Origin of the sequence: Turicibacter sp. GALT-G1 (genome assembly GCF_025594995.1) — a bacterium.
GTDB lineage: Bacteria > Bacillota_I > Bacilli_A > MOL361 > Turicibacteraceae > Turicibacter > Turicibacter bilis.
This window is the reverse complement of record NZ_JAMQUS010000001.1, coordinates 1-115,343: the sequence shown is the minus strand read 5'-3', so window position 1 is coordinate 115,343 and position 115,343 is coordinate 1. Positions and strand designations below refer to the sequence as shown.

The window sequence follows — 115,343 nt, the reverse complement described above, 5'->3', positions numbered from 1 at the left end:
GAATTATCTTTTTAGATGAAGGGAAAATCATTGAAGAAGCAGATCCAGAAACATTTTTTACAAATCCAAAAACAAAAAGGGCAAAACAGTTTTTAAATCTATTTAAATTTGAATAGAAAGGATAGATGAAAATGAAAAAGTGTTTATTATGTTTGGTTACTTTATTGTTAACGTTAGGTGTTTTTACAGCGTGTCAAACTTCTTCATCGGATGATAGCCAATCAAAAGCAAGAACGGTTGAGGAAATTAAACAAAGTGGCAAAATTGTCATTGGCGTATTTAGTGATAAAAAACCATTTGGGTACGTTGATTCTAACGGAGATTATCAAGGGTATGATGTTTATTTTGGTAATCGTATCGCCAAAGACCTTGGGGTAGAAGTTGAATATGTACCAGTTGAAGCAGCGAGTCGTGTAGAGTATTTAGTTTCTAATAAAGTCGATATTATTTTAGCGAACTTTACAGTGACTGAAGAGCGAAAAGAAAAAGTAGATTTTACGCTTCCTTATATGAAAGTGGCTCTTGGTGTCGTTTCACCTGATAAGGCTTTAATTACAGATGTAGAAGATTTAAAAGGTAAAACGTTAATAGTATGTAAGGGAACAACAGCAGAGACATTTTTTACAGAAAATTATCCAGAAGTTAACTTGTTAAAATTTGATCAATACACCGAAGCTTATAATGCGTTATTAGATGGTCGTGGAGATGCGCTTTCTACGGATAATACAGAAGTATTAGCATGGGCCATTGAAAATGAGGGATTTAGTGTCGGAATTGAATCATTAGGAAATATTGATACGATTGCAGGAGCAGTTCAAAAAGGGAATCAAGATTTATTAGATTGGTTAAATAATGAAATTGTTGAACTCGGAAAAGAAAACTTCTTCCATGCCGATTATGAAGAAACATTAGCTCCAGTTTATGGGGAAGCAGCAGATGCGGATAATATTGTTGTAGAAAGCGGAGTTGTACAATAAAATTTTTGGTGAATAAGAAATGAGAATATTTATTTGATAACTTAGATAGTTAAGGAAGAACTAGATTGGTATTTTGAATGTGGTTGTCAATAAAATAAAAAACTGCTCAATTAAGAGCAGTTTTTTATTTTTCAGAAAAAGTAGCTGCGAATTCTTGTATAACATTGTGAACCTCATCGACATGGTTAGGTTTAATCAACATCGTAATTTTAGGAATGAATTCTCCAATATCAGCACGAGTAAATGTACCAGCCTCTTGTTTTTTGAAGTTTTCATTAATAAGTGCTTGTGCTTCATCTACTTTTCCATCTTGAACTCTTTTAAGGATATAATTTAAGAATTGCTCTTGTTTATTATTCATTGTTTGACCTCCTATCAAATATAGTATGTACGTTTGTTGCGAGAGTATTAAGCGATAGATGTAATTCAGGGGAACGATTTTAAATGATGACAAGCTTTCTTTATTTTTAGTGAGATGAACTATCAGGTTTATTTTTTCTTGATTGACAATGCAAACAAAAGGTGTTAATCTAAATTATATAGTATTAAAAACTAAGTTTATTAGAAATGTTAACTTTTATATATGGAGGGCTTAGTATGATTAAGATTGTGGCGGATTCATCAACGCTTTATTCAAGAGAAGAGGCAAAACAAAATGATTTAGATATTAGACCGTTATCGGTAACGATTAATAATAAAAGCTATAAAGAATTAGAGGAATTAACAACTGAAGGTTTAGTAGAAATGATTAATGAGGGGTATTTTCCAAGTTCATCTCAACCTTCAATTGGAGATGTCGTAGAGATGTATGAAAAATATCCTAATGAGGAGATTATTAATATTTCATTAGCGGATGGATTATCGGGAACGTATCAATCAGCATGTATGGCAAAATCAATGGTCGATCATGAAGAAAATATTACAGTTATCAATTCGAAGACGCTTTGTGGGCCACATCGTTATCTTGTAGATGTTGCTGTGAAATTAGTTGAAGCGGGTAAGACGAAGTCTGAAGTAGTAAGCGAAATTGAATCGCTAATAGAAACTTCTACTTCTTTCCTGATTCCGAAAGATTTTGATTATTTAGTTCGTGGTGGACGTTTATCCCCATTGGTTGGTCGCATTGGTGGTTTAGTAAAGTTAGTACCAGTCATGACATTATCTGAGGATAGTACACGTTTAGAGAAGTTTGCGACGAAACGTACATTCAAAAAAGCCATTCAAGCGATTTGTGATGATTTAATAGCGAAAGGCGTAAATGATGAATATAAGATTTATATTTCACATGCATGTGATGAAGAGTTGGCAATGGAGACAAAAGATATTATAATTAAAAATATAGGAAGTATTGAGACTGAGGTAATGCTGCTGACACCCGTTTTTACAGCACAAGGTGGTCCAGGATGTATTGCAGTTCAGGCTATTAAAAAACATGATATTTTAAAATAGAAAGTTAGGAAGAACTATGGATCATAAAGAAATGTTAGAGTTTCATTGCCCAAGATTTGATGAATTGCCAACGATTCCTTTGTACAAGGATCAGGTTATTTCGTATGTCGAAGATGTACTGAAACCATTAAATTTAAATCCAGAGGAAAAGTTATTAACACCAACAATGTTAAATAATTACGTCAAACAAAAGGTTGTATCTCCACCAGTCGGTCGTCGTTACACTGAAAAGCATTTAGCGTATTTGATTGTCGTTTGTTTATTTAAACAAGTTTATAGTTTAACAGAAGTTTGTGAAATGATTAAAATTCAGATGAATTTATATCCAACAAAGGAGGCTTATGACTTCTTCTGCGTTGAATTAGAGAAAGCCTTACAGTTTGTTTTTATTAATCGTGAATCCATTGAACCAAACTCAGCAAAGAATATTACATTTGAAACAGAAGTTTTACGCTCTGCTGTCATGTCTATTGCACATAAGTTATTTATTCAAAAATATTTACTCGATAAGAAAGAAGCAATACCTTCAAAAAAAAGCAAATAAAAGAAAATCTTCTTCTTATGAAGAATTAGTACTCGATCGATTTTTAGAACCAGATGTTAAAAAAATAAGAAAACTCCTACTAATTAGTCTCAGTAGGAGTTTTTTTGTAGAGTTATTTGACGCTCTTAACTTCATATTCTTGGAATCGGTATTTTTGTCCGGTTGGATTTACTTTTCCTTCAGGAACCTCTTCAACAAACATGCCATAAGGTCGTACGAAAAGGCCGCATTCACCGTATAGGGCTCGATAAAGAACCATGGTTTCTTGCGTTTCTGAATGTTTGACGAAATCCTCAACTAAATATAAATCACCTTTAAAGTGTCTAAAGATTTTTCCTTTTGAATTTGTAATATCTCTCACATTAAAACCTCCTTGCTTCAATTATCTTCTTTATTATATAGCTTTTTTTCTTGTTCATGTTTAAATTTGTATTAGTGTCCCTATAATTGATATAATAGGAGATGTTTTAGGAGGATATTTTTTTTATGAAATTAAAATTAAGTGATTCATTGATTGAACGTATAGCAAGGTTTGACTCAATTTTTTATAACGGGAACATCTTGCATGATTCTGGAGCTGTTAAGACAATTAATTTTTTAAAAACTCAAAATTCCGATGCTCCTTATGAAATTTGTTCCATTGTTCATGACTTTACTGGAAGAGAGTATCATGCCGAAGCTGATTTCGATACTAAAGGAAACATTCAAAGTATCGGTTGTGACTGTCCAGCATCACATCACTATCAATCATGTTGTATACATGTTGTAGCAATGCTATTTCAAGCACAATATGAACAAAAAAGTCGTCGTATTTCTTGGGAGGATGCTATAGTATTTTATCAAAGAAATACGATTAATCAATTGTTAGATCAATATGAAGATTCATTAGTTCAAGAGGTGAGAATGAATTTAGAAGATACATCCACCGTATCTTTAATTCCTAAGTTAAGATTTGAAGGTGAGGTAACAAAATTAGAGTTATCGATCGGAACAAAACGATTTTATGTTATTAAAGATTTGTTTGATTTTATTAATCGAATAGATACACAATCAGAATTTATTTATGGAAAAGAATTAACTTTTAATCATGATATTCGTCGTTTTGATGAGCAATCATTAAAAATTCTAAATTTTGTGAAATCGATAGTAAAGGACCGACAGTTTATTACACAGCAGTATCGATTACCAAACTCGGAACGTCGTAGTTTATTGCTAAGTTCTATGAAATTGCGTGAATTACATGATTTATTACTTAATACGAAGTTAAATTGTTATGTTGAAAAAGACGAATGGAAATCTATCTTAATGACTAATCAAAGACCAAATATTCAATTGAAGATTGAACAAGCTAAGAATAAAGGACTACTTCTTACACAAACAAAAGGAAAAATGTTAATACGTGGTAGAGGAAAGGATTATTTCCTTTTGACACAGGATAGCTTATGGTTTATGGATGAAGAGTTTATTAATTATATCTTCCCAATTTTAAAAGAAATTATTGTAATGAGTGGCTACTTATATATTTCAAGTGAACAAATTCCTCACTTCTTATCTGTTATTTATCCACGTATTGCCGCATTTGTTACTGATGATAGCATTAATTATTTACAAGGTAAATATGAGATGCCACAACTTGATAGTAAAGTATATTTAGATTTAAATGATGATTTAGCGGTTGAGGCAAAAGTAGAATATGGTTATAATGGCCATTTGTATAATCCACTTACTGACGAGTTACCATCAACTATTGTTCGTGATAAAGTGAAAGAAGTGCAACTTATGAATGTGTTTGAAACTTATGATTTCAAGATTGATAAAGATAAGATGGTGCTTAATGATGATCATCAAATTTATCAGTTTATGAATCAAGGCGTTCCGGCCTTAATTGCACAGCATGAAGTAAATGCGACGGAACGTTTTAAAGGGATGAGCCCAAAACAAGTGAATAAGAAAGTATCAGTCGGGGTACGTTTACAAAGTGATTTAATGACTTTTAAATTAGAAGATTTAGCATTTGATGTGTCCGAGTATCAAGAGGTGTTGGCACAGTATCAATTAAAAAAGAAATATTATCGTTTAAAAGATGGAAGCTTTTTAGAGTTAGATTCTGAGTATATGCAATCGTTTTTTAATTTAGTAGAGGATTTAGAATTAACCGAAGAAGACTTACAACAAGATGAAATTCAACTCTCGAAATATCGTGCACTTTATTTAGAACGAATGCTTGAAAAAAATGAAGTTAAATCTAAGAAAAATAAGGCCTTTCGTCAATTAGTTAATGATTTTGAACAAATTGATGAAATGGAATATGAACTGCCACAAAATTTACAAGCGACGTTACGTCCATATCAGGAAACAGGTTATCGTTGGTTAAGAACGTTATCTGATTATGGAATGGGTGGAATTTTAGCTGATGATATGGGGCTTGGGAAGACGCTACAAGTGATTGCTTTATTGTGTGCAGAGTACGAGCGAGAAGTTGATAAACCAAGCCTTATTGTTACTCCGAGTTCACTGGTCTTCAACTGGCAAGCAGAGTTTGAACGTTTTGCCCCACATTTACGTGTGTTGACGATGACAGGAACAGTGAGTGAGCGCAGCAAGAAATTGAGTACTTTAAACAATTATGATGTGATTTTGACGTCATACGATTTGCTGCGTCGTGATATTAAGGAATATGAGGCAGCATTTAAATATGTGATTTTAGATGAGGCGCATTATATTAAAAATCAGGCGACACAAAATGCGAAGGCGGTAAAAAAACTGAACGGTGAGATCCGTTTTGCCTTAACAGGAACACCGCTTGAGAATTCAATTGCAGATGTATGGTCAATTTTTGATTTTATTTTGCCAGGATATTTATTGAGTTATGCGAAGTTTAAAAAGCAGTACGAGAATCCGATTATTAAAGATAAAGATGAAAAGTTACTTGCGCGTGTTCATCAGTTAGTAGCACCATTTATTTTACGCCGCTTGAAAAAAGATGTCTTAACGGAATTACCAGATAAGGTAGAATCAGTTGTTTACTGTGAGTTAGACAAGGCACAACGTAAGTTATATGAAGCAACACTTATCAGTATGAATAAAGAACTTCAAGCTGAACTTGGAGAAGGGAATGAAGGGCAAAGTCGTATGAAGATGTTAGCAATGTTAACACGTCTTCGCCAGCTCTGTTGTCATCCTGCACTTTATTTGGAAAACTATAAAGATGAAAGTGCAAAGTTAAATTTATGTTTAGAATTAATTCAGGAATGTAAAGACAGTGGACACCGTATGTTGTTATTCTCACAATTTACATCAATGTTTGATTTAATCGCACCAAAGCTTGATGAGTTAGGTATTTCTTATTTTACGTTAACAGGTGAAACAAAATCGGAACAACGTGTTGCCTTAGCAAACCGCTTTAATGAAGGTGAAGCTGATGTGTTCTTGATTTCATTAAAAGCAGGTGGAACGGGATTGAATTTAACAGGAGCGGATGTCGTGATTCATTATGATCCATGGTGGAATATGAGTGCACAAAATCAGGCGACGGATCGTGCATACCGAATGGGACAACAAAATAAAGTTCAGGTTTATAAGTTAATCGCAAAAGATACAATCGAAGAAAAAATTGAAAAACTTCAACAAAGAAAATTAGAATTATCAGATTCTCTTGTTAAAGAAGGCGAAACATTCATTACCCATCTTTCAATGGATGATATTCAAGAACTATTTGAATCTTAATATGAAAGCTTAAAGGAAATATACGTTTATTTGTGTATATCCTTTAAGCCTTTTTTATGTAAAAAAAGCCCATCATATAATGGGCTTAAATTAATTCGTCTAATTTTTCAATCAGTTTTCCAATTACTTCAACATAATCAGTAACAATACGATGAGCAATTTCATTAGCAATCTGTTCGCTGTATAAATGGGACGTTGCATTTCGATCTTCTAATAAGTTAATCCATATTTTATCATTATCAATCAAATGGTTCGCGTAAGCTTTTTTGTAAATCATTCTTGGAAATGAATTTTCCATTGTAATACCAGAATATTTAAAAAATTCTTGAAGGGTTTTGTGTGTTAATTCATATGTGAATTCAAAGCGCTGAATCAAACTATCTCGAATGATTTCATTTTTTCCATCATATAGATTTGCAACCTCAACTAGTCTTTGATAGGCTTTTTTTAAATTAGTAAATTTATATTGAATTTTTCTCATAAATTACGATTCCTTCTCTATTAATTTGTTCTAAAAAATAATCTTCTGTTAATTCAGTAATATGTGTTATATCGTATTCAAGCAATGTCGTCGTCATAAGTTCTATTTCTTCAATAAACGTGGAGATAGATCCTTTGGCATAGACAGCTAAATCAATATCACTTCTCTCACTATTATCTCCTCTAGCTCGTGAACCAAATAATAATATTTTTTGGATTTCTGGGTGATGAGTCGCAATCTGTCCGATTTCTTTTAGTATTTGCTTATCTAGATTCATTAATATCACCTCTAATATGGGAAAAGTCAAAAGTTAATTATGTCATATTCATATTGTAACATAAGTGTAAAAAATAACGACAGATAATCATTGAGTATTTCATGTTTTATGGAAAGATATTGGAGTAATGAGATTTATTACATCAACTTGAAGTATACAATAAGAGTGAAATTCAAGTGTAAAGTTAGAAGTGATTCCTTTTAAAATAGTATTTTACTATATGAAATATAAAGCTAAAATGGAGGGGGTAATGAAAAAGTATGATTCTGATTGCAAGGTGATTACTAATGGTTGAAGTGGAATGAATTCTACTCAATTAAGAAGTTACTTATCGGAATTAGTTGAGGTAGATGATGATGTGGTGTTACTGATGATTGGTACAAATAATCGAAAGCTTTTTAATGAAATGGAGATTTTGTTTCATGATTTAGTAGCTATTATTAATCAGTTAAAAAATATAATAAAGAAGTTATTTTATTGCTGACAAATTCAGTTACCACATTAGACGATAGTTATGAGAATCGTTTGTTTAAACAGGCTGATGTAAACGAGGTTTTGAAGTGTTAATGGCAGAAGGAGATGGTTTGCATCCAACTGATAAGGTGTATGAATTGATGTTTAAGTATCGAGTCAAACGTTTGGAATTATAAAAGGAGAGAGTGATTATGGGATACATAATGGATTTAAGACAATTAGTTGGTTCACAACCCATTGTGATGGGGGGAGCTAATGTAATTTTATTAGATGAGAATGAGCGTCTTTTGCTTAAGCTAAGACACGACAATAATTGTTGGAGATTGCCTGGTGGAACTTTAGAACTTCTGGAAGTTTAGAAGAAGTCGCGAAGCGAGAATTATATGAAGAGAGTGGGTTCATTGCTAAAAGATTAACTTTGTTTAATATATTTTCAGGTGAGGAGTTTTATTACGGATATCCAAATGGGGATGAAGTATATAAATTTCATCGCGACTTATAGTTGCACTGATTATCGAGGAAACTTGAAAAAAGATGCGGCAGAAGCAAAGGATTTAAAATTCTTCTCTTTAGATGACTTACAAGAGAATATTAATCCTCCGGAAGTAGTAATTATTAAAGCTTTTTTAGAGTCAGATTTAATATAATCTATTGATTAAAAATCAATTAATATCCGTTATAATAGAGGCAAAGGTTATATTTGATTTTTAAGGAGGTTTAAGATGAGTAGAGGTTTATTGGATCCTAAAGTTGATTTTGTATTTAAAAATATCTTTGGTTCACATAAGCACCCTAAAGTATTAATTTCATTTTTAAATGCAGTCTTAAAACCAGTGAATAAAATTACTCGAGTAGAAGTTCAAGGGACAGATTTAGAAAAATAATTTTTAGAGGATAAATATTCTCGATTAGATGTTGAAGCAACAACAAGTAATCAGGAGATTATCAATATTGAAATTCAGTTGAAGAATGAATATAACATGATTAAGAGGAGCCTCTACTATTTAAGTAAGATGTATGAAGAGCAGTTAAGTAATGGAGAAGATTATTCTCAATTAAATAGAACGATTTGTATTAATATTTTGAATTTTAAATATTTAAGATCAGAGAAGTTTCATACTGCTTATCGTTTTAAAGAGTTAGAAACGCATGAGGAGTTAACAGATGTTATGGAAGTTCATTTTATAGAGATTCCTAAACTTCCGAAAAATAGTGATGCTAAGGATATGTTAGTCGCTTGGACTGAGTTTTTAATCGATCCTGAAAGTGAGGCTGTACGTCGATTAGAGATGAGTATTGAGGAAATCCGGGAAGCAAAGGATGAACTTATCCGTATGAATAGTAATAGGGAGGAACGTTTATTATATGAAATGCGTTCTAAAATTTTACAAGATAACATAAGTGTTTTGAATGAGGCAGAGTGTAAAGGTGAGCAAAATAAAGCTTTTGAAATAGCAAGAAATTTATTAAAGTCTCTAGATAATGAAACGATTTGTAAAATGACGGGACTCTCGTCTGAGGTCATTGATAATTTAAGAAAAGAATAGATGAAAAAAATCCCCTGACCTAAATAGTTGGTAGGGGATTTTTTTGTTTTAAATTAAGCACGAGAAGCGTAAATTTCTTTTTCTGCATCGATGAAGACTTGTGCAATGACTTCATATGTTTTTGCCCATGCATCGATAATTTCATCTGTAGCAGCCTCACCTAAAACTTGTTTGATAGCCTCTAATAAATGCTTTCCTACGATTGGGTAGTGTTCTTCTTTTACTCCACAGTCGCAGTGACGAATGGCAATACGTTGTACAACGGGCATAATAGCGCCTAAGTTATCAACGTTTTGTGCAGCTGCTAAAACTGTCATAGCTAATGCTTTTGGTTGTTCCCCTGATTTTTGTTTACTCATATCAAATAAAGGTGCTACTTCTGGATTTTGTTCAAACATATTTTTGTAGAATGTTGTGGTAATATCTAAACCGTGCGCTTTTAATGCAGGGACAGTACTTTTAATGATATCAATTGTATGTTGATCTAACATATAAATCTCTCCTTATTCATTGTTTTTCTTACTGACAGTGATAGAATAACATACAGAAATTAAATGTGCAAATAAAATGCACATTTAAGATGATGAAGGATTTTTAAGTCTTGTTTTCATTCAAGTGAAGACAGTTTCTGTTGTATAATTGAAACAAAGGTGGTGTTTAATATGCAATTATCAAAGTTTAGTGATTATAGTTTTCGAGCGCTCATTTATTTAGCTCATCATAGTGATGAATTATGTACCGTTGATGAGTTAGCAAAGGCATTAAATACATCAGAGCATCATATGAAAAAAGTTATCCATCATCTTGGAAAAACGGATTATATTATTTCAATTAAAGGTCGTGTTGGTGGATTAAAGCTCGGGTTAAAACCAAGTGAAATTAATCTAGGTGATCTTTTAAAGGTGACGGAAGATAATATGAACATTGTCGAATGTTTCAGTAAACCAGAGAGTTGTCCTTTAATGTCATCAGGATGTAAATTAAAGCACATTTCTTCTCAAGCCCTCAATCAATTTATAAAAGAATTTTCAAAGTATACATTAGCCGATTTACTATAAAAAAGTGCTCCATTAACCAGACAGGTCTAATGGAGTTTTTTTGCATATATGGGCCATGAATTTTGTATAATTTAGAGAATATACAGACTGGGGTGAAGAGGATGTATAAGAAGTATGTTCGCTTAAAGTTAAACGAAAGTAAAAAAACGATTTGTCGGATACGATATGATGAGTACGGAAGTCAGGTTGAAGTTAAATTGTTTAGTGAAGAAGAAGTACTAGATTTATCAGGATACCGAGTTAAGGTTTGTGCGAATCAGACGAATGGGAAAAGTGTTTTTAATAGATGTGAAGTTGTTTCAAATAAAGTAGGAAGTGTGTCTTTAAATTTAACTAATTATTTAAGTGATTTTGATGTACGTATACCATGTGAAATAATGGTGTATGGGCCTGACGAGGAGTGTTTAGGCACAGCTTCTTTTTACTTGGTTGTTCCCCATCCATTGGCGCTAGGTGATCAAGAGATGAGGGCGACTGATGTGAAGAAATCGACGTTATCACCAAAGATAAGAATGATTGCACATCGAGGTCTAAGTTCATTAGCACCAGAAAATACGTTGCTAGCTTATGAGTTAGCAGGGAAATATGGTTACTATGGGGCGGAATGTGATATTCATGAAACAAAAGATGGGGAGTTTGTGTTACTGCATGATGACACATTAGAACGAATGACAAATGGAAGTGGAAAACCGGAACATTATTCATTGGATGAGTTAAAAGAACTTATTATAAATGGTGGGAATCAGGTGAAAAAGTATCCTCATCTAAGGATTCCAACGCTTGAGGAGTATTTAGCAGTCTGTAAAAAATGGGGATTAGTACCGGTGATTGAGATAAAAGAAATTGAACCGAAGAGTGTGGCTCGATTGTTAGAGGTTGTTGCTCAGTGGGGAAGCCTTCAATATGTGGTGATTATTTCTTTTTCAAAAGAGATTGTGACAGAGGTTCGAAAATTAAATCATCAAGTAAATATTCAGTGGTTAGCAGAGATGACCATAGAAAATATTGATTATTGTGCGAGATATGACATGGATATTGACTGTTATAAAAAGCAAGTTTCAAAAGAAATGGTCGATTATGCACATAGTAAGGGAGTACTCGTGAATACTTGGACGGTTGATCATGGGGAAGAGATGCAAAACTTAGTGGATATGGGGGTTGATTGCATTAGTACGAATGTTTTGCTTTATAATCAAGCGTTACAAAGTAGCGGAAAAGTAAAAAGTTATTTATTTGATCATCGTGTAAATTATGTGACGTGTATTCATTCATCCATTGATAATCAAGGTGAAAATGAATGGATGTGGAGAGAGACGGGGAGAATTTTAGAGATTCGGGGAAATCATGAAGCTAAGAAGATGTTACAAATTAAGTTGCCAGGGTTAAATGTTGGTGATGTTGTGAGTATCTCGTTTTTCTATCGAAATATTTCAGGCGATGAAGTTCGAGCAGGACTTGAATATATTGAGATGGATGAGGCTTCGACGATTGAGCGAAGTATTAAAACAAAGGCTATTAATGATTGGGGATATGTTGATTGCCAGTTTATCGTGATGAATCAAGTGAGTGGGAATAAAGACTATTATAATGTCTTGATAGGATCCTGGAGTATGAGTAACTCCCATTTCATGCTCCGAGACGTTCGTATTAAAATAGAATATATGTAGTCAAGCTATAAAGGAGCCTTCAGAATTGAAAGCTCCTTTTTTGGTGTATTTAATGTTTTTATACATTAATTTACAACTTGTTTCTTGACATTGATGAAAATGCTATTATAATAGACTCGGCACAATAAATGATTTTTCGACAAAACGTGAGAATTTGACTCGAGAGGATAAATGAAGTACCTCATTTTTGTACTACCATGTGTAGATTTAAAAAGCAACAGAAATGGTCAATCAACGAGGAAAAATCGCATGATGAGTATTAAGAGGAAAGCAATTTAAATAGTGATTGCTTTCAATATTTTAAAATGAGGTGAAAGAGATGTCATGGTTAGTTGAAATCCTTCAATCATATCCAGAACTAGCATTATTTTTAACACTAGCCATCGGATATGCGATTGGAAAGATTCAAATAGGTTCATTTAAGATTGGAACAGTACCGGGTGTATTAGTAACAGGTGTATTAGTCGGTCAGTTAGGAATTACAGTCGATAATACGGTTAAAGCTGTTTTCTTCTTATTATTTTTATTTGCATTAGGATATAATGCAGGTCCTCAATTCTTTAAGGGATTGAAAAAAGAAGGAATTCCACAGATGATTTTTGCTGTTATCGTTTGTGTGATAGGTTTAATTTCAGCCATCCTTGTTGGGAAACTGATGGGGTTCAATGCAGGACAAGCTGGAGGACTTGCAGCTGGTGCTTTAACGCAATCTTCTGTTATTGGCGTGGCCCAAGATGCTATTTCTAAGATGGATATTTCAAATCAAAAACAGATGATGGACTTTGTGCCAGTTGGATATGCTGTTACTTATATTTTTGGGACGCTTGGATGTACCTTTATTTTAACGACATTCGGACCAAAGATTTTAGGTGTTGATTTAGAAAAAGAATGTTTAGAACTAGATCAACAAGCGAAAGAATCATTTGAAGATGAGTTCGTTAGTTCACATGCAAGTGATGTTTTATATCGTATGTATAAAGTCAATGATGAATATGCAGGGAAAACTGTTTCTGAGATTGAAGCACAGTTATCACAAAAAAATATTCGATGCTTTATTGTTAAGATTAAACGTGATAATCAGGTGTTTAAAGCTAATACAAGCACTCTTATTCATACAAATGATTGTCTTGCGATCGCGTTTAAAGAGAAGGATGTACAACACATTAAATTTCTTGATTTAGGAGAAGAAATTTATGATCATCAATTAGTTAATTTTAGAACAGAATCGTTAGATGTATGTGTGAAAAATCAAGCGATTATCGGAAGATCTATTCAAGAAATCCAAGACAATGATTTAACACGAGGAGTTATTATTTCTAAACTTAAGCGTGCAGGTGAAGAGGTTGCTTATACGCTAGAGACGAAGCTTGATAAACATGATGTCTTAACGTTAGCAGGACCTGTTGATGATGTTGAAGGATTAGTTTCTCGTATCGGGAAGCCTGTTCGTCAATCAGATGAAACAGATATGACGTTTGTTGGTCTTGGAATTTTATTCGGTGGATTAATCGGTGTTCCATCTTTAATGATTGGTAAGATTGGTATTACGTTATCAACAAGTGGTGGAGCGTTGATTATGGGACTAATCTTTGGATACCTTCATTCCCGTCGTCCAACGATTGGCCGTATCCCATCGGGTGCCACTTGGTTCTTAAGTAACGTTGGTTTAGCTGCCTTTGTTGCAGTGGTTGGAATTAATGCAGGACCAGGATTTGTGGATGGATTACAAAGTTCGGGATTGAGTTTCTTCTTAGCTGGAATGATGGTAACAGCTATTTCCACTTTCTCAGGAATTTTCCTTGGCAAGTATGTATTTAAATTTTCAGCTCCCGTTATATTAGGGGCAACAGCTGGGGCTTTAACAACAACAGCTGCTGTCGGTGGACTTTGTGAAAAAGCAAAAAGTAATGCGCCTGTTCTAGGATACACAATCCCATATACAGTAGGAAATATTTTATTAACCGTTTGGGGATCATTAATCGTGATGTTTTTCTCTTAACATAATAACAAAGCCTTAGATTGGAAGTCATTTGACTTCTCATCTAAGGCTTTTTCTATTATAATTTATCTAAATTTAAATACTGATTTAGTGTAGCTCTAAAGTTAAGTAGCAAAGCTTTTAGCTATCTTACCTGTGGTGGGAGAATATCAAGGTTGTTGATTGATAGTTGTAGATCAAATTATATTAAATACTTTTTTCATTTCAACGGTATAAATATGTCTCATTAGATTTCTCATTTTAAAATAGATGACTAGTTAATAACATTGAATGGTATTTTTAAGTAGGGGAGAGAGAAAATAAAGAAATCAAATTTATTATATTTTAGGGATATATGAACGAGGACCACCCTGCGTAGCTGGTTTCCTCAATTAATGGGGTGAATACAAAGTACAAATAAATTACCCTAGCAATTATAGATAAGATTGTCATAGACAATCGCTATGTGACCCAGTTGAGGAAAGCTAAGGTATCGTCTTTGACGATTTGCTTAGCGCAGGGAACACGATATTTAAGAAGTTTAAAAGTTATTAATCAAGGTATTGAATCTTAGGGTTTAATGCCTTTTTCTTTTTGAAAATACCGAATTTAATTTTCACAAAGGGGTGTTTTTCATTTTTCAAACTGGATTTTTCATACATATATATACAATTTTTTACATAAATGGTGTAAAAATGTATAAAATTTTGATATAATGACGGTAGTTATCAAGGTTATTTTCATATATAACGCAAATATGGTGCGTAAGTTTCTACCCGATTTCCGTAAAAAATCGGACTATGAGAAGAGATAGAACAGAGATTATTCGCTCTATCGCAAGGAGGTAACTACATGAAGAAAAATTCAGCTTATATATTAATGGTTCCAGGATTTGTACTATTACTATTATTTTTAATGTTGCCATTATGTTCAACATTGTGGCCAACAGTTTTTAATAATGGATTTTCTCTAAATCAATATATCGCATTTTTTAAGGATGAATATTATTTAGAGATTTTCTATCGTACGCTGAAAATCTCCTTGATTGCTACCTTGGTGTGTACAGTATTTGGAGTACCGACCGCCTATTTTATTTCACGTTGTTCAACAAAATGGAAAGGTTTATTAATTGCTATTTCGATTTTCCCATTATTAACGAATTCAGTTGTTCGTAGTTTTGCTTGGATTAATATCTTAGGTAAAAACGGGATTATCAACAATGCATTAATGAGCATGGGGTTAATTGAACAACCATTAAGTATGTTGTATACCGAATTTGCTGTCTTAGTCGGAACCATCTATTTATTCCTACCAATTATGATTATTACATTAGTTGGAGTTATGGATAATATCGATAACGATATGATGGAAGCCGCGGAGAGTTTAGGAGCTAATCGAATAACCGCCTTTATGAAAGTTGTGTTACCGATGAGTATTCCAGGAATGATTACGGGGGCAGTTCTTGTGTTTACAGGATCTTTAACAGCATACACAACTCCACAGCTTTTAGGTGGAAACAAAGCATTAGTTTTACCAACTTTAATCTATCAACGTTCAATGACATTGAATGATTGGACGGGAGCAAGTGTTATCGCAGCCATCATGATTGTGACAACATTAATTGTTATGAAGGGATTAAACTTCGTAGCAGCCAAAGTAGATAAGCGAGGTGAACTTGATGCGTAAACATAAAATGTTAACATTTATTTCAATGTTCGTTTTTGCTTTTTTATTCTTCCCATTAGTTATTATTACTGTAACTGCGTTTGGGACAGAAAATACTATCTCATTCCCAATTAAAGGGTTCACCTTTGACTGGTTTGTTAAAGCATTAACGTCAAAAACATTTATAGATTCTTTCTATTTAAGTTTTAAATTAGCATTTATATCAACTTTAATTGCGTTAGTCATTGGGATTCCAGCAGCTTATGGAATGTCACGTTACTCAGTTACAGGGAAGAAATTATTAAAAAGTTTCTTCTTATCCCCAACAATTGTTCCTGGGATTGTAATCGGATATGCTTTATTTCAATTCCTTGTAATTAAATTACAAATTCCAGTCTTCCAAGGATTATTATTAGGACACTTCTTAGTTGTATTGCCTTATATTATTCGTATTGTTGGTGCTTCACTTGAGCAATTTGATTTCTCGATTGAAGAAGTAGCGTGGAGTTTAGGATGTAATAAAATTCAGACATTCTTTAAGATTGTTTTACCAAACATCTCTAGCGGAATTATTTCAAGTTTCTTGTTAGCATTCATTAATTCATTTAATAATATTCCGGTTTCAATGTTCTTAACAGGTCCAGGGGTGACAACGTTACCAACGGCGTTAATGAATTATATTGAGTATTATTATGATCCAACGGTGTCAGCTGTTTCGGTCTTATTAATGGTGGCAACAATTGTAATCATGTTTATCGTGGAAAAAACACTTGGAATTAATTCATTAGCAAAATAGGAGGATACACCATGGCATTCGTAGAATTAAATGATATTCGTGTAACTTATGATGGAAAAAATGATATTTTAAAAGGTTTAAATTTACAGATGCGTGAAGGTGAGTTAGTGTCATTACTTGGTCCAAGTGGATGTGGTAAGACAACTACTTTACGCGTGATTGCAGGTTTTATTGATATAGCAGATGGAGACTTCTTAGTTGATGGTGATAACTTTACTAAGATTCCAGTTCATAAACGTAACTTTGGGTTAGTTTTCCAAAGCTATGCTTTATTCCCACATTTAACTGTAAAAGACAACGTCGCTTTTGGATTAAAGCTGCGTAAAGTGGACAAAAAACAAATCGAGGAAAAAGTCAATCATATGTTAGAAGTCTGTGGATTATTAGAGTATAAAGATCGTTTACCAAAACAATTATCAGGTGGTCAACGTCAACGTGTTGCATTAGCACGTGCTTTAGTCATCGAACCTAAATTATTATTACTTGATGAACCATTAAGTAACTTAGATGCAAAACTTCGTATTCAAATGCGTGTTGAAATTAAACGAATTCAAAAAGCATTGGGAATTACAACTGTCTTTGTTACTCATGATCAAGAAGAATGTTTCGCTATTTCAGACCGTGTAGCTGTTATGAATAAAGGGGTTATTGAGCAATACGATACACCTGAGAATATTTATGCTAGACCAAAAACTGAGTTCGTCGCTCGTTTTATCGGATTTGAAAACTTTATTCCAATGAAGCATAAAGAAGGCAACACATTCTTAAGTGAGGAATTAACATTTACGGTAACAGAATTACCAGAACCGGAAGCGACACTTGGAACAATTCGCCCAGACGATATTGAGATTGTTAAAGAAGCAAAGGAAAACTGTGTGAGTGGAAAGGTTCAAGTTCGCACATTCCTAGGTAAGAGTTATCAGTATGAAGTTGAAACAAAGTTAGGGAAAATTGTTGTAAATCATGATGGAGCAGATGTATATGAGATTAATGATGAATTAACAGTACATCTTCCAGCAAACAAAATCGTTTTAGTTTAAGCAAGTATAAAGGAGAATGAGAAGTATGAAGAAGACATGGAAATTAGCATTAGGTGCCGCAATGGCATTAACACTTGTAACAGGATGTTCAGCAACGGAAGATTCAGGGAAACAACAATTAGTCGTTTCAACTTGGGGATTAAGTCAAGATGTATGGGAACAAGAAGTTAAAATCCCATTTGAAGAAAAATACGATGTTGAATTAGTTTTAGATACAGGTGGAACAAACGATCGTTATACAAAATTAGCTAACAATCCAAACTCTACAGTTGACATAATTGAATTATCACAAGCAACTGCAGCAAATGGATATGAAGCGGGATTATTTGAAGAATTAGATTATTCAAAAATTCCAAATGCTAGTGAGTTAATTGAACCAGCAGCTGAATTAGCTGAGAACGGTTTTGGTGCTGCTTATACAGTAAACAGTATTGGAATTATCTACAATCCGGAAGCTGTTGGATTTGAAATCAACGATTGGTCAGATTTATGGAATGAAGAATTACAAGGAAAAATCTCAATCCCAGATATCTCAACAACGTTTGGACCAGCAATGGTTTATGTAGCAAATGATGTTGTAGGTGGAGATATTGAAGCCGATCAAGGTGAAGCTGCATTCAAAGCATTAGAAGAGTTAAAGCCAAACATTGTTAAAACTTATTCTAAATCAAGTGATTTAGCAAATATGTTTGCATCAGGTGAAATTGCAGTAGCGGTTGTTGGAGATTTCGGAATCCCTACAATTGAGCAAGCACAACCAAATGTTAAATTCGTCGTACCAGCATCAGGAACTTACGTAAACTTCAATACGATTGATATTAATAAAAATTCTCAAAATAAAGAGTTAGCTTACGAATATGTAAACTGGCGTTTAAGCCAAGAATTACAAAGTGCAACAGCAGTTAGCTTAAATGAAGCACCAACTAACAAAGATGTTGTTTTAGATGAAGAAACAGCACAAAATAAAACTTATGGTGAAGTAGCTGACAATGCTAAAGTGATCAACTATTCATTTGTTAATCCATTATTAAATAACTGGGTTGATCAATGGAACCGTATTGTTAATCGTTAATTAGGGCGGAGAATTCAATATGGATATGATCATAAAAAATATTTCAGTTTATCAAACATTTACACAACAATTTGAAATGAAAGATGTATTAATTGAGAATGGCCGTTTTTCTAGGATTGCTGATGAGCTATCAATCACTCATGAAGAGGTGATGGATGGAACAGGGAAATGGATGATACCAGGTCTAATTGATATACATATGCATATTGAAAGTTCTATGACGTTACCTTCACGTTTCTCTCAAGCCGTTTTACCTCATGGGGTTACAACCGTTGTGGCTGACCCTCATGAGATTGCAAACGTGTTTGGATTAGAAGGCATTCAATCATTTTTATCCAATGCAACTGCATTGGATATTTTTTATGGAATTCCTTCTTCAGTTCCGTCAACTTCACCTCAGTTAGAAACAACAGGTGGCTTCATTGGAGTGGAAGAAGTAAAGGAACTGCTTCAACACTCAGCTATTTTATGTCTTGGTGAAGTCATGAACTTTCAAGATTTATGTAAAAAAGAAACATCAACGATTAAAGAGATTATTAAAGTCTGTCAAGCGCTTAGACCATCTTTACCCATTGAAGGGCATTGTCCCAAAATTAGTGGAAAAGACTTAGCCGATTTCATTGGGGCAGGGGTAACAGCTGATCATACACAACAAACACCTGAAAGTATCATTGAAAAAATTAAGAGTGGAATGTTCTTAGAAATTCAGAAAAAATCAATGAATAAAGAAACGATTCAAACCTTGATGGATTATAATTTCTATGATTACTTTGCATTTGTCACTGATGATGTCATGGCGGATAAATTACCAAAAGGCCATTTAAATGAAATCATCAAATTAGCCGTTTCTTTAGGAATGCCTGTGGAAAAAGCAATCTATTGTTCAACATATACGCCAGCTAGACGAATGCATTTAGATGATCGTGGGATGATTGCTCCTGGTCGCTTAGCCGATTTTATTCTTCTGAGTGATGTCAATGATTTTATGATTCATTCAGTTTATAAAAATGGAAAGTGTATTGCAAGTGAGACTGTTTCACTAGAGGAAAATCATGATCAGAAGTTTCCTAATCACTTCTATCAATCCATTCAATGTAAAAAAGCTTCACCAGAAGATTTTGAAATTCATGTGAATGGCGTAAAAGCATTATGCAATGTCATTCAAACACAACCTCATTCAACGTTTACGAAACAGCTTCAAAAAGAAGTCCCAATTAGAGGTGGGATGCTAGATTATTTATCAGCAAACCTCTGTTTATTAACGATTTATGAACGTTACGGGAAGAATGGAAATATGGCGCATGCTTTATTAGATGCCCCTATCAACAAGCGCGGAGCAATTGCAACTTCTTGGGCACATGATCATCATAATGTCATGGTGATGGGGAATCATACTGAAGATATGATGTTAGCTCAACAGACGCTTTGCGAGATGCAAGGAGGGTATGTCGTTGTACAAGATGGTCATGTGGTAGCTAAAGCTTACTTAGAAATTGGAGGTATCATTAGTGCTCAGCCAATTGACGTTTTAGCTAAGCAACTTGAAGATGTTCGATTGGCGATGCAACAATTAGGTTATCAACATGATAATGAAATCATGTCTTTCTCAACATTATCACTTCCAGTCTCACCTGAACTGAAGGTGACTGATATTGGAATGATTAACACAAAAACACAAGGAATTGTTCCATTGATTGAGGAGGCTTATTATGAAGACATTAATTAAACATGCTTGGATTTTAACAATGGATGAAGTATTAACAACCTATCCTAAAGGAATGTTAATCATCGAAGATGATCAGATTTCTTATGTTGGAGAATATAAGGCGGAAATGGAGCAACATGTGGATGAAATCATTGATGCGGCAGGTGGTCTACTGATTCCCGGTATGATTAATACGCATGCTCATGTTTCAATGATTCCATTTCGTTCATTAGGTGATGATTGTCCAGACCGACTTCGTCGTTATCTTTTTCCATTGGAAATTGAATGTATGACAGAGCCACTTGTTTATGAGGCGGCACGTTATGGTATTTTAGAGATGCAGCGTAGTGGTGTGACGACGTTTTTAGATATGTATTATTTTGAAGAAGAAGTGGCTCGTGCCTGTGAGGAATTAAATATGCGTGGTGTGCTTGGTGAAACGGTGATTAACTTCCCAACCTGTGATTGTAAGGAAGCTTATGGTGGGTTAGCTTATAGTGAGGCATTCATTAGTAAATGGAAAAATCATGAGTTAGTCACACCTATGATTGCTCCCCATGCGACGAATACGAATGATGCCGCTGCTTTAAAGACAGCACATGAAATCGCTGAGAAATACGAGACGTTAATTTCGATGCATGTGGCCGAGATGGATTATGAAATGAAAGAATTCCGTGAAACGTACGATATGACTCCCGTTGAATATCTGGATTCCATTGGTGTTTTAAGTCATCGATTAGTCGCTGCTCATTGTATTCATATCAATGAACATGATATGAAGTTAATGGCAGAACGTGGGACAAGTGTTGCACACTGTGTGGGATCAAATATGAAAGCAGGAAAAGGAATTGCTCCTGTTAAAGAGATAATCCAGCATGGAATTGCTGTTGGCCTTGGAACAGATGGACCAAGTAGTGGGAATACACTCGATTTATTTACACAAATGAAAACAGCGGTTTATGCGCAAAAGACTCATTATAAAGATCGTTCATTATTTAAAGCTGAAGAAATCGTTAAATTAGCGACGATTGGTGGGGCGAAGGCATTAAAAATGGATGATCGCATTGGTTCACTTGAAGTTGGGAAACAGGCTGATATTGTCTTAATTGAAACAGATTCGGTAAATATGTTCCCAATTTATGATCCATATTCAGCGATTGTTTATAGTGCAAATGCCTCAAATGTAGATAGTGTTTGGATTAATGGTACTCGTGTCTTAAGTAATAAACAGTCAGTCTTTAATCTACAAGAAATTAAAGCAGCACTTCAACATGAAATGAAACTATTTCAAAAACGAGCAGTTGAACGTTCAAAAGAATTATAATCGATATAAGAAAACCTCAGATGGAAAATCTGAGGTTTTTATTTTCTATTTAAATTATTGCTTTTAGGCTATAGTCTAAATAAATAGATGGGTGTAATTAAGCGCCATGCACAGGGGATTAAATTAATTGAGTTCATTTATAAGTAAGTATAGTGTATATATCAATAATCCAATCCATCTTATAAAAAACATTCTGTCTTAGAGAGAACAGAGTGTTTGAAAATGTGGAAACAAAGATCTTACTCATGACTAAGAGGGATTTTAATGTAAAATCTGAACATATTTTTTTCCTCATTGACATCAAATAAGGCGATCCCATTAGCGGATTCGACGATGTTTTTAATACTTTCAATCCCAACACCATGTTGTTTTTTATTTCGTTTTGTTGTTCTGATTTTATTTTGTTCAATAATAATTTCACCATTAAAGCTATTTTGAGTATAGAGAATAAAGAAATCATCTTTAATATAACTTTTAAAGATAATTTTTCTCATCTCCTGCTCATCTTGTCTGATACAGGCCTCATAGGCATTATTTACAAGGTTTCCAAAGATTCGGCTTAGTGATAAGTCACTAAGTGATAAATGATCAGGAATCGAGCATTCGGCATTAAACTCAATGTTTGCTTGTTTACATCTTTCAGATAAGGATTTTAGGATGACATCTACAATCAGTCGATTTGAGTAACACTGATTTTCTGTAACAATAACTTTAATATCCGAATCAATCGTTTTTAAAATTTCTTGTGCTTTTGGAATATCTCCTTGATCGAGAAAATAACTGATATTAGTTAAGACACTTTTAAAGTCGTGATTATACATTCTTAGAATTTCCGCGTAGTGATCTCGTTTTTTATAAAGTTCCTCTTGATGTTCAAGTTGTAGTGAAATTAATTTATTATTGAGCTCAACTTCTTTAAATTTGATTTGTTGAATTTGTGTAAACAAAAGGAAATAGTAACAAAGACCGATAATTACTCGATTCATTAACAATGGAATAGTTGTTGTTTTGATATTAGCGGAGTAAAAGTCAATATAGTTAGAATTTAGCATGAGAATCACGAGTGTTCCTTTTACTAAAATCGTAAACTTTAAAATAGGGATATTCATTAATATTTTCTTAGCAACATCTAATGGAAGTAGTTTATTAAAATTAAACAGGATAAAAAGTACAATAATGCGGGAGACACAGAATGAAAGCATATAGTTTCCTTTATCCTGGACAAGAGTATACATACTTTGGTTTGTGATGAGTGATGAGACACCAATGACGATATCACGTGTCAGAACGAGTTGAAAGACGATGTTAATGCAGATAATAAAAATAACTGACTTGAGATCAGTAAAACAAAGTCTTAGAGAAAAATATAAAACGATACTTAAAATAAAGTAGGTTAGAGGAATGAAAATCTTATAGGTGATTAAAAACATTGAAACAAGTGTTAAAAATAGTGATAAGAAGGTAATCATCATGCGAGAAGAAAATCGCGTCGTTAATAGCTTGTTAAAATAGTTTAGCTGACAAACATTATAAATATAGATTAAAATAAAAAGAATTAATTGAATTAGCTGCTCACTCATAAGGGTACCTCTATAAAAGGATATGGTCTAGCTCATTTTTTAGATAGTTCTCTTTGAAGGTAGACGAGTACTTTCGTCCAATTGGAATCGTAATCCCTTGCTTAAGAGAGCATTCTGATTTATTAAAGGAGCTGATGTAGGTTGTGTTAACGATGTATGATTTGTGACAACGGATGAATCCATACTCGTTAATTTTTTCAGCTAAACTATTAAGTGTTGTATTCAGTTCTTCTTTTTCACCGGATAGATTATATAAGATGACCTTTTTTCCGATACTTTCAATATACAAAATATTATCAAGTTTAATTAGTTTATTTGTCTGTTTACTTGAAATCATAATACTTTTCTTTCTCTTTTTTTCAACTTCCATCATCGCTCTTAAAAAGGTTCCTTTTAATTGTTCTTCATCACGTAAATCTTTAATTAGATAATTGAATGGCTCAACTGAGAAAGAGTCGAGTGCATATTCTTTACTAGAAGTTAAAAAGATAATAATGCCAGTATAACCGAATTTTCTTAAAAGTTGCCCCGCTTCAATTCCATTCAACTTCTTCATAATAATATCAATAATAACAATATCGATTCGATTAGGATTGTCTTCTAATTCAAAAGTAAGGCTTTCACCGCTGGTATAGGTTTCCATCATAATCGGAATATGATAGATATCTGCTAATTCATTAATTTTTGTAGAATAGTAATTTAAATAATTAAGATCATCATCACATAAACAAATATTAATCATTGTTAAATTTCCCCCCTATAAAAATTCAATATAATACAAAAAATGTTCAATACGTATCATGAAAAAATAATGACTTATGCAGAGCTTGGAATCATTCTCATAATGACGACAAAATGTTTGTTTTTTCTACTATTCATATCTTACCATAAAAGAATTAGGAGACATAGGAAAAAACTATATAAAATAGAGGGAAGAATTATACTAAAATCTGAACAGTTTAAATTAATCCATTAGTTGATTTAAATGTCGTTTATGCCTTAGAAGATGTTGTTTGTACCCAAGTCGTAACTTTCTACTAGTTTCTTGTTATAATAAACATGTTCTTAGAGGTTTAATCTTTAAGAGAATATTCTCTATAAATTCCCAAAATCATATATTACCCTATTTACTCTAAGCAGATTCTCTTTCCCATATTTACAGAGATTTTTACTGAAGAGTATCGTTTTTAAAAGAAGCTACCTCCCAATAGCTTCTTTTTATATTGTAAATGAAACTATTAAATAATCTTTTTAGGAAAGACCTAAATTTTTCTATACAACTGGGTGGAATTTAGATAATCATGAATTGTAACATTTTATTATTGTTTAAGAATTAAGCGTGTTTAATGGAAAAAACCTCCCTTATCAAAGGATTTAAGATCTTTGGTAAGGGAGGTTTTAATTTATTAGAGATAAAAGAAGTAGTTATTTTGTTCTTTAGTTTGAAGATGACTCTAGCTTCGACTTTAGTAATATAGGCTTCATACCATCAGTTTAATGAATCATTAACTTTTTATTAAAGACTTCTGTGTAAAGTTTAGATAGGGTTTCAAGTTTTCCGATATAAATGCTTGGAATTGGATGTGAAAATTGGATTTGTATGTTATTTTCCTTTACATGAAGTGAGGTGAATTCTTGTTTTAATGCAGTTAGATAGCTTGCAAGTTGAAGGATAAGTGAAAGTTTTTTACAGTGAGCAAGATCTGGCTCATTTAAGACATTGGCATGTTCTAATTTAATATTGAAGCGATCTAACAATTTCACAGTATAAGCACACATTAATTGTTCCTTTGGAGTTAAGCCGTTTACTTGGACATTCATGAGTAAATGGAAGGTATGTTTATTCACATTTTGGTATGAGATGACTTGTCCAATCTGATGAAGTTTACTAATCGTTTTTAGAATATTGACTGAAGAAGGATCATTAATGCCTAATTGATTAGCAAGTGTTAACGTTGATTGTTTTAGTCGGTCGTTATGATGCTCATCAAGTTTAAAATGAGTGAGCAAGTTACAAAGTGAATAATCGAGAACTGAATGAGTTGGAAGATCAAGTTGTTTAAAGATTAAACCTTGACGGATTCCATAGCGGTTAATGACAAGTTCTTTAGAATCAATGTAGCTCATTAAAGCTCGAATTGTCATTAAACAACCTAACACAATATCCGCACGTTCCTTCGTAATTCCTTTTACACCTAAGCGATCTTTTAAAGAGAGAGGCGCTAACATGTCGTAAACAGTTTGAAAGTTCTCACATGTGAGGATGTATTGATGTTGAAGTTTAAAGTTATCGCCAATAAGATTACGATAGATTTTACTAATCATACGAATTGTACCACCAATTCCGACGATTGGTAGATGAATGGCATCTTTTAACCAAGGAATGTCGTTAAACGATGAATTAATAAAATTCTTGAAAGTTTCCGATTTTTCTTGGGTAATTTCGTCTCCTAAATTGAAATTTTTACTTGTGACGATTGCTCCAAGTGGAAGACTGATCGAGTTAATCAATTTTTTATTTTTTACGAGGACGACTTCCATACTTGATCCTCCGATGTCGATTTGTAAATAATCTGATAAATCAATCGTATGAAGTGTTGCTAAGTAACCGTAATAAGCTTCCATTTCCCCAGGAAGAAGCTCGACCTGAATATTTAACTGCTGATTAATTTGATTTAAAATATGTTCTGAGTTTTTTAGACGGCGCGTCGCTTCGGTTGCAATTGCTAAGATGGTTTTCGATTGATGATAATCACTAAGATGTTTAAAGTAGCTTAGAATATCTATTAATTTCTTTGATCCCTCTTCACTTAAGGTTTGATCTGGCGTCATGTATTGACTCATACGGAATGGGACTTTTTCTTCACAAAGAATATCATAATATATCTTGGAATTAAGATTAGTAATTAAGACCTTAATTGAATTTGACCCAATATCGATAATACTTAATTTTTTCAATGAAATCACACCTTTGTTTTCGAGTTATTACTTATTATAACAAAATCTTATTGAAGAAAAACGTGATTTTAGACAAAGATAAAAAGGATGAATTTTTTAACCAAAAATTAATAAAAATATAACAGAAGATTAACAATTACCCCCAAAAAATATGGTAGTTTGAAATAAAATGGGTAAAAAGAATAGGGAGATGTGTGATGGAATCATTAGATCAGCCAAGTTATTTTTTTAATCGTGAATTAAGCTTATTAGAATTTAATCAACGCGTATTAGAGCAAGGGAAGAATAAAGAAAACCCGCTGCTAGAGCGTGCGAAATTTCTATCGATTGTTAGTTCAAATTTAGATGAATTTTTTATGGTGCGTGTTGCTGGTTTATATGATATTTGCCAGGCAAAAGTTCAGACAGAGGATATGTCTGGTCGAAGTCCAATTGAGCGAATGAAGGAAAGTTTGTTTAAGACTAGAACGATTGTTTCCGAGCTTTATCAGACGTATGATGCATTGTTAGATGAACTCAAAGAGTATGGGATTGAGCTAGTAAAATATGAGGAGTTAGATCAAAAAACAAAAGGATACATGGATTATTATTATCAAAATCAAATTTATCCTGTTTTGACACCGATGGTCATTGATCAAGCCCGTCCCTTTCCACTTATTTTAGATAAGACATTAAATATTGGGTTGTTACTGATGGGAAAACAAGATCATGAGCAAGTTTTTGCTACGATTCAAGTTCCCTCTGTTTTACCGCGAATCGTTCCTGTTCCGACGGAAAAAGGATCGGTCCATATGCTACTTGAAGATTTAATTAAACCAAAACTATCCGAGCTTTTTAGTAGCCATGAGGTCTTACATAGTTGCTGTTATCGAATCACGAAGAATGCAGCGATGCACGTTGATGAAGAAGACGCTGAAGATTTATTAGAAACGATTGAACAATCATTAAAACAACGTAAGTGGGGAGAAGTGATTCGTCTAGAAATTGAATCTTCAGCTCCGCGTGAAATTGTACAAATTCTTGAAGAGGAACTCGAAGTAGAAGACGCTTATGTTTTCCGTGTTCATGGACCAGTAGACTTAACCTTTTTATCTAAATTAGGTAATATTGAAGGTTATAATGAGTTGAAGTTTACACGCATTATACCTAATTCAATTTCTGAATTAAAAGAACGTTCCATCTTTGATGTCTTGCGTGAGAAAGATATATTATTACATCATCCGTTCCAATCCTTTGATCCCATTGTTAAAATGGTCCAACAAGCTGCGGATGATCCAAAGGTTTTAGCGATTAAACAAACGCTTTATCGAGTCAGTGGACATTCGCCAATTGTTGAAGCATTAGCACGTGCGGCTGAGAATGGGAAACAGGTAACAGTGCTAGTCGAGTTAAAAGCCCGTTTTGATGAGGAGAATAATATTCACTGGGCTCGTAAGCTTGAAAAATCGGGCTGCCATGTGATTTATGGTGTTATTGGATTAAAAACACATTGTAAAATTCTTTTAATTGTTCGTAAAGAAAAGGATGGCTTAACTCGTTATGTTCATTTTGGAACAGGTAATTACAATGATGTCACTGCTAATTTTTATACCGATATGGGGATTTTAACATCGAATCACCAAATGGGTGAGGATGCATCGATTCTATTTAATATGTTATCAGGTTATGCTTCAGCAGATAAAATGAAGAAAATTACGATTGCTCCCCATAAGCTTCGTTTAAAATTTGAAGCATTGATTGATCGAGAAATTAAGCATGCTAAAGCAGGGAAAAAGGCACATATCATTGCTAAAATGAATGGCTTATATGATAAACAGATGATTATGAAATTGTATGAAGCTTCCTTGGCTGGCGTTAAGATTGAATTGATCGTTCGAGGCGTTTGTTGTTTGCGTCCACAAATGAAAGACATTAGTGAAAACATCACCGTACGTAGTATTGTTGGACGGTTCTTAGAGCATAGCCGTATTTATTATTTCTATAATGATGGTGAAGAAGAAATTTATATTTCAAGTGCTGACTGGATGTATCGTAATTTAAGTAAACGCGTGGAGACAATGGGAATTGTTGAGGATGAAGGTATTAAAGAAAAAATAAAACAAATCTTAGACATTTATTTAAGTGATAATACAAATGCCTATGAGTTACAGGCAGATGGAGGTTATGTTCCAGTTGAGATTAAGAAAAGAATTGTTAATTCTCAAATGGAGATGCTCCATGTAATGAAAGATGAAGCACCAAAGATTAAAATCTGCGACGTATTAATGCCAATTTTAAAATAACTGAGCAGTCTAAAAGCTAGTTTTAGCTTTGATAATTTAAGTGAAAAGCACCGATTAGATATTAATTTAATCGGTGCTTTTTTTCGTTCTGATTACCTATCTGTAGGAATAAAGTGATAGTAGAGTTAGACGAAATGAGGTGTTTAAGATTGGATTGGTTACATGTTAAAGATTTAGACGAATTAAAAAAATTAGGAAATTTTAAGGAAGTTAGAGCAGAAATCAAAAAGTTTGGTGGCAAAACAATTCATGTTTCTGGTCGGAGTTGGAAGGAGCTATTGGTATCGATTGAAGACTTTCAAAAAGCGATTCAACAATTAAATTTAAGCGAATGTAAAAACCTCGTAGATGAGGCAATGGTTAGTCCATCGAGTGAAAATACCAACCAAACGGTTAGCGAAAGCGGTTATTTTACAACAAAAGCAAGCGAATACATTTTTTACTTAACCGAATTGGATGGCGAAGCGCGAATGAATAAATTAGGAATTACGGCCACACATTTTAGTAGTAAACGAAAGGCTAAAACTTGGCGTGATCATATTTCTAAGGTCATTCATCCTGATGTTTGCAAACATGTTCATGCGAGTGATGCAATGGCTCAACTTAATGATTTGTACAATCAAATGGTTGGGAGGGAATAGCCATTGGGAAGAATGATTTAATTCTTTATCATCCAGGCAAAGATTTGAATTATCCCATTCCAGACATGGATGAAAGAATCTATAAAGGAGTTAAAACACAGTTGAAAAATGCATGGCGTGATGGTGTTTTAGTTGATGAAAAAGGATGGATATGGGTTAAAAAAGAGAAACTTCATACGATTTTACGAACTAGTGTGGATAATGCGAGATATATCGCAATGAAACTACCGAGTGAAGATAAGCAGTACTTTAATGGGGAGCCATATATTAGAGGTTTTCAAGTCGTTGCGCAGTTAGCTAAAGAGATTGAAGAAAATGGAGTAGGAAAAAGAGGATTAGCTCTTATTGCATCAAAAGAATTTTATGAGAGTATTTATATGTGTGATACGGTTGTTCGTCTGAGGTTAGAATACGATAAAGATAAAGCGGTAGCGCGTCGGACATTAAAGAAAAAACGTAAGAAAACTTATAATGTTAAATATGATGAATTAACAGGTGATCCATTAAAGCTGAATTGTGAATTCTCACATATACGTAGTTATGCAATTTATAAACAATATGCTGATGATATAGACAATGGTTTAATGGTTAATAAAATGACACATCGTTTAATTACCGAACGAGGAGTTAATGATGAAAACCAATTACTCGCCCTTTGTCAGGAACAAGGATGGAAAACGGATTGGTATGAAGTGTATATAAATAAGTTTCGTTTTTAAGGGGGCTATCTCAAGTTTGAGACAGCCCTTTTATGCGGGGATTTTTTGTTACCACCTGATAGGAAGTGAATATAGTATTAGTATCAAGGTAGATATTCAAAGAGAGTTGTAAAGATAATTTCCTGACTCATACTGAAGAGTCTTTCATATATTAGAATAGCCGTAAAATTCATAATATAGAGGAGAGATAAATTTTATGGACCCGGAACCGATGAGCTTAGTGTCACAATTTATTTTGATTTTAGTATTAACGTTATTGAATGCATTTTTTGCGTCAGCGGAGATGGCGATTGTATCGGTCAATCGAAATCGAATAAAAATGTTAGCAGATGACGGAAATAAGAAAGCATCCTTACTCGTTGATTTATTAGAAGAACCAAATAAGTTTTTATCAACCATTCAAGTGGGGATTACATTAGCAGGATTTTTTTCAAGTGCTTCAGCAGCTACAGGAATCTCAGAAGTTATTGGTGCTTCCTTATCACAGCTCGGTATACCTTATGCACAATCTATCTCGCTAGTAGTCATTACCATAATCTTATCTTATTTTACACTCGTCTTTGGTGAGCTTGTACCTAAGCGTATTGCTTTACAAAAATCAGAACAGATGGCGATGTTGTCGGTGAGACCGATTGTCTTTGTTTCTAAATTTGCGAAACCTTTCGTTAAACTCTTATCTTTATCGACTAACTTATTACTTCGAGTCATTGGAATGAGCGACACGGATTTAGAAGAAAAAGTATCTCGCGAGGAAATAAAATCACTGGTTGATGCAGGAGAAGAATATGGTGTCATTAATCAAATTGAAAAAGAAATGATTAATAGTATCTTTGATTTTGATGATAAACTTGCTAAAGAGGTTATGACTCCTCGGACTGAAGTTTATATGATTAATAGTAAGCTACCATTATCAATTGAAGAATTATTAGAAGAAAATTATTCACGTATTCCAGTTTATGAAGGCGATATGGACAACATTATTGGAATTTTATATCTTAAAGATTTTTTGCATGAAGCTTATCAAGTTGGATTTGAAAATGTGGATATAAAAAAATTACTTCATCGGCCTTATTTCGTACCTGAGTGTAAAAACATTGATCAACTATTTAAGGAGTTACAAAAATCTAAAAACCATCTTGCTGTATTGATTGATGAGTATGGAGGGTTCTCAGGAATTGTAACGATTGAAGATTTAATTGAAGAAGTGATGGGTGACATTAATGATGAATACGATGACGATGATCCTGTTATTCGAAAAATTGATAATGATACATATATTGTTAACGGATTGATTAGCATAAAAGAACTTAATGATAAATTGCAATTAAATCTTGATGAAGAGACAGAAGACTATGATACATTAGGTGGATTTTTAATTAACCAAATTGACTATATTCCAAGTGAAACAGAAGAGTGCATGGTCGAATATGAAAACCTTGTATTTAAAATCGAATGTGTGAAAGATAAACGAATCGAAATGGTTAAGATTCATATTCAATAAATGATTTTATGAGCGACCACCTCGAAATGAAAAAGAGATGATTTCTGTATTGTGCAGGAGTCATCTCTTTTTAACTAATATTTCTAATTATTGTAAGATAAAATTAAATACAGAGGTAGTGAAAGGACCATTCAATAAACTATTTTGTTGAATATGATAAAACAGGAACTAAGATATATAAGATTATAAGATATGTAACCGTCCCAGTGCATTATCCAAGTAATTGATTTAGTTCAAGAACTTCTAAATAACAATACAATATAAGACTCTTTAGAGGGAGGTTAATAAAAATGAGTTATATTTTTAAAGAAAACTTAGTTTCAAGTAGTAAATATTCAATCAAGTGTCCCTATCCCATGAAACCTAGATATGTTGTCTGTCATAATACTGCAAATGATGCATCAGCAACTAATGAAATCAGCTATATGATTGGTAATAATAATTCAGTTTCTTATCATCTTGCCGTAGATGATACGTATGTTATTCAAGGAATACCATTTAACCGTAATGCTTGGCATGCCGGTGATGGTAGTAGTGGACTTGGTAATCGTTATGGAATTGCCGTTGAAATTTGTTATTCAAAATCAGGGGGGTCTAAATATACCGCTGCAGAAGAAAATGCAGTTTATGTGATGGCACGACTACTATATCAATATGATTTAGGAATTGATGCTTTAAAACAACATGCTGATTTTTCAGCTAAAAATTGTCCACACCGAATTCGAGATGAGGGTCGTTGGAACAGTGTTAAAACAAGAGTAGAAACTGTTTTGCAAGCGATTAAAGAGGGAAGATGTGACCCTAAATTATCTAGTGGAACAACGGTTATCTCACCTCCGTATTCACCTGATGATGAGTCTCCAAGTTTACCAGGATTAAAATTTACAGTAAAAGTGATTTGTAATGAATTAAATATTCGTAAAGAAGCCTCATTCACAAGTCAAGTTGTAGGAACTGTTAAAAAAGGTGATGTTTATACCATTGTAGAAGTATCCAACGGATTAGGACGCTTGAAATCTGGAGCGGGTTGGATTTCAATGGGAACAGACTATGTTGAAAAAGTTAAAATTGACTCCCCAACAGACTCAACCGATAGTTCTTCAAGTTTTACTGTAAAAGTGATTTGTAATGAATTAAATATTCGTAAAGAAGCCTCATTCACAAGTCAAGTTGTAGGAACTGTTAAAAAAGGTGAAGTTTATACCATTGTAGAAGTATCCAATGGATTAGGACGCTTGAAATCTGGAGCGGGTTGGATTTCAATGGGGACAGATTATGTTGAAAAAGTTACAACCACTTCATCTTCCAGTTCATCTGGCTATCAAGTTAAAATTGTGAATTGTTCCGTATTAAATGTTCGATCGGGTGCAGGTACTAGTTACCCTGTCGTTACTACTGTTAAAGCTAACGAAGTTTATACAATTGTTGATGAAAGTAATGGCTTCGGAAAGCTAAAAAGTGGGGCTGGTTGGATCAGTTTATCCTATACAAAAAAAATATAAGTTCAGGAAAGGATTTAACAATCAATCTTTATGAATAACTAATATTTTCGGGGGGAGGTTAACTAATGATGGAACTGCTAGCAGTTGTCGTAGTCGCAATTCTGATAGAATCAGCCGTTGAAACATTCAATACATTATTCAAAAATAATGGGAAATTAAGCTATAAAAAAATCGGAGCAATTATATTAAGTATCGCAGTTTGTGTTTGTGCTAAGTTAGATTTATTTAGTATATTAGGAATAACTATGGTTGTTCCATATGTTGGGGAGATAGTTACTGGGCTAGTTGTGAGTCGTGGTAGTGGCGTCGTCAATTCCCTAATTGAAAAACTTATGCAATTAAGATCTTCAAAATCTACACAAGTATAGCGAAGAAAATAATTAATTTGAAATAAGATGAACAATATAAAGGACCATAGAAAAAGCTAAATTCGCCTTCTTTTATGATCCTTTTATTCTTCTTTAGTTAATTCATGAACTGGAACGGGATTTCCTATTACACTAGTATCATTGATTGCGATATCTAATTTTTCATAACATTCGATTGTTTGCTCGCCCATTTGTTTTGCATTTTCTTCAATGGAGGTATCTAAGTTTAGAAAGAGTGCCTCTCCAACTTTATCCTGAATATAAACTAGTGTTTTTGCGCCATTTACTTAATCATTATCAACAACGACGATTTTAGCGCCTTTTAATGGTCCTCTCATAGCAGTCACTCGTCCAATTTCCCATAATAATCATTAATTTATCTTTAAATCAATTTTTATAATAAGTTCCCATATAGATCCCTTTTCGATTTATCGTTCTTGATTAAAGGTATGATATTGTATGAACGTAATAGAATTTATTATCGCTGTAAATGATAAAAAATAGAATTTTATAAATCGACAAAGTAAAACGCATACAAAGCTGAATGGTAAGAATAAATTTAATGTTGTTTTATTCTTGATTTTTTTTAATTAGTTTGCTATTATAGTCCGAACACCATTTGTTAACACTAAATCTTAGTGTCAGTATGTTGTTCAAAATTTAATTTCAGCAGGAGGGGTAACATGTCTAAGATTGCAGCCTTTTTTGATATTGATGGTACGATTTATCGTGAAGGACTTATTACGGAAGTATTCAAGAAAATTATTAAATATGAATTAATCGAAGAGGATGTTTGGCATAACGAAGTGAAACCTGTTTATTTAAAATGGGATCGTCGTGAAGGTGACTATGATGAGTATCTATTGAAGATGGTGGATGCTTATAAACAAGCTATTCTTGGTGTAAGTAAAGAACACATTGATCATGTGGCACAAAAAGTTATCAATCAAAAAGGTGATCGTATTTATACTTTTACACGTGAAAGAATGAAATGGCATAAAGAACAAGGACATATTGTTATTGCAATATCAGGATCTCCAATTGAACTTGTAAGTAAAATGGCTATGAAGTATAAAATGGATGATTTTAGAGGAACAATTTATGAAACAGATGATTCAGGGCGTTATAACGGAAATGTTATTCCGATGTGGGATGCTGTTAGTAAACAAAAAGCACTTCGTGAGTTAGTTGAAAAGTATGATATTGATTTAAGTCAAAGCTACGCCTATGGAGATACGACAGGGGATTTAACAATGTTCCATCATGTTGGAACACCATATGCGATTAATCCAACAAAAGAATTAATGATGAAGCTAATGGAAGATCCTGAATTAAAGGAAAAAATTAATGTGATTGTTGAGCGTAAGGATGTTAAATATAAATTAGATTTAGATCATATCGAATTAATTTAATGAGCGATGAATAGGGGAATGACGATGATTAAACATGTGATTTGGGATTTTGATGGTACATTATTTGATTCTTATCCGGGAATGGTCAACGCCTTTTTAAGAGCATTAAAAAAGTATGGAATTGAAGCTAAGTATGATGAGGTTTTAAAGCTATTTTTGAATTCTGAAAAAACAGCCGTTCAATATTATCAAAAACGGTTTTTATTAGGTGAAGAATTAATTGAGGTATATCAAGATGAAAAAAGTCACATTGATTTATCAAGCATGTTACCATTTCCATATGCTAAAGAGGTTTGTCAAAGAATTAAAGAGGCGAGAAGATATAATTACATTTTAACGCATCGGGGGAGTACTACTTATGATATTTTAAGGAAGAATGGAATGGTCGAGTTATTCACAGAAATCGTGACAAAAGACAATCAATTTGCGCGAAAACCAGATCCTGAAGCGATATATTACTTACTAGACAAGTATCAGATTGATCTAAAGGAAGCGATGATTGTTGGAGATAGAGAAATTGAAATTCTTCTAGGACAAAAGGCCAAGGTTAAAACTTGTTTTTATGAAAGTGGAAATAGGGAACCTGAATTACAAGCAGATTATCGTGTGAAATCTCTTGAAGAAGTACTAGACATTATGAATATTAAAAACTAAACAAAAGCTAGTTACTTATCAGGGGAACTAGCTTTTGTTCTTAATGACTAAAGAATGGATGTTATGATAAAATAGAAAGAATGATAAATTGAAATGGATGGAGATTTATGGCGAGTATTAAAGATGTTGCGAGACGGGCTGGAGTGGCTCCAAGTACGGTCTCACTCGTATTGAATAATACAGGATATGTATCTGAAAAAACACGAGAAAAAGTAGAAAAAGCAATGAAAGAGTTAGATTATATGCCCAATGAATTGGCACGTAATTTATATAGAAATAAAACGAATATTATAGGAATCATTATTCCACATATTGATCATCCTTTTTTTAGTACATTTGTAAAATATACCGAAAAGTTTTTATATGAGTTAGGATATAAAACAATGATCTGTGGAACGGTAAATCGTGATCATGTAGAGAAAGAATTTTTAGAGTTATTACGCAGACAGGTAATGGATGGGATTATTATGGGGGCTCACACTTTAGATGTTGAAGAGTATCAAAAAATTAATCGACCTTTAGTAGCGATTGACCGTTATATTGATGCTAATATTCCGATTATTTCTTCTGATCACCATAAAGGTGGGGTGTTAGCTGCGAATAAACTCATCAGTAATGGTTGTAAAAAAGTGGTTCAAATTAAAGGGGCAACCATTGTTAATACACCAGCCCACGAATATCATCAATCATTTAGAGATATTTTAGAGAAAGCTTCCATTGAAGTTCATGATATTGAAATGGGAATTAATTGTTTTGAACCTGATGATTTTAAGAAGGTAGCAGATGAATTATTTAGTCAATATCCTGATGTTGATGCTATTTTAGGTGCTGATTTAGCTATTTTAGCTTGTTTGCAAAAAGCAAGGCAATTAGGTTATGAGGTGCCAGGAAATCTAAAATTGATTGCTTATGATGGAACTTATATGACGACAATGAATGAGACGATTATGACGTCTGTTGTTCAGCCAATTGAACAATTAGCACAAGAGGCAGCTAATGCGATTGTTAGTTTAATAGATGGAAAAGTGATTGAAAAACAACATCTTATATTAGATGTGGAGCTGCGAGAAGGACAGACAACCATTTAAAAGAATCGAAGGGGAACTGATATCAAAAATATGAGTTCCCTTTTCAGAGCAAAAAAAAATGTTTACAAATTTTGGTGGGTAACGCTTGCAAAAAATGTAAGCGTATAGTATGATAGTAGTATCGAACGGGTTTGATAATTTTTTCAACAGTATCGAACGGGTTTGATAATTTTTTCAACAGTATCGAACGGGTTCGATAGAAGGGGGAGCTATGAAATTTAATTCAGGGCAATATAATTGCTTAGAGATATTTGTAAAAAGTATTCAGGAAGAACAGGGCGAAGTAAGTTTAACTAATCTTAGTACTTCTGAATCATCAACAATTAAATCAGGAATCTTTAATTATAAGTTGGTAAAGTTTAATCTTGAAAAAGAGACAGAATATCAACTGAGCCTTTTAAATGCAAAAAGTTCAATTGCTTATCTAAGTGGACACGAAAATATTTTGGATACGGGTGTTAAATTTATTGAAGTAAAAAATAACGAGATGTTAGAAATTAAAGATGAACTAGCGAGTTGGTACGATACACCTTATCGTGAGCAATATCATTTTGGACCGTATAAAAACTGGATTAATGATCCGAATGGACTTTGTTTTTATAAAGGATACTATCATTTGTTTTATCAAGCTAATCCTCATTCTCAAGAATGGAGCCATATGCATTGGGGACATGCAGTTAGTAAAGATTTAATTCACTGGACTCATTTACCTTATGTTTTATTTCCACAAGATGAAATCTTAGAATCGAATGAATTAAAAGGGGGAGCATTCTCGGGAAGTGCTGTGGCGTTAGATAATCGAATTCAATTTTATTTAACACGACATATAGGTCCTTTAGAAGACTGTGACGAAACCAATCAATATCAAACTATGGTATCATCAGTAGATGGGGTCACATTTGAAGAAGAAAAAATTATTATTGAAAAACCAGGGAGTCCTTTTTCATTTAATTTCCGAGATCCAAAAGTCTTTTATCATGATGAGAAATGGAAAATGGTCCTTGGAACTCAGATTAATGATATCCCAGCGATTGTCATGTATGAATCAGATGATATGGAGAATTTCATTTATACCGGTGAGGTGCTGACAGAATCTAAAGAGGGTGTTTATACCATTGAATGTCCTGATTTATTTGAATTAAATCATCAATTTGTCGCCGTTGCCGCCTACATGTTCTATACAGACGAGTATCAACGTATTCAACCGACGATGTATTACATAGGAGATTTAAAGGGACATCGATTAGACGTCCATAATAAAGGACTGTTTGATTTTGGAAGTAACTTCTACGCAGTTCAAACATTTGAGCATGAAAATCGACGAATTGCAATTGGTTGGGTATCAGACTTTTATCATGAGCATGTTATCGAAGAGAATGGTGCTTATGGAAGTATGGCTTTGCCAAGAGAACTTCAGGTTATTAATCAACATCTGTATATGAAACCAGTTAAAGAAGTTTATGACTTAAAAGACAAGCTTCTTTATAAGGGATCAAAAGAAAATGTGTTATTAAATTCGATTGAAGGCAATACTTATTATGCAAAAATTAAAATTAACGGAGATAGTGATTTTTATTTTATACTTGGTAGAAGTCAGCAAGGATCAATCCGATTACAACGCAAGAATCAAATTACGTCTATTGAAACAGAAGGGGTGAAATCCAGTCATGCAAGCTTTGTTACTGATGTTTTAGACGTGAAAAGCTTAGAGGTTTTTGTGGATCGTCGTGTGGTTGAGGTCTTTATTAATGAGGGAGAGGCTGCAGGAACGAAGTTATTTTATACAGAAAGAAAAGATGGAATTTTTGAAGCAGTATTTGCTGATGTGGATGCAGTTGAAGAAATCAGCGTTTATACAATGAAATCAATTTGGTAGAGGGGGATTAAAAGATGAGTGTTAGTGTAAAAATGGTTGGAGGTAATGTAAAACAAGCAGGTTTAAGTTTAACCTCAAAACTAGCATATGGGTGTGGAGATGCCGGATGTAATGTGGTTTGGGGGGCAATGAGTGCATGGTTAATGTATTATTATACAAATGTTGCGCATGTCAGTGCTTTATCAATTGGGACTATTATGTTAATTTCACGATTTATTGATGGAATTACAGATATTATTATGGGATTAATTGTGGATAATACGAAATCAAAACATGGGAAAGCACGGCCTTGGTTATTAAGAATGGCCATTCCATTTGCCATTGCAACAGTTGCGATGTTCTCAGTTCCAGATTTCGATACGAAGACAAAGCTTGTGTATATCTTTGTAACCTATAATTTAGTCAATACGTTCTATACAGGGATTAACGTTCCTTACGGAGCTTTAAGTTCATTGATGACACAAGATCAATATGAACGTTCATTATTAAATATCTTCCGTGTTGTATTTGCCCAAATTGCTAACTTTATCGTGGCTGCAACAACAATGCCATTAATTCAGGCATTAGGTGGAACAAGTAGAGCTTGGTCAATGACGTATGCTATTTTTACAGGGGTTGCCGTTATTTTATTTATCATCAATTTCTTAGGAACTAAGGAAGTTGTTGGAGAAGAGGCCTCTAAACGTGAAACAGTTCCAGTTAAAATCGGATTAAAAGCATTAATTCGAAATAAATACTGGATTATTGTAACAACGCTTGGAGCTTTTACAAGTATCTTTTCTGCTTTAATGATCAGTGTAAACACTTATTACAGCCAATATATTTTAAATAATGTAAACTTAGCTTCTATTTTAAATTCAGCCTATATGATTCCAATGGTCATTACACTATTATGTATTGCCCCAATTGTTAAACGCATTGGAAAACGATACACAAATGTACTTGGTTGGAGTATTATTTTAGTTAGTTATTTAGTCTTACTAATTAATCCAACTCATACAATGATGGTTATTGGAACATCTTTATTACGTGGAGCAGGATTTGCTTGTGTGATGGGAGTACAATTTGCCTTTATTGCAGATACTGTTGAATATGGACAATGGAAGTCAAATGTGAGAACAGAAGGGTTAATTTTTAGTGCGCAAAGTTTCGGAGGGAAATTTGGTGCTGGAATCGGAAGTGCATTAGTTGGGGGAGTTTTAGCAATGGGTGCATATGATGGTTCGTTATCAGTTCAACCAGATACAGCCATCACAGCGATTAAAGTTTTATATTTGGGGCTTCCAATTGTCGTTATATTTATTCAATTACTACTTATGATTCCTTATCGATTAGATAAAGAATATCCACAAATTATTGCTGATTTAAAACAACGAGCAGAGGTAAATTAACTAGTTACAAGAATAGAGATTAATAATTATACTGTAAGCGGGTAATATAAACCTGTCTATTTTGACTTCCAACTTTAAGCTAAAATGAAGCTATCAAAGAAAAGGAGGTGAATTTTTTTTATGAAAGAAAATCCAATCATTGTTCCTGTTCAGTTAAATCAACCTTCATCTAATCAGCGCTATACCGATACCCCTTCATGTTACTTCAAAATAAACGGTGCTGAAGCGACGTTTTATAACGGAGTTGATAAACATATCTTACATGCCGTTTTAGCGGAGATGTCTAAACATGCTCGTTAATTTCTCGAATGTTCAAAACATATTCATTCCCTACCAGTGGAGGACACATTTACTTCGTAAATGGTAGGTGACCCATCGTTTGTGGTCAAACAGATATGCGCTGTGGCATTGATGGCTTGGTAGGTATCATTACAGACAAGTATAATCTTGATTTATTTAACGATGCCCTTTTCCTATTTTGCGGTCGAAAAAAAGACCGATTCAAAGCCCTAAAATGTACCCTAGAGAGTAGACAAATAAAAAAAGTCTACCCTCTAGGGTCTTTTTGGTATAATATAAACTATTAGATTTTGGGAGGATTTCAGATGAGCAAGAAGTTATTTACACCGCAAGAGATTGAACAACTCAAACAAAACGAATATGTTAAGTCAGTGTCTGAAAAAGGGATTACTTATACGAAAGAATTTAAGGAAAACTTTATTACGATGAGTGAGAAAGGAAAGTTTCCACGAGAGATATTCGAATACTATGGATTTAATGTTGAGATGCTTGGTATGCAGGGTGTAAATTCTGCAGCTAAACGTTGGAAACAAGCCTTTAAAACTCAGGGGCCATTAGGATTGGATGATAGTCGTACCACGAATTCTGGAAGACCTCTAAAGCGAGAGTTAACGATAGAAGAACAGTTGTTACGTACGCAAGCTGAATTAGAAGTTTTAAAGATTGAGAACGAATTATTAAAAAAGTTGAGACTCATGAGAAAAATGCTGGAATAGTCTCTAAAGAAGTAAGGTTTCAAATGATTCATCAAGTGGTGAGTCAGAAATCAACTAAATTTAACTCTTTAATTTCTCATTTATGCGATAGTCTTGGTGTTTCAAGATCAGGTTATTATCGTTATTTTTCGTCATGCGCTGAAGAAGCACGTTTAAAGCGACTAAAAGAGGAACAACAACGTTTAGAATTTATTCAACAGGCTATTCATTTCAAGGGACGAAAGAACAAGGGAATTCGCCAAGTAGCGATGACTCTTAAAGGAGAATTCAACATCTCCTTTAACCTAAAATCTATTCATCGAATCATGAAAAAATATGGATTATTGAGTAAAGTTCGTCGCAGGAATCCCTATCGTAAACTCGCTAAAGCTACGCAAGCACATCGCATCTGTCCAAATCTTGTTAACCGTAACTTTAGGCAATCACAACCCTACAAAGTTCTATTAACCGATATCACTTATTTAAAATATGGGAAGGGTCAGACTGCTTATCTCTCTACCATTTTAGATAGTGCAACGAATGAAGTTTTAGCCTTTCAATTAAGTGATAATTTAAAGATAGATTTTGTTCTCCAAACACTGAACCAACTTCAAGAAAATCCGACTGTCCAATTAACGAAAGAAACGATCATTCACTCTGATCAGGGAGTGCACTATACTAGTCCGCAATTTTCGAATCAATTAAAGGAATTAGGAATTCAACAATCGATGTCTAGAAAGGATAATTGTTGGGATAACGCTCCACAAGAATCATTTTTTGGGCATTTAAAAGATGAAGCAGCTATTACGAATCAAATGACATTTGATGATTTATTCATCGAAATTGAAGATTATATGGATTACCATAACAACTTTAGATATCAATGGAATTTAAATAAGCTGACTCCTGCAGGGTACAGAAATCAGCTTCAAGTTGCTTAGGTTTTTTTTTCTTTGTCCTTGATAAAGGGTACAGATTAAACAATCATTGGGTTTTCTTTCATAAAAAAATTGACCTCCTTTTCTTTGATAGCTTCATTTTAGCCCAAAGTTGGAGGTCAAAATAGACAGGTTTATATTACCCGCTTACCCTAAAAATACGTTAGTAACAATAGTATTAGATTCATTTAATTTATTAGCTAAATTTTCACAAGTTGTACGTAGAAAAATAGGATCTTGAAGAAGCATCGTTCGATATTTTTCAAGAGAAATACCGATGCACTTTCCATCAGAGATTGCTTCAACATTAGCAATAGCTTCTTTTCCCCATAGCGAAACAGAATCTCCCAGTGTTTCATATCCATCACAAAAAGAGAGGAGCGTAATATTACCAGAAGGTGTGTAGGAGTATACTCTTGCTTTACCTTCAATAATAAAGTATAAGTAATCAGAATAAAATCCTTGTCGAATTATAAAATCTCCTTTTTCAAATGAAAAGAGTTCAAAGTATGGCAATAGCTCACTTGAAAATCGTTGACTAATGTTGCTGTCATTGATTGAGGTTATTAGCAAATCCAAATTATTTATCTTCTTCATATTAGAAATCCCCACATTATCACTGTCATTATATTTTTAAATAGAACTGAACATGTTTTATTTCAATCTATATATAAACAGAAAAGTATTTTACAATTTTATAACAGGCCTGGGTGTAAAGCCGCTTTAATACTAAGACAGACTATAGTCCAGGGGTCACCTACCATTTTCGAAGAAAATGTATCTACCACTAGTAGGGCTTAAAAGTTTTCCGCTATGAAAAACTTATCTGGACTTATATATATAAATAGCGAAATCTATTTCACATTTTAAGAAACAGGCTGATTTGATTAGTCTTTTTGGTAGAAAGGCTAATTATAGTAGCGCTAAAAGTTTTTCCGCTATGAAAAACTTATCGCTACTTATATATATGCTTTTAGGCCTTTAATATTAAGACATCTTAACCTATTTATAAGATAAGTTTATAATTCATAGCACTATTTGACAACACTTAAATGATATTTTGTAGGAATAAGAAGAATTATCTCTACATAGAGAAGGAGATAATAATTAATTGTGAATAATAATGACTTCAAATGGTTCAAGTGAAAATTCCTGGTGAATGTCTTTTTCACCATCAATAACGTGGTAAGTGGTTGGAAAAGGTGAAACAGTTACTGTATGACGGGTAAAGTTTTGGATAAATAAATAGCCGTTACGATCAGTAACGATGACTCCTTCTGGAAGAGTGAGATCAAGTGGACGATGAATATTTGTTTCTTTTAAAAGCTGTGCATAAAATTCATCATAGAAGTTATCTTCAAATTTAGTAGCAATATAGTAAGCTTGGCCTTGTCCAAATGAATTAACGGTTAAGGCAGGTTGATTCGCGTAGAAATCTTCGTTATAAGTCATGAGTGTTTTTGCTGTACTTGGAATGATTAAATCACATAATTCTGAGCATGTATAAGCTTCTTCTTTTGTTAACCATGATGAGGTTGTAGCTGAAGCGCTATTTGTTTCACCATCAAATAATCCATCAATTTCTTCACTGCGAATTCCTAGAACGTCCATTAAACCGTGAGGCGTTCCTTCTAAGTAACAAAGATCGGTTTCATTTACGATTCCTGACCAATAGGTCGTGATTAATGTTCCACCTGCTTCAACGAATGCCTTTATTTTTTGTTCAAATCCGTTGCGAAGTAAATACATCATTGGAGCAACTAATACTTTGTATTTTGAAATATCGCAGCTCATATCAACAAAATCAGTTGGAATCCCCATTTTCCAAAAGGCTTTGTAATGCTGTTGAACGGTTTCCTTATAATGCATCCCAATGTTACGAGGTCCTTGCATGTCATCAATGGCCCAACGATTTTCCCAATCAAATAGGATAGCGACTTGTGCTTGATTACATGTTTTTGTTAATGGTGTTAATCCTTCTAAGCGTTGACCCAGTTCAGACACTTCACGGAAAACGCGTGTATCGGATTTTCCATAATGATCAATAACAGCACCATGGAATTTTTCAGAAGCTCCACGACTTTTACGCCATTGGAAGTATTGAACTGAATTTGATCCATGAGCGACAGCCTGCATTGAAGAAAGCATATGCATCCCTGGTTTTTTGAGTTTAGCAACGTTTTGCCAGTTTGTCATACTTGGTGTGCTTTCCATTAATAAGAAGGGTTCATTTTTAATAGAACGCATGATATCATGCATCATCGCTGTATCACAACTAATTTCTAAATCAGTAGTTCCAGCTTTATGCCAAACTGGGTAAGAGTCCCAAGAAACAATATCGATTAAATCTTTGGTGTCAAAGTAGTTGATCCCATAGAAGTAGTACATCATGTTAATGGTGACTGGTAGTTCTGGGTTATATGATTTAACACTATCTTTTTCCCATTTCACGAAATCAAGTGTTTGGTGGCTAACAAATCGGTACCAATCTAAGTTTAATCCATGTAACATCATTTCTCCGTGCGGAGCGGGACTTTCGATTTGATCCCAAGAAGTATAACGGTGACTCCAAAAAGTTGTCCACCATGCATCATTGAGAGCATCAAGTGTTTGATATTTTTCTTTTAACCAATTGCGGAAAGCTTCCTGACAAAGTGGACAGTGGCACTCGCCTCCATATTCATTGGAAAGATGCCAAAGAAGTACCCCTGGATGATTCGCAAAACGTTTAGCTAATTCACCATTAATCTGAGCCACTTTTTCACGATAAGCAGGTGACGTGTAGCAGTGATTATGACGAAGTCCGAATAAGTTACGGACACGATTTTTTTCCACACGTAACACTTCAGGATACTTTTTGGCTAACCAGTGTGGACGAGCCCCACTTGGTGTTGAAAGAAATGTATAAATTCCATTATTGTATAAATTATTAATCACTGATTCTAGCCATTCAAATTGATAATTGCCTTCTTCTGGTTCTAGCATCGACCAAGAGAACATCCCCATACTCACCACATTACAGTGAGCCTCTTTCATTAATTCAATATCTCGGGCTAAAATATCTGGACGATCTAGCCATTGTTCAGGATTGTAATCGGCTCCATGTAATAAATCAGCAATGCGTAATTTGTTTGCCTCCATTTTTTAAATCCCCCTCGTATATAAAAAATACACTTTCATCTTAACAGATGAAAGCGATTAAATAAAGTAATTATTAGTAAAAATTTCTAATTATTTTACTGATTCAATCATATCTTGTATAAAGTGTTTTTGTATTAAGAAGGAAATTAAGATAGTGGATATAGTTATTTCTATCATGGAAACTTTTAAATCTTTAAAAACTGTAAGTGATATATCTCCTTCGAAAACTCCAGGTCAGTTGTCCCTAGTCATGAAGAGCAGTCAGAGATGGCCTATTGAAGGTGAGAATCTAAAGAGACATTTAGGAGAATTAATGACTTACATTATGTAATAACTAAGCTTTACGATGATAAAGTTATGAAAAGCGGGAGAATGCTGATGACCTTAGTCAGGTGAAGTTCAACTTTAAAACATAGTTTATAGGAATTTATCCATTAATATTTTGTATTTCTTTTTCAATTATTTGGTATACTTGAAACAGTAGAAAATATAAGAAGGGGAGTAATAGTATGCAGGATTTAAAGCAAGTCTTATATTCCGAGATTGAAGACTTTCGCCAAGTGGGTCATCAGTTTTTAAATGGTGAAATTAATATGATGAAATTTAAACATGTTTCTGGTGGATTAGGAGTGTATGCGCATCGTGATAAAAAAGAATTAATGATTCGTTTACGTATTCCATCAGGTGTTTTAACATTAGAAAATATGAAACTTGTAGGTGATTTAGCGAAAAAATATGGTCTTGAACGGATTCATTTAACAACACGTCAGGCTATTCAATTACATGGATTATCAATCGATGAGGTCTGTGATTTAATGAAAGAGGCTTTAGATCATGATTTGTATACACGTGGAGCAGGTGGAAATTTTCCACGAAATGTTGCAATTTCACCTTTATCAGGAGTTGATCCTAATGAAGCATTTGATGTGACACCTTATGCTTTAGCAACAGGGGATTATTTCTTAAAAGATATTTATAAGTACAAGTTACCACGAAAATTAAAAGTTTCTTTTTCATGTAGTAATGCTGATGAAGCACATTGTACCGTACAGGATCTAGGATTCTTAGCAGTAACAAAAAACGGTGAAGAATATTTCCAAGTTTATTTAGGGGGAGGGCTTGGTCAAAATCCGCGTCTTGCCATTAAATATGAACCATTAATTAAACCAAATGAAGTATTATACTATGTGGAAGCAATGGTTCAACTGTTTATGGCAGAAGGAGATTATGAAAATCGTAATAAAGCACGTGTTCGTTATATTGTTGAACGATTAGGAGAAGAAGCCACGTTAGAAGCTTATCAAAAACATGTCGATGAGGTTAAATCTAAAGGTGGTTTAGATTTAATCGATCTCCCAAAAACGATAATTAATAAGACAGCACAACCTCAACCGCTAGAAGATAAACGTATATTTGTTCAAAAGCAATCGGGGTTATACAGTGTTTATTTACATCCAGTTGGAGGTCAGCTGGAACTTAATGATTTTATAAAATTAATTGAATTCGTTGAATCAGTAGAAGGGGTAGACGTCCGCTTAGCGATGGAAGAAGGAATATATTTTAGAAACTTAAGTGCTGAAGAAGCTAAACAGTTATTACAGATAACCGATTCAATGAGTGGAAAAACAAAGCTTGAACAAAGTGTTTCTTGTATTGGGGCCCCAACTTGTCAAATTGGTTTATGTAATAGTCAAGGAACATTACGTCAAATTTTACAACACTTTAAATTTAAGAATTATAATCAGGATGTATTACCGCGAGTTTATCTTTCTGGATGTCAAAATTCATGTGGAGTGCATCAAATTGGCGCCCTTGGATTTACAGGTAAAAAGAAAAAAGTTGATGGAGCTGTAGCGGAGTGTTTCACATTTAGTGTGGGTGGAAAATTTGGTGCTGACAAGACTCAACTAGGTCATAGTTATGGTGAGATGGTTTCAACGAAAATTCCTGAATTCTTATATGAGTTAGCTCAAGCAGTAGAGAAATCTAATCTTGATTTTGAACGTTATATTGTTGAAGAAGAAGCAGTATTTAATGCGCTCGTTGAGAAGTATATAGTTTAAATGAGAAAACGCTAAGTATTAAGCATAACGTTTTGATTTTTTGCTAATGGTATGGTTGAAGAATTATTAGATTTATAAAAATATTGACTTATCAATGAAGACTGAAAAAGCTCAGGAATGGATTTTCCTGAGCTTTTTCAGTCTTCATATTGTGCACGTAGCCGGAGGAAGACATAAATTAAATAAATACTTTGTGCGATTCCAATAAGGATGGCTATAAAAGCAAAGATTGGGATGAGATACGTTAGGCAATTAGCTGCAAAACTAGTAATGGCTAAAACCAAATAAGTGTCAACATATTGTCTTGTTTGTTTTGATGGATGCCAGATATATTCAGCTTTTAATAATGAATAGTACATATAAATACTAGCTAAAGAAGCAATGAGTGTTAAGCATACTAATGCACTAGAATTGTTTAGAGATTGATTACTAAATAGAAAAGGTTGGATCAGTGCATAAATTCCTAGCGCAATCCCTAAATACTTGGCTTGGATAAATTCTTGAATGGGACGCTGTCTCTCTCCTTCTATAACCCCAAGTACAATGAGTAAGTAACCGATTGAATCATGAAGTAAGTCAATTTCATTGATTGTAATACTTAAAAAGATAAAGAAAAAACCAACAATAATATACGTATAGGCTCTTCTCATTTAATCCCCTCCATTGGTTTCTATTATTATAACACAGATAATGGAAATTACAGTAATGCATTTTTTTGAACATAATGAATCAATGGTAGGATAAATTGACGATTTGTTTCATCAACTAGGTGATTGAAACTATTTAAAATTCGTTGTTCTTCATCCGTGAGTGATTGATGTTTTTTAATTTGAGCCTTCAATCCTCGCATTAAAAACTTATCTAACAACGTTAGATGTTGATAATCGAGTTTCCCTGGAAAGTAAAAAACTTCATCATCTTCAATGTTATTTTGTTTTTTTATGACTTGGATATATTCCTCACTTGGATCTTTTAATCCAACAGCAAAAATAAGAAATAATTTTGGTGGGTATAGCATCATAGTGTTTAGCATTTGATTATATTGATGAAGTTTGCCTATATAAAGTGGTGCTCCGAAAATGACTGTATCATAGTAGATTAGTTCATAAGATTTAACTTCAGAAATTTTTTTCAAATCAGCTTTTAATTCCTTTGCAATCCAGTTAGCATAGAGTTCTGTTGTTCCATATTTTGAACTATAAATCACGATTGTTGATGACATACTGCTCCCCCTTAAATCTGTCCTATTATAATGTATTCATTCCCTGTGAAAAATAGAAAAAATTGATGATTTTTAAATTCTTAAAGTAAATTAATTGCAATATTATGAACGCTTTTTGGGTAAAAAATTAGGTAATCATCATAGGTTAAATAGGAGGGGGGATTTTTTTGTTACAAATTGTGACTAAGGTAAAGATTCATGAGACGAGAAGAGTAGGAATATTACTGGCGTTTGTAGGTGGATTTCTAGATGTGCATACATATTTACTTCGTGGAGGAGTTTTTGCGAATGCTCAAACAGGAAATATGGTTTTATTGATGCTACAGATTTCAGAAGGTCAATGGATGAAGGCTTTGTATTATATCGTTCCGATTATAGCTTTCTTTAGTGGCGTAGTGGTGACAGAGTTTGTTAAATTACATGAACGGTGGCATGAATACGTGCTAATCATTGAGATTGGTTTATTATTTTTAATTGGCTTTTATCCTGTTACTTTTCCAGCCATGATTGTTAATATTACGATTTCATTTATTTGCGCCATGCAAATTAGTAGTTTTAGAAAACTAAGGGGAGCTGCTTATGCAACAACTGTTTGTACAGGGAATTTACGCTCAGCAGCTGAACAGTTAACTTTGTTTTATATTCGGCGCGATGAAGAAGCAAAGAAAAAGTGTTTAAATTATTTCATTATTATCTTTTCATTTTCTCTAGGGGCCTTAATTGGAGCTCTTCTAATTAAATGTCTAGAAATTTATGCGATTTGGATTTGTTGCTTTATCTTGATTGTCGTCGTTGTTCTTTTATTAAGGGAAAATTAAAAAGCTCGTCAGAACAGTGATTTCTGACGAGCTTTTTAATTTATGTTTCATGTATTTTTATTAATAACTATATGCGTTGATAAGCTTATAAAAAACATACACAATAAAAAAATAGAAACACAAATTAAGAATTGCAAATAAGGAAAAGGCAAGCGTGCTGAAATAAGAAATAAAATATAGGCCGAGAAGTCCAATACTCAATAAAAGCTCAGCTTGTTGATAAGTTTGGACTTCAAGCGATTCAGAAGCATCTCCTTCTGATTTAATGATAAGGTAAAAAATTGATAATTGCGTCACGAGAATTAATGTCATGAATCCAATAGATAATAGTGTATTTGACATAATGGCACGTGCGACTCCTACTTTTAATAGTTCGAAAATTAAAAGTCCAATGGTTAACTGGCTGGCAATCAATAATGATGGAGATTCACGTTGTTGAAGAATTAAAAGCATCCCTAAAATCATTAGCCCATATCCTGCTATATGAATAATAAGATCGAGAGCTATAATTCCCAGTGAAAAAAACATTAAGATTGTGCCAATTAGTAAGTAAAGATACGCTTTTTTCATTATTAACACCCCCTAAAATCGTGTTACTTCATAATGGACATTTTTGTGAAATTTTACTCACTCGTGATGATCATATTTGGATAAATTTTTAGTAAACGTTCATCAGGGTAATGATAATCAAGGAAGGTGTCGAGTTGAGTCGTTGCTGGAGCATCATGACGACGTTCGGCCTGCCGTTCAAGGGCAAGGGCTGATATAGCACTGTCAAAAATAATAAATATAAGAAGAAATATAGCGAGTAGATGACCAATTTTCTTTGGAATTTTTCTAATTTCTATGAGGAGATAAGGATACATCCATTTCATCCAAGCGAGAGATAATAGTCCCCAAAAGCAAGAATAGAGTAAATTGACTCGTCCATTAAGATTAAATAGAAAATGACTATAATCCCAGGATACAGTTCCAAACCATAGCTCTTGAAAATAGCTACAAATATATTCAAATACGGTACCAATCATAAACCCAAAGAAAAAAATAGTCTTATCTTTTTTATGCTGTAAAGGATTTAAGCCAATCGTCATAAGTAAAGCCCCAAACCCATAGATGAGATTAAAGGGTCCATAAATGAGTCCGCTACGACTTTCATAATAACCACGAGTTAAGACACACCATATACTTTCGATTACAACACCTAAAAAACATCCGATGAAAAAAATCCAAAAAAGCTCATAAAATAACTGGCCGAGATGTTTTTTACTCATCATGTTGCTCCTCCTCCAAACTCATAATAGTCTATCTCTTATTAATCTATACAAAAGCTGGGAAACAGTACCTATTAAGAAGGGAAATAATAATAGATAATTTAGAAACACTAAAGAAGAGATATCGGTCGATATCTACTAAAGATAAGGAAGGTGAGTAAAACGGTGCAGACAGTTTATCAATATTACAGTCAAGGTCAGTGGAAAAGCAGTGAGTCCGGTGAAACCATTGCTATTGTATCCCCTTACTTAAAAAGATCCATTGGTTCAGTACAAGCTTTAACGCAGGATGAAGTAAATCAATGTATTCAGAGTGCTAAAGCAGCTCAACCTGATTGGAGCTTAATGAGTATTTATGATCGAGCTCATTATTTACATGCGTGGGCAGATGAGTTATTGAAAATGAAAGAAGAATTGGCAACCATCATGATGAAAGAAGTTGGGAAAGCTTATCAAGATGCGATTAAAGAGGTAGAAAGAACAGCCGATTTAATTCATTATACAGTGGAAGAGGCGATTCACTTAAGTGGAGAAAGTTTAAATGGTGAACATTTCCCTGGTGGCAGTCGTTCCAAACTTGCTGTCATTGAGCGTGTTCCACTCGGAGTTGTTCTTGCGATTTCGCCTTTTAACTATCCTGTGAATCTTGCTGCCGCCAAATTAGCACCGGCGCTTATTACAGGGAATACAGTCATTTTTAAACCGGCAACACAAGGTTCTATTAGTGGAACAAAAATGATTGAGGCTTTAGCGAAAACAAATCTTCCTGCGGGTGTTTTAAATTTAGTAACAGGAAAAGGCTCTGTGATTGGAGATTATCTCATTGAACATGATGATATTGCTTTAGTAACCTTTACAGGAGGAACGAGTACAGGAGAACGTATCGCACAAAAAGCGAAGATGATTCCGCTTGTCATGGAGCTCGGTGGAAAAGATCCGGCCATCATTTGTGAAGATGCTAATTTAGAACTTGCTGCCAAACAAATTGTTTCAGGAGCCTACTCGTATTCAGGTCAGCGCTGTACAGCGATTAAACGTGTGTTAGTTCACCGTTCGGTAGCAGATGAATTAGTATCGCTTATTCAATCAGAAGTCGAAAAGTTATCCGTTGGCTCACCTGAAGATAACGCCACGATTGTGCCATTAATTGATGAACAATCTGCCGACTTTGTACAAGGGCTCATTGATGATGCACTAGAAAAAGGAGCAACCTTAGTACTAGGAAATAAACGAGAAGAAAATTTAATCTATCCAACATTACTCGATCATGTGACGAAAGAGATGCGAATTGCATGGGAAGAACCTTTCGGTCCCGTCTTACCCATTATTCGAGTAAACTCTCAAGAAGAAGCAATTGAAATTGCGAATGCTTCTGAATATGGATTACAAGCGAGTGTATTTACACAAAATCTTGATAAAGCTTTAACGATTGCACGAAAACTTGAGACGGGTTCAATTCAAATTAATGGTCGTACGGAGCGTGGGCCTGATCATTTACCATTCATCGGGATTAAAAAATCAGGGCTTGGAATTCAAGGGGTTCGCCGCAGTATTGAATCCATGACACGAGAAAAGGTCATTATTTTAAATATTAATGAAAAATAAAGGAGATTTATTATGCAAGTAACTTTTAAAGGCAATCCTGTGACATTAGAAGGAACTGTGATTAAAGCTGGAAATCCAGCCCCAACTTTCACGGCTATCGATAATCATTTAAAACCTATTTCATCGGATTTATTCACAGGGAAAAAAGTTTATGTTAGTGTTCCTTCCATTGATACAGATGTTTGTGATACAGAAGTTCGTCGTTTTAATCAAGAAGCAGCAAATTTAGAAGGGGTAAAGGTTTATACCATTTCAATGGACTTACCATTTGCTCAGGCACGTTGGTGTGGAGCAGCAGGGATAGAAAATGTTCAAACCTTATCGGACTATAAAGATCATGATTTTGGAGCGAAATTCGGAACGTATATTAAAGAGTTAGGTTTATTAGCACGTGCTGTGTTTGTTGTTGATGAACATAATACAGTAACATATGTGGAATATTGTAAAGAAGTTTCACAAGAACCAGATTACGAAGCTGTTTTAAATGCTCTAAAATAAAAACAAAAAAGCATGATTGGGACATAGCGTACAATCATGTTTTTTTTGTTTTTTAATTATTTTGAGATCGCCTCATTCATAAGTTTTTATATAGAGTAAAAAGGTAATTTTAATTAACTCTTTATATTGATTAAATCATGAATTTTTGAAGAAAAAAAGAAAGCCAAGTCTTATTATACTAAGGGTCTTTCATATAATACTTCTATAATGGGAATCGTCAGAAATATAATGAAGGGTAAGAAGAAAAATTAAGATCGATGGGAAATGATAAAATGCAGTTTAGTTTCTATATACAAACAGAAATGTTTTCTACATTTAATACAGCAACCGAAATATGAGATGGTTATGCCGTGCAAGGCAGACTATAGTCCAGCTAAAAGTTTTTACGATGTAAAAAACTTATCTGGACTTATATATAAAGAAGGGGGAGAAGCAGAGAGACTGCGAACAGGATGAGTAAAACTCTACTTCATGTTGGAATTGATATTGGCTCAACAACAGTTAAGGTGATTGTTTTAGATAAAAACCAAAATGTATTATTTAGTGATTATCAACGGCATTTTGCAGATATCTTAAAAACACTCACACAAATATTAGAACAGGCAGAAGAAATCATGAAATCCCATGACATAACAGTGATGATCACAGGTTCAGGTGGGATGGCATTAGCTAAATATATCGATGTTTCTTTTATTCAAGAAGTGGTAGCTGCAACGAAAGTAACAAAGCTTTATTATCCAGAAGTTGATGTCGCGATTGAACTTGGGGGAGAAGATGCAAAAATCACTTATTTTAAAGATGGAATTGAGCAACGAATGAATGGAACCTGTGCGGGAGGAACAGGAGCTTTTATTGATCAAATGGCATCTTTATTACAAGTTGATGCACTTGGATTGAATGAATTAGCTAAACATTATCAAGTGATCTATCCGATTGCAGCACGATGTGGTGTCTTTGCAAAAACGGACGTGCAACCTCTTTTAAATGAAGGGGTGGCTAAGGAGGATATTGCAGTTTCGGTGCTACAAGCGGTAGTCATTCAAACGATTAGTGGCTTAGCTTGTGGACGTCCAATCAAAGGAAATGTTGCCTTTTTAGGAGGTCCATTATATTTCTTATCAGAATTACGACAGCGATTTATTGAGACGCTTGAATTAGATGAATCTCAAGTGATCTTTCCAAAAAATTCACAGCTTTATGTTGCATTAGGAGCCGCACTATCAAGTATAGATGAACAATCAATCACTTTTTCCGAGTTAATTCATCGTTTGAAACATGTTAAATCAGCTGAAACAGAAGAGTCTGCTCGTTTGCAGCCTTTATTTGAAACAGAAGAAGCGTACGAGTCTTTTAAGAGTCGTCATCAAGATTCGCGGGTTGGGCGTTGTGAGTTAGACACTTATGAAGGAAATTGCTTTTTAGGAATCGATGCAGGATCAACCACTACGAAAGTAGCGCTAATTAATGAAGCGGGAGAATTATTATTTACGCATTATGGAAGCAATCAAGGAAGTCCACTTCAATCTAGCATTGCTGTTTTAAAAGAACTTTATCAACGACTTCCTAAAGGGGTTAAAATTGTAAATTCAAGTGTGACAGGTTATGGAGAAGCCCTACTTAAGGTAGCTTTAAAAGTGGATATTGGTGAAATTGAAACGGTCGCTCATTATAAAGCAGCTGATTATTTTTGTCCAGGTGTGGATACGATTTTAGATATTGGTGGACAAGACATGAAATGTCTTAAAATTAAAGAGGGGAATATTGAAAGTATCCTTTTAAACGAAGCTTGCTCTTCTGGATGTGGATCGTTTCTAGATACATTTGCGACGTCGATGAACCTTAACATTTCCGAATTTTCTAAGACAGCCATTAACTCAAAACGTCCAGTTGATTTAGGATCTCGTTGTACCGTCTTTATGAATTCTCGTGTGAAACAAGCACAAAAAGAAGGAGCTGAAGTGGGAGATATCTCGGCAGGGCTTTCCTATTCAGTCATTAAAAATGCCTTATTTAAAGTGATCAAACTTCGTAATCCGGAGGAGTTAGGGGATAAAATCGTCGTTCAAGGGGGAACATTCTATAATGATGCAGTTTTACGGGCATTTGAATTATTATCAGAACGCGAAGCCATCCGCCCTGATATTTCAGGAATTATGGGAGCTTTTGGAGCAGCTTTAATAGCAAAAGAACGGTATGTCAAAGGAGAGGCTTCGACCCTTCTTGATGCCGATGCACTAGATAGCTTTGATATGCAAACGCGAAGTACTCGCTGTGGGCTTTGTAGTAATCATTGCTTGCTGACCATCAATAAATTCCCAAGTGGGGAACGATTTATTTCAGGAAATCGTTGTGAACGTGGAGCGGGAAAATCAAAGGATGACAATGCCTTACCTAACTTAGTTCGCTATAAATATAACCGGTTATTTAACTATAAAACAAAAGAATTAGAAGAAGCCCCACGCGGAACGGTCGGTATTCCACGCGTGTTAAATATGTATGAAAACTATCCATTTTGGGCAACGTTCTTTACCCGTCTTGGTTTTAGTGTTGTCCTTTCAGATTCATCATCCAAGGCGATTTATGAAAAAGGGATTGAAACAATTCCATCAGAATCGGTGTGTTATCCTGGAAAACTTGTTCATGGTCATATTATGAATCTTATTGAAAAGAACGTCGATTTTATTTTTTATCCTTCATTGACTTATTCGAAAAAAGAAGATTCAAAGGCAAATAATCATTATAACTGTCCGATTGTCATTTCCTACCCAGAAGTCATTAAAAATAATGTGGATGAGTTGAGAGAAAAAGAGATTCCTTATTATCATCCATTCTTACCGTTTGATCAAAAAGATAAATTAGCGAAACGTCTTTATGAGATTTTTGAAGACTTAGATATTTCATGGACGGAGCTTTATGATAGTGTTGATCAAGCTTGGAAAGAATTAGAGCGCTTTAAAGAAGATATTCGTGAAAATGGTGAACAGACACTTTTATATATGCGTGAGCATCACTTAAAAGGAATTGTTTTAGCAGGACGCCCTTATCATATCGATCCTCACATTAATCACGGGATTCCTGAAATGATTAATTCCTTAGGGATGGTGGTATTTACCGAAGATTCGATTGCTCATTTAGGAGAGGTCGAACGACCACTTCGTGTCGTTGACCAATGGGTCTACCATACAAGGTTATATCAAGCAGCAAGCTTTGTTGCTCTTCAAGACGACTTAGAACTCGTTCAACTCAATTCATTTGGTTGTGGACTAGATGCGGTGACCACTGATCAAGTTCACGATATTTTAGCACGTCAGTCCAAAATTTATACGACGTTAAAGATTGATGAAGGAAGTAATTTAGGAGCGGCGCGTATTCGATTACGCTCATTAAAAGCAACGATGTTAGAACGTGAGAAAAATCATTTCGAACGTTATCTCGTTGATAATATTTATCGTCCAGTTGAATTCACCAAAGAAATGAAACAGCACTATACCATTTTAGCCCCTCAAATGTCACCGATTCATTTTGGAATGTTACAAGAAGCGTTCCGCTATTCGGGATATCAGATTGATGTGCTACCTTCACTCGATCATGGGGCTGTTGATGAAGGGTTGAAGTATGTAAATAACGATGCCTGCTATCCAGCCATTTTAGTGGTAGGACAAATGATGAGTGCTCTAAAATCGGGCCGTTATGACGTGAATAAAACAGCACTTCTCATTACCCAAACAGGTGGAGGGTGTCGTGCTACAAATTACATTGGTTTTTTAAGGAAAGCCTTACAAGATTCAGGTTTAGAACAAGTTCCTGTGATCTCATTAAGTGCGCAAGGCTTTGAAAAAAATGAAGGATTTACGATTTCATATTCTCTTTTAAATCGTGCGATGCAAGCTCTCATGTATGGCGATTTATTGATGACCGTCCTCTATCGAACACGACCTTATGAAGTAGAGGAAGGGTCAGCTAATGCTCTTTATGAGAAATGGGAGCAAACGTGTAAACATGCCCTTAAAAAGGCAAGTCATCGAACATTTAGAAGTAATATGAAAAAAATTGTGAAAGATTTTGAAGACTTACCGATCTTTAATACGAGAAAACCACGGGTTGGACTGGTCGGTGAAATTCTTGTTAAATTCCATCCAACAGCGAATAATAATGTAGTGAATGTTGTTGAATCTGAAGGGGCAGAAGCTGTTGTACCAGGACTCGTTGATTTCTTATTATACTGTGCTTATCATAGTGATCAGCAATTGATGCTGGGGAGTAAAGTGTCAAAAATTATTGGAGAATCATTAATCCAAGTGATTGAGTGGTATCGTAAACCAATGAAAGAGGCATTAGAAAAAAGCTCCCGCTTCACAGGACCTAAAACGATTCATCATGTAGCCAAAGGAGCTGAGCAATTTGTCTCATTAGGACATCGGACAGGGGAAGGTTGGTTATTGACCGGGGAAATGGTTGAACTCATCGAAATGAATGTTAAAAATATTATTTGCATGCAACCCTTTGCTTGTTTACCAAATCACGTCACTGGAAAAGGAATCATTAAAGAGCTTAAGAGAGCTTATCCAGGCACTAATATCATTGCCGTTGATTACGATCCAGGAGCTAGTGAAGTCAACCAACTCAATCGAATTAAGCTGATGATTTCAACGGCCTTTGAAAACATGCCTGTTGAAACAGAAATCAAGGTTAAAGCTAAATCTAAACAAGAACCCAATGAAATAAAAGGGTTAGTCACAACATAGAAGGCTAGCCTCAATACGGAATGACATAAATGATAACGAAAAAGAGGAAGCGTTATGACTGAACGCTTCCTCTTTTTTTGATATATGAAAGGCCTGCTCCAAGATAGGCAATCATTGTATATCGAATAGGATATACCCATGCAGATTCATTATAGAAAAGATAGATGGCAGGAATAAATAATAGCCCAATACATAAGGGAAAAACTAATCTCCATTTAGGTACTATAAATCCGGCAACTAAGCTATAAAGTGGATAAAGAACTAATAAGGCAATCACCATTAATCCTAACGTCTCTATTCCAATCATTTTGAAAAAAACAGGACTAATGTAAAATAATAAAATTCCAATTCCAAGTAAAACTAATAGCTTTTTCATTTCATCTTCTCCTTTTTTTACATACCGAACTCTTTTTCTTTTAAGGAATCTTCAAGCGTTAGTTGACGGGTAATTTCTTCTAAACTTAATGATAAATTGGATGTTGTTAACGTATAGGTGCGATTTCCATCTTCTAAAAACGAATAAATAGTAATAGTTTCAAAATGTAATCCACTGAATTGTAACACTTGTAATAGTTCGTAGCATTGTTTGGCAAACTCCTCTTTTGAATCATAAGTTACATTGTCTAAAATGTTTAAACGAATAGGTAAAGAAGGATCGTATGAGTCGGTTGATTTATACGTATTTATTGGAACATCGATTTGTGGATAAAGTGAGAACTGCTCCATATTGAGATCGGAATGTAAGGCGATGAATAATTCTAAGATTTGTTGAACTTCATCCTCCATCTTTAGTTGAGTTCTAAATCGATAATCATCATAGATTTCATTAGCATTAATATAGTAATAAATCGTCCCACTATTTCGGGGATCTTCCTGATCAACAACGTCACCTAAATAACTAGCTCCTTTTGGGTTGTATCTAACATTAGTTAGCGTAAACTGCTGATGGTAAACGTCATCAATATAAGTTTGTATCGCCGTTTTAGCCTGCCAATAAGTAAGTAAATTCCCCTTCGCTGAAGAATAGACCATTAATGCATAATAAAATAATCCGCCACAAATGATTAGAGATAGAATCTGCATGGTCGTTGATTTGTGTTTACGTACAATCCAACTTGCAAGTGCGATACCACCGCCACTTAAAATAAAGATTTGTAAAAACATAATGATCCAATAAGCAACTTCCTTAGTTGCAATCATTAAACAAATCATCATAATTAGTAGCATGTAAAAAATATTTTTTGGCTGTCGATAAAGTAGGGTTAGACAAAATGGAATAAGAACAATCCAAGGAATCGTATCAATTCCAGCAAGAGGCTGTAAAAATAAATAAACAGCAACAATTAAACTAATAAAGATGGCAAAATATTGTTGACCAGTTAGCATTCTTTTTAGTTGCTTCAGCCCTTTTTTCTCTTGTTCATTGATTGGAACCTCAATCTTTGGAAGTGGGGGTTCATATATTGACGAACAATTAGCGCAACTTTTTAAATGTTCTTCAATTTCTTGTTTTGTCTGTTCGCTTACTAAGTCCTCTTCATAAAGAGGTAACAAATCTTTAATCATTTCACATTTACACATACTATCCCTCCCTAATTGATACTGTCATCTTTTAATAAATGAGCTAACTTTTGTCGATTTCTAAAAAAGTTGACCCGGCAATAATTTTCACTTCGCTTTAGAATACGCCCGATTTCAACAAAGGACAACTGATTAATAAGACGTAAAATCAAAATTTCTTTAGTAGGCGTATCAAAGGTCTGAATTAACTTTAAGACCTCCTCGGTTGTATTATCTACTTGAGAGGTTTCAGACATCTCTGGTACATGATCGAGCGTATATACGCTTGGATTTTTCTTAATATAGGAAAAGTATTCATGCCGAGCAATTCCAATTAGCCAAGATTTGATACTAGAATCTCCACGAAATGTTTCAATAGAACGAATGGCTGCTAAAAAAGTTTGGGAAACAATATCTTCTGTCTGATAATGATTGAGTGTTAATGAAAAAACATACCGATATAAATCATCAGCATACGTTTGATAAAGCCGTTCAATTTCCTGTACATCCCTCCTTACTTGCGAACGAAATATTCGTTTTGAAAATGTCATAAGATTCACCCCTCCTTTATGAACCCAATAATAAGTGGAAAAAAATCAGTGAATCGTTACACGATATCCATAATTTTCTTATTTATTATTTTATCGTTAAGGATATCCTATTGTAAATCGAAGACTGACGTTCAATTATATGATTATAAAAGGGAGCGATCATTTCATCGCTCCCTTTGTATAACTTCTGATGATCGAGTCAAACTATTAAAAAAGGAGTGAGACTCGATGACTTCATACCTATGGTATTTTATGTTTAATTTTTTCCTTTATGGTATGATTGGCTGGATCATTGAAGAAATTTATTGTTTTGCTGTGACGGGGCATTTTCAAGAAGATGGATTCTTATATGGACCATTTAAGCCGATGTATGCCATTGCGATGTCTATTTTAATTCTTTTACAGGATACTTTTTGGTTACCAGCATTACTTTTATTAATTCCATGCGCTATCGTACCAACGACAGTCGAATATTTATCAGGAGTTTTAACGCGCCACGTTTTTCATAAAGATTATTGGGATTATCATCACCTGAAATTCAATTTTCAAGGACTCATCTGCCTTCAATTCTCAATCTATTGGACTTTCTTGACTTATATCGGGATCCAATATGTTCAACCCTTTATTCGTCACTTCTATGAATTAAATTTCTCGACTTGGTTTGTCATTTCACCATTTCTCATCATGGCCTTTTTACTAGATGAGATTTTGACGATTCGAAAACATGTTATAATGAATGGCATAACGATTGATCAGAAGAAATGAGGTCAGATGTATGCAAGTTGTTGAGCACACGCTTAGTCCGATTTATGATAAAAATTCAAAGGTTTTAATCTTAGGAACCATGCCTTCACCAAAATCACGAGAAGTAGGTTTCTATTACGGTCATCCTCAAAATCGATTTTGGAAAGTATTAGCCGATATTTTTAATGAAAAATCATTAACAACCATTGAAGAGAAAATCACCTTCTTACATCGACACCAGCTAGCGCTTTGGGATGTTTTACAAAGCTGTGAGATTCAAGGAGCAGATGATGCGAGTATCAAAAATCCAATTCCAAACGATTTTACCTCACTATTACAAGAAGCAAATATTAAAGCTATCTTTACAACGGGGAAAAAAGCGACCGATCTTTACATGAAACACTGTTACCCTAAAACAAATATCCCTGCGATTGGGCTACCTTCCTCAAGTCCAGCTAATCGCCGCATTTCATATGAAAAACTAAAAGAAGAATATTCTAAAATATTAGAGTATTTAATAGAGAAATAACAGGTGATATCTAAAAGAAAGGGACTGTTTCAAAGTGAGATAGTCCCGTTGATGAATAACTCTCCTTACCAAAATCTTAATCACATAATTATAAAAATAAACGAATGATGGAGATAGATAAACTTATTTACTTGAATTTAATATAGGTTTATTGGATGGATGAGGTCACGAGAGAATAGTTTAGCTTATGGATTGAATATTACGTCATCTTGATTTAACAGTGGCTTCTATTTTTTATAAATTACCGTGCTTGATCATTTAAAAAGATATATGAATGACCAATGGAGATGAAGTTGTAGAACTAACCTCTATTCATCATTCCCTAGAATGAGGATTTAAAAAGGGCTCAAATGTTTAGAAAACTAATTATATGGGATGATGGGGGTGTAAGCACCGCCATTATGGATAATTCCGCTCATTTTTAAAAAGTTTTCGTTAACTCAAGAGCCCTTTTGTTATTCTAATTATAACTGTAACTATTTTAAATGATTCTAATTATTTTAAGATAACCTCTTTTCTTACATTAATGGTGCAAAGATACGTAAAAAGGCAAACATGATTTTTCTATACCAAGGAATCATATTAAAATCAGCAGACGTTATTTTCTGAGAAACTTTTAATGTTTCAAGATAGTCGTCACGCACGTCTAACACACTCTTCGTTTTATACAGCCATGCCGCACATTCGTAATGTAGATATAAACTACGGTAATCTAAGTTAATTGTCCCAACAACTGCATATTCATCATCGACCACAAATGTTTTCGCATGAACGAATCCAGGCGTATATTCATAAATCTTAACTCCATCATCAACTAAGGCCCAGTAGTTCGCACGAGTAACACCGTGAACATACCACTTGTCGCCATGATGAGGTGTTAAAATACGAACATCTACGCCACGTTTAGCGGCCTGAGAAAGTGCTGTAATCATTTCATGATCTAAAATTAAATAAGGTGTATTAATATAAACATACTCTTTTGCGTTGTTAATTAAGTTTAAATAAACATTTTCACCCACCGATTCATTATCCAGAGGACAATCCGTATAAGGCTGCACGAATCCGTCACCCTCAAACGGTTCCGGATGATGGACATGTGGACGGTAAGCCTCGTAATCTTCGTTAGTTTTACGTAAATAATCCCACATTGTTAAGAACATAACGGTAAAGCTCCAAACAGCTTCCCCTTTAATAATTAAAGCTGTATCTTTCCAATGCCCATGTTTATCAATCGCATTAATGTATTCATCTGCTAAATTGATTCCACCTGTAAACGCAGTATGTCCATCAATGACACAAATTTTACGATGATCACGATTATTCATACGTAACGTTAAAAGTGGAATAAATGGATTAAACACACAACATTTAATTCCCATCGCTTCTAATTTTTTATCATATCCAGTAGGTAATAAGAATAAGCAGCCGAAGTCATCGTAGATAACACGAACATCCACGCCTTCAGCAGCTTTCTCTTTTAAAATCTCTAAAATGGTATCCCACATTTGACCTTCTTCAATAATGAAATATTCCAAGAAGATATAATGCTTGGCTTTCTTTAATTCTTCAATTAAACGTTCAAACTTGCGCTCTCCTAAATTCAAATACTCACTACTTGTCTGTTGATAAATCGGACACAGTGCATAATTCGTAATATAATGTGATTGATTGGCTGCTCGTTTATCGATCGATTCAATCTCAGTCATAATTTGAGGATCTTGAGTTAAATGACGTTTCATTTTTTTATGAATGGGTAGCATTTCATTTAAAAACTTTTGTCTCGTTTGATCACTACCAAATAATAAATAAAATAATCCCCCGAAGATTGGAAAGGCCATGATTGCAATAATCCAACCAATCTTATAAGCTGGATTCAATCGACTATTCACAATCACCATGACAACAAGCACACTCAATAAAATACATAAAGCATAAAAATAAACAAAGTATTGTTGGAATCTTAAAATCACCACAATTAAAATAATGGCTTGAAGCGCGATTAAAAGTCCACAGAAACCAATACGTCCTAAAAGAATCCTTAGTGTCTTCTTCACTCGTATTTCTCTCCTTTTTAATAAAAAATATACCAGATAATGAAACATATTATAGCAAAATCCCCATAACCCGTAAACAGATATCGCTCCGATAGCGTTGTCAGAACGAACTTTCTTACGATAAAATAAGACATAAGAAAAGTGGGTGAAATCATGAAAATCATTAATGAATTAAACGAATTAAAACGGATGAATAAATTAACCTCAACGGAGCAAGGCATTGTTAATTACATCTTAACGAACCCAGAAGAACTCGAAAAAATCTCCTCTCGGCAACTAGCAGAATTAACCTATACCTCTCCCGCAACTGTCGTGCGTATTTGCCAAAAACTTGGGTTTAGTGGATATTCTGAATTTAAAATTAAGTATTTACAAGAAGTGAATCAAACACCGAGGATGGATCAAATTAATCGAACGAATCCCATTACAAGTGAAGATTCACTTCATCGTATTGTTAATAAAGTGGCAGCCTTAGAAATCACAGCGATTGAACAAACCAAAAAGGGAATTGATTTAGACCAATTAAATCGTGTATCAGAACTCTTAAATCAAGCAACGTGTATTGATTTTTATGCCTTTGATAATAATTTGCATTTAGCTAAAAATGCTTGCTCTCATTTTTTATATGCAGGAAAACAGGCAGTTATTCATGATAGTTCTAATGCACAGTTCATGCAAGCTTTTGCTTCAGTAGAAGGACATGTTGCCATTATTATTTCTCGTACAGGAGAAAATCCGATGTTGTATCGAATTGCAAACGTATTGCATGAGCGAAAGATTCCCTTACTTGTCTTAACCGAATCTCGTCATTCTTCATTAGCCAAAATCAGTACGGAACATTTATACCTCTATAATGTTCATCGTTTTACTGATATGGGAACAATCCTCTTTCAAACATCGGTTCAATATTTATTTGATTTATTATTTGCTATTTTATTTTCACGCAACTTTGAAAATAGTGTGAAGCAAAATGAAATGTATGAGGAAATTAATGAATATCATCAGTTTTATAAAGAGCCTCAAAAACTGTAACACTGTTTCAAGAAAAGCAACGATTTTTTAATATTTTCTGAGACATTCAACCGGAAATCATCTCAAAGATTGAGTTGTTATTTTTGGTATGATATAAGTAAGTCATCACAGAATTAAAGGAGTGTTAAACATGACCAAACGTTTTCCAGATGGCTTCTTATGGGGAGGGGCAACGGCTGCTAATCAATTTGAGGGAGCCTATAATGAGGATGGAAAAGGACTTTCAACACAAGACGTTGCACCAAAAGGAATTAAGGGACCAATCACAGAGGTTCCAACAGAAGATAATATGAAATTAGTGGGGATTGACTTTTATCATCGTTATAAAGAAGATATTAAATTATTTGCTGAAATGGGATTTAAAGTTTTCCGTTTATCTATTGCATGGTCAAGAATCTTTCCTAATGGAGATGATCAGGCACCAAATGAAGCGGGACTAAAATTTTATGACAATGTATTTGATGAATTAGCGAAATACGGGATTGAACCATTAGTCACGATTTCTCACTACGAAACACCATTAAACTTATCTAAAAAATATGATGGATGGGTGAGTCGTGACTTAATTAAGTTTTATGAGAATTATGTGCGCACGATTTTTACACGTTATAAAAATAAAGTTAAATATTGGTTAACGTTTAATGAAATCAATTCTGTTTTACATGCACCCTTTTTAAGTGGTGGAATTTATACGGATAAAGAAAAACTATCAAAGCAAGATTTATATCAAGCAGTTCACCATGAATTAGTGGCGAGTGCCTTAGCTGTTAAAATTGGACATGAAATCAATCCTGATTTCCAAATTGGATGCATGGTTTTAAGTATGCCAACGTATCCATTAACACCAAATCCAGATGATGTCATTGCTGTCATGAAAGCTGAACATATGAATTACTTCTTCTCAGATGTGCATGTACGTGGAGTCTACCCAGGATACATGAAACGTTATTTCCGTGATAACCATATTGAAATTCAATTCGCTGAGGGGGATGAGGAAATCTTAAAACATACAGTAGATTTCATCTCATTCAGTTATTACATGAGTAGTTGTGAAACGGCTAATCCAGCTCAGAAAGTAGCCGGTAAAGGAAATATTATGGGTGGGGTACCAAATCCAACATTAAAAGCTTCTGAATGGGGATGGCAAATCGATCCACAAGGATTACGTTATGTTTTAAATCAATTCTGGGATCGTTATCAAAAACCATTATTCATCGTTGAAAATGGATTAGGTGCTGTTGATGAATTAGTTGAAGATGAAGATGGAAACAAAACAGTTATCGATGACTATCGTATTAATTACTTAAATGACCACTTAGTACAAGTTTGGGAAGCAATTGAAGATGGGGTTGAAGTCATGGGATACACCTCTTGGGGATGTATTGACTTAGTTAGTGCTTCAACAGCTGAACTTAAAAAACGTTACGGATACATTTATGTCGATCGTCATGATGATGGAACAGGAACGTTAGAACGTTATAAAAAGAAATCATTCTACTGGTATAAAGAAGTCATTGCTACAAATGGTGAAAGTTTAAAATAATGAAAAAAATTCCTCTATCTTCTAGAGGGATTTTTTTCATTCTATCTCATTAGTAATTAGTGTATAATAATAGTAAAGAAAAGAGGTGTTCGTATTGGAATGGTTTAAAAAATTTATGGAAGATCGAACAGGCGTTGATCATTTATCATTGGCTTTACTGATCGTTTCAATTCTTCTCTTTTTGGTTGGAAAGTTATTTGGATGGGCATTCTTTGCTTGGCTCGCTTTAGTTCCACTTGTTCTTTGTTACTATCGAGCACTATCTAAAAATAAACTAAAGCGTCATCAAGAAAATATTTTATTCTTAAAATACTGGTATCCTATTCAATCTAAATGGATCAACCAATATCGTGCATTCAAAGCAAAGCGTCAATATAAATATTTCAAATGTAAAGAATGTGGACAACAATTACGCGTTCCTCGTAAAAAAGGAAAAATTGAAATTACATGTCCAAAATGCCGTCATACGTTTATTAAGAAAACTTAAAGTACTTGTTTTTTACAAGTACTTTTTTATTTCTTTTCTTTTTCTTTTCAAATACTAAGTATCAGATAGGAGGGGGACTCCTACGCTAAGTACGAAATTCATTAGATTTGAGTCTTAGCCATCCTCAGATGGCAGAGGGAGTCCTCATCCTTCACCAATAAGTGAAGGGGAGCCCTCACTAAAGTCGGAGACTTTAAATCCACAATTAGTGAGGTAGATCTTCAACTAATGAGGGGACCCCTACGCTAAGTACGAAAATCCATTAGATTTGAGTCTTAGCTATCCTCCACTGATAGGGAATGGGTACCCTAAGCTAAGTAGCAAAGCTCTTAGCCATCCTCAGCTGGCAGGGGGATAACCTACCTTATAACCGTCTTATATGAGTACTTGCACATATATTCAACTCAACTGATAACTATTATCATTTGTATGAAACTGTGCTACAATAGACATAACATAAGTAAGAGTACTTTTTTAGGAGGAGTTTTTTTATGAAAAAGTTTAAAGGATTAGTCTTTGCTTTAATGAGTTTTGTTGTCTTGTTGGTTGGATGTGATACTGATTCAAAAACGGGTTCAGTATCAGATAAATTACAAATTGTCACAACATTATTTCCACAATATGATTTTGCACGTGTAATCGGTGGCGATAAGGTCGATGTCACATTATTATTACCAGCTGGAATGGAATCACACTCATATGAGCCGACACCAGCTGATATTATTAAGATTAATAAAGCAGATTTATTTATTTATACGGGAGAATCAATGGAGCAATGGGCTCATAGTATTATTGAGAGTGTTGATAGTAACGAAGTTTATGTTTTAGATGTTTCAAAAAATGTTCCATTATTAGCTCCAAATAGTACAGTTGAAGATAATCACGACCATGAAGATGAAAATCATGACCATGATGCAGATACTGATCACGACCATGAAGATGAAAATCATAACCATGATGCAGAAGTAGAAGCGGGACATGATCATTCTGAAGGGGATGGGCATAATCATACTTATGATCCACACATTTGGACAAGTCCAAAAAACGCGATGATTATGGTGAATAATATTTTGGAGGCCTTATGTGAAGTTGATCCAGAGAATGCAGACTACTATAAAGACAATGCTAATGCTTATTTAGCTGAATTAGAAGAGTTAGATCACGAACTTAAAGATGTGGTGGCGAATGCGAAGCGTGATACGATTTATCATGGTGGACGCTTTGCGATGCAGTATTTAACGAATCAATATGGAATTCATTATGTATCGGCGCCATTTGAAGCTGAACCGAGTGCTGCTTTAGTTGCACAAATGATTAAAGAGATTAAAGAACAAAAGATTCCCGTTATTTATTATGAAGAATTAGTAGACCCAAAAATTTCGCAAATGATTAGTGACGAAACGGGAGCAAAAATGTTATTATTACATTCATGCCACAATGTTTCTAAAGAAGATTTTAATAATGGTGTCACTTATTTATCATTAATGAAACAGAATGTGGAAAATTTAAAAGTAGGATTGGATTAATATGGCGATTTTATCTTGTAAAGATTTAAATGTTCAATACGATAATCAAGTAGCATTAAAAGATGTTAATTTTGAATTAGAAGATGGCGATTATTTATGTATCATTGGGGATAATGGTTCTGGGAAAAGTACATTAATGAAGTCAATTCTTGGATTAGTAACGCCAAAGTCAGGTAATATTCAATACGGATCTCACTTAAAAAGTCATGATATTGGTTATCTGCCACAACAAACAGTGGTTCAGCGAGATTTCCCAGCTTCTGTGTATGAAGTGGTATTATCAGGATGCTTAAATAAACGAGGGTGGCGCCCGTTTTATTCTGCCGAAGAAAAAAAACGTGCCCTTGAAAATCTTAAAAAATTGAAAATTGAACATTTGAAAAAGAAATGTTATCGTGATTTATCGGGTGGACAGCAGCAACGTGTTTTAATTGCACGCGCACTATGTGCGTCAGAGAAAATTTTATTGTTAGATGAACCGGTCACAGGTTTAGATCCAGTGACGACTGCTAACCTTTATCAAATCATTGAAGAGTTAAATAAAGAATATGGTATGAGTATTATTATGGTAACGCATGATATGAATAGTGGTTTAGAACATGCAACGAAGATCTTGAGATTGAATAAAGAAGTTGTATTTTATGGAACGCCAGAGGAGTATTTATGCTTTACGAATTCGTGCCATCATATGGGAGAGGTAAAGCATGTTTAGTATTTGGCAAGAGATGTTTTCGTATAGTTTTATGGTGCGTGCGATTGTGGTTGGAAGTGCGGTATCACTATGTGCAGCTTTACTAGGCGTAAGCTTAGTATTGAAGCGTTATTCGATGATTGGAGATGGATTATCTCACGTCGGATTCGGGGCACTATCAATTGCAATGGCCATGAACTTAGCACCGTTAAAAATTGCAGTACCAGTTGTTGTCATTGCAGCATTTTTCTTATTGCGAATTTCACAAAATAGTAAGATTAAAGGTGATGCTGCGATTGGATTAATTTCAAGTACTTCGATTGCGATTGGGGTAACGGTGACGTCACTAACGAGTGGATTAAATGCAGATATTAATAGCTACATGTTTGGTAGTGTTTTAGCAATGACACAAAGTGATGTGAAAATTAGTATTGTGTTATCAGTTCTTGTATTTATTTTGTTCGTTATTTTTTATGATCGTATTTTTGCGACCACATTTGATGAGAATTTTGCAAAGGCCACAGGTGTAAAGGTGGAGCTTTATAATATGTTAATCGCATTCTTAACAGCAATCACGATTGTTCTTGGGATGCGTATTATGGGAACGATGTTAATTTCAAGCTTAATTATTTTCCCAGCCTTAACCTCTATGCGAGTGTTTAATAGTTTTAAGAGTGTTATTATTTCATCAGGAATTATTTCGGTCGCTTGTTTCTTTATAGGGATGACCGTTTCATTCTTATATTCAACGCCTGCTGGGGCTAGTGTCGTATTAGTGAATGCAGTTGCTTTTCTTATTTTTAGTGTGATTGGTATGGTAACAAAGCGCATATAATTAATGGGGTGTTTCATTTGAAACTCCCTTTTTTATAAGGAGGAGGATGCATGTTAGACGGATTAATGAGTGATTATCCATTTTTAAAGATGTTAGATGAAGAGGCATTAGCAATTATTGAACGGAATTTAGTACAAAAAAGGTTCAAGCAGGGGAATTATTAATTAATGGTGAGGAAGCATGCTGGGGATTTTCATTTATTAAAAGTGGCGTATTACGTGTGTATCGCTTAAATGATGAAGGACGTGAAGTCACATTATATCGTTTAAGAAAAGGTGATAGTTGTTTTATGACCGTGATTTGTGCATTAGCACAAAGTAATACACACGCTTATGTCCGTGTAGAAGAAGATAGTGAGCTTGTTATTTTACCGATTTTGTTATTTGAAAAGTATTTAATGAATCATCCAGTGTATTTACAGTTTGTCTTTAAGAATTTATATGAGAAGTTTTTAAGTGTGATACAAGTGGTTGAAAATGTGACGTTTAATAGTATTGAGCAGCGTGTGATTGATTATTTAAAAGAGCATAGTCGTGGTGGATTGTTATATCGCACCCATGAACAAATTGCCTTTGATATTGGTTCAACCCGTGAAGTGGTTAGTCGTACACTTAAATCGCTTGAGCGAAAAGGAAAGGTTAAGTTAGAGCGTGGAAAAATTTTAATCAAAAAATAGATTGCATTAACCATTGTGTGACTTTGTCACGGAATGGTTTTTTTATTTTATATATACTAGTACTATAAGTTACAAAAAAAGAGTGAATGAATCATGAAGTTACCAAATTGGATGAAGAGTGCAATTCTTTTATCGTTATCATTTTTTATAGCAGTTTGGTTAGTGAAGCCAGTTGGCGTTTCAACGCAATTTAGTGTATTAAGTGGGATTATTCATACCGCAATTGATAAAGATGCTTTAGAAGAGAATGCATATTATCAAAAAGATGATGGGAAGATTGCTGAAGAAATTGAACATCCTTGGAATTACAATTTTGTATTTGTGTTAGCCATTCCGGTTGGTGGGATGATTGGCTATGCTTTAGATTCTAAGCGCCGTGAATCACGTCGTGAGAATACAACTTGTTCTATTAAATCATCAGTATGGCGTACGTATGTGTTACCGTTTATTGGAGGAATTCTGTTGTTATTTGGAGCACGTATGGCAGGTGGATGTACAAGTGGTCATATGATGAGTGGAATGATGCAAAGTAGTGTGAGCGGCTATGTGTTTGCGGCGTCGGTTTTCATAGTTGCGATTCCAACCGCTTTAATTATAACTAAGATTCGTTCAAGAAAGGTGGGAATGTAAATGATGATTGTATTAGCTATTTTATTAGGTGGATTTTTTGGATTTGCCCTTTATAAAGTAGGAGCTGCTAATATGGATAATTTATTATCGATGTTAAGTTTACGTAATTTAACGTTAATGAAAATTATTTTATTTGCGATTGGATTAGCGAGTGTCTTAGTTGCGTTATTTTATGCGATTGGATTGTTTGATCCCGCGCATTTAAGTGTAAAAGCAACACACTTAGGTGTTGTTATCGGTGGATTAATTTTTGGTTTAGGATTTGGAGGGGTTGGTACTTGTCCTGGAACATGTGTTGCTGGTGCGATGACAGGCGGATTTAAAAAAGCTATTAGTGCGGTTTTAGGTGGATTAGTTGGTGCCTTTTTATTTTCAATGAGCTATGGATGGTTAGCTGATAAAGGATTTTTTGATGTGCTTAATTTAGGTAAATTAACACTATTTCATGTGTCAGACAAATATCCATCAGTGTTTAAAATGGGATATGGAGGACTAGCTATTGTTGGCGTAATTTTCATTACAGTTGCAATTATTTTACCGATCAAGGGATTAAAAAAATAATTGAATAAACATTAAAAGATAAACATAAAATAATATTGTTTTTCTTTGTCTTAAATGCTTTAAATAACATAAAAACCAAAAAAGTAAAGTAGTAAATGTTTTCGAAAATAATGAAAATAATGCTCAAAATTTACATGAATACTTTGCTTGAATCTTACGTTTTTTTTTAGTAAGATGGTTATATTAAATCTTCATCTTTTGTCGTTTTTCGCTAAAATGAGACGTTCAAAAGATGGAGATTTTTATGTGTAAAGGGGTGTTTACTGTGCGAGAAGTGATTAAACGTGATGGAACTCATGTAGCCTTTGATGAGTCTAAGATTTATCAGGCCATATTGAAAGCAATGAAATATGGAAGTGGAGTAATTGATAAGGAAATCGCAAAGAAGATTGCCCATGAGATCAATTTAACATTTGAACATTTACAAACAACGCCAACCATTTTTCAAATTGAAACGTATGTGTATTTAAAGTTAATTGAGAATGGTCATGAGTTGACAGCGAAAGCCTATGAAGGATATCGTGCGATTCAACTGTTTAAGCGTGAAACGAATACAACAGATGATAGTATTTTAAGTTTAATTGATTTAAGTAATGAAGAGGTCATGAATGAGAACTCGAATAAGAACCCAATGATGGCTTCTACTCAGCGTGATTTAATCGCGGGAGAAGTGTCAAAGGATATTACACGACGTAAGAAGTTGCCGGCACGTATCGTGCAGGCTCATGATGAGGGAGTCTTACACTTTCATGATATGGATTGTGTGAAACGTTTTCAAGAAACTCAAGTAGCCTAACTACTTGATGGGATTTGAAGGAGTAAATAAATTACTCTAACTACATTACTGATAACTCAAATGAGAGCGCCAATAAAGCTCGAAGGGGTACACTGAGACCTCCCGCATGCACTCTTAGCTAACAAATGAGAGTGTGTGAAGCCGGGTAAAGACGAGTGAAACCTACCCTAACACGTAATGGTGAGGAAAAATAAGTCAGAGGTGACTATGTAGGCATAGCACGGGTGGCGATTGACATGGTGAGAATGACATAAAATATGAACATAATATTTAGTCTGACGAACTTCCGAATGTACTGTCCTTAATGTCGGGTATATCGAAAGGTATACATACTCTTTGTGAAAGCAATGGGTAGTAAGTGTGGATTAGTAGTTCTTAGTCTTGGCGAAACTCCATATACCCTTATGGCGGGTATCAAGCTTGCAGGGCAATAGGAAGCACCTAAATCAATCATTAAGCTAAGTAATGTGGAACGTTTGAAGCTTCTTACATCTATATAGCCTTTGTTAGAGGTGATGGTGAGATATAAGACTCCGGTTGAAATTCTCTTTGAAGAAGTGGCAGTAGGGGTGTAGTAGCGACGAAACTATGATAATAAGTAGTGGAGCGAAGGCCCCAAGTCAATAAGATAAGCAAAAAATAGCAGAATTGAGTCATAAATCAGTTACGAAAAAGAGGGGTGGAACCAAAATGAAGCCCGAATATGCTCAAACAACGAGGATACAGTTCTTTAAATCGGCTGATTACTATGGCATGTCAGAGGTATACGAAGATTTATACCATAAAAGCACGAATAACATTAATGTTAAGAACTTAATTCCAATAATCAAAGATAAACGCAATATGCTTATAGCTATAAGATGTATCAAAGCCAATAAAGGTGCTGATACTGCTGGTATCGATGGAATTACTTTCTCCCAAATGCTTAAATCTAATTCAATAGATGAACTACATCATAAAGTATGTGAACTTATTGATGACTACAAGAGTTCGGGGGTAAGAAGGGTATACATTACCAAGAGTAATGGTAAACTTCGTCTCTTAGGAATTCCTAATGCAATTGACAAGTTAGTCCAACAAATGATTAAACAAGTCTTAGAGCCTTACTGTGAAGGAAAGTTCTATAAACATAGTTATGGGTTTAGACCTACCAGAGGCGTAGGGGAAGCCATTGCAAGGTGTCACCACTTAGTTGTGAATGCTCGATGCACGTACTGTGTCGACATAGACATCAAAGGTTTCTTTGATAATGTGCATCATAATAGACTAATCAAACAAATGTGGAACTTAGGTATCAGAGATAAACAAGTACTTATGTTAGTCAAGAAGATAATAAAATCCCCTGTAGATGGAGTTATCCCAACAAAAGGGACACCTCAAGGTGGCGTTCTATCGCCTTTACTAAGCAACATTTTTCTGAATGAATTAGACCATTGGGTAGCTAAACAGTGGGAAGATTTTCAATCTCACTGCCACAGTAATAAGACGAAAGATGAGTTCTACAAAGAACTACAGTATAAGAACAAAAGTCCTAATCCGAATTACATCCCAGGTAAGAAGACCAAAGGAAACTCAAAGTACATTCGAAAATGGAAAACCTTGAAAACAGGATTTATTGTTCGATATGCAGATGATTTTAAAATTTTCACATCAAATTATAAAGAAGCAATCAAATGGTTTCATGGTGTTAAACAGTTTATTGAGAAGAGGCTTCACTTAGAAATAAGTGAAACCAAATCAAAAATCATAAATCTTAGGAAAATGAAAAGTAAATTCCTTGGATTTGAACTTAAGGCAATAGATACCAAACAGAAGTACAAGAAAAGACGTACTAATGTTAAAAATAAAGGAAATAAAAGTCGATGTATCCTGCAAGTAAGAGTAAGCAGAGATAAATTGAATGAAATGGTAGGGAAGTACAGAACACTACTGAACAGTCTGCTCAAACAAGGGGCGAATAAGCCTCAGATAATGAAGCGGATTAACACGACAATCATGGGATGGCAAAATTATTGCCAACTCAGCACTTATCCATCAAAAGACATGGGTGAAGTCCATTATAGAATTTTTGGTAAACTCAAGAGATTAGCAACCTACCATGGGAAACTTAAAAAGATTTCACTTAAGGAAGCTAAGAAACGTAGTGAACTAATCAATAGGAAATATTCTGAATATAATGGAAAGACATTCATATCTGTCGAGGGTATTGTTTTATGTCCAATCTGGGCAATTAAACAGAAGAGACTGGCTCAAAGAAATCCTAATATTAGTCCATACATAAGGGATGATTTAGTCAACTACTGGTATAAGGAACTAAAATGGGATAACTCTGCCGGCAGAAGATTAATTGAAAACTATTGTAACTCCCAATGGGTGAACTCTTTAGTTTCAGTTCATGCCTTGAGTCTCTACACAAGTCAGTATGGTAATTGCCCTGTAACAAATCTACCACTTTCAGAAGGTTTTGAGATACATCACAAAGTAGCAAAGAAAGATGGTGGTGAAGACCATTATCAAAATTTAGTTCTTATAAATCCTTTAGCACATAAACTATTGCATGCAAAAACTGATGAAACAATCATGAAATATATTGGTTTAATTAAAAACTTTGGTGGAAAGATTAATAAATCGTATACTAATGAACTTCGTAAAAAGTTACATTTAAATCAAATTAGGGTTACTGCTATGACCCAATAAATCTTATTGATGGAACGCCGTATGAGTACGAAAGTCTCACGTACGGTGTGGAGGAGGGGAAAAGGTAGAGATAACTTCAAAGCCTTACCTATTCCTATATTTCATGCAATCAATCTTCAACTGCTGCTTGATTGACATTAAAGATATGCTAGATAACGGAACGGTTATTAATAAGCGAATGATTGAAAGTCCAAAAAGTTTTCAAGTGGCTTGTACGGTTATGACGCAAATTATCGCGCAGGTAGCTAGTAGTCAGTACGGAGGCCAGTCAATCGATATTAGACACCTTGGAAAATATTTAAGACGAAGCCGTGATAAGTATGTGGCGATGTTAGAAGGTGTTATTTCTTCAAAAGCTGAACTTTCACAAACAGTCGAAGCATTAATGGCTAAAGAATTAGCATCGGGTGTTCAAACGATTCAATACCAAATTAATACATTAATGACAACAAACGGTTAATGTTGGCCGCCTTAATTAGGAATAATTAAGTGAACAGGTGGTGAACCTACAAATGTAGGGTGTGTTTCCAATCAGAAGCTAAGATTCAGGTTAGTTCGGCGTAAAAATTGAACTTTTGATTCTTTCACATTAAGTGAGAAATGTGGAGAAAGGAGATTTTATAGACGAGTTGCGACTTGAAGTTAGATTGAGTAATTGGAAATGCTAACGATGAACGCTAAGTTACCCTATAATTTTTGATTAGAGGTAAATACCTGTGTATATCTATAAAATTAAGAATATAGTAAATGAAAAAGTTTATATAGGTCAAATATAGTCATCATTCAGAGATGCTGAAGTAGCTACTTCAAAAAATGGTAAATATAATGGAAACCTATGTAGATGCCTAAAAAATAAAACAGAGTGTAGATATAATGGTGTTAATTTTAAAATTATAGAGTAATATGTCAATATCGTGCCAAGCCTTAAAAGGCTGAAAGCGACGCTTAGACTCTCATACAAGTTGTAACTACTGATCAAAACTCGATTTTTGAGTTTAGTGATATTAGAAGACTTGATAGAAAGGTAAGAGCTTGAAGCTAGATTGTAATTTAAGGAAGGTGTATCGACTATCCCGTTAGGGAGTAGGTTAGAGGTGAAACTCCTTTTTCCGAAGCGCCACCCATCCAGAACGGATGAAGAGATAGTCAGTCTCCTTAGAAATAAGGGAGTAGGGAATGCAAAGCCCATTTGTTACATTATTTTTAAATTTAGATGAAACTGATGAATATGCCCAGGAGGTTGCTTTAATTATTGAGGAAATCTTGAAGCAGCGTATTCAAGGGATTAAGAATGAAAAAGGAATTTATACAACCCCAACATTCCCTAAGTTAGTTTATGTCCTTCATGAACATAACTGCCTAGAAGGTGGGAAGTATGATTACATTACGGAGTTAGCGGTTGAGTGTAGTTCGAAACGTTTATATCCAGATTATATTTCTGCTAAAGAGATGAGAAAAATTTACGAAGGAAATGTGTTTAGCCCAATGGGTCAAGGAACGGCTCATGTAAAACCTTGTGAACTGTTATGTGCGTAACGGGTGTGCATTCTACATTTTTAATGGAACAGTAGGAAATGACTGTTTAAGGATGTGCTAACTGGGAAGCCTAAGTGTTTTTACATATGGTAATCCAGTGCTAAGCTATTCATTTTTGAATGGAAAGTCAATCGACTATCGAAAGCGTAGCCCTCTTTGAGGGTGAGTAAGTGAGTAGAGTACAGTGGGAGATGCACCCATTGGAAGTGCAAGGCGCGATGATGGATGTGGGAGTCCTGAGCGAAGATATAGTCAGAGTGGGTAACCAGTATAGAAATGTACATCTCACTTGTGTCGTAGTTTCTTATCTCCATGGAAAGATGAGAATGGAGAGTATAAGTTTGAAGGACGCTTTAATCAAGGGGTTGTGAGCTTAAATTTACCTCAGATTGGAATTGTTGCAGCTGGGGATGAGGACAAGTTCTGGAACTTGCTTGATAACCGTTTAGATTTATGTTATGAGGCGTTAATGTGCCGTCACAATGCGTTAAAAGGAACGTTATCAGATGAGTCTCCAATTCATTGGCAGTACGGTGCCATTGCCCGTTTACCACAAGGTGCGGTCATTGATCCCCTGCTTATGGATGGATATTCGACTATTTCATTAGGATATATTGGATTATACGAAGTAACAAAACTGATGACAGGAGTGTCACATGTGCATCCTGATGGAGAAGCATTCGCTTTAAAAGTGATGAAACGTCTAGAGGAAGCGACAAAATTGTGGAAACAACAAACGGGAATTGGCTTTGGTTTATATGGAAGTCCAGCTGAATCTTTATGTTATCGTTTTGCGAAGATTGATTTACAGAAATTCGGTGAAATTAAGGACGTGACGGATAAAGGATATTATACGAATTCTTATCACGTTGATGTACGTGAGGAGATTGATGCATTCTCGAAATTACACTTTGAATCTCAGTTCCAACCAATTTCAACAGGAGGATGTATTTCATATATTGAAATCCCAAATATGTCGCATAACTTAGAAGCATTAAAGCAGTTAGTGAATTATATTTATCATAATATTCAATATGCTGAGTTTAATACGAAATCTGATTGTTGTCATGTTTGTCACTTTGAGGGTGAAATTATTATCAATGATGACTTAACATGGGAATGTCCAAACTGTCATAATAAAGATCAAACGAAGATGAATGTTATTCGCCGCACGTGTGGGTAGACATAAATGCCCCTCATAGCAGAAATGCTATGTAGCAAACTTTGTGAACCTACAAATGTAGGGTGTATTTCTCAGAAAATGGGGAATGCTAACGATGAAGGCTAAGTTTTTTATCTTTCAAAATCTAAAATATTCACGAGGTTAGTTTAATGCTAATTTACAAGGCTACCAACTTAATTAATGGAAAAATATATATTGGTATGACGACTAAGACACTCGAGCATCGTGTCAAAGTTCATAAAAGAGATAGTCAACGACTTAATACATATTTTTATCAGGCAATACGAAAGCATGGATTCGATAATTTTAAGTGGGAAGTTATCGATACTGCTGAAACAATGGAGGAACTTGAAGAAAAGGAACGTTACTATATCAAGTTATATAATTGTTTTGACAATAAGGATGTTGGCTATAATACTCAAAGTGGTGGAAATAGTCTATATGAAATAACTGAAGAACATAGAAGGCAGAGAAGTGAGCGTGCTAAAGGGAAAAATAATCCAATGTATGGGACAGTTAGTCCTATGAAGGGAAAAAAATTTACTGAAAGCCATAAATAGAAAATATCAGAGGCAATAAAGAAAGCTTATCGTCCGCATATGTATGGTGGAACCAATCCATCTGCTAAAAAGGTTAGGAATATAGATACAGGAGAAGTTTTTGAAACGATGACAGAAGCATCAAAAAAATATCCTGGAATTTCTCGTCAGAGTATTAATCATAATTGTGTTGGAAGAACTAAAAAAGCTGGTGGCTTTAGATGGGAATATGTGAAAGATGAATGATATGCTAATATCGTGCCAAGTCTGGGTTCCTTGCCATAAGTAGTGAGCTATGTAAGTTTTTAGCTATGCTCCACTGGGAGGGTAATTGCTAGTATTAGGAAGGCATAGGGAGATAACCTAGGAAGGTGTAGAGACTATTCCGTAAGGAAGTACATTTGAGGTGAAACTCCTCATTTGGAAGTGCAAAGGACCTAAACAATTCGGTTGTAGGTTAAGAGATAGTCCACCCTCATTAGAAATAGTGAGATCAGTGATTTAGGAGACAATTTCTGGAATAAAGGGAAAACGGCGGAAATTAAGAGTCGTGTACTTCATTTATAAGGCGAATGATTGAAGTAACTATTGATATCTCGTTTCTTAGAATCTTTATAGAGGATTTATTAAAGTAGTCCGTATATCGATGATAGAAATGAGTATATTATGAGTAGGAGTTTCATTTCTACTGTGATGATGGCTTCTATTTGTGATACAGATAAGAAAACAGAGCCAATTTGGCTCTGTTTTCCTTAGCTTATCGTTAGGTAAGTATGTCACAGATATGATAAACTTATAGTAGTTAAGAATAGGAAATGTGGTGATTTTGATGTATTATGCACAAATTCGAAAATTTGATACTGCTAATGGAACTGGTATTCGTTCAAGTTTATTTGTATCTGGATGTACGCATTGTTGTGAAGGTTGTTTTAATCAAGATTATAAACATTTCAGATATGGTCATCCGTGGACTAAAGATGTAGAGGATCAATTTATAAACCACCTGACGAATCCTAATGTACATGGCGTAACGATCCTTGGTGGCGAACCCATGGATCAAGTTCGAGATAATGATTTACTTAATTTAGTGCAGCGAATTAAGGAAGAGACGAAGCAAAATATTTGGATTTATTCAGGATATACGTTTGAAGAGATTATGGCACATCCAAAGACGCGTGCTATTTTAATGCATTGTGATGTATTAGTGGATGGTCCATTTGTTGAAAATTTAAAAAATTTAAAACTACGATTTAGAGGAAGCAGTAATCAGCGAATTATTGATATCCAAAAGTCGTTACAAGAAGGACAAGTATGTGTATTGGAAAATTATTAATAGAAGCAGATTTATATGAGAAGTAGCTCAATTCAAGAGTGAGAGTTTAGTGATTCTTATTCATATAAAACAAGGTAGGAGAAGGAGTTTATAGATGAATCAGTTGATTTATTTTGCGAAGGTAAAACCGGAAGCAATTATTCCATCAAAACGTGTTGAAGATGGAGCATTTGATATTTATGCTTGTTTTGAAGAGGATTACATGAAAGTTGAACCTCATGAGACGGTGTTAGTTCCAACAGGAATTGCATCAGCATTTTCAAGTGATTATGTCGCAATTATTAAAGAGCGTGGCTCAACAGGATCAAAAGGAATCGGCCAAAGATGTGGTGAATAAAATTTATATAACTAACACAGTATAATCTCATTATAACCATATAATGAAGTAGAAAAAATTTTGACTTATATGGTCAGATTATGTTAGCGTGTTTTAAGTTTTTAACTTAGACTTGCTTAATGTAATTGATTTTATTTATCAATTATTATATAGATTGATAGGAGATTATACATGCAGAACTATGAATTTAATCCAGATAAGAATGAATTTATTGCTAATTACCAAAAATTAAAATCTGGTAAAAATATGTCAGAATATTATGGGGTTAGTGTTCGAAAAATATATTCTTATGCTCAAAAGATAAATTATAGAAATATTTTAAAGAAAGATATTTCATGGAAACCACAAGATAAAGAGGAATTTATTAAATTGTATAATCAGTTAAAATCATCAACATTGATGGCAGAGCATTATAGAGTTAGTAAGAAAACGATTCTCAAATATGCTAAATCTATTGGGTTTAGGAATGAATATAGAAACTCTTTAACGAAAGAAGAAGTAAACTATGTTTTAGAAAGTTATCATTTAAAAAAGGCAATTACTATAAGTAAAGAGTTAGGAGTTTCTAAATCACTTATTACTAAAACATGGAGAATCAATAATTTAAGTGGAAAGACGTGTAGGAGATACTATATAAATGAGGATTATTTTTTCAATATAGACACAAAAGATAAAGCATATTTTCTAGGGATAATTGCTTCAGATGGATGTGTCTATTATCAACAAAATCCAAATAAGTTAAAGATGTTATCCTTTCAATTTAATATAAAAGATAGGGAAATAATTGACTCTTTTCTTTACTATACAGAAGCAGAGTATAAACCTATTATTAAGAATAAATATATATCTTTACAGATTAATAGTGATAAAATTGTAAATGATCTAGAGAAATATAATATAGTTCAGCGAAAAACATGGATATATGTACCTTATTTTATAGATAATCAACTCATGTGGCATTATTTACGTGGTTATTTTGATGGAGATGGTTCAATTTATCTTTGTGGAAAAGTGAATCCAAGTAATTGGATAATATCTATCTGTGGGAATGAATGTACAATGCATGCTTTTCAAAACTTTCTTAGAACTCATGGGATTGAAAGTCATGTAAGGTTAGATAATAGAAAAGAAAAGTATAAATATGATTTTTATAATTTGATTATTCGTAAAAATAGTGAGAAGATTAAATTTATACAAATGCTATATCATGATTCAGAAAATTTAAGGTTAAATAGGAAATATCTTAAATGTGTTGAATTTTTAAAGCTATATAATGAACGCCATCCTAATTAGAAATAGTTAGGTAATAAAGTGGGGTGTATCGGTGAAGTCCACCAATTTATTGGATAATACCGAGGGCTATAATACCTAATATAGTCTGTAACGCATAGGTAGTGAGCGTAAGTTAGGGATTGCAATAATCTACCCAAGAGCCTCCACCACCCTAACGTAAAGTCGAGGGTGAAAATGTATGCTGGACTTACACGATGGAAAAGTGTAAGAACTAACAAATAAAAAGTTGTTAGGTTAACAATTCGGTCATCGATTCAGGATATCGTGGTGAGTGGTTTATTGCTTTAACGAACCATAATATGAAGTCTTTAGTGATTGCAAAGGAGTCTGTTAAAGATCAGTTTGAAGGATGTATTGTGTATCCTTATGAAAAAGGAATTTGCCAGTGTATGATGGTAGAAGTTCCTAAGCTTCAGATTGAGGAAATGAGTTATGAAGAGTTATTAAAAATTGAATCTGAGCGTGGAACAGGTGCGCTTGGTTCATCAGGTAAGTAAGAAGACAGCGAAAGCTGTCTTTTTTATTTTTACACTTTTTACTAAATAAGATATAATTTTTTAAGAAGGGAGAGAGAGTATGATTCGATTATCACAGAGTTGGGTGCTTTATTTATTAATTTTTGGGATAGCCCCGCTACTTTTATCAGTACGTTCATACATTTGGGGACGTGAGGGATATGCTTTTTTAAATCGTACGAATATCGAAGTAGTAAAAGGATTCTCCATGTTATTAATTATTTTTCAAAGTTTATGTGATCGATTAGTAAATCAAAATCTTTTCACCATTAGTATTTCAAGAAGCGGGATACTAGGAGTGACGCTATTTTTATTTATTTGCGGGTTTGAGGCAATGACTCAATATATGAATAACCGACGTTATTTAAGAGGGTTTATTTTTCATCAAGTGATTAGAATTGTCTGTGTGTTTTTAGTTTGTAATTTCTTAGGTGCACTTGTGAATATTTCAATGGGTGGTCATGATAGTTTGAAGGGCATGTTATATCAGACAGTGAGTTTTCATTTTTCAGATAGAACAAGTGCCTGGTTAATCGGTGCACTTCTTTATTTTTATATCGCATTTTATCTAAGTTATCGAACAAAGTTTAAAATGAACTTATTATTATCGTTCAGTGTAATTTATATTGGGATTAGTTTGGCCGCCAGATGGAATTTTAGTATTGCGTTTTGCTTCTTAGTCGGTGTATTTGTTGCTAAATATAAAAAATATTTATTCCGTTTGATACGTGAATATTTACTGGGCCTTTTTATAAGTTCATTGGTTTCGTTTAGTGGGATTTATTTACTATACCTGAGAGGATTTACGTTCATTTCTCCGCTGGTACCTTATATATTTTTAATATTAGTTTTATGTATATTGATGAAGTTGCAGTGTCGATCACGAGTATTTGCTATGATTGGATATGCAGCTACGGAGTTATATTTAGTTCATGAGTTATTATTAATTTTAGTTTTAGGTTATTCAGAGACACGAAGTAGTGGTTTCTTATTATTATTCTTGATTCTTGCAATGGTTGGTGCCTTATTATTGAAAAATGTCTCTTGTCGAATGTTCTTGGTTCCCAAGCAATATCATGTACAAAAATAGATAGTTTTTGTCGGAAATCGAATGAGTATTTTCTCTTTCTCTTATAATTAGAGAAGGAGGGCGATTTGATGAGTGATGGGTTGATTAAACGAATATTTCAAGGATTAGTAGTCGCGTATATTTTATTATGCTTAATGTTAATATTAGGATCAGTTTTATGTTGAAAATCGGCTTGCTTTAGGCACCGATTTTTTTATTTAATCGTTGTTATTTCCCTAGCTGTTTGTCTAGTGATTATATTAATATCCCAAAGTTTTATTTGATGAGATTTGCAATTTGGATAATTTCTAAGCAGTCAACTTCCTAAATATAGGTGTTGAGGTTAGAGGATTTGATTAATAAAAGTTTAACAATACTATGGGCTCAACTAGTTGTGACAACAATTTTATTTTTATCCAATTTAAGACATACCTTTACAAACAAATTCTATCAAAAAATTTCCTAGGAAAATATCTATAGATTGGTGTCTATTTTTATCAGAGCAATGAAATATTGCGTAATTGTAATAGAGATTTTGTAGTAAGAACTTAAAGTTTTGATAAACTAACGTTTTTAGACTATGAGAAATGATATTCTCAACGAAAACATCTCTCTCATCCATAGTTATCCAATTTTAACTTTCTTTGTCAAATAAGTTCTTTCATAGATTTTTTTCTCATAAGGTGTTAATGCCTTTTTAAATATAGGGGGAGGAATTTCAATGAAAGTACGCATCGCAACAGTAGAAGATGTTCAGGCCTTACATCAGCTTCATTTTGAATTAAATTGTCATCGTCATACATTACAGCCAACAAATTTTCAGGGGCGTAGTGTTGATGAGGAATGGATTTGTGAGAATATTTTGAATGTTGACAAGGATTATTTGGTTTTAGAGATTAAGGATGAAGTTGTAGGAATGGCCCTTCTAGAGAAGAAAGAAGGTCATACGGTTAATGGAAGTGTTCGGTATCGATACTTATATCTTTGTGATTTTATGATTGACTCATCACTTTGCTTACAGAAGTATGGTCATGAGTTATTTAAGGAGATTCGTCGTTATGGTAAAAAGAATTTTCTTTCATATATTCAATTAAATGAGTTAATTAATGATGAGGAACGATTAAAGTTTTTTGAAAAAGAACAGTTATTGGTAACTCAGCAAACATTAAAAAGTGCGATTTAGCTACCCGTTTGGGTAGTTTTTTTATGGTGAAGTTTTAATAGAGAGGATCATCTACTGATTGGTAGAGGGTATTTTTTTTGATGTTTCTTCATAGGCTATAGAGAATGAATGGACAAGACTTGTGGTATTAAGTCAAGTATATGATTGAAAAAAATAGATAAAGATTTTTAAAAGTTGGGCGCACTGAACTAGACCCTCGGCTAATTTTTTAAAAATTTAGCCTAGCGCCAGACAGAAAGGATTCAAAAGCAATCAGTTAGCTTTTGAGTGATACGCTCCTTTCCGGCGTGTAGAGTTGGTGGTTACGTAACAGCGTATCCACCAAACGCACTAATTTTCTAGCGGTTAGGACGAGGGCTCGTTTGTGTTTAAATTTCGGAACTTCATCGTATTTTTTCTGGTAATACAAGCGGTAAGTATCTTCGTGTCGTCTGATAGAGTTGGCAGCTTCAACCATATAATACCGAAGATATTGGTTGCCTGTTCGTGTCAGTGGTGTACGTTCCGATTCAAAGTTTCCAGACTGATTTTTTTTCCAGTAGAGACCGCAATATTTGGCTAATTGGGCTTCATTTTCAAAACGTTCAATTTGACCGATTTCAGCGACAATACCGGCGGCATAAACAATACCGATACCTGGAATACTTTTTAAACATTGGGCTTCTGTTACAATTTCAAAGAGCGCCACAATGCTTTTTTCTAAATCTTTAATCTGTTTTTTCAACGTTTGGATTAATCGTGCATAAGTCGCTAAAACCATGTCTACTGATTCTTGAACGACTTTACCCAATCGATAAGAATCACGAATAGCTTTTTTAATGGTTTTAGCTAATTTCTGTGGATCACTAAAACGACCTCGACCTTTTTCTTGTAGAAGGTTAGCTAAATCTTCTAACTCCATTTCGGCCATTTCATCGAGGGTTAGTGCATCAGAAAGAAGATCGAGCATGGTCGCACCAAAAACAGAGGTATCGAGCTCTTTAGAGAGGGTATTACACTTGTAGTAAAGGTTCTCAAGAAAGTGCTGTTTACATTCGGTGAGTTGATGAACCATTTGATATCTCGAACGAGTCAGACGTTGAAGAGCGATATAGCGTTCCTCTTTTAAAACTGTCTTATTAAATCGTTCAATACGTAAGAAGTCGGCAATACGAAAGGCATCAATTCGATCGTTTTTATCTTCTTCAAAAAGCCCTTTATAACGATGAATGGACTTAGGGTTTTGGATAACGACTTCAACGAGACCTAAGGATTTTAGTTCAAGATCTTCAGATAAAAAAGTTGCAGGATGAAAACTGTAAATCTAAGTAGACTCCATTCCAATCACGATTTTTTCATAGTTAAATGATTGGTGAAACTGGAGAACATCTTCTTTGATAGAAGAGGCACCGTTAATGTTATTAGGAAGGGTAACTTCTTTTAACGTCGTGTCTGAACTATCAAGAAAACAAACATCAAGTTTTTCAGAGCTACCATCAATACCGACAAATAATTTCATGGAAGGGACCTCCTTTCTTTTGAATGAATTTGGAATAAACTCGGATATGGCTGGACATCCCTAGGGTCCCAAACGTGGCGACAACCTCGCGTATAAGTATTCTAAAGACTTTAGCTATGAGTGCTGCCCTCAACCCTGTTAAGAAGAGGAACATAGAAAGAGTCGATACAGCTTGTGCGTCTGTCGAACAGTTTGGGTCTGGGTCACAGTCTTCAAATGTAGTCGAACTACAGGAGGAAAAAGTATATTCCTGATGGATCCAATTCCATTACCTATATGATGGAACGTCCGAGGGTATCTGAGACAAAAAGAGATCACTAAATGAATCATTTAGGTAAAGAAAACTCATTCAGTTTTCAAAGAACAATTCATTCCCTAAATGAAGGGCTTAAACTTATTATACGAGGAGGGCTATTTATGAAGAAAGGTTTTGTTGTGATGGGGGGGGTCATCACATGTCTCTTTATTGGAAAGACAGGTTTAGCTTTTGGGCCAAGTAGCGAGTTGTTATATGATGGAATTGATGTGAGCCAGTGGCAGGGCAATATTAATTTTGAAGCTGTGAGTCAGTCTGGGATTGAGGTTGTTTATATTAAGTCGAGTGAAGGTTACTCTGTAGATCCGTATTTCGAGACGAATTATAAGAAGGCGACGGATGCTGGATTAAAGGTTGGGGTTTATCATTATGTGACAGCGACAACGGTAGAGGAAGCACAATCGGAGGCGGCCTTTTTTGTATCGAATCTTGAAGGAAAAACGATTGATTGTCGATTAGCCATGGATTTTGAGTATTTTGGTAATTTATCGCGAAATCAAATCAATGAGATAGGATTAGCTTTTTTACAGACCGTAGAGTCATTAAGTGGAAAAGAAGTCGTCGTTTATAGTGATACATCAAATGCGATAAACATTTGGGATGAGACAATTGCTCAATATCCACTTTGGGTGGCAGAATATGGAGTAGAGAGTCCACAAGCAAATGGTACATGGTTAGACTGGGTTGGATTTCAGTATAGTGATACCGGAATTATTTCTGGAATTGATGGAAGCTCAGTTGATTTAGATTATTTTACGGATGGAATTTTCTTATCTGATGTTTCGACACCTGTTTCAAGTGTACCTGAAGAACAAAGGCCATCTAATCCAAGTGAATCTTCAACTTTGGTGACAACTTATACGGTACAGAGCGGAGATACATTATCAGAAATTGCGGCTCGATATGGAACAACGGTAAATGAGTTGATAAGCTTAAATGGAATTAGTAATCCAAATTTAATTTATCCGGGAGAAGTGTTGAGAATCCCAGGAAGAGTGAGTGAATCAAGTAGTTCTTCACTAACAATATATAAGGTACAGAGTGGAGATACATTATCAGAAATTGCGGCTCGATATGGAACAACGGTAAATGAGTTGATGAGCTTAAATGGAATTAGTAATCCCAATTTAATTTATCCGGGAGAAGTGTTGAGAATCCCAGGAAGAGTGAGTGAATCAAGTAGTTCTTCACTAACAATATATAAGGTACAGAGCGGAGATACATTATCAGAAATTGCAGCTCGATATGGAACAACGGTAAATGAGTTAATGAGCTTAAATGGAATTAGTAATCCAAATTTAATTTATCCGGGAGAAGTGTTGAGAATTCGAGGGAATGTAAGCGGATCAGTGGCAACTTATACGGTACAAAGTGGAGATACATTATCAGAAATTGCAGCTCGATATGGAACAACAGTGAATAGATTAGTCAGCTTAAATGGAATTAGTAATCTGGATTTGATTTATCCAGGAGAAGTGTTGAGAATTCGAGGAAGAATGATTGGATCAAGTAGTTCTTCACTAACAATATATAAGGTACAAAGTGGAGATACATTATCAGAAATTGCAGCTCGATATGGAACAACAGTGAATGAATTAGTGAACTTAAATGAGATTAGTAATCCGAACCTGATTTATCCAGGAGAAGTGTTGAGAATTCGAGGGAATGTGAGCGGATCAAGTAGTGCATCAGTGGCAACTTATACGGTACAAAGTGGAGATACATTATCAGAAATTGCAGCTCGATATGGAACAACAGTGAATGAATTAGTGAACTTAAATGAAATTAATAATCCCAATCTGATTTATACGGGAGAGGTTTTGCGCTTGAGTTTGTTAGATGAGGTATCCGATTCTATGATGGAATGACGATGTGGGAATATGATTCAGATACATTCCAATTTCAATTTATTATTACGATTCCTCTCCCCTCTTAGTAAAGTGAGTGTGAATTTGAAAAAACGGTTAGCCATCAAATGATGACTAACCGTTTTTTTAAGTACTTGTAATGGTTCCACCGTTTGGATGAAGAATTTGTCCGGTCATGTAACTTGAATCATCACTAGCTAAAAAGAGAAAGGCTGGTGCCACTTCAAAAGGTTGTCCGGCTCTGTTCATCGGAACTTTAGATGTTTTTGTTCCGAATGTTTCGAGTGCTTCTGCTGGCCATGAGGCTGGTTGAAGGGGTGTCCAAATTGGACCCGGTGCCACCCCATTTACACGAATGCCTTTTTCAATGAGAGATTGAGAGAGTGAGCGAGTGAAAGTAAGGATAGCGCCTTTGGTTGCACTATAATCAATTAAATGCTTATTTCCCTCGTAAGCTGTTACTGACGTGGTGTTAATGATAGTGCTTCCCCGCTTTAAATAAGGAAGTGCCGCTTGTGTCATATAAAAGAAAGAGTAGATATTTGTTTTAAAAGTTCGATCCAGTTGCTCTTCGCTAATATTTAAAATACTATCTGTTATGAATTGAACGGCGTGGTTATTCACAAGAATATCGATTTGTCCAAAGCGATTAAGTGCTCGACGCACGACTTCACTTGCCATTTCTTTTTTGCTTAAGTCGCCTGGAACAAGGATACAATCTCGCCCGAGCTCTAATATATGTTGTTGTGTTTCTTTCGCATCAATATGTTCATCAAGATAGGCAATGACAATATCTGCTCCTTCACGAGCAAAAAGATAGGCAACAGCCCGACCAATTCCAGAATCACCACCTGTAATAATCGCAACCTTATCTTTTAACTTCTGACTTGATGTTGCATATGGATTTTCTGAGATAGGGCGTGGCTGCATTAAGTATTCGAATCCTGGCTGTTGATCTTGGTGTTGAGCAGGGAAGGTTAAATTGACTTCTTCACATTCTTCACGTTTTCCTATGTACTTATAGACTGGATACATAAAACACCACCTTCACAAGACTTGTAATAATATAAGTATATTTGTTTAGTTTGATAAATATGAAAGATTTCAAGTAGATGAGATTGATGTTCAGAAAATGACATGATATGATAGTTAAGTTGCACTAAAATGTTATATTATGTAAAAATATAATGGGTATTGTTTGATTGTAAACCTTTTACTACTGATAGCTTATGTTGAGAATTATTTAAGACTTTAGTTTTCATGTAGATCATGTAATAGATTTATTTATATTTCTATAGGAGGGAAAGAGGATGAAGGTAAAGGCCATATTGATAGGGGCAATAGGTATTATCCTTTTATTCGGAATTTTACTTACACCAAAGTTGAAAACGGTTTTGAAAACAACGGCAAGTGATGAATTTATACAGTTAATGTACGATGGGGATGTACGAGAATTAACACAGGAACAATTAAAGCAGTATAAAGATGATATTAATCAGGAGTTAACTGAACTGAAACATCGCCAATCATTTGAAAAAATTTATCTTTCTCTTGGGAAAATTGCCTCGTTAGAAGAAAGATATGAGGTCTCAAATAATTATTTATTAAATGTGATTAGTCCTAGTCAGGAGACAAATAAAATGATTGATCTCAAGGTTTATGAAACATTAGCGGTTAATTATATAGCGATGGGAGATATCGAAAAAGGATATTTTTATTTTAATGAGGCAAATAATGTGGCCTATCAATTACGAGATGCTGAACTAACAGCTTCTTTTTATCAGCTTTTTTCTGAAACATTACTAAACTATACAAATCATACTAGCTTTCCAATTTATTTATTAGGTGAGGCAGTTGAATTAACTAATGATTATTATAAGAAGATTCAATTAAGAAAACAATTAGCCTCAGTTTATGAACTAAATGGTTTTTTTGATTTGGCCTTAAATGAATTTATAAGGGCACTAGATATGAGTGTTGAAAAGGGATATGTAGATTTAGAAATTAAAATTTTGGGTCGGCTGAGTTTGTCATACTATTCAAATCAGCGCTATCAAGAATCAATAGAGGTAATCAATCGTTATTTTGAATTGTCTTCAGATGATCCTGATTTAATTTATGTTTCACTATGGCTTCACAATCATTATTATTTGTATGGTTACGAGTCTGTACAGGAAGAATTGAAATCATTAGAAGAAGCAACTTCTAATTTATCGATTGAACAAAAGCATCAACTTTCAATATTTATTGATTTTAATCAAGCCTTTTTTCTTCATTCGGATGGGCGATATGAAGAGTGTGAGATGTATATAAGAAAATTACAGGAATTAAAAACACAAACTAATGTACCAGAATTAACAAGTTTATTGATAGATAAAATGAAATTAGACTTAGCGTATGATAGAGGGGATCAAGGGATAGATTATATAAAGGAGTATCGACGATTATTGTCTGACTTACAACTGACTAACGATCCGGTTGAACGTAAAAGACTGATTATCGATAATGTATTACTCCACTTAATAGAATTAGGTGATTATGAGACGGTTTATCAATACACAGCGGATTTACAACAACCGGTAACTCAAGAAATTACAATAATTAATTCTATCATGAATATGATTCAAAATAGCAGTGATAGCCATTATCTATCTAACAATAATATAACATCTATGCTGCTAAAGTTAGGTGGTTATGTCCTTACCGCACTAGCTGGGATGGGGGTAACTTATAGTGCGTACAGATATAATAGTTACTTAAAATCTTTAAAACAAAAAGCTAAAGATAGTACTATATTCGATCCATTAACAAAGACATTAACGAAAGAAGCCTTGTATGAAACATTAGAATTAGAAATAGAATTAGGTCAGAATGAACTTTATTATTTCTTGTTAATAGATGTTAATGATTTAGGTTCTTATAATGAATCATTTGGATATTTAGCAGGTAATAAAGTCTTGATAGAAATTTCTAATTTGCTAAAAATCTATTTTCCAAATGCTTATATTTCACGTCATTATGGTCAACATTTCATTGTTGTGATAAAAAAACCTAATGAGGAAGAGTTATTGCAGCTTATTACCTCTTTGATTAATGAGATCAGCAATAATGAAAAAATTTCTGCAAAAAGACCGATAACATGCTGTATCGGAGTTAGTAAAGGATATTTAACTAATACATTAGATATTGATGAACAAATTAAATTAGCGACTAAAAAATTACAAATATCTAAACAACGCGGAACAGGAAGTTGTACGATGTAAAGTCATATCAGTTGATATGACTTTTTTAGATTTACCTATAGAAAAGGAAAGTGCTATATAAAACATAAGTCACTAGTTTAGGCTAATGACTTTTTAATTGGAAATATCTTATTCAACAAAATTTGACTGATTATGATACACTAGATACATAGCGAAATATCATTCGCCTTTTTAATACCAAGACTAACTATAGTGGCGCTAAAAGTTTTCAGTGATGAAAAACTTAGCGCCACTTATCTAGATACAAAATGATCAATCATCTCATATTTCAATTTACTCTTAGTGAGTAAAAGAGATGATGATAAGGGGGAGGGAGCTTCAGTGATGAAAATGAAGGAACGATTTGAATGGTTGAAGCAATGGTTTCAATTATATAAAAAACAGTTGATGATAGGTGTCTTAGCCCTAATAGTGATGTTTATCGCTGGGGTGTTTGCTTTTAACTATCAATTAAAAAAAGTATTTAATCAAGCTATTACCTATTATCAAGAAAATGACTTATTTGGATTTGAGGAGATTCGCTATGACTTGTATGCAAAACAAGGAGAGGCATTTGATGCGTTTTTAACACAGGAGGCATTAGAAACATTTGAAAAATTTAAAGCCGAGGATATGAGCTATTATGAGGCGATAGGAATCGCTCAACGAATTGAATCCTTTGCGAATAAATCCTCTAATATTCAAAGTTTCCAGCAACAAATTGAACAGTTAAATCAATCCAGAAAAGTCTTTGAGAAAGCTGAATCCTTTGCCATTAATAAGGAATGGGAGCAAGCCTATTACCATTATCAACAAGTGATTGAGTCAGATCCTAACTATGAGAAAGCACAACAATTAGCTGATTCTGCGAAGCGTTGGTGGATACAAGAGATTCTAGTGGAAGCAGTGACGTATTACGAAGAAGGCGATTATAAACAATCATTGACAACTATTGAAAAAGGATTGGAACTATCACCGAATCATGAAGCCTTTGTTGATTTAAAAGATGCCGTTCATGTTGCAATAACAGAAGGACAAAAAGAAAACAAATGGATAGAATTTAAAGATAAAATCACCTTATCGATTCAGTCGGGAATCGAAAACATTCAAGGGATTTTCAATAAAATCTTTAAGCGATAATAGGGGAGAAATTTGTAGAGATAACATCCTTTTTCGGATAAATATGGTATAATTTTTATTAGTTTTATAAACGGAGGGAATCGGATGAAGCGATTTAAGATTTTATGGATTGTTTTAGGGACTATTGTCGTTTTAGTTGGTGGAGGATTTATCTTCGCTAATTATGTAATTGACTCAACGTTAGGGAAAATGACAACAACAGAAAAGTTAGAAAAAGAAGAGGCAGAAATTAGTGAAGAAGTCATCGCAAAGGAAGAAGAGTCGCAAGTTGTCAATATTGCGATTTTTGGAGTCGATAAAAATGGCGATCAAACCGATGGGCGTAGTGATGCTATGAAAGTTTTATCACTAGATGCTAAAAATAATGTCGCAAAAATTACGTCTATTCAACGTGATACATTAATTTATATTCCAGGTGTGAAACAAGACTTTGAAAAATTAAATCATGCCTATGCTTATGGTGGAGCGACACTAGCGATGCAAACGATTAATTATAATTTTGATTTAGATTTAACACGTTATGTTGCTATTAACTTTGAAGGAGTCCAGCATGTCATTGATGCCATGGGAGGGATTGAATTGGAGATTAAGGAATATGAAGTTCCTTATATTTCAAATGTCTCTAAAAGTGGCTATCAACATCTAAGTGGTGAACAAGCCTTAGGTTACATGCGAGTTCGTTATGCCGATAGTGATTATGTTCGCATGGATCGTCAAACAACGGTGATGAAGGCAATGTTTTCTAAGCTAACAACACTAGGTTATACAGAGTTATTATCATTACTGAATGATTGTTTACCTTATGTTGAAACGAATCTTACAAAAGACGAAATTTTATCGTTAGGAATGCAGGCGTTGAAGGTGGATTTAGGAAATATTCAAACGTACCAAGTACCACGTGGAGGATATGAAGACATTAATCATACCGTAAGTTATAATGGGTATAGTCCACTTTATGTCATGAATAGTTATCAAGACATGGTGAAAGACTTGCATCAAAATATTTATGGTGATGATAACTATGAACCTTCACAAACTGTAAAAGATACCGAAGCAAAAATTTATGAAAAATTCGGATATTTTGAAAAATAAAGTAAAAAACTCTTCTTACTGTTTTGAGTTAGAGGAGTTTTTTTAGTTTTTATTCTGAGGTTACATGAATTTTATACAAAGTTTAGGGTTAACAATTAGGAATAGACCTGCTATATTATTAGTAACAATAAGGGAGTAGTCAACACTGATACAAGTGTGGTGAACATCAACAACCGCGAAGGAGTTTTCTGTTTTATGCGGCATCTTATTGCCAATAACTATCCTTAATGACTAGGATAATAGAGACTCATTCTGGTGTCACTAAGAATCTAAATTTTTCACTTAAAAGGTAAGCGACTTTATTTGTGAAGGATAGTTTAGGATTCTCGACGAGACTTATGTTATAACAACGCTTTTAGTTGGGATAACTTAAGTCTTTTTTTGTATCTTAGTGTGCTTGACTGCTCCTTTTTTTCATATGATTAAAAGGATATGAGCCATTAGACGGATGAGACGAAAGATTAAGTTATCGTAACGAGCTTGAACAAACATAATCAAAAGGAGTGAAACGATGGAATGGATAATTGATTTCATTACTCAGTATGGACTGATTGCAATGTTTTTGTTTATTGCACTTGAGTATGCCTGTTTGCCACTACCAAGCGAAGTCGTGTTACCACTTTCAGGTGCCATGGCCGTTTCAAGTGGAAGGCCCCTTGTCCTTGTGATTATTATTAGTGTGGTTGCAGGACTTTTAGGTTCGATGATTTGCTACAGTATCGGATATAGCGGTGGAAATGCAGTTCTCGATAAAATCATGGATTATTATCCTAAGTCGAGAAAAGGGATTGAATCAACTAGACGCTTTTATAGACAATATGCGACGATTTCAGTTGGAATTGGACGTGTCATTCCGCTATTTCGCACGTATATTTCGTTTATGGCAGGAATTACGAAACAAAACTTGAGCACCTTTTTACTTGCTTCAAGTCTTGGAATTTTAGTATGGAATAGTATTTTAATTGCACTTGGTTACTGGTTAGCAGAGCGTTGGACTGATGTGATGGGGTATTATGACCAAGGAAAGTGGTTTATTTTAGGAGGAGCGGTCGTTGTGATTGCTTTCGTCGTGCTTAAAAAATTACGTCAAAGGAAAGTGGGGAAACTTTAATGGCTCATTTTTATCAATCGTCTCATGATGAAGTATTAAAAGAATTAAAAACCTCAGAACAAGGATTAACACCAGAAGAGGTGAGCAAGCGTCAAGAGCAGTATGGATTAAATGCCTTACTTGAGGAAAAAGAGGCTACCATCTTTCAAATTTTCATTGATCAGTTTAAAGATTTACTCGTGTTCATTTTAATTGCAGCGGCCATTATCTCTATGCTTAGTGATAATGTTGAAAGTGCACTCGTTATTTTAGCGGTGATTACGTTAAATGCGATTTTAGGGACGGTACAAACCGTTAAAGCAAAAAAATCACTACAAAGCTTAAAGGCACTATCAACCCCACATGCGAAAGTTATTCGTCAGGGGGAGAAACAAGAGATTCTATCGACTGAGCTGACCATTGGGGATATTATTTTACTTGAAGCGGGAGATATTGTGAGCGCAGATGCACGACTATTAGAAGCGTATAGCTTACAAGTAAATGAAAGTGCGTTAACCGGGGAAGCGGTGAGTGTCGATAAAGGAACCGATCCGATTGTAACTGAGAATTGTGCCCTTGGGGATCAAACGAATATGGTCTTTTCAAGTGGATTAGTCACTTATGGACGTGGAGTCGCTGTGGTCACCAATATTGGGATGGAAACTGAGATTGGGAAAATTGCAAAGTTAATGAATGAAACAGAAGCCCGTAAAACACCGCTGCAACGAAATTTAGATGCATTTAGTCGTCGTTTATCATTTGTGATTATTGGGGTTTGTATTATTGTCTTTATTTTAAATATGATTCAAGGCGCATCAACGATTGATGCGATGATGTTTGCAGTGGCATTAGCGGTTGCAGCGATTCCAGAAGCTTTAGCGTCTATTGTGACCATCGTCTTAGCTATCGGAACACAAAAGATGGCGAAAGAAAATGCTATTATTAAAAATTTAAATAGTGTCGAAAGTTTAGGATGTGTATCGATTATTTGTTCTGATAAAACGGGAACATTAACACAAAACAAAATGGTGGCCCAGCAACTATATATTAGTGATGAATTAATTCATTGGGATCAACTTCATCCTAATCAGGATCCGGATCGATTACTGATGCTTGCTTGTGGATTATGTAATGATTCAACAACGACCACCCAGCAGCGTATTGGAGATCCAACCGAGTTAGCACTCGTTGATTTATTAGAAAAATATCAAATAGATGAGATGGATCTTCGTAACAAATATAACCGTTTAAGTGAGTTACCTTTCGATTCACAGCGCAAGTTAATGAGTACGCTCCAAATGATTGACGGTCAATCTACTATGCTCATCAAAGGGGCTCCTGATGAATTGTTGGCGCGTTGTCATCAAGTCTTTACTGTTGATGGCATTCGTCCACTTTCAAGTACTGACCAACAAGTCTATCAAGAAATCAACCAACAGTTTGCAAAGCAAGGGTTGCGCGTCTTAGGCTTCGCCTATAAGAAAGTCGATAAAGACGAGTTGGAGATGAACGACGAGCATGACTTAGTATTATTAGGACTCATCTCATTGATGGATCCACCTCGAATTGAGAGCAAAGAGGCAGTCGCAGATTGTAAACAGGCTGGAATCAAGCCAATCATGATTACAGGAGATCATAAAGTAACAGCCAAAAGTATCGCAGCGCAAATTGGGATTTATGAAGATGGCGATTTCGTCTTAGATGGAAATGAACTGGATCAATTATCAGATGTCGAGTTAAAACAAAAATTACCTCATATTTCGGTCTATGCGCGTGTCGCACCAGCCCATAAAATTCGTATTGTTAAAGCGTGGCAAGACTTAGGTCATATCGTTGCAATGACAGGAGATGGCGTAAACGATGCGCCAGCTTTAAAAAGTGCGGATATCGGAATTGCGATGGGAATTACGGGAACGGAAGTTTCAAAAGATGCAGCTTCGATGATTTTAACGGATGATAACTTCGCCACAATTGTGAAGGCTGTCATGACCGGACGTAATGTCTATGCGAATATTAAAAATACGATCACCTATTTATTATCAGGAAATTTTTCAGGAATTTTATGTGTGCTCTTTGCTTCGATTTTTATGTTACCTGTGCCGTTTTATTCCGTGCACTTACTATTCATCAATTTAGTGACCGATAGTTTACCAGCGATTGCAATCGGGATGGAAAAATCAACACGAAACTTATTACAGGAAAAACCGCGTGATGCTCGTGAATCGATTTTAGATACAATAACAATGAAAAGAATTGCAACAGAAGGGGTACTAATTGCAATTGTGACGATGATTGCATACTTTATTGGACTTGAAGAAAGTCATGGATTAGCAGCGACTTTAGCGTTTGCGACGCTTTGTTTATCTCGCCTATTCCATGGATTCAACTGTCGTAGTAAAGAATTTATCTTTAATGTTGGATTATTCTCAAATATGTACAGTATTGGGGCTTTTGTTATTGGATTTATCTTATTAAACTCAATTTTACTGTTACCACAGTTAAACTCACTCTTCATGGTGACAGACATTACATTGAATCAATTAGGAATTATCTATCTATTAGGATTCATCCCAACGCTGATTATCCAAATGAATCGATGGATGAAAACTAATAAAGAATGATTATTTACAAAGTGAAAGATGAATGATAAAAGACAGCCACGCATATACTATTAGTAGCGTGATAGGCAAGTATGACAAAACCGTTCATCAACAAAAAAGGAAGTAATCAGCTAGACTACTTCCTTTTTAAGTTTTGAATATAAGAGTTTCTAGAGCATATTTATAAATGATTCAATATATGTTTACTTGATGGAAAGGGAAAAGATGATTATGGAATTGTTAGAAATGATTGCAATAGGATATCACACGTTTTTATATGTGCCTGTACTGTTAACAGCATCTTATATTTGTACATTTTTCTATCGTTTAATGATAAGGGATCGGGATTGGACGTACGATGTTGGGAAGATTTTTTTAGGCATTATTTCAGTCGTATCGATTCAAATTGTTAAGATGGTCGTTCTTCATTTAGGTGGCACAGTGTTGATGAAGCAATCACTATTATTTTTTCAAACCTTAATTGCTATTGAATTTTTACTTCAAATGACTAGATATTCAATTACACCTAATCTTTTAAAGTCAAAGCTAAGGACCTTATGTTTTATTCCGATGTTATTTTTTGTTTCTGTCACAGTTGATTTCATAATGACTATTTTTTTATTAAAATAACCAAAAGCAAGTTGTCCTAATGATAACTTGCTTTTTGAATTTATTTATCTAAGGACAAAGGTTCAGCCACCTCAAAAGAAACAAATAGTCGACCTTGGAATTGTAATAATCCTTCATCCCCTTCAACAATATATCCGAACTTATTTCTTGGAACTTTTAGTTCCATACGTTGTCCAGTAATAAACTCAAACGTCACATAATAAGTGGTTGATGTTGAATGATGAATGTGCCCATCATGGTTATGATGATGGTGATTAACGTTGGTTCGTTTTGCCACAACCTTCACTCGTTCGGTTTGAATCGGTTTATTTTTATCCTGTGCGTATTGAACAATGCTGTAAATAATCATTCCAATAATAATACAAAAGATTGTAATAAAGAAAATTGGAAATAGACTACTCATTAATGAGAATCCATCAAATCCATTGTAATAACCCATATAACCCCTCCTTATCCTTATATTACTAGTATAATATATCATCGTTAATAAATACTATAGTTTTTATTTGATTATAGTGAAAGGTGAGGTTGCTGTCGTTTTGCTCACAGATAATATCTAACAGAGGAGTTGTTTTTGTCATATTGTCGAGATTTTGTTGAATATAATGTGATAAGGATTTATTTGCAAAAAGGAGGAGTTGTGATGACATCTGAGGAAAAAGAAGCTCGGTTTGAAACCTTATCACTCAGTTTGAAAAAGCGAGATATTTTTAAGGCTCGTGAGTTATTAACTGAAAACTTAAACATATACGAAGATGATAAAGACTTTTTAAATGATTGTTACCATTTAGCTTTAACGGATTCCCTCGTTTTTCAAAAACATAATGATGAAATGTTAGATTACACACCAGCTCACTGGAGCGAAGATATGTATCCTAATTTACTGACTGATTTGAAAAAGAATTTCTCGCGTAAAAGATATCATTTAGCCATGGAGTTAGCTTTATACTTTTATGAACAAAAGCATCAACAAGAAGAAGAGGAAAATGAAGAAGAATTAGAGATTGAACTTAAACCAAAGAAAAAGAAAAAACCTAAAAAGCCCAAACGCGTCATACCACTTGAACAAAAATATACACTCACTGGAATTGGTACGACGAGCCTTTTGTTAATTGCAATGATCATCCAATTGTTGATGAGTGGAGAATAATTTCTTTTAATAGAAATGCTAGCAGCACTTTAATTAATGACTCATATTTTAAACAGTACGGGGTTCCTTATAGTAAGCGAATCAGCGTAGATTGTTTAAGGTGGTCATTAATTTTGTGTTGCTTTTTTTAGAGAGCAAAACAGTGAAAACAACATGAATCGAATGCGGTTTAAAATTTATTCACTATTAGTAATAAAGTTTGATGAGATAGTTAGTAGTAAAACTTTTTAAGTGTACAATCGATATAAAGTTATTGGGGAAGTTTAATTTAAGAATTTTTTAAGGAAAAGGGGTTAAACTTAAGTCTATCTATTTTATTCCACGAATAAAATAAGAAGTGAAAATTCGGTTGGGACATATGGACTCCCATTTATTTCTCATTGTTTAGCTTCATTTTTCATGATAAAAATAGAGTAGAAATACGTATTAAAAATCACTATCATTAAAGTAATATATGAGCCCAGATAAGTTTTTACATGGTAAAAATTAAAGCCCTGACAGAGGAGGATACATTTCGATTGGAAATGGCAGGGGGACTATAGGTTGTCTTAGTACTAAAGTATTTTTATAACTAAGACTGATTCTAACAATGCCAAAAACATTTTAGTTTATATGCAGATTGAGTTTTAATATAGGGAGGGATTCAAATGCTTAATCAGGAGAGAACGAAGCGGTTGCTACGAACTAATTGGTATTATAGTGTTTGGATTATCTATTCCTTTGTATTAACCTTTATCATGCAATGGGTTCAATTAGGATCATTGCCTAATGTTTTGCAATTTATACACGAAAGTACCTTTTATTTTGTAGTTAATTTTGGTATCGTACTGGCCAGTATGAGCCTTGTTTTATTAGTTAAACAAAAAGTTTTTATGTTTTCTTTAATTACATTTTTGTGGAGTTTTTTATCACTAGCAAACGCTATTGTGGCTCATTTCCGTGGAACGCCACTGATGTTTTCAGACGTCTTTCTTATTAAAGAGGCAGTCAAGTTAGTCGATTTATATTTTACACCGGCTACGATGATTACTTTTATAAGCCTACTTGTTATATTAATGATTGTCATCGGCTTCTTATGGAAGATTAAGTCTCCTGTCAAAAAGATAGACTACGTTCTGTGTGGAGTTATTTTTTCATGTACTACATTAGGACTGTACACAGTCGAGCAAAATGATTGGATGGCGCCGATTAAGTCAAACTATATGAAAAGTTATCAAACGTATGGATTTTCATATTCAATCTTAAATTCGATTTATCCTTATTTAGGGTCAAATCAACTAGTTTATGATGAAAATATAGATGAGATTATGAACGCAATGTCTTTACCAGTAGCAGCACAGATGCATTCAACTATCGACTCTGATTCTCCGTACAATTTAATTGTCGTTCAGTTAGAGTCGTTTATGGATCCGTTATTAATTCAAGGGGCTGAGTATAGTGAAGATCCGATTGCGACGTTCCGTGCATTGACGGAATATTCACCCAATGGCTATATCACAGTTCCGACATTTGGAGCGGGAACAGTCATGACCGAGTTTGAAGTGTTAACATCGATTTCCATGTCCGCTTTAAAACCAGGAGAAATTCCATACGATCAACTACTTTGTACAACACCTGTTCAATCGCTAGCGACAATTTTCAACGCTAAAGATTATCAAACGACATTTTTACATAACTATGAAGGGAATTTTTATAACCGTCATTTAGCGATTCGAAACTTAGGTTTTGATGTGTATGTTCCACTTGAATATATGGCAGGTGATCATGGCGTTCATCAAATTGATAAAACAGATGATGGACTATTATTTGATTATGTCATTCAAGTGTTAGAACAAAGTGAGGAAGCAGATTTCATTTATGCCGTAACAGCTGGAACGCATCAACCGTATAGTCTTACTGATGGAAATGATGCGGAAATTATCGTAAGTGGTGACTTAAGTGAAGAATATCGTCTACCATTACAGGACTATGTTAACCGTATGCATAGCCTAGATGAACAAATTAACCGTATCGTAAATTATGTAAATAACTCAGAAGAACCAACACTACTTGTCTTCTTCTCAGATCATTTACCAAACTTGTCAGCTGTTACTGATGAAAGTACATATGATGTGGATTTATATCAAACACCCTATTTAATTTATAGTAATGCAGCGTTAGAGCCTGTTCTACCTTATGAAAACATGACCTCTTATCAATTAGGAGCATATGCCCTTAATTTATTAGGAATTGATTCAGGCGCGATGCACAAGATTCATGACATCTATGCAGATTCTGATGATTACCAAAACATCCTAGATACCGTGCAAAAAGATTTACTATACGGTGAAGGCCGCTTTTATGAAAACCAATTGCTTCCATCTAGTTCAAATCTCTTCTTTGGATTAGGAGAGCTTAGCATTGAATCAGTAGAGCAAACTGGCAATGTGTTATCAATTCACGGTAATGACTTCTCTTCAGAAAGTCGTGTTTATTTAGATGGAGAGGCTTTGAGTACAACCTTTGTCTCACCACAACTATTGCAAGTAGTGGCACCAAGCCAAACATATCAAACCATTGAAATCAAACAACATAGCGGTGTAAATCAAGCAATTGGACAAGGGATTCAGATAACAATATCGCAATTAAATTAGATTTAAGGGATTAGCGTCGTATTTGATAAAAAGAAAATTATTAAAATAATTTAAATGGATAGTATAGAGATACAATATTAAATAATTAAAGGGCTGTAATGTGTTTTTAACATTCAGCCCTTTTTATATAATCATTCCACTTATAGGATTAATGTTTTTTAAGACTTTTAATGACAAATATAAACAATATACTTTATAATAAAAAAAGGTATATCTATATAAGGGAGAGATGAAAGTGAAAAAGCACCCTAAATATTTGAGAGTGATAAATGCTTTAATATGTATGTGCATATTAATATCTCATTTACAGGACTTAGTTATTGTGGCAAATGCCTCAATAATAGATTCAAGTAGCTCTACTTTAACAGAGATTAGTGATGGGGGATTGAATGAAAGTACTGAAGAGAGTGAAGATTCGTTCAATACAGTGGAAAATAATGAATCTAATAGTACCTTTATTGAAGAAGAAAGTAATGAGGAGGAATTACCTTCTCAAGAAGCTATTGATATTGATGATGTATCAATAAATGATGAGATTGACTTAGAGATAGAACAAGAAGAAACTGAGTCTATTGCTGCACAGTCAATCAATTTAGTTTCAGAAGATACTGAAAGTCGAAGTGCAGGATCAGGACTTGTACAATTTAAAGTAGAGGGAACTACAACATGTGGCTACAACCATAATCTTTATCCAAATAGAGGGAAGAGTGAACATGCAACGTATATTAACTCTTGCTATGTTAACGACGCACTATATTTAGGAGAAGATGCCGATTATTATTATATTTATATTTCAGGTTATGAAGGAAAAGTTCTTAAAGAAGAACGACAAGGAAATGTTCGCATCATAGCAGAATATATTCCTGCTAATCCAGTAAGAACTGCATCTTTAGGATTAGAAGAAGCTGAAGTATTAGATGTACCTTATCTAAATTATGCTGATCAAACATTAAATGAAAAGGAAAAAGCAATTAGTTTAGCTTCAACGGGGACAGTTCAATCACCGTCATATTATGCAAATGAAGGTGGAACGTTAGTTCATTACATTACAAAAAATGTAACAATAGATAGAAATTATTCAAAGATTATTGTTGGTTTAGCACCTGAATGGATGCAACAAGGTTATAAATATTATAGTTATGATGGAATATATTTCTATAATAGTTGGCAAAATATCCGAGTGAATGGTAATGGTGCTATTAATGAGAATAGTCCATTTTATAATTATTATCAGTATCTTTCATTACGCTCTAGCTCTAATTATAATGCCCAAACACTCGATAATTATACAAACAATAATGGTGGATCTGGAGGTAAATTAGTTAATACCGGACAATATTTTAATGCAGTTCGAAATAAATATGGAGTTAATGGAACACTTCAGTATGTGATGGGGATTCATGAAAGTGGATGGGGAAAAAGTAGCATTGCAATGAATAAAAATAATTTATTCGGAATTAATGCAACAGATTCAAATCCAGGTCAAGATGCAAATCATTTTAACTCAGTAGAAGACTGTATTTACACACATGCACAGCGTTATATTTCATGGGGGTATACAGATCCTATTGATGACTGGCGTTATTTTGGAGCTCATGTTGGAAATAAAGGTAGCGGGATGAACGTTAAGTATGCATCTGATCCATTTTGGGGAGAAAAGATTGCTGGATGGTATTATCGCCTAGATCAAGCAAACGGAATGAAAGATTATAACTCATATATTATTGGAGTTAAAACTGCTAATAAAGTAGTCAATGTATATTCTTCAAACAACACGTCATCTAAAGTGTTATATCAAACTAAAAATAAGAAAAGTAATCTGAAAATTGCTGATTATCCATTTTTAATTGTAGGAGAAGAAGGTGGATTTTACAAGGTGCAAACAGATACACCAATTGTAAATGACAACCCATCTTATAGCGCAACTTATAATTGGGATAATTCGAAAGGTTATATTTCTAAAGAAAGTATTAACTATACTAGTAAATCACTAAATGGTTGGATTATTGATCAAGGATACAAATATTATTATCAGAATGGAACAAAAGTAACTGGTTGGTTAACCTTAGATAATAAAAAGTATTACTTCAATTCATCAGGACAAATGCAAACTGGATGGATAAAATTAGGTAATAAGTGGTATTACTTGAACCATGAAGGTATCATGCAAACCGGTTGGCTGCAATTAGATAATAAGAAATATTATTTAAATGCTGAAGGTATCATGCAAACTGGATGGTTACAATTAAATAATAAATGGTATTATTTCTATGAAAGTGGAAGTATGGTAAAAGGTTGGGTTGAGCGACCAGATGGATGGTATTACACAAACAATGAAGGTATCATGCAGACTGGCTGGATTAATATATCAGGAAAAACATATTATTTGACGTCAACTGGTAAAATGCATAGTGGATGGCTACAACAAGGTAGTGAGTGGTATTTCTTCTACGAAAGTGGAAGTATGGTTAAAGGTTGGGTTGAGCGACCAGATGGATGGTATTACACAAACAATGAAGGTATCATGCAGACTGGCTGGCAAACTATCAATGGTAAGAAATATTACTTCTATTCTTCTGGATTAATGGCTACTAATACAGTCATTAATGGCTATAAAATTGGTGCAGATGGAGCAGTAATTTAAAATTTAATTAATAGAAAAGAGGATGATGGTAAAGTAAATTTATCATCATCCTCTAATATGCTAAAAGATGATGATTGAAAAGTATTAATAAGCTAAAATCAATTTATTAATACTTTTCATATTTTTTTATATAATAAGCGCATCATAAAGAGGTTAAAGAAGAAAAATATTTGCTATTAAGAATGATAGTATTTTTATAATAATTCTTTGTATCACTTTTATGATTATTTTTAAAAAGGATATGAAAAGTATTAGAAAACTAGGAAGGTGTGAGGGTTATGAGTATCTTTGATATAAGTATTATTATTCCTGTTTACAACACAGGAAAGTTAGTGGAAAAATGTTTATTACCTTTGTTGAAACTGGATGATGATTCACTGGAGGTTATTTGTGTAAATGATGGATCTAAGGATGATTCATTAGAAATATTAAGAGAGATTAATGAGCAATTTCCAAAGATGAAAATTATAAATAAAGAAAATGGTGGCTTATCAAGTGCCCGTAATTGTGGATTAGAGGTGGCAACAGGAAAATATATATTCTTTCTTGATAGTGATGATTGGCTAGATATTGAGTCGTTTTTGAGTCTAAAAGATTATTGTAAGGGTGATTATGATATTATTCATGGAAATTTTGATTACACGTATGAAGATCAAGATCCTATTAAGAATAAACCGCAGTATGAAGTAGAGGGGATAAGTGGTCAAGAATTTTTAAATAAAGCATTATTGACTAATCAATTTTCGATACCAGTGTGTATTAACTTATATAAAAGAAGCTTTTTACAAGATAACCAATTGAAATTTATGGAAGGTATCTTTCATGAAGATGAAGAATTTAATATCAAAGCTTTTTCATTAGCAAATAACGTTGCAAGTAAAAATATCTACTTTTATCAGTATTTTCAACGACCCAACTCAATTACTAACAATGCAAGTAACGCTGAAAAAAGGTTTCTTGATATTTTGAAAATTGCAAACGAGGTTCAATCATACTGTAGAGTGCATGATTTTGATTCTTCTTTTAACAAAGTGATAGATACTTATATGTCACTTGTTATTATTTCGGGGTATATTAGGATTAGAGACAAAAAAATAGCCGATAAATATTATTCGAAAGTAAAATCAATGAAGTTATACCAATCAATAACACCGGTTAAACTAGAATTTTTGGTTCTTAGAATAATGTTAAAATATTGTCCTAGATTATTTTTTACTGTATACCGATTATATTTTGATTTAACCAGTAAAAAAGTCTAACAAGTTTAGCGTTATTTAAGATACAGTAAAGGAGAAAGAGAGATGAAACTTTTATTAGTTATCATTCTATTATTAGCGTATTTTTATTATATAGGAAATTATATCTATCAAATTTTTAATAAATATTTATATTGGAATAAATTCAAGTTCCCACTTGGTTTTATAACGACGATTGGGATAATTCAGCTTGTTTCATTCCCGATGACTTATCTTCATGTTTCCATGAAGGTAGCAAGTATGGTTTATTTGTTTATTTTGGCAACACTGTTCTTATTGGCAACTATTTATTTTATTTGGAAGAGAATTCATCATTTCTCTGTATCTTCAGAAAAGAATTTAAGAGAACATTTATTTTTGGGGTTAATTGTAATAGGATTTAGTGGTTTACATCTTGCTTTAACGTTTTTCACAAATTCATTGAATGTTGCTTCCTCTGATCAAAGTTTTTATATTACATGGGTTGAAAATAATGTGAGTGCTGATCAAATTAACATGATAACCCCCTTAACTGGTGTTATCAGTCCGCTACATTTATTTTATAATTTCCAATCATATTTAGTTTTCTTAAGTTTTATTAGTCAAGTGTTTGATGTTCCAAGTATTCTCATCTCAGTCTGGGGTACGCCTATTATTTTATTAACATTAATTTCTACTAGTATTTTAAATACATGTAAGTATTTTAATATTAAAAATAAAGGCTTAATTTTATGTTTCTTTATAATCGCATTTACATTTAATTTTTGGCCGATTGAAGGCTTAACGAAATATAATATGTGTATTGGATATTTAAGAAGTTATATCTTTGTCTTTGTTAGCATTTTATACTATGAATTATTTAATAAAAATAAATTAAATCATATTTTTACTAATTTAGTTTGGTTAGCAGCAATTGCGGTACAATCAACTACTTTATTTAATGGTTATCTATTTATTGCGGCCCTCCTTTTATATGATTTATTTATCGCTAAGAAAAAGCTGATTTTTGAATTATTCAAAAGTTCACTCGCGCTACATTTATATCTCTTCTTCTTTTTAAGATATTTATGGCATTATAAAATATCAACTGCAGGATTAATATTAGTTTTAATTGGACTATTGATAGATAGAATTCCAACAATGAAAGAACAAATCATTTCTTGGTTTTATCATGAGAATATGAAAAAGTTGATTATTTTGGGATATAGTATATTGATATTACTAGTATTAATCATAGCTAACTATGGTTATATAAATCCACCAATTAGTAGTAGTTATTTTATTGAATATTTATCGAATTATTACTTTAATAATACTTATTATAGTTTTATTCCATTTTCTTTATTAGATACAGCATTAAAGTTAATTTTCTTAGCTTTAAATGTTTATTTAATAACCAAAGTTAAAACTTTAAAAAATCCAATAAAGTTCTTTATTCAACTACAAATTATCTTTTTCATTTTCTTATATAATCCATTGGTATCACCATTTCTTGGTACGTTTATAACAGGATCAGTATTTTTTCGTATCAGAGATGTTATCTATTTTGTCCCATTTACTATAGTTTGTTTCTTATATGCGATGGAACATTTTAGATATGGAAAGAAATTGATTGTAGGTCTTACGATGCTATGTAGTCTATTAGGAGTTATAAATATTTATGAATATTTAACGTTCGCCCATAATAGAATTCCAGATTCAATGCAGTATGATTATGTCTATCGATTACCGAGTGATACCGTAAAAGTTGCTCAATTTTTAGATGAGTATATTACAAATGAATTATCAGTCGATGGCCAGGAGATAGATCGACCACTAGTTTATAGTGTGAATCGTCAAATAAACTATTTTTCACATAGTTATGAAATGTTTTATACTATTCATGAAGAGCGAAATTTAAAAAATATGAATATGGAAGAAAGTTTAAAAGCATTAGATAAGTATGCACTAGAAGAGTTAGTTGTTCACTCTGAAAATTATAAAGATGAGCTTTATAGATACGGTTGGATGCTCTTAAAGCATAATATCGATTTTATTGTTTTAGATAATAGTGTTTCAAGGAGTATTAAAAATATGACAACTCAGTACTATGATAAAATTTATAATAATGATACATTTAGTGTTTATGAGTTAAAGAAAAGACGATAGGTTTTAATTAAAGGAGAAAAGAATGTACGATGTAAGTGTAATTATTCCAGTCTATAATTCAAGTAAATATTTAAGAAAATGTCTAGATTCAATTGTTTTTCAAACATTAGAGAATATTGAAGCTATCATTATTGACGATGGTTCAACAGATAACTCATTACAGATTGCTAAAGAATATGAACAAAACTATCCGCATAAAGTGAAGGTGTATAGTGTCCCGAATGGGGGGCAGGGGATTGCACGTAACTTTGGTGTCACAAAATCAAGCGGAGAGTTTATAGCGTTTGTGGATTCAGATGATTATGTTGATTTAAAGATGTATGAGACATTAGTGACTTATGCTAGAAACCATCAATCAGATTTAGTTATTTGTCCGTATAGCCGTGTGGATGAAGCAGGAAATTTACTACATACTGAGATGCAAAATGTTGAACATTCAGTGACTAGTATGAATAGTGGACCAACAAATAAATTATTTAGAAGAGATATATGGATCAATAATTCTGTAAGATTCTCAGAAAATTTATGGTATGAAGATTTAGAGGCAACATTAAAGTATGTTTTCAATTGCGAGACAATTGGCTGGATTGATGAAATGCCGTTATATTATTATGTCCAACGTTCTAATTCCTCAATTAATTTATATGATGAGCGAGTTAATGATATTTTTAAAGTTATTGATAATGTCTATGAATATGTCAAGGAAAGAAACTTATTAGAGAGTCATTACCAAGAAATCGAGTATCATTGTATTATGCATTTAGTTTTCGGTCATTTATCAAGATGTGTTGGGGAGAAGAGCTGGATCAAAGTTAACGGATACATTAAACAAACGAAAGCATATTTACAGGAAAAATTTCCAACATACTATAAAAATAAATACTTCAAGTGGGAGAATATTAAAGATCAATCTCTTTTCATGAAAGTATTAAAAGTAGTTGGATTACGTTTATTCTACTTTAATTTATTTGATAGTATTTTACTAGTCTATCGAGTGAAAATGAAGTTTAATAAAAATATTAAGAGATGGTAATTCAGCCGTTAAATTTGAGAGGTGCAACAATGGAAAATGAAGAGTTAAGAAAATTGCAACTTTATCAATTAGATATTTTAAAAGAAGTGGATCGTATTTGTCAGAAACATCATATAAAATACTATATTTCTTGGGGAAGTTTGCTCGGAGCTGTTAGGCATAAAGGGTTTATTCCATGGGATGACGATATCGATATCTCATTATTTTGGGATGATTATGTTAAATTTATGGAAGTATGTCAGGAAGAGTTAGATGAACGCTTTTTTCTACAAAATCCAGAAACAGATTCAGGATACTTTAGACCATGGGCTAAAGTTCGTATTAATGATACAACTTCTATGGACAAAGAGTTAGATTTTGTAAAAATGCATTGGGGAATCTGTATTGATGTATTCCCAATTATCTCGATTCCAACAAAAAAAAGTAAGCAGCATTATCAAAAAGTGTTAATTATTTTATATCAAATCATGTGCTTTGAGCCATTAATTAGATCAATGGTAAAAGATAATAAAAGTTTAAAAGGTTATTTACGTGCGTGCTTATATATTCCATATATTGGATTTTCTATTATTCCATCTAAATTAAAGAGAGCAGTGAAAAAAAGGATACTTCAGAAAATTATTGACTTACAAGAAAAAAAATCTCCTCTTTGTGGAGAGGCCTTAAGTATGAATTATGAAAAATCTATTGTTCCAACACAGATGTATGGGGAACCTGTTCGAGTTGAATTTGAAGGTCAGGAATTTAATGCACCGGAAAAGTATATTGATTACTTAACAAACTTTTATGGAGATTTTATGAAGTTACCGAAGGAATCAGAACGAACAGGACATGGAGATACGATTATTAGTTTTGAGTATCAAGCGAATAAATAGTCGAAAAGGTGTGAGATTAATGCCACACCTTTTTGATTGTTGAATAATTTGTAATATCGCTAATAGGCATTTACTATGTTATCGATTGATGTTAAAATTTTGTAATATACTGTTGAACAAAAGAAGGTGAAGAAGAATGAGTCCTATCAAATATATTGGTATTTTTGATTCCCCCTACTGCTTATTAATATATTTATTAAACTTTACAAATCAGGTGGATGAAACTTACTTTTTTATTTCAGATGGAATCAGCCCGAGTATTACCAAAAACTTACCAAAAAACTTTCATGTGATGAGTAATCAAAAGTTAAAGAAGAAATCTTATTTGTTAAGAAAATTAAGTGAGTTAGGTGCGGTTTTAGCTTTGAATCGAATACTTGGTAAAGCGATTAAGCCCTATAAAAAGGAGATAGTTCAAGCTTTTGGCCAGGATCATATCCCAGGAGGTAATTATTTTGTTTCCCATTATCCTTTTACATTGCTTGAAGATGGATTGGCTAATTATACAGAAATTAAAGATTGGACAAATCTTAGTTTATTTTATCGTATTTTATATAAAGTTTTTGGAATTCGCCAGACCTTTGGTTTAGATGATAATGTAAAAGATATTTATTTAACAGGATTAGCAGAAATTCCAAGTTGCATTAAAGATAAAGTGCACCTTATTAATTTAAAGGATTTATGGCGTAATAAGTCATTGTCTGAAAAAGAAAAAATCTTGAACATTTTTAACTTCAATTTAGAAAAAATAGAGGAAATGAAAGATTATCAATACTTATTACTCACTCAACCATTATCTGAGGACTGTTTAATGACTGAAGAAGAGAAGGTTAATCTTTATAAAGAAATTGTTAAAGACATGGATGAAGACTTATTATTAATTAAAGTTCATCCACGCGAGGTCACAGATTATAAAAAACATTTTCCAAAGAGTTATGTGCTATCAGAACCGTTCCCAGCTGAGTTGCTACGTTTTAATGAGATTCAATTTAAAAAAGTGATTACGTTATTTTCAACAGCAGCTAATGATTACTTAGATTCAGAAAGTGAACTAGTATTTGTAGGAACTGAGTGCCATCAAGCTTTAGTCAATCAATTTGGAATTATCCGCTATAATAAGAGGATGAATAAACTAGAGAAAATAGGATGAAATTATGAAAGATAACTTTATAAAATCAAGTGCCATTTATTTTATAGGAACACTATTACTGAGAGGAATTTCCTTTTTTACACTTCCGATTTATACAAGGTTGATGCTTCCAGAAGATTATGGATTATATTCATTATTTACGGCAAGTTTATCAATTGTCACTATTTTTATTGGACTACAAATTCAGGGAACGGTCAATTTAAGTTATAATAGTCGAAGTGAAGAAGAATTCGAATCATATGTCGCTAATATATCAATTTTTCCGTTTATTATTTTACTTTTATGCTTAGGAGCTTTAGTAATCATCCCAAGTTTGATTAATGTCTTACAAGTGCCATCTTTAATGTATGGTGTAATGATGTTAGTTCAAGCATTTATTGGAGTTGTTGTGAGCATTTACACTTCCGAGTTAATTATTAAGAAACAACCGAAGAAGCATTTATGCTTCTCTTTAGTATTCACCTTATTAACTGTTCTATTATCAGTTAGCTTTGTGTTAATGATGAGAAATCAGTCGTATTTCGCGATGGTGATGGCGAGTACATTAGCTAACACTATTGTTTTTAGTTATATTTTTATAAAATATGTTAAGAGAGTTAATGTTAAATCTTTAAAGCAGGATTGGTTACATGGTCTAAAGCTATCACTACCATTAATCTTTCATGTTTTATCTCATCAGGTGTTAAATGTGGCTGATCGTTTTATGCTAGCTTACTTCAAAACAGATATTGATGTTGCTATTTATAGCGTAATATATAGTGTAGGAGCGATTGTTCAGATGATTTGGACGTCAATTAATAATGCATGGGTTCCATGGTATTTCGATCATTTAAGAGAAAAATGCTATGATTTAATTAAGGTTTATGCTAAACAGTACATTATCTTCTTTTCCGTTGGAACGACCTTATTCTTACTAGCGTCTCCTGAAATAACACTAGTTTTAGGAGGTAAGCAATATGAAAGTGGAATTTATTCTGTTCCATTAATTGTACTTGCTTATTTCTTTGTTTTTCTTTACGGGTTTTATGTTAATTATGAGTTTGCAAAAGAGAAGACAACCATTATTCCAATTGCTACTTTACTAGCGGCGATCGTAAATATTGTCTTAAATATTTATATTATTCCGAAGTACGGCATTATAGGTGCTTCATTTACAACAGCTGTTTCATACTTCTTAATGCTAATGTTCCACTATATTGTCGTTGTAAAAGGAATGAAGCATCGAGATTTTCCAGATTATTATATGTGGATAAGTATATTCGCTATCTTCATAAGTATGTTAGTGACTTATTTAGCTATTCATCATTTTATTATTCGATGCATCTTGTGTATTAGTATTATTATAGTATATTCACTGTATTTGTATTATTTTGTTATGAAAAGAAATCAACTTAAATTAATAAAAAAATAGGAGAAAAATATGAAATCAAATAAAAAATTCCTCGCTTTGATTCCAGCCCGTGCAGGTAGTAAAGGGATTAAAGATAAAAATATTATCGATTTAAAAGGAAAACCATTAATTGCATACTCAATTGACGCCGCCTTAAAATCAAAATATATTGATCGCGTCGTTGTTTCAACAGATGGAGAAGATATTGCAGCAGTAGCGAAGGAGTGGGGAGCAGATGTCCCATTCTTAAGACCTGATTACTTAGCATCAGACACAGCAAAAACGATTGATGCCGTATTGCACTGTATTGAAGCATTAAAAAAAGCAGGAGATTCTTATGACTATCTTGTTTTATTACAACCAACACAACCATTACGAAAGCCATTCCATATTGATGAAGCAATTGAGAAAATGTTAGAGTTAGAAGCTGAGTCATTAGTTAGTGTTTCAAAGGTTAAAGAGCATCCAGTATTAATTCGTACAATTGGTGAAGATGGAAAACTTCAAAATTTATTAAATTGTTCAAGTACGGTTCGTCGTCAAGATTTCCCTGATTTTTATCGAGTAAATGGAGCAATTTATATTAATAAAATTGATGAAAATTTAAATGAAACAACAAGTTTAAATGATAATATCATTCCATATGAAATGGCACATGAGTATGATGTTGATATTGATGAATTATTAGATTTAAAAATTGCAGAATTAATGTTAGAAGATAACTAGGAGGAAATTTAATGCGCGGTTTTACAATGATTGACTTAGCAATTGTCATCATTTATTTAGCTGCAGTTTTATTTGCAGGAATGTATTTTTCTAAGAAAAAGATGACAGGAAAGGAATACTTTAAAGGAGATGGAACGATTCCGTGGTGGGTGACATCAGTTTCAATCTTTGCTACCTTACTAAGTCCAATTTCTTTTTTATCAATTGCTGGAAACTCTTATAATGGAACTTGGGTATTATGGTTTGCTCAATTAGGAATTTTCATTGCTGTTCCACTAACCATCCGATTATTTTTACCCGTGTATAGTAAGCTAAAGATTGATACGGCTTATCATTATTTAGAACTTCGTTATAAAAGTAAAGGGCTTCGAGTACTAGGAGCTTTATTATTCATTATTTATCAAATCGGGCGTATGTCAATTATTATGTACCTACCTTCAGTTGTATTAGCTCCTTTAGTTGGGATTAATATTAATGTTTTAATTATCATTATGGGAATTATTGCAATTGTTTACTCATATGGTGGTGGATTAAAATCAGTATTATGGACAGACTTTATTCAAGGATTAGTATTAATTGCAGGTGTTGTTTTCACGTTAATCTATTTAGTATTCTCAATTGATGGTGGAATAGGAACGATTTTTACCACATTACAAAATGGTAAATTTTTAGCTCCAAATGAAGTTGTTTTTGATCCGAATATTCTAAAATCAAGTGTCTTCATTATTTTAGTTGGAGCAGGAATTAATACGTTTTCTTCTTACATTTCAAGTCAAGATGTTGTTCAACGCTTTACAACAACAACAGATATTAAAGAATTACGCAAGATGACATTTGGAAATGGATTTTTATCAATCGGAACGACAACGGTTATTTATCTAATTGGGACAGCTTTATTTGTTTTTTATCATCAAAATCCACAATTATTACAAACAGCACATCAAGACCAAATTTTTGCATCGTTTATTGTTTATCAGTTACCGATTGGAGTTTCAGGAATTTTAATCGCTGCAATTTATGCTGCCTCTCAATCAACGTTATCAACGGGGTTAAATTCTGTGGCAACGAGTTGGGTTCTAGATATTCAAGATAGTTTTAATCGTCAAATCTCTGAAGAAAAACAAACAAAGATTGCAAAGTTAGTTTCACTTGGTGTTGGTATTATTGCGATTATTGTTTCAATGATTTTAGCGAATGGAGAAATTAAATCGGCATATGAATGGTTTAATAGTTTTATGGGATTAGTACTAGGAGTCTTAGCAGGAATCTTTGTGTTAGGAGTTATCACTAAAAAGGCGACAAGTATGGGAGCTTATGCAGGATTTTTTACATCTGCTATTATTGTGATTAGCTTAAAGTATAATCATCCAGAAGTTACATCATGGAGTTATGCAATTATTTCAATTGGAGTCTCATGTATTATTGGATACATTATTAGCTTAATTCATTTAGGTATAAAAAAGCAAAAATCAGAAAATTGTTAATAGACGGGTATAGGAGATGAATGGAATGAAAAACTATATGCAAATTGGAAATCGAAAAATTGGTGAAGATTATGCACCATTAGTTATTGCCGAGATTGGAATTAATCACGAAGGATCATTAAAAACAGCGTTTGAGATGGTAGATGCGGCTTATGCAGCTGGTGCGGAAGTAATTAAACATCAGACACATGTTGTTGAGGATGAAATGTCAAAAGCCGCAAAAGAAGTGATTCCAGGAAATACAGATGTTTCAATTTATGACGTCATGGCACGTTGTGCTTTAAATGAGGAAGATGAGATTAAATTAAAAGAATATGTTGAATCTAAAGGAATGATTTTCATCAGTACTCCATTTTCACGTGCAGCAGCGGAGCGGTTAGAGCGTATGGGGGTTCAAGCCTATAAAATTGGTTCAGGAGAATGTAATAATTATCCATTAATCGATTTAATTGCCTCATACGGCAAACCAATTATTTTATCAACGGGAATGAATGATATTGAAAGTATCCGTAAATCAGTTGAAATCATGGAGAAACACGGGGTTAAATATTCGTTATTACATTGTACCAATCTTTATCCAACACCGGCTCATTTAGTTCGTTTAGGTGGAATGATTGAATTACAAAATGAATTCCCTAATGCCATCATTGGGTTATCTGATCATACGATAAACAACAACGCTTGTTTAGCAGCAGCAGCTTTAGGGGCATCAGTTTTAGAACGTCACTTTACAGATTCAAAAGACCGTCCAGGACCAGACATCATTTGCTCAATGGATCCAAAAGAATTAAAAGAACTCATTGATGGAAGTGCTCAAATCCAACAAATGCGTGGTGGAAAAAAAGAAGCAGCTAAAGAAGAACAAGTGACCATTGATTTTGCATTTGCCACAGTTGTAACAACAAAAGAGTTAAAAAAAGGTGATGTTTTAACTCATGATAACATTTGGGTAAAACGTCCAGGTACAGGTGAAATTAAAGCTGAACACTATGAATCATTAATGGGGCGTGTCATCAATAAAGATATCGAATGTGATGAGCATCTTTCATGGGCTGATTTGGAGGCGTAACAATGAAGAAGATACTTTTTTTAACAGGAACACGTGCTGATTATGGAAAATTAAAATCATTAATGAAAAGGGTTGAAACAGATTCACATTTTGAATTACACGTCTTTGTAACCGGAATGCATATGTTAAGTAAATACGGATCAACTTATCATGAAGTAGAAAAAGATGGATTCAAAAATATTTATAAATATATTAATCAAAAATCAAGTTCACATGACCAAATGGATATCTCACTTAGTAACACGATTACAGGATTGAGTAATTATTGCGATGAAGTAAAACCCGATTTAATTGTGGTTCATGGGGACCGTTTAGAAGCTTTAGCAGGAGCTATCGTTGGAGCTTTTAATAACATCAAAGTCATGCACATTGAAGGTGGAGAAGTGTCAGGAACAATTGATGAATCGATTCGTCATGCGATTACAAAAATGGCTCACTTCCACTTGGTAGCGAATGATGAAGCGAAAAAACGTATTTTACAATTAGGAGAAAAAGAAGAATCAGTCTTTGTTTTTGGATCACCTGATTTAGATATTATGTATTCAGATACTTTGCCAAACATGGATGAAGTAAAAGACAAATATGAAATTCCATTTGAGACATTTAGTATTTTAATGTATCATCCAGTGACCACAGAAGTGGATCACTTACCACAGAAGGTTAAAAATGTCGTTGATGCCGTTATTGAATCGGGTAGACAATATGTTGTGATTTATCCAAATAACGATCATGGAAGTGACATTATTTTAAAAGAGTATAAGCGATTTGAAACTCATCCAAACTTCTTAGTTTATCCATCTATGCGTTTTGAATATTTCTTAACATTACTAAAAAACTGTGACTTCATTATTGGGAATTCAAGCTCGGGAATTCGTGAAGCGTGTGTTTATGGAAAGATGGCGATTGATTTAGGATGCCGTCAAAGTGGGCGTTATAGTGAAGAGACAATCAATATTCTTCACTGTGATGAAGTCACGGATCAAATTTTAAGCTCGATCCAAGCTGCTCTTCATATTCATCCGGATTGTGCCTCATATTTTGGAGATGGAAAAAGTGATGAAAAGTTTATAGATATCCTCAATAATTCAACGGTTTGGACAACCGAAATTCAAAAACGATTTAATGATATTGATTTCTAAAATTAACCTTTAATGATATTTTTTTATAAATAGCATTGATACAGGTTTAGATTATAAGGTGAAATAAAATATCACTTGAAAATGAACATGATAGAATTGTGATTATAAAGAAACTAAATATTAGCTTAGAGCCTAGAGTGACTATGCCATAAACTTTAGATATACATGAAGGGGAGATTGACTATAAAAAAAATAAAAGAGCTTGATATTTTAAGTGGTATTGCGTAAGCGGGTAATATAAAC

At 33.8% G+C, this 115,343-nt stretch carries 99 protein-coding genes, 2 pseudogenes and 1 riboswitch (1 of these 102 running past the window's edge); of the genes and pseudogenes, 80 read left to right on the top strand and 21 right to left on the bottom strand.

Going from position 1 to position 115,343, the window contains the following annotated elements; genetic code table 11:
* Together NEH74_RS00505 and NEH74_RS00500 are read left to right on the top strand one after the other, a co-directional pair.
* On the top strand, positions 1–116 hold the 3' end of the coding sequence (locus NEH74_RS00505; protein ID WP_317453093.1) for an amino acid ABC transporter ATP-binding protein. Its footprint begins 625 nt before the window's first position; only the last 116 of its 741 coding nucleotides appear in the window; the start codon falls outside the window, past its left edge; its stop codon occupies positions 114–116.
* A 15-nt stretch (positions 117–131) separates the two neighbouring features.
* Positions 132–977 (top strand): cysteine ABC transporter substrate-binding protein, encoded by an 846-nt coding sequence (locus NEH74_RS00500; RefSeq protein ID WP_212723970.1) that lies wholly within the window; start codon positions 132–134, stop codon positions 975–977.
* Positions 978–1,101: 124 nt separating this feature from the next.
* On the opposite strand, the gene NEH74_RS00495 is transcribed toward NEH74_RS00500, so the two are convergent.
* A complete protein-coding gene (locus tag NEH74_RS00495; RefSeq protein ID WP_055305712.1) occupies positions 1,102–1,338 on the bottom strand; it encodes a hypothetical protein in 237 nt (78 codons plus the stop codon).
* A gap of 236 nt (positions 1,339–1,574) precedes the next feature.
* Between NEH74_RS00495 and NEH74_RS00490 the strand changes: the two genes are divergently transcribed.
* Together NEH74_RS00490 and NEH74_RS00485 are read left to right on the top strand one after the other, a co-directional pair.
* Positions 1,575–2,426 carry a DegV family protein gene (locus NEH74_RS00490; protein WP_212725699.1) on the top strand — a complete coding sequence of 284 codons (852 nt, stop codon included), beginning with the start codon at positions 1,575–1,577 and terminating at the stop codon, positions 2,424–2,426.
* Between the two features lie 16 nt (positions 2,427–2,442).
* A complete protein-coding gene (locus tag NEH74_RS00485) occupies positions 2,443–2,970 on the top strand; it encodes a DUF1836 domain-containing protein (protein WP_212725698.1) in 528 nt (175 codons plus the stop codon).
* Between the two features lie 112 nt (positions 2,971–3,082).
* Here NEH74_RS00485 and NEH74_RS00480 read toward each other — a convergent pair whose 3' ends face one another.
* Positions 3,083–3,331 carry a DUF1653 domain-containing protein gene (locus NEH74_RS00480; RefSeq protein WP_055275129.1) on the bottom strand — a complete coding sequence of 83 codons (249 nt, stop codon included), beginning with the start codon at positions 3,329–3,331 and terminating at the stop codon, positions 3,083–3,085.
* A gap of 125 nt (positions 3,332–3,456) precedes the next feature.
* Between NEH74_RS00480 and NEH74_RS00475 the strand changes: the two genes are divergently transcribed.
* Positions 3,457–6,696 carry an SNF2-related protein gene (locus NEH74_RS00475; protein WP_262940885.1) on the top strand — a complete coding sequence of 1,080 codons (3,240 nt, stop codon included), beginning with the start codon at positions 3,457–3,459 and terminating at the stop codon, positions 6,694–6,696.
* A gap of 85 nt (positions 6,697–6,781) precedes the next feature.
* Here NEH74_RS00475 and NEH74_RS00470 read toward each other — a convergent pair whose 3' ends face one another.
* Both NEH74_RS00470 and NEH74_RS00465 read right to left on the bottom strand, forming a co-directional pair.
* A complete protein-coding gene (locus NEH74_RS00470) occupies positions 6,782–7,177 on the bottom strand; it encodes an HI0074 family nucleotidyltransferase substrate-binding subunit (RefSeq protein WP_055242700.1) in 396 nt (131 codons plus the stop codon).
* Positions 7,158–7,454 (bottom strand): nucleotidyltransferase domain-containing protein, encoded by a 297-nt coding sequence (locus NEH74_RS00465; RefSeq protein ID WP_055242698.1) that lies wholly within the window; start codon positions 7,452–7,454, stop codon positions 7,158–7,160. The genes NEH74_RS00470 and NEH74_RS00465 overlap by 20 nt, the downstream gene beginning before the upstream one ends.
* Positions 7,455–7,755: 301 nt before the next feature.
* Here NEH74_RS00465 and NEH74_RS00460 point away from each other — a divergent pair, with 301 nt between their 5' ends.
* The 4 genes and pseudogenes from NEH74_RS00460 (at position 7,756) to NEH74_RS00445 (ending at position 9,475) form a co-directional block, all read left to right on the top strand.
* Positions 7,756–7,938 (top strand): SGNH/GDSL hydrolase family protein, encoded by a 183-nt coding sequence (locus NEH74_RS00460; RefSeq protein ID WP_055242696.1) that lies wholly within the window; start codon positions 7,756–7,758, stop codon positions 7,936–7,938.
* Between the two features lie 181 nt (positions 7,939–8,119).
* On the top strand, positions 8,120–8,287 hold the full coding sequence (locus tag NEH74_RS00455) for a hypothetical protein (protein ID WP_201023074.1): 168 nt from the start codon (positions 8,120–8,122) through the stop codon (positions 8,285–8,287).
* A gap of 111 nt (positions 8,288–8,398) precedes the next feature.
* Positions 8,399–8,575 carry a hypothetical protein gene (locus NEH74_RS00450; RefSeq protein ID WP_262940884.1) on the top strand — a complete coding sequence of 59 codons (177 nt, stop codon included), beginning with the start codon at positions 8,399–8,401 and terminating at the stop codon, positions 8,573–8,575.
* A 75-nt stretch (positions 8,576–8,650) separates the two neighbouring features.
* A pseudogene (locus tag NEH74_RS00445) lies at positions 8,651–9,475 on the top strand (Rpn family recombination-promoting nuclease/putative transposase).
* Between the two features lie 53 nt (positions 9,476–9,528).
* Here NEH74_RS00445 and NEH74_RS00440 read toward each other — a convergent pair.
* A complete protein-coding gene (locus NEH74_RS00440; protein ID WP_055242694.1) occupies positions 9,529–9,966 on the bottom strand; it encodes a globin domain-containing protein in 438 nt (145 codons plus the stop codon).
* Positions 9,967–10,137: 171 nt separating this feature from the next.
* Here NEH74_RS00440 and NEH74_RS00435 point away from each other — a divergent pair, with 171 nt between their 5' ends.
* The 9 genes from NEH74_RS00435 to NEH74_RS00395 all read left to right on the top strand — a co-directional run bounded on the left by NEH74_RS00435 (position 10,138) and on the right by NEH74_RS00395 (position 21,780).
* Positions 10,138–10,533, top strand: coding sequence for an RrF2 family transcriptional regulator (locus NEH74_RS00435; protein ID WP_212723973.1), 396 nt, complete (start codon positions 10,138–10,140; stop codon positions 10,531–10,533).
* Positions 10,534–10,634: 101 nt separating this feature from the next.
* A complete protein-coding gene (locus NEH74_RS00430) occupies positions 10,635–12,200 on the top strand; it encodes a glycerophosphodiester phosphodiesterase family protein (RefSeq protein WP_262940883.1) in 1,566 nt (521 codons plus the stop codon).
* Positions 12,201–12,519: 319 nt separating this feature from the next.
* Positions 12,520–14,199 carry an aspartate-alanine antiporter gene (gene aspT, locus NEH74_RS00425; RefSeq protein ID WP_068759097.1) on the top strand — a complete coding sequence of 560 codons (1,680 nt, stop codon included), beginning with the start codon at positions 12,520–12,522 and terminating at the stop codon, positions 14,197–14,199.
* Between the two features lie 699 nt (positions 14,200–14,898).
* Positions 14,899–14,999, top strand: a riboswitch (purine riboswitch).
* A gap of 31 nt (positions 15,000–15,030) precedes the next feature.
* The gene (locus NEH74_RS00420) at positions 15,031–15,864 is read left to right on the top strand and encodes an ABC transporter permease (protein ID WP_262940881.1); all 834 of its coding nucleotides are present in this window, start codon (positions 15,031–15,033) and stop codon (positions 15,862–15,864) included.
* A complete protein-coding gene (locus NEH74_RS00415; protein ID WP_055275123.1) occupies positions 15,857–16,639 on the top strand; it encodes an ABC transporter permease in 783 nt (260 codons plus the stop codon). Before NEH74_RS00420 ends, NEH74_RS00415 begins: the two co-directional genes overlap by 8 nt.
* 11 nt (positions 16,640–16,650) lie before the next feature.
* Positions 16,651–17,679 carry an ABC transporter ATP-binding protein gene (locus NEH74_RS00410; RefSeq protein ID WP_055305704.1) on the top strand — a complete coding sequence of 343 codons (1,029 nt, stop codon included), beginning with the start codon at positions 16,651–16,653 and terminating at the stop codon, positions 17,677–17,679.
* A gap of 25 nt (positions 17,680–17,704) precedes the next feature.
* Positions 17,705–18,751, top strand: coding sequence for an ABC transporter substrate-binding protein (locus NEH74_RS00405; protein ID WP_055275121.1), 1,047 nt, complete (start codon positions 17,705–17,707; stop codon positions 18,749–18,751).
* A gap of 19 nt (positions 18,752–18,770) precedes the next feature.
* Positions 18,771–20,477, top strand: coding sequence for an adenine deaminase C-terminal domain-containing protein (locus NEH74_RS00400; RefSeq protein ID WP_262940880.1), 1,707 nt, complete (start codon positions 18,771–18,773; stop codon positions 20,475–20,477).
* Positions 20,461–21,780: an amidohydrolase gene (locus NEH74_RS00395; protein WP_262940879.1), complete on the top strand. Its 1,320-nt coding sequence runs from the start codon at positions 20,461–20,463 to the stop codon at positions 21,778–21,780. Before NEH74_RS00400 ends, NEH74_RS00395 begins: the two co-directional genes overlap by 17 nt.
* A gap of 239 nt (positions 21,781–22,019) precedes the next feature.
* On the opposite strand, the gene NEH74_RS00390 is transcribed toward NEH74_RS00395, so the two are convergent.
* The 3 genes from NEH74_RS00390 to NEH74_RS00380 form a co-directional block, all read right to left on the bottom strand.
* A complete protein-coding gene (locus NEH74_RS00390) occupies positions 22,020–23,360 on the bottom strand; it encodes a sensor histidine kinase (RefSeq protein WP_262940878.1) in 1,341 nt (446 codons plus the stop codon).
* A 10-nt stretch (positions 23,361–23,370) separates the two neighbouring features.
* Positions 23,371–24,102, bottom strand: coding sequence for a LytR/AlgR family response regulator transcription factor (locus NEH74_RS00385; RefSeq protein WP_055242671.1), 732 nt, complete (start codon positions 24,100–24,102; stop codon positions 23,371–23,373).
* A gap of 752 nt (positions 24,103–24,854) precedes the next feature.
* Complete coding sequence (locus NEH74_RS00380; protein ID WP_212724020.1) at positions 24,855–26,318, bottom strand: Ppx/GppA family phosphatase; 1,464 nt, start codon at positions 26,316–26,318, stop codon at positions 24,855–24,857.
* 197 nt (positions 26,319–26,515) lie between these two features.
* Between NEH74_RS00380 and NEH74_RS00375 the strand changes: the two genes are divergently transcribed.
* The 14 genes from NEH74_RS00375 to NEH74_RS00310 all read left to right on the top strand — a co-directional run bounded on the left by NEH74_RS00375 (position 26,516) and on the right by NEH74_RS00310 (position 41,688).
* Positions 26,516–28,600, top strand: coding sequence for an RNA degradosome polyphosphate kinase (locus NEH74_RS00375; RefSeq protein WP_244969110.1), 2,085 nt, complete (start codon positions 26,516–26,518; stop codon positions 28,598–28,600).
* Between the two features lie 149 nt (positions 28,601–28,749).
* Positions 28,750–29,241, top strand: coding sequence for a hypothetical protein (locus NEH74_RS00370; RefSeq protein ID WP_055242665.1), 492 nt, complete (start codon positions 28,750–28,752; stop codon positions 29,239–29,241).
* A gap of 101 nt (positions 29,242–29,342) precedes the next feature.
* Complete coding sequence (locus tag NEH74_RS00365) at positions 29,343–29,960, top strand: hypothetical protein (RefSeq protein WP_055242663.1); 618 nt, start codon at positions 29,343–29,345, stop codon at positions 29,958–29,960.
* Positions 29,961–30,156: 196 nt separating this feature from the next.
* Positions 30,157–31,461, top strand: a complete 1,305-nt coding sequence (locus tag NEH74_RS00360) for a hemolysin family protein (RefSeq protein ID WP_212724018.1) — start codon at positions 30,157–30,159, stop codon at positions 31,459–31,461.
* Positions 31,462–31,751: 290 nt separating this feature from the next.
* Positions 31,752–32,963, top strand: a complete 1,212-nt coding sequence (locus NEH74_RS13610; RefSeq protein WP_317452410.1) for an SH3 domain-containing protein — start codon at positions 31,752–31,754, stop codon at positions 32,961–32,963.
* 65 nt (positions 32,964–33,028) lie between these two features.
* On the top strand, positions 33,029–33,331 hold the full coding sequence (locus NEH74_RS00345) for a hypothetical protein (protein WP_055244956.1): 303 nt from the start codon (positions 33,029–33,031) through the stop codon (positions 33,329–33,331).
* Between the two features lie 683 nt (positions 33,332–34,014).
* Positions 34,015–34,743, top strand: coding sequence for an HAD family hydrolase (locus NEH74_RS00340; RefSeq protein WP_055305814.1), 729 nt, complete (start codon positions 34,015–34,017; stop codon positions 34,741–34,743).
* 24 nt (positions 34,744–34,767) lie between these two features.
* A complete protein-coding gene (locus tag NEH74_RS00335; protein ID WP_055305815.1) occupies positions 34,768–35,397 on the top strand; it encodes an HAD-IA family hydrolase in 630 nt (209 codons plus the stop codon).
* 107 nt (positions 35,398–35,504) lie between these two features.
* Positions 35,505–36,485 carry a LacI family DNA-binding transcriptional regulator gene (locus NEH74_RS00330; RefSeq protein WP_055305816.1) on the top strand — a complete coding sequence of 327 codons (981 nt, stop codon included), beginning with the start codon at positions 35,505–35,507 and terminating at the stop codon, positions 36,483–36,485.
* A 211-nt stretch (positions 36,486–36,696) separates the two neighbouring features.
* A complete protein-coding gene (locus tag NEH74_RS00325) occupies positions 36,697–38,361 on the top strand; it encodes a glycoside hydrolase family 32 protein (protein ID WP_055305817.1) in 1,665 nt (554 codons plus the stop codon).
* Positions 38,362–38,375: 14 nt separating this feature from the next.
* Positions 38,376–39,752: an MFS transporter gene (locus NEH74_RS00320; protein WP_055305818.1), complete on the top strand. Its 1,377-nt coding sequence runs from the start codon at positions 38,376–38,378 to the stop codon at positions 39,750–39,752.
* 120 nt (positions 39,753–39,872) lie between these two features.
* The gene (locus NEH74_RS00315) at positions 39,873–40,052 is read left to right on the top strand and encodes a hypothetical protein (RefSeq protein ID WP_055305819.1); all 180 of its coding nucleotides are present in this window, start codon (positions 39,873–39,875) and stop codon (positions 40,050–40,052) included.
* A gap of 74 nt (positions 40,053–40,126) precedes the next feature.
* Positions 40,127–40,339, top strand: a complete 213-nt coding sequence (gene tnpB, locus NEH74_RS13640) for an IS66 family insertion sequence element accessory protein TnpB (RefSeq protein WP_411040356.1) — start codon at positions 40,127–40,129, stop codon at positions 40,337–40,339.
* Between the two features lie 18 nt (positions 40,340–40,357).
* Positions 40,358–41,688, top strand: a protein-coding gene (locus NEH74_RS00310) for an IS3 family transposase (protein ID WP_411040355.1) whose coding sequence is annotated in 2 segments (ribosomal slippage) — positions 40,358–40,757 and positions 40,757–41,688 — 1,332 coding nt in all. Because the reading frame shifts where the segments join, the coding sequence is not laid out codon by codon here.
* 144 nt (positions 41,689–41,832) lie between these two features.
* On the opposite strand, the gene NEH74_RS00305 is transcribed toward NEH74_RS00310, so the two are convergent.
* Positions 41,833–42,282, bottom strand: coding sequence for a cyclic nucleotide-binding domain-containing protein (locus NEH74_RS00305; RefSeq protein WP_055305822.1), 450 nt, complete (start codon positions 42,280–42,282; stop codon positions 41,833–41,835).
* Positions 42,283–42,792: 510 nt separating this feature from the next.
* On the bottom strand, positions 42,793–44,826 hold the full coding sequence (locus NEH74_RS00300) for a beta-galactosidase (RefSeq protein WP_262940875.1): 2,034 nt from the start codon (positions 44,824–44,826) through the stop codon (positions 42,793–42,795).
* 509 nt (positions 44,827–45,335) lie between these two features.
* On the opposite strand from NEH74_RS00300, the gene NEH74_RS00295 reads away from it, so the two are divergent.
* Positions 45,336–46,889 (top strand): nitrite/sulfite reductase, encoded by a 1,554-nt coding sequence (locus NEH74_RS00295; RefSeq protein ID WP_262940874.1) that lies wholly within the window; start codon positions 45,336–45,338, stop codon positions 46,887–46,889.
* Between the two features lie 137 nt (positions 46,890–47,026).
* Here NEH74_RS00295 and NEH74_RS00290 read toward each other — a convergent pair whose 3' ends face one another.
* Positions 47,027–47,539, bottom strand: coding sequence for a hypothetical protein (locus tag NEH74_RS00290; RefSeq protein ID WP_055243556.1), 513 nt, complete (start codon positions 47,537–47,539; stop codon positions 47,027–47,029).
* A 47-nt stretch (positions 47,540–47,586) separates the two neighbouring features.
* Positions 47,587–48,111, bottom strand: coding sequence for a flavodoxin domain-containing protein (locus NEH74_RS00285; RefSeq protein ID WP_055243557.1), 525 nt, complete (start codon positions 48,109–48,111; stop codon positions 47,587–47,589).
* Between the two features lie 167 nt (positions 48,112–48,278).
* Here NEH74_RS00285 and NEH74_RS00280 point away from each other — a divergent pair, with 167 nt between their 5' ends.
* Complete coding sequence (locus tag NEH74_RS00280) at positions 48,279–48,929, top strand: YoaK family protein (RefSeq protein WP_262940873.1); 651 nt, start codon at positions 48,279–48,281, stop codon at positions 48,927–48,929.
* A gap of 60 nt (positions 48,930–48,989) precedes the next feature.
* On the opposite strand, the gene NEH74_RS00275 is transcribed toward NEH74_RS00280, so the two are convergent.
* Both NEH74_RS00275 and NEH74_RS00270 read right to left on the bottom strand, forming a co-directional pair.
* A complete protein-coding gene (locus NEH74_RS00275; RefSeq protein WP_212726212.1) occupies positions 48,990–49,499 on the bottom strand; it encodes a hypothetical protein in 510 nt (169 codons plus the stop codon).
* Between the two features lie 53 nt (positions 49,500–49,552).
* Positions 49,553–50,200 carry a putative ABC transporter permease gene (locus NEH74_RS00270; RefSeq protein ID WP_262940872.1) on the bottom strand — a complete coding sequence of 216 codons (648 nt, stop codon included), beginning with the start codon at positions 50,198–50,200 and terminating at the stop codon, positions 49,553–49,555.
* Positions 50,201–50,365: 165 nt separating this feature from the next.
* Between NEH74_RS00270 and NEH74_RS00265 the strand changes: the two genes are divergently transcribed.
* The 3 genes from NEH74_RS00265 to NEH74_RS00255 all read left to right on the top strand — a co-directional run bounded on the left by NEH74_RS00265 (position 50,366) and on the right by NEH74_RS00255 (position 57,048).
* On the top strand, positions 50,366–51,805 hold the full coding sequence (locus tag NEH74_RS00265) for an NADP-dependent glyceraldehyde-3-phosphate dehydrogenase (RefSeq protein ID WP_262940871.1): 1,440 nt from the start codon (positions 50,366–50,368) through the stop codon (positions 51,803–51,805).
* 12 nt (positions 51,806–51,817) lie between these two features.
* Entirely contained in the window at positions 51,818–52,303 is a 486-nt protein-coding gene (tpx, locus tag NEH74_RS00260) for a thiol peroxidase (protein ID WP_055305828.1), read from the top strand.
* Positions 52,304–52,755: 452 nt separating this feature from the next.
* Positions 52,756–57,048, top strand: coding sequence for a 2-hydroxyacyl-CoA dehydratase (locus NEH74_RS00255; protein WP_262940870.1), 4,293 nt, complete (start codon positions 52,756–52,758; stop codon positions 57,046–57,048).
* Positions 57,049–57,100: 52 nt separating this feature from the next.
* Here NEH74_RS00255 and NEH74_RS00250 read toward each other — a convergent pair whose 3' ends face one another.
* The 3 genes from NEH74_RS00250 to NEH74_RS00240 are packed head-to-tail and all read right to left on the bottom strand — an operon-like array spanning position 57,101 to position 59,159.
* Positions 57,101–57,424, bottom strand: a complete 324-nt coding sequence (locus NEH74_RS00250; protein WP_055275090.1) for a hypothetical protein — start codon at positions 57,422–57,424, stop codon at positions 57,101–57,103.
* 17 nt (positions 57,425–57,441) lie between these two features.
* Positions 57,442–58,629: a zf-HC2 domain-containing protein gene (locus NEH74_RS00245; protein ID WP_055275088.1), complete on the bottom strand. Its 1,188-nt coding sequence runs from the start codon at positions 58,627–58,629 to the stop codon at positions 57,442–57,444.
* An 11-nt stretch (positions 58,630–58,640) separates the two neighbouring features.
* Positions 58,641–59,159, bottom strand: a complete 519-nt coding sequence (locus NEH74_RS00240) for an RNA polymerase sigma factor (RefSeq protein ID WP_055244067.1) — start codon at positions 59,157–59,159, stop codon at positions 58,641–58,643.
* A gap of 228 nt (positions 59,160–59,387) precedes the next feature.
* Here NEH74_RS00240 and NEH74_RS00235 point away from each other — a divergent pair, with 228 nt between their 5' ends.
* Both NEH74_RS00235 and NEH74_RS00230 read left to right on the top strand, forming a co-directional pair.
* Entirely contained in the window at positions 59,388–59,924 is a 537-nt protein-coding gene (locus NEH74_RS00235) for a putative ABC transporter permease (protein ID WP_262940869.1), read from the top strand.
* A 10-nt stretch (positions 59,925–59,934) separates the two neighbouring features.
* A complete protein-coding gene (locus tag NEH74_RS00230; RefSeq protein WP_262940868.1) occupies positions 59,935–60,432 on the top strand; it encodes a DNA-deoxyinosine glycosylase in 498 nt (165 codons plus the stop codon).
* Between the two features lie 518 nt (positions 60,433–60,950).
* Here the strand turns inward: NEH74_RS00230 and cls are convergent.
* Complete coding sequence (gene cls / locus NEH74_RS00225; protein WP_262940867.1) at positions 60,951–62,486, bottom strand: cardiolipin synthase; 1,536 nt, start codon at positions 62,484–62,486, stop codon at positions 60,951–60,953.
* 153 nt (positions 62,487–62,639) lie between these two features.
* On the opposite strand from cls, the gene NEH74_RS00220 reads away from it, so the two are divergent.
* The 21 genes from NEH74_RS00220 (at position 62,640) to NEH74_RS00120 (ending at position 82,948) form a co-directional block, all read left to right on the top strand.
* Positions 62,640–63,518: a MurR/RpiR family transcriptional regulator gene (locus NEH74_RS00220; RefSeq protein ID WP_262940866.1), complete on the top strand. Its 879-nt coding sequence runs from the start codon at positions 62,640–62,642 to the stop codon at positions 63,516–63,518.
* 130 nt (positions 63,519–63,648) lie between these two features.
* The gene (locus NEH74_RS00215) at positions 63,649–65,061 is read left to right on the top strand and encodes a glycoside hydrolase family 1 protein (RefSeq protein WP_055305665.1); all 1,413 of its coding nucleotides are present in this window, start codon (positions 63,649–63,651) and stop codon (positions 65,059–65,061) included.
* A 94-nt stretch (positions 65,062–65,155) separates the two neighbouring features.
* A complete protein-coding gene (locus tag NEH74_RS00210; RefSeq protein WP_055244056.1) occupies positions 65,156–65,548 on the top strand; it encodes a hypothetical protein in 393 nt (130 codons plus the stop codon).
* Positions 65,549–66,039: 491 nt separating this feature from the next.
* Positions 66,040–67,074, top strand: a complete 1,035-nt coding sequence (locus tag NEH74_RS00205) for a metal ABC transporter substrate-binding protein (protein ID WP_262940864.1) — start codon at positions 66,040–66,042, stop codon at positions 67,072–67,074.
* A 1-nt stretch (position 67,075) separates the two neighbouring features.
* Positions 67,076–67,786: a metal ABC transporter ATP-binding protein gene (locus NEH74_RS00200; RefSeq protein WP_055275074.1), complete on the top strand. Its 711-nt coding sequence runs from the start codon at positions 67,076–67,078 to the stop codon at positions 67,784–67,786.
* Positions 67,779–68,600 (top strand): metal ABC transporter permease, encoded by an 822-nt coding sequence (locus NEH74_RS00195; protein WP_068759065.1) that lies wholly within the window; start codon positions 67,779–67,781, stop codon positions 68,598–68,600. Before NEH74_RS00200 ends, NEH74_RS00195 begins: the two co-directional genes overlap by 8 nt.
* Before the next feature lie 163 nt (positions 68,601–68,763).
* Positions 68,764–69,276 (top strand): Crp/Fnr family transcriptional regulator, encoded by a 513-nt coding sequence (locus tag NEH74_RS00190; RefSeq protein WP_262940892.1) that lies wholly within the window; start codon positions 68,764–68,766, stop codon positions 69,274–69,276.
* 93 nt (positions 69,277–69,369) lie between these two features.
* The gene (locus NEH74_RS00185; RefSeq protein WP_212724126.1) at positions 69,370–69,906 is read left to right on the top strand and encodes a YeeE/YedE thiosulfate transporter family protein; all 537 of its coding nucleotides are present in this window, start codon (positions 69,370–69,372) and stop codon (positions 69,904–69,906) included.
* Positions 69,907–70,467, top strand: a complete 561-nt coding sequence (locus tag NEH74_RS00180; protein ID WP_262940863.1) for a YeeE/YedE thiosulfate transporter family protein — start codon at positions 69,907–69,909, stop codon at positions 70,465–70,467.
* Positions 70,468–70,732: 265 nt separating this feature from the next.
* Entirely contained in the window at positions 70,733–71,263 is a 531-nt protein-coding gene (gene nrdD, locus NEH74_RS00175) for an anaerobic ribonucleoside-triphosphate reductase (RefSeq protein WP_238581297.1), read from the top strand.
* Positions 71,264–71,953: 690 nt separating this feature from the next.
* Entirely contained in the window at positions 71,954–73,960 is a 2,007-nt protein-coding gene (locus NEH74_RS00170) for a reverse transcriptase domain-containing protein (protein WP_262940859.1), read from the top strand.
* A 145-nt stretch (positions 73,961–74,105) separates the two neighbouring features.
* Positions 74,106–74,420 (top strand): anaerobic ribonucleoside-triphosphate reductase, encoded by a 315-nt coding sequence (gene nrdD, locus NEH74_RS00165; protein WP_238580543.1) that lies wholly within the window; start codon positions 74,106–74,108, stop codon positions 74,418–74,420.
* Between the two features lie 716 nt (positions 74,421–75,136).
* Positions 75,137–75,496: an anaerobic ribonucleoside-triphosphate reductase gene (nrdD, locus tag NEH74_RS00160; RefSeq protein WP_262940857.1), complete on the top strand. Its 360-nt coding sequence runs from the start codon at positions 75,137–75,139 to the stop codon at positions 75,494–75,496.
* Between the two features lie 289 nt (positions 75,497–75,785).
* A complete protein-coding gene (gene nrdD / locus NEH74_RS00155; RefSeq protein ID WP_262940855.1) occupies positions 75,786–76,679 on the top strand; it encodes an anaerobic ribonucleoside-triphosphate reductase in 894 nt (297 codons plus the stop codon).
* Positions 76,680–76,828: 149 nt separating this feature from the next.
* Positions 76,829–77,239 carry a GIY-YIG nuclease family protein gene (locus tag NEH74_RS00150; protein WP_262940853.1) on the top strand — a complete coding sequence of 137 codons (411 nt, stop codon included), beginning with the start codon at positions 76,829–76,831 and terminating at the stop codon, positions 77,237–77,239.
* A gap of 808 nt (positions 77,240–78,047) precedes the next feature.
* Positions 78,048–78,551 carry an anaerobic ribonucleoside-triphosphate reductase activating protein gene (nrdG, locus tag NEH74_RS00145; protein WP_055305674.1) on the top strand — a complete coding sequence of 168 codons (504 nt, stop codon included), beginning with the start codon at positions 78,048–78,050 and terminating at the stop codon, positions 78,549–78,551.
* 94 nt (positions 78,552–78,645) lie between these two features.
* Positions 78,646–78,888 (top strand): hypothetical protein, encoded by a 243-nt coding sequence (locus NEH74_RS00140; RefSeq protein WP_237257732.1) that lies wholly within the window; start codon positions 78,646–78,648, stop codon positions 78,886–78,888.
* A gap of 171 nt (positions 78,889–79,059) precedes the next feature.
* On the top strand, positions 79,060–80,181 hold the full coding sequence (locus NEH74_RS00135; RefSeq protein WP_262940851.1) for an LAGLIDADG family homing endonuclease: 1,122 nt from the start codon (positions 79,060–79,062) through the stop codon (positions 80,179–80,181).
* 299 nt (positions 80,182–80,480) lie between these two features.
* Positions 80,481–80,678, top strand: coding sequence for a hypothetical protein (locus tag NEH74_RS00130; protein WP_262940849.1), 198 nt, complete (start codon positions 80,481–80,483; stop codon positions 80,676–80,678).
* Positions 80,679–80,757: 79 nt separating this feature from the next.
* Positions 80,758–81,786: an acyltransferase family protein gene (locus tag NEH74_RS00125; RefSeq protein ID WP_262940848.1), complete on the top strand. Its 1,029-nt coding sequence runs from the start codon at positions 80,758–80,760 to the stop codon at positions 81,784–81,786.
* 700 nt (positions 81,787–82,486) lie between these two features.
* Positions 82,487–82,948, top strand: coding sequence for a GNAT family N-acetyltransferase (locus tag NEH74_RS00120; protein ID WP_055244030.1), 462 nt, complete (start codon positions 82,487–82,489; stop codon positions 82,946–82,948).
* Positions 82,949–83,204: 256 nt separating this feature from the next.
* Here NEH74_RS00120 and NEH74_RS00115 read toward each other — a convergent pair.
* A pseudogene (locus NEH74_RS00115) lies at positions 83,205–84,446 on the bottom strand (IS110 family transposase).
* A gap of 417 nt (positions 84,447–84,863) precedes the next feature.
* Here NEH74_RS00115 and NEH74_RS00110 point away from each other — a divergent pair.
* Complete coding sequence (locus tag NEH74_RS00110) at positions 84,864–86,630, top strand: LysM peptidoglycan-binding domain-containing protein (RefSeq protein WP_262940847.1); 1,767 nt, start codon at positions 84,864–84,866, stop codon at positions 86,628–86,630.
* A 126-nt stretch (positions 86,631–86,756) separates the two neighbouring features.
* Here NEH74_RS00110 and NEH74_RS00105 read toward each other — a convergent pair whose 3' ends face one another.
* Positions 86,757–87,665 (bottom strand): SDR family oxidoreductase, encoded by a 909-nt coding sequence (locus NEH74_RS00105; RefSeq protein ID WP_262940846.1) that lies wholly within the window; start codon positions 87,663–87,665, stop codon positions 86,757–86,759.
* Positions 87,666–87,940: 275 nt separating this feature from the next.
* Between NEH74_RS00105 and NEH74_RS00100 the strand changes: the two genes are divergently transcribed.
* The 6 genes from NEH74_RS00100 to NEH74_RS00075 all read left to right on the top strand — a co-directional run bounded on the left by NEH74_RS00100 (position 87,941) and on the right by NEH74_RS00075 (position 96,424).
* Complete coding sequence (locus tag NEH74_RS00100) at positions 87,941–89,893, top strand: GGDEF domain-containing protein (RefSeq protein WP_262940845.1); 1,953 nt, start codon at positions 87,941–87,943, stop codon at positions 89,891–89,893.
* Positions 89,894–90,214: 321 nt separating this feature from the next.
* A complete protein-coding gene (locus NEH74_RS00095) occupies positions 90,215–91,012 on the top strand; it encodes a tetratricopeptide repeat protein (protein ID WP_262940844.1) in 798 nt (265 codons plus the stop codon).
* Positions 91,013–91,096: 84 nt separating this feature from the next.
* A complete protein-coding gene (locus tag NEH74_RS00090; protein ID WP_262940842.1) occupies positions 91,097–92,104 on the top strand; it encodes an LCP family protein in 1,008 nt (335 codons plus the stop codon).
* Positions 92,105–92,615: 511 nt separating this feature from the next.
* Complete coding sequence (locus tag NEH74_RS00085; protein WP_262940841.1) at positions 92,616–93,215, top strand: DedA family protein; 600 nt, start codon at positions 92,616–92,618, stop codon at positions 93,213–93,215.
* Entirely contained in the window at positions 93,215–95,815 is a 2,601-nt protein-coding gene (locus tag NEH74_RS00080) for a cation-translocating P-type ATPase (RefSeq protein ID WP_262940840.1), read from the top strand. The genes NEH74_RS00085 and NEH74_RS00080 overlap by 1 nt, the downstream gene beginning before the upstream one ends.
* Before the next feature lie 204 nt (positions 95,816–96,019).
* Entirely contained in the window at positions 96,020–96,424 is a 405-nt protein-coding gene (locus NEH74_RS00075; protein WP_262940839.1) for a hypothetical protein, read from the top strand.
* A 40-nt stretch (positions 96,425–96,464) separates the two neighbouring features.
* On the opposite strand, the gene NEH74_RS00070 is transcribed toward NEH74_RS00075, so the two are convergent.
* Positions 96,465–96,863 carry a DUF2500 domain-containing protein gene (locus NEH74_RS00070; RefSeq protein WP_055305237.1) on the bottom strand — a complete coding sequence of 133 codons (399 nt, stop codon included), beginning with the start codon at positions 96,861–96,863 and terminating at the stop codon, positions 96,465–96,467.
* Positions 96,864–97,067: 204 nt separating this feature from the next.
* Between NEH74_RS00070 and NEH74_RS00065 the strand changes: the two genes are divergently transcribed.
* The 13 genes from NEH74_RS00065 (at position 97,068) to neuC (ending at position 115,100) form a co-directional block, all read left to right on the top strand.
* The gene (locus tag NEH74_RS00065; protein ID WP_068759043.1) at positions 97,068–97,574 is read left to right on the top strand and encodes a hypothetical protein; all 507 of its coding nucleotides are present in this window, start codon (positions 97,068–97,070) and stop codon (positions 97,572–97,574) included.
* 647 nt (positions 97,575–98,221) lie between these two features.
* Entirely contained in the window at positions 98,222–100,207 is a 1,986-nt protein-coding gene (locus NEH74_RS00060; RefSeq protein ID WP_262940838.1) for an LTA synthase family protein, read from the top strand.
* Positions 100,208–100,529: 322 nt separating this feature from the next.
* Entirely contained in the window at positions 100,530–102,851 is a 2,322-nt protein-coding gene (locus NEH74_RS00055; protein WP_262940837.1) for a glucosaminidase domain-containing protein, read from the top strand.
* A gap of 278 nt (positions 102,852–103,129) precedes the next feature.
* Entirely contained in the window at positions 103,130–104,110 is a 981-nt protein-coding gene (locus NEH74_RS00050; RefSeq protein ID WP_262940836.1) for a glycosyltransferase, read from the top strand.
* A 42-nt stretch (positions 104,111–104,152) separates the two neighbouring features.
* Positions 104,153–106,234, top strand: coding sequence for a DUF6077 domain-containing protein (locus NEH74_RS00045; RefSeq protein ID WP_262940835.1), 2,082 nt, complete (start codon positions 104,153–104,155; stop codon positions 106,232–106,234).
* Between the two features lie 22 nt (positions 106,235–106,256).
* Positions 106,257–107,267: a glycosyltransferase gene (locus NEH74_RS00040; protein ID WP_262940833.1), complete on the top strand. Its 1,011-nt coding sequence runs from the start codon at positions 106,257–106,259 to the stop codon at positions 107,265–107,267.
* A gap of 29 nt (positions 107,268–107,296) precedes the next feature.
* Positions 107,297–108,142: a phosphorylcholine transferase LicD gene (locus NEH74_RS00035; RefSeq protein ID WP_212724106.1), complete on the top strand. Its 846-nt coding sequence runs from the start codon at positions 107,297–107,299 to the stop codon at positions 108,140–108,142.
* A 136-nt stretch (positions 108,143–108,278) separates the two neighbouring features.
* Positions 108,279–109,292: a glycosyltransferase family 52 protein gene (locus NEH74_RS00030; protein ID WP_262940831.1), complete on the top strand. Its 1,014-nt coding sequence runs from the start codon at positions 108,279–108,281 to the stop codon at positions 109,290–109,292.
* 4 nt (positions 109,293–109,296) lie between these two features.
* Positions 109,297–110,703 (top strand): oligosaccharide flippase family protein, encoded by a 1,407-nt coding sequence (locus tag NEH74_RS00025; protein WP_262940830.1) that lies wholly within the window; start codon positions 109,297–109,299, stop codon positions 110,701–110,703.
* Between the two features lie 9 nt (positions 110,704–110,712).
* Positions 110,713–111,408 (top strand): cytidylyltransferase domain-containing protein, encoded by a 696-nt coding sequence (locus NEH74_RS00020; protein WP_262940829.1) that lies wholly within the window; start codon positions 110,713–110,715, stop codon positions 111,406–111,408.
* Positions 111,409–111,419: 11 nt separating this feature from the next.
* Positions 111,420–112,892, top strand: coding sequence for a sodium:solute symporter (locus tag NEH74_RS00015; RefSeq protein WP_262940828.1), 1,473 nt, complete (start codon positions 111,420–111,422; stop codon positions 112,890–112,892).
* 25 nt (positions 112,893–112,917) lie between these two features.
* On the top strand, positions 112,918–113,961 hold the full coding sequence (neuB, locus tag NEH74_RS00010) for an N-acetylneuraminate synthase (protein WP_237257727.1): 1,044 nt from the start codon (positions 112,918–112,920) through the stop codon (positions 113,959–113,961).
* Positions 113,962–113,963: 2 nt separating this feature from the next.
* A complete protein-coding gene (gene neuC, locus NEH74_RS00005) occupies positions 113,964–115,100 on the top strand; it encodes a UDP-N-acetylglucosamine 2-epimerase (RefSeq protein WP_262940827.1) in 1,137 nt (378 codons plus the stop codon).
* The last annotated feature ends 243 nt before the right edge of the window (positions 115,101–115,343 follow it).

What these genes read in the sequence shown, in the direction of transcription:
- NEH74_RS00500 (WP_212723970.1), top strand. Translation starts at nt 132, where the DNA reads ATGAAAAAGTGTTTATTATGTTTGGTTACTTTATTGTTAACGTTAGGT.
- NEH74_RS00495 (WP_055305712.1), bottom strand. Translation starts at nt 1,338, where the DNA reads ATGAATAATAAACAAGAGCAATTCTTAAATTATATCCTTAAAAGAGTT.
- NEH74_RS00490 (WP_212725699.1), top strand. Translation starts at nt 1,575, where the DNA reads ATGATTAAGATTGTGGCGGATTCATCAACGCTTTATTCAAGAGAAGAG.
- NEH74_RS00485 (WP_212725698.1), top strand. Translation starts at nt 2,443, where the DNA reads ATGGATCATAAAGAAATGTTAGAGTTTCATTGCCCAAGATTTGATGAA.
- NEH74_RS00475 (WP_262940885.1), top strand. Translation starts at nt 3,457, where the DNA reads ATGAAATTAAAATTAAGTGATTCATTGATTGAACGTATAGCAAGGTTT.
- NEH74_RS00470 (WP_055242700.1), bottom strand. Translation starts at nt 7,177, where the DNA reads ATGAGAAAAATTCAATATAAATTTACTAATTTAAAAAAAGCCTATCAA.
- NEH74_RS00465 (WP_055242698.1), bottom strand. Translation starts at nt 7,454, where the DNA reads ATGAATCTAGATAAGCAAATACTAAAAGAAATCGGACAGATTGCGACT.
- NEH74_RS00460 (WP_055242696.1), top strand. Translation starts at nt 7,756, where the DNA reads ATGAATTCTACTCAATTAAGAAGTTACTTATCGGAATTAGTTGAGGTA.
- NEH74_RS00455 (WP_201023074.1), top strand. Translation starts at nt 8,120, where the DNA reads ATGGGATACATAATGGATTTAAGACAATTAGTTGGTTCACAACCCATT.
- NEH74_RS00450 (WP_262940884.1), top strand. Translation starts at nt 8,399, where the DNA reads ATGAAGTATATAAATTTCATCGCGACTTATAGTTGCACTGATTATCGA.
- NEH74_RS00440 (WP_055242694.1), bottom strand. Translation starts at nt 9,966, where the DNA reads ATGTTAGATCAACATACAATTGATATCATTAAAAGTACTGTCCCTGCA.
- NEH74_RS00435 (WP_212723973.1), top strand. Translation starts at nt 10,138, where the DNA reads ATGCAATTATCAAAGTTTAGTGATTATAGTTTTCGAGCGCTCATTTAT.
- NEH74_RS00430 (WP_262940883.1), top strand. Translation starts at nt 10,635, where the DNA reads ATGTATAAGAAGTATGTTCGCTTAAAGTTAAACGAAAGTAAAAAAACG.
- aspT (WP_068759097.1), top strand. Translation starts at nt 12,520, where the DNA reads ATGTCATGGTTAGTTGAAATCCTTCAATCATATCCAGAACTAGCATTA.
- NEH74_RS00420 (WP_262940881.1), top strand. Translation starts at nt 15,031, where the DNA reads ATGAAGAAAAATTCAGCTTATATATTAATGGTTCCAGGATTTGTACTA.
- NEH74_RS00415 (WP_055275123.1), top strand. Translation starts at nt 15,857, where the DNA reads ATGCGTAAACATAAAATGTTAACATTTATTTCAATGTTCGTTTTTGCT.
- NEH74_RS00410 (WP_055305704.1), top strand. Translation starts at nt 16,651, where the DNA reads ATGGCATTCGTAGAATTAAATGATATTCGTGTAACTTATGATGGAAAA.
- NEH74_RS00405 (WP_055275121.1), top strand. Translation starts at nt 17,705, where the DNA reads ATGAAGAAGACATGGAAATTAGCATTAGGTGCCGCAATGGCATTAACA.
- NEH74_RS00400 (WP_262940880.1), top strand. Translation starts at nt 18,771, where the DNA reads ATGGATATGATCATAAAAAATATTTCAGTTTATCAAACATTTACACAA.
- NEH74_RS00395 (WP_262940879.1), top strand. Translation starts at nt 20,461, where the DNA reads ATGAAGACATTAATTAAACATGCTTGGATTTTAACAATGGATGAAGTA.
- NEH74_RS00390 (WP_262940878.1), bottom strand. Translation starts at nt 23,360, where the DNA reads ATGAGTGAGCAGCTAATTCAATTAATTCTTTTTATTTTAATCTATATT.
- NEH74_RS00385 (WP_055242671.1), bottom strand. Translation starts at nt 24,102, where the DNA reads ATGATTAATATTTGTTTATGTGATGATGATCTTAATTATTTAAATTAC.
- NEH74_RS00375 (WP_244969110.1), top strand. Translation starts at nt 26,516, where the DNA reads ATGGAATCATTAGATCAGCCAAGTTATTTTTTTAATCGTGAATTAAGC.
- NEH74_RS00360 (WP_212724018.1), top strand. Translation starts at nt 30,157, where the DNA reads ATGGACCCGGAACCGATGAGCTTAGTGTCACAATTTATTTTGATTTTA.
- NEH74_RS13610 (WP_317452410.1), top strand. Translation starts at nt 31,752, where the DNA reads ATGAGTTATATTTTTAAAGAAAACTTAGTTTCAAGTAGTAAATATTCA.
- NEH74_RS00345 (WP_055244956.1), top strand. Translation starts at nt 33,029, where the DNA reads ATGATGGAACTGCTAGCAGTTGTCGTAGTCGCAATTCTGATAGAATCA.
- NEH74_RS00340 (WP_055305814.1), top strand. Translation starts at nt 34,015, where the DNA reads ATGTCTAAGATTGCAGCCTTTTTTGATATTGATGGTACGATTTATCGT.
- NEH74_RS00335 (WP_055305815.1), top strand. Translation starts at nt 34,768, where the DNA reads ATGATTAAACATGTGATTTGGGATTTTGATGGTACATTATTTGATTCT.
- NEH74_RS00330 (WP_055305816.1), top strand. Translation starts at nt 35,505, where the DNA reads ATGGCGAGTATTAAAGATGTTGCGAGACGGGCTGGAGTGGCTCCAAGT.
- NEH74_RS00325 (WP_055305817.1), top strand. Translation starts at nt 36,697, where the DNA reads ATGAAATTTAATTCAGGGCAATATAATTGCTTAGAGATATTTGTAAAA.
- NEH74_RS00320 (WP_055305818.1), top strand. Translation starts at nt 38,376, where the DNA reads ATGAGTGTTAGTGTAAAAATGGTTGGAGGTAATGTAAAACAAGCAGGT.
- NEH74_RS00315 (WP_055305819.1), top strand. Translation starts at nt 39,873, where the DNA reads ATGAAAGAAAATCCAATCATTGTTCCTGTTCAGTTAAATCAACCTTCA.
- NEH74_RS00305 (WP_055305822.1), bottom strand. Translation starts at nt 42,282, where the DNA reads ATGAAGAAGATAAATAATTTGGATTTGCTAATAACCTCAATCAATGAC.
- NEH74_RS00300 (WP_262940875.1), bottom strand. Translation starts at nt 44,826, where the DNA reads ATGGAGGCAAACAAATTACGCATTGCTGATTTATTACATGGAGCCGAT.
- NEH74_RS00295 (WP_262940874.1), top strand. Translation starts at nt 45,336, where the DNA reads ATGCAGGATTTAAAGCAAGTCTTATATTCCGAGATTGAAGACTTTCGC.
- NEH74_RS00290 (WP_055243556.1), bottom strand. Translation starts at nt 47,539, where the DNA reads ATGAGAAGAGCCTATACGTATATTATTGTTGGTTTTTTCTTTATCTTT.
- NEH74_RS00285 (WP_055243557.1), bottom strand. Translation starts at nt 48,111, where the DNA reads ATGTCATCAACAATCGTGATTTATAGTTCAAAATATGGAACAACAGAA.
- NEH74_RS00275 (WP_212726212.1), bottom strand. Translation starts at nt 49,499, where the DNA reads ATGAAAAAAGCGTATCTTTACTTACTAATTGGCACAATCTTAATGTTT.
- NEH74_RS00270 (WP_262940872.1), bottom strand. Translation starts at nt 50,200, where the DNA reads ATGAGTAAAAAACATCTCGGCCAGTTATTTTATGAGCTTTTTTGGATT.
- tpx (WP_055305828.1), top strand. Translation starts at nt 51,818, where the DNA reads ATGCAAGTAACTTTTAAAGGCAATCCTGTGACATTAGAAGGAACTGTG.
- NEH74_RS00255 (WP_262940870.1), top strand. Translation starts at nt 52,756, where the DNA reads ATGAGTAAAACTCTACTTCATGTTGGAATTGATATTGGCTCAACAACA.
- NEH74_RS00250 (WP_055275090.1), bottom strand. Translation starts at nt 57,424, where the DNA reads ATGAAAAAGCTATTAGTTTTACTTGGAATTGGAATTTTATTATTTTAC.
- NEH74_RS00245 (WP_055275088.1), bottom strand. Translation starts at nt 58,629, where the DNA reads ATGTGTAAATGTGAAATGATTAAAGATTTGTTACCTCTTTATGAAGAG.
- NEH74_RS00240 (WP_055244067.1), bottom strand. Translation starts at nt 59,159, where the DNA reads ATGACATTTTCAAAACGAATATTTCGTTCGCAAGTAAGGAGGGATGTA.
- NEH74_RS00235 (WP_262940869.1), top strand. Translation starts at nt 59,388, where the DNA reads ATGACTTCATACCTATGGTATTTTATGTTTAATTTTTTCCTTTATGGT.
- NEH74_RS00230 (WP_262940868.1), top strand. Translation starts at nt 59,935, where the DNA reads ATGCAAGTTGTTGAGCACACGCTTAGTCCGATTTATGATAAAAATTCA.
- NEH74_RS00220 (WP_262940866.1), top strand. Translation starts at nt 62,640, where the DNA reads ATGAAAATCATTAATGAATTAAACGAATTAAAACGGATGAATAAATTA.
- NEH74_RS00215 (WP_055305665.1), top strand. Translation starts at nt 63,649, where the DNA reads ATGACCAAACGTTTTCCAGATGGCTTCTTATGGGGAGGGGCAACGGCT.
- NEH74_RS00205 (WP_262940864.1), top strand. Translation starts at nt 66,040, where the DNA reads ATGAAAAAGTTTAAAGGATTAGTCTTTGCTTTAATGAGTTTTGTTGTC.
- NEH74_RS00200 (WP_055275074.1), top strand. Translation starts at nt 67,076, where the DNA reads ATGGCGATTTTATCTTGTAAAGATTTAAATGTTCAATACGATAATCAA.
- NEH74_RS00195 (WP_068759065.1), top strand. Translation starts at nt 67,779, where the DNA reads ATGTTTAGTATTTGGCAAGAGATGTTTTCGTATAGTTTTATGGTGCGT.
- NEH74_RS00185 (WP_212724126.1), top strand. Translation starts at nt 69,370, where the DNA reads ATGAAGTTACCAAATTGGATGAAGAGTGCAATTCTTTTATCGTTATCA.
- NEH74_RS00180 (WP_262940863.1), top strand. Translation starts at nt 69,907, where the DNA reads ATGATGATTGTATTAGCTATTTTATTAGGTGGATTTTTTGGATTTGCC.
- NEH74_RS00170 (WP_262940859.1), top strand. Translation starts at nt 71,954, where the DNA reads ATGAAGCCCGAATATGCTCAAACAACGAGGATACAGTTCTTTAAATCG.
- nrdD (WP_238580543.1), top strand. Translation starts at nt 74,106, where the DNA reads ATGCTAGATAACGGAACGGTTATTAATAAGCGAATGATTGAAAGTCCA.
- nrdD (WP_262940857.1), top strand. Translation starts at nt 75,137, where the DNA reads ATGCAAAGCCCATTTGTTACATTATTTTTAAATTTAGATGAAACTGAT.
- NEH74_RS00150 (WP_262940853.1), top strand. Translation starts at nt 76,829, where the DNA reads ATGCTAATTTACAAGGCTACCAACTTAATTAATGGAAAAATATATATT.
- nrdG (WP_055305674.1), top strand. Translation starts at nt 78,048, where the DNA reads ATGTATTATGCACAAATTCGAAAATTTGATACTGCTAATGGAACTGGT.
- NEH74_RS00140 (WP_237257732.1), top strand. Translation starts at nt 78,646, where the DNA reads ATGAATCAGTTGATTTATTTTGCGAAGGTAAAACCGGAAGCAATTATT.
- NEH74_RS00135 (WP_262940851.1), top strand. Translation starts at nt 79,060, where the DNA reads ATGCAGAACTATGAATTTAATCCAGATAAGAATGAATTTATTGCTAAT.
- NEH74_RS00130 (WP_262940849.1), top strand. Translation starts at nt 80,481, where the DNA reads ATGAAGTCTTTAGTGATTGCAAAGGAGTCTGTTAAAGATCAGTTTGAA.
- NEH74_RS00125 (WP_262940848.1), top strand. Translation starts at nt 80,758, where the DNA reads ATGATTCGATTATCACAGAGTTGGGTGCTTTATTTATTAATTTTTGGG.
- NEH74_RS00120 (WP_055244030.1), top strand. Translation starts at nt 82,487, where the DNA reads ATGAAAGTACGCATCGCAACAGTAGAAGATGTTCAGGCCTTACATCAG.
- NEH74_RS00110 (WP_262940847.1), top strand. Translation starts at nt 84,864, where the DNA reads ATGAAGAAAGGTTTTGTTGTGATGGGGGGGGTCATCACATGTCTCTTT.
- NEH74_RS00105 (WP_262940846.1), bottom strand. Translation starts at nt 87,665, where the DNA reads ATGTATCCAGTCTATAAGTACATAGGAAAACGTGAAGAATGTGAAGAA.
- NEH74_RS00100 (WP_262940845.1), top strand. Translation starts at nt 87,941, where the DNA reads ATGAAGGTAAAGGCCATATTGATAGGGGCAATAGGTATTATCCTTTTA.
- NEH74_RS00090 (WP_262940842.1), top strand. Translation starts at nt 91,097, where the DNA reads ATGAAGCGATTTAAGATTTTATGGATTGTTTTAGGGACTATTGTCGTT.
- NEH74_RS00085 (WP_262940841.1), top strand. Translation starts at nt 92,616, where the DNA reads ATGGAATGGATAATTGATTTCATTACTCAGTATGGACTGATTGCAATG.
- NEH74_RS00080 (WP_262940840.1), top strand. Translation starts at nt 93,215, where the DNA reads ATGGCTCATTTTTATCAATCGTCTCATGATGAAGTATTAAAAGAATTA.
- NEH74_RS00075 (WP_262940839.1), top strand. Translation starts at nt 96,020, where the DNA reads ATGATTATGGAATTGTTAGAAATGATTGCAATAGGATATCACACGTTT.
- NEH74_RS00070 (WP_055305237.1), bottom strand. Translation starts at nt 96,863, where the DNA reads ATGGGTTATTACAATGGATTTGATGGATTCTCATTAATGAGTAGTCTA.
- NEH74_RS00065 (WP_068759043.1), top strand. Translation starts at nt 97,068, where the DNA reads ATGACATCTGAGGAAAAAGAAGCTCGGTTTGAAACCTTATCACTCAGT.
- NEH74_RS00060 (WP_262940838.1), top strand. Translation starts at nt 98,222, where the DNA reads ATGCTTAATCAGGAGAGAACGAAGCGGTTGCTACGAACTAATTGGTAT.
- NEH74_RS00050 (WP_262940836.1), top strand. Translation starts at nt 103,130, where the DNA reads ATGAGTATCTTTGATATAAGTATTATTATTCCTGTTTACAACACAGGA.
- NEH74_RS00045 (WP_262940835.1), top strand. Translation starts at nt 104,153, where the DNA reads ATGAAACTTTTATTAGTTATCATTCTATTATTAGCGTATTTTTATTAT.
- NEH74_RS00040 (WP_262940833.1), top strand. Translation starts at nt 106,257, where the DNA reads ATGTACGATGTAAGTGTAATTATTCCAGTCTATAATTCAAGTAAATAT.
- NEH74_RS00035 (WP_212724106.1), top strand. Translation starts at nt 107,297, where the DNA reads ATGGAAAATGAAGAGTTAAGAAAATTGCAACTTTATCAATTAGATATT.
- NEH74_RS00030 (WP_262940831.1), top strand. Translation starts at nt 108,279, where the DNA reads ATGAGTCCTATCAAATATATTGGTATTTTTGATTCCCCCTACTGCTTA.
- NEH74_RS00025 (WP_262940830.1), top strand. Translation starts at nt 109,297, where the DNA reads ATGAAAGATAACTTTATAAAATCAAGTGCCATTTATTTTATAGGAACA.
- NEH74_RS00020 (WP_262940829.1), top strand. Translation starts at nt 110,713, where the DNA reads ATGAAATCAAATAAAAAATTCCTCGCTTTGATTCCAGCCCGTGCAGGT.
- NEH74_RS00015 (WP_262940828.1), top strand. Translation starts at nt 111,420, where the DNA reads ATGCGCGGTTTTACAATGATTGACTTAGCAATTGTCATCATTTATTTA.
- neuB (WP_237257727.1), top strand. Translation starts at nt 112,918, where the DNA reads ATGAAAAACTATATGCAAATTGGAAATCGAAAAATTGGTGAAGATTAT.
- neuC (WP_262940827.1), top strand. Translation starts at nt 113,964, where the DNA reads ATGAAGAAGATACTTTTTTTAACAGGAACACGTGCTGATTATGGAAAA.